Source organism: Paracandidimonas soli, from assembly GCF_004342005.1.
Lineage (GTDB): Bacteria > Pseudomonadota > Gammaproteobacteria > Burkholderiales > Burkholderiaceae_B > Paracandidimonas > Paracandidimonas soli.
Map to the genome: position 1 here is coordinate 227,228 of NZ_SMBX01000003.1, position 113,783 is coordinate 341,010.

Here is a 113,783-nt window from a genome sequence, read left to right on the forward strand (position 1 = left end):
TCCTGGACGAGCAGATGCTGGATCTCAATGGCGCCATCGAAACGCTGGAGGACGCCATCCGCAAAATCGACCGCGAGACGCGCGAACGCCTGCAGGAGACCTTCGATACCGTCAACAATGAATTCGGCATCCTGTTCCCGCAGCTGTTTGGCGGCGGCGAGGCCAAGCTGACCATGACGGGCGACGAAATCCTGGATGCGGGCGTGCAGGTCATGGCTCAGCCGCCGGGCAAGCGCAACAGCACCATCCACCTGTTGTCCGGTGGAGAAAAGGCGTTGACGGCCACGGCGCTGGTGTTCGCGCTGTTCAAGCTGAATCCGGCGCCTTTCTGCCTGCTGGACGAGGTCGATGCGCCGCTGGACGATGCCAATACCGAACGATATGCGAACCTGGTGCGCAGCATGAGCGAGCAGACGCAGTTTCTTTTCATTTCCCACAACAAGATCGCCATGCAGATGGCGAAGCAGCTGATCGGCGTGACCATGCAGGAACAGGGCGTTTCGCGTATCGTGGCGGTGGATATCGAGTCCGCGCTGCAGATGGCGGAAGCCTAGGACCTGGCGCAAACCATAATGAACAAGGCGTGATGCGACGGAACGTGATATGAGCGACTTACAGATCGGACTGATTGCACTGGGAGTCCTGTTGATCCTGGTGGTGGTGGTTTTCAACTGGTGGCAGGATCGCAGGATCCGGGCCAGGATGCGCGAGCATTTCCCGGAAGACGAGAACGATGCGCTGCTGGGTGCGGCCAAGACGTCATCGTCGATGCCGGGAGAGCGCCGCGAACCCGGCTTTGCCAGCATGGCGCAGGGCGAACTGCTGCCTGACGACGAGGAAGAGGTCGATCATCCGCTGGAAGCCGTGCTGGATATCAGTTTCGCGCATCCCGTGCCTGCCGATGCGCTGCAGAAGGCGGTGCACGGCCTGAGTGACGTGGGCGGCAAGCCGGTGCGCATCTTTGCCGAGCGCGATGGCGGCGGGCATCGCTCCCGCCTGCGCGCCGGAGAATCCTATGTGTCGCTGCAGCTGGCCGTGCTGCTGGCCAACCGCGGAGGTCCGCTGACGGCGATCGAGTGGTCGCAGCTGTGGACGGTGGCGCAGGAACTGATCGCAAAGTTCGAAGGCTCGGTCGAGGCGCCGGAGCAGGACGAGGTGATCCAGCGCGCAGCCAGGCTGGATGCGGCTTGCGCCGAGCTGGACGTGCAGGTGGGCCTGGCGCTGCGGCCGGAAGAGCCGCTGCCGCTGTCGCAGATCCAGCAGATCACGCGCGACGTCGGCTTCATGCCATACGGCAGGCACCTGGCATGGATGGCGGAAAGCGGCCAGCCGCGCTTCCTGTTGCTGATGGATGGCGCAGCCGTTGCGGATCTGCAGTCGGATTCGGTCTCCCGCCTGGATTTGCTGCTGGATCTGCCCAACAGCCCTGTCGATACCCAGCCATTCAGCCGTATGGCCGGCGTCGGGCGGGATCTGGCTCGCCGCCTGGGCACCGTGCTACTGGACGACCAGGGCCGCCCGGTGGTGGCGGAAGCCGATGGCAAGATCGACGAGCAATTGGCGGAGATCTACGCCCGCCTCGAATCGACGGGCTTCGTGCCGGGGCAGCCGCGCACCGCGCTGGTGTTCTCCTGACCAGGTTGAAGTGAAGCATGCAGAACAGCGAAGTGCAGCAGCGGCTGCTGGCCTTGCGCGAGGAGATCTCGCGCCATAACCATCGTTACTACACGATGGATGCGCCCATCATCTCGGACGCCCAATACGACAAGCTGATGGCCGAGCTGCTGGAACTGGAAGCGGCGCATCCCGACCTGGTGACGCCGGATTCGCCTTCCCAGCGTGTCGGCAGCACGGCCTTGACGGCCTTCCAGAGCGTGCGGCATTCCCGGCCCATGCTGTCGTTGAACAATGGTTTCGACGACGAGGACGTGACTGCATTCGATAAGCGTGTCGCCGATACGCTGCGCGAGTCCGGGCTGCTGAGCCTGGCGGCGCAAGTCGAGTATGCCGTGGAGTACAAGTTCGACGGCGTGGCCATGAGCCTGCGCTACGAGGACGGCCTGCTGGTGCAGGCCGCCACGCGCGGCGACGGGCGGGCCGGCGAGGACGTCACGGGCAATGTGCGCACCATGAATTCCGTGCCCTTGCGTTTGCTGGGGAAAGCCCCGCGCGTGCTGGAAGTGCGCGGCGAAGTGCTGATGTATCGCGGCGATTTCGAGGCCTTGAACGAGGCCCAGCGGCTGCGCGGCGAGAAGGTGTTCGTCAATCCGCGCAATGCGGCCGCGGGCAGCCTGCGGCAGCTGGATCCGCATGTCACGGCGCAGCGCCACTTGCGTTTCTTGGCCTACGGCTGGGGCGAGGTGCTGGGGGCGCAGGCAGTGTCGGCGGCGCCTCCCGTCCAGGGCAGCTTGCTGCCCGATGCCTCCGCCGGGGATGATGATGCCCTGCCTTGCGCCACGCATGCCGGAATGCTCGACTGGCTGTCGTCCCTGGGTTTCGTCGTCAGCGAGGCCAGGCGCGTGGTGGCTGGCAGCGAGGGGCTGCTGGATTTTTACCGGCGCACGGGCGAAACACGCAATACGCTGCCTTACGATATCGACGGCGTCGTCTACAAAGTGAACTCGCTGGCGGCGCAGCGCGTGCTGGGCTATGTGGCGCGCGCACCGCGCTTTGCGCTGGCGCACAAGTTCCCCGCGCAGGAAGAAACCACGGTCATCCTGGATATCGAGAACCAGGTGGGGCGCACGGGAGCGATCACGCCCGTCGCGCGCCTGAAGCCGGTATTCGTCGGCGGCGTCACCGTCACCAATGCGACGCTGCACAACGAAAACGAAATCCGGCGCAAGGATGTGCGCATCGGCGATACCGTCGTCGTGCGCAGGGCGGGCGATGTCATCCCTGAAGTGGTCAGTCCCATCCTGGAACTGAGGCCCGAAGGCGCCATGCTGTACCAGACGCCGGAGCAGTGTCCGGTCTGCGGTTCCGCGGTGGAGCGCCCGGAGGAAGAGGCGATCGCCCGCTGCACCGGCGGCCTGTTCTGCCGGGCGCAGCGCAAGCAGAGCCTGATCCACGCGGCCGGCCGCAAGGCGCTGGATATCGAGGGCCTGGGCGAGAAGCTGGTGGACCAGCTCGTGGAAAGCGACAGGGTGCGTTCGTTGGCGGATCTGTTCACGCTGCGAGTGGAGGAATTGCTGCTGCTGGATCGCATGGGGCGCAAGTCGGCCGAGAACCTGGTGGCGGCTATCGACAAGGCGCGCATGCCGCCGCTTTCGCGCCTGCTGTTCGCGCTGGGCATACGCCATGTCGGAGAAACCACGGCCCGCGATCTGGCGCGTCATTTCGGTTCGATGGAGGCCATTATCCAGGCGGATGAAGAGGCGCTGCTGATGGTCAACGATGTCGGGCCGGTGGTGGCGCATTCGCTCCAGCGTTTCTTTTCCGAGGCCCACAATCGAGAGATCATCGATCTGCTGATGGAGCGCGGCGTGCATCCGGTGGCGGAAGCGGCGGTATCCGCGTCCCAGGCCATGCGCGGCAAGACCTTCGTGCTGACCGGAACGCTGCCGAACTGGACGCGTGACGAGGCCGCCCAGCGCATCCTGGCGGCGGGTGGAAAGGTCAGCGGCTCGGTATCGCGCAAGACCAGCTATGTGGTGGCCGGAGAGGAAGCCGGCAGCAAGCTGGAAAAGGCCAGGGAGCTGGGCGTGGAAATCCTGGACGAGGCCGGACTGCGGCAGTTGCTGGCGCTGGATTGATCCCGCCTCAGGCTTCGGTCCGGGCGGCTTCCTCGTACCTGACCATGATCTGCCAATCGGCGTGCACAGAGGGCCGCGGCGCGCCCTCGGCTTCGATCGCGACGTTCCAGGAGCAGCGGGCCTCGCCTGGCCTGGTCTCCAGTACCTGCGCCAGCGAGAATCTGGCCGATACGCGCGAACCGGACAGGACGGGCGCGGTGAAGCGGACCTTGTCGAAACCGTAGTTCAGCACCAGGGTTGCGCGGGGGAAGGCGATGCAGTTGGCCTGCCAATAGCTCAGCAAAGACAGCACGAGAAAGCCATGCGCGATGGTGCGCCGGTACGGAGACTCCGCCAGCGCACGCTCCTGGTCCACATGAATCCACTGGCTGTCGCGCGTGACCTGCGCAAACCGGTCTATCATTTCCTGGTCTATCATGAGAGGCTTGGAAACGATCGCCGGTTGTCCCACGAAACTGCCGAGAGACTGGACGGAGTCGAACCGCCGGATCGCCGATGAGGGATGAGGGTTGCCTGTCGTCATAGGAAGCGGGGCGTGTGATTCAGATTCGTTCGAAGATGGCGGCGATGCCCTGTCCGCCTCCAATGCACATCGTGACCAGCGCGTACCGGCCGCCAATGCGCCTGAGTTCGTGCAATGCCTTGACGGTGATGATGGCGCCCGTCGCGCCCACCGGATGTCCCAGGGCGATGCCGGATCCGTTCGGATTGACTTTGGCCGGATCCAGCCCGAGTTCGCGGCTCACCGCGCAGGCCTGCGCCGCAAAGGCCTCGTTGGATTCGATGACGTCGATATCGTCGACGGAAAGGCCAGCCTTCTCCAGGGCGGCGCGCGCGGCGGGAACCGGACCGATGCCCATGTAGCGCGGATCCACCCCCGCATGGGCATAGGCGGCCAGCCTGGCCATTGGGCGGGCGCCGCATACCTGGGCGCTGGAGAGCTCCATCAGTACAAGGGCCGCCGCGCCGTCGTTGATTCCGGACGCGTTGCCCGCCGTGACGGTGCCGCCATCGGGTGCGAACACGGGCTTGAGGCCGGCAAGGTCGGACAGGCCGATGCCGGTGCGGATGTGCTCGTCCCTGTCGAAGGCGATTTCGCCCTTGCGGCCTGGCGCCATCACAGGGACGATCTGCGAATCGAAGCGGCCCTCGGCGGCTGCCAATGCGGCGCGGCGATGGCTTTCGACGGCAAGCGCATCCTGTTCTTTGCGCGTGATGCCGTATTGCCGTGCGACGTTTTCCGCAGTCAGGCCCATGTGGATCCGATGGAATGGATCGTGCAGGGCGCCGAGCAATGTGTCCACCATGGCTGTGTCTCCCATGCGGGCGCCGAAACGCAGGGCCGGGCTGAGGTAGGGCGCGCGCGACATGCTTTCGGCTCCCCCGGCGACCGCGGTCGTGCAGTCTCCCAGCAGGATAGACTGCGCCGCGGAAACGACCGCCTGCAAGCCCGATCCGCACAATCGGTTCACGTTGAAGGCCGGCGTGTTTTCGCCGCAGCCTGCTTCGATGGCGGCGACGCGCGACAGATACAGGTCGCGCGGCTCGGTATTGATGACCTGGCCGAAGCAGACGTGCTCGACGTGGCCGGGATCGATATTCGCGCTCGCCACGGCGGCGCGCAGCACATGGGTGGCGAGCGCGGTCGGCGGCATGTCTTTCAGGCCGCCGCCGAAGCTGCCGATGGGCGTACGAACGCCGGACAGAACCACGACCTCCCTGGCGTTCATGCCGCGCACCTGACGGATTGGGCCTTGTCGATTTCGTGGCGCAATTGATCAAAGCCGGTGGCGGGGACGGTTTCCCCTTTGCGGTCGGCAATTTCGTCCAGACGGTCGATCAGCACGTTTGCCGACAGCTCGGCCTCACTCAGGCATATGCCGCGGGTCATGGTGATGTGCGCCTGCTCGAAGCTTCCCGCGCCGGCCATCAGGATGGTCCGGTTCGGGGCGTTTTCCGCAACCAGGGCGATCAGGGCGGGGCTGACAGATGCCGGAGCAAGCATGTCCAGCGCCTGCGGTTCGAGCAGGCCTTCGGTCATGGCCGTGGCGGCTGTGGGGGCCAGGCAGTTTACGCGCACGCCATGTCGTTCGCCCTCAAGGGCCAGGGTCTGCATCAGGCCCACCAGCGCCATCTTCGCCGCGGCGTAGTTTGACTGTCCGAAGTTGCCGTACAGGCCCGAGGACGAGGTGGTCATCACGATGCGTCCGTAGTTCTGGGCGCGCATGGCGTTCCACACCGCGTGGGTGCAGTGCACCGAGCCCATCAGGTGGACCTCCATCACAAGCCGGAAGTCCTCCAGGCTCATCTTGGCGAAGCTCTTGTCGCGCAGGATGCCCGCGTTGTTCACCAGTATATCGACGCGGCCCCATCTTGCGACGGCCGATTGCACCATGTCCTGGACCTGCTGAGGATCGGTCACATCGGCGCCGTGCGCGCAGGCGTCTCCTCCAGTCGCGCGAATGGCGTCCACAACGGCCTGCGCTTCGGCGTCCGGCCGGTCCGCTCCCTGGTCGTTGACCAGGACCCTGGCGCCGTGGCGGGCAAGTTCGAGCGCATGGGCGCGGCCCAGGCCGCGGCCGGCTCCCGTCACGATGGCGATTCGGCCTTGCAGAAGTTGTGTCATGGGTTCTCCGGGTTGTGTTGCTATTGTCAGGATGCCAGGGAGGCGGCCGCCTCGGTTTGCGTCCGGATGACTCCGGCACGTTCGAGCGCGGCGATGGTCTCTTCGTCCAGTCCCGCCTTGGCCAGCACGGCACGGGTGTCCTGGCCCAGCGAAGGCGCGCCGGACTGGGTGGGCCCGCCGTCCTGGTCGAAATCGAAGCCGATTCCTCTCGTGCGCAGCTCGCGCCCGCCTTGGCTGAATCGGTAGTCCGGCAGACTCACGCAACCGGTGGCGTCGACTTCATGAAGGAATTCTTCGAGCTTCCTTACCCTGGCCGCGGGCACGCCGGCCAGGCTCAGAATATCCTCGAGCTGCACCGCGCTGCGGCTTGCGAATGCCTGGCGCAGACGTTCCACGACGTATCTTCGGTCGTTCGGCACCACGAATCCGTTGGGCTGATTGAATGCGGCCAGATCCAGCGCCCGGGCGTCGTCGCACAGTTCCTCGATCCCCAGGGCGGCTGCAAGCTTGCGGAACTGGGCCGGCGTGTTGGCCGCAACCGCCAGCCATCCGTCCGCGCACCGGTATGTGTCGGCCGCGGGGCTGCCCGTGTATCCTCGATTGCCGACGCGGCGTGTCGGTGTCCCGTCAGTGAGGCTGGCGCAGGTGTTGGGATACATCAGCATCAGGGAAGCCTGGACCATGGATGCATCGATGTACTGGCCGGCGCCGTCGCGGGAGCGACGGTGCAGCGACGAGACGATAGACAAGGCGGCAAGCATGCCGACCGCCACGTCGATCACGGGAAAGCCGACCTTGAGCGGAGGGGCGTCGTCCCCTTCGCCGGACATCATCATCATTCCGGTCAGGGCCTGGACGACATGGTCGTAGGCGCCGCGCAGGGCCCAGCCTCCTTGCTGGCCGAAGCCCGAGATGGAGCAATAGACGATGTCCGGCCTGACGGCCTTGATGGATGCATAGTCGAGCCCGTACCGAGCCACCACGCCGGGCCGAAAATTCTCTATGAAGACATCGGCGGAGGTGGCAAGGCTTCGGAGCAGCCCGGCGCCTTCCTGTGTCCTGATGTCCAGCGCCAGCGACTGCTTGCCGGCATTGATTGCCGCAAACCCGGTGGGAGTGTCCGTGTCCGCCCCGTCTTTCATCGAGCGCAGGACTTCTCCCGCCAGGGGCGGCTCCACTTTGATGACTTCGGCGCCCAGTTGCGCCAGATAGAACGAGGCGAGGGGGCCGGCGATCACGTGAGACAGGTCAAGCACGCGCACGCCTTCAAGCGGTTTCGACATGCGGACTCCCCGGTCAGCCGGCACTGATGCCGGTGAGCTTGATGATTTCGGCCCATTTGCGGTATTCGCCGCGTACGAACGCCGCATCGGCCTGCGGGCTGTCGCTCTGGATCACGCGGTTTCCAGTCGCCTCGAACATGCTCTTGACGGCAGGCTCCCTGAGCGCCGCCGTCGTTGCGCTGTAGAGTTTGTCGACGGCGTCGGCGGGGGAGTTCCTGGGCAGCCAGAGGCCAAACCAGAATTCCTGGATCGCCAGGTCGCTACGCAGGATGTCATGCAGCGTGGGAACGCCGGGGAGTTCGGCCACCGGGTCGCGGCTGGTCACGGCCAGGGCGCGCAACCTGCCGTCCTTGACTTGAGGGATGGCGGTGCCCGCAATGGCGAAGGCGAAGTCTGTGTCGCCGCGCTGGAGCGAGGTCGGAATTTCCACCGAACCCTTGAACGGGACATGGACAGCGTCGGCCTTCAGCAGCGATATGAAGGTTGCGCCGCCCAGGTGCGCCCCCGACCCGACGCCGCCGGAAGCGAAATTCAGTTTCCCGGGATGAGCGCGCAGTGCGGCAATGAGATCCTGCGCCGTATGGTAGGGAGAACCGGCGGATACGACCAGCACGGTAGGAGAGGAGGCGATGAGGGTGACCGGCGCGAAATCATCGATCGGATCGAAGGCCAGATCCGGTTGCAATGCCTTCTGGATCAAGTGCGAGTTCGAGCCCAGCAATACGGTGTAGCCGTCGGCGGGCGCCTGGGCGGCGTACTGGGCGGCCAGGACGCCGCCCGCGCCGACCTTGTTTTCGACCACGATGGGCTGCCCCAGTGCCCTGCTCAGCACAGGGCCGAACTGCCGCACCATGATGTCGGGTCCTCCGCCGGCGGCGTAGGGGACGACGATGCGTACCGCCCGCGATGGGTAGGTCCCCGTCGCAGCCCGCGCTGCCGGGTGGAGCATGAGGCTGGCGCCCAGGGCGCCCAGACAGAATTGGCGGCGTTCCATGTGTTGTCTCCTTGTTGTAATGCATGAAGGATAGCGAATCGCAGTGAGTAGAAAAAGTGATATATTTTGATATAGCGATAGCTTTATGTTTTATGCCGGCGGATGAACGAATTGATTGAACCCGACCATCTGGTAGCCAAGCTGCGCTTTCGCCACCTGCGCCTGCTGAGGACAGTGCAGACGACGGGCAGCCTGCGGGCGGCCAGCCAGGCGCTCAATCTGACCCAGCCGGCCCTGAGCAAGGCGCTGACGGAAATCGAAAGTGCATTTGGCTTTGCGCTGTTCTCTCGCACCGCGCGCGGCTTGACGCCGACCGCTCAGGGGGAAGTGGTGCTGCGCGGCGCGGCGATGCTGCTGGAAGAACTGGCCCATCTTCGCTCCGAGGCCGCCGCCGCGGATCGCTTCACGGCCAAGATCCGGATCGGCGCGCCTCCGTTCGTGGCGCAAACCTACTTGCCCGGGGTGATTGCAAGGCTGGTGCAAAGCGAAGCGCCCGTACGGGTGCAATTGCTGGAGGAACGGGTTCCCGCGCTGATACGCGCGCTTCATCAGGGCGAGCTCGACGCTCTGGTCACCACTTTCCCTTTGCAAATGCTGGAGTCCGATGCCGGCGCGTTTCGGTACGTCAAGCTGTTCGAAGTACAGTTCGCCGTGGTCGCATGCGCGGAGCATCCGCTGGTCCGTTCGCGGCGCGTGGACTGGGTCCGTTTGTCACGGGAACGGTGGGTGATGCCGGCCGAAGGGTCGATGGGGCGCAAGCTCATCGACGACTGCTTCACGCATGCCGGAGTGCCCGCTCCCCTGCCCGTGATCGAATCGACGAGCCCTACGACGAGTCTGCAATTCGTCGCCGCGGGTCTGGGTGTCGGCATTGTTCCGGACGTGGCTCTTCTTCATCAGGGCGCATTGCAAGCGGATCCGGTCAGGCAGATACGCGTGGTGCCCGAGCCGCCTTCCAGCGTGGTAGCCCTGGTTTTTCGGGAGGGGCCGGCCAATCCCCGGGTCGCCTTGTTGAAGGAAGCGCTGGCCTGCAGGCTCGATAATGCGTTCTGAGACGCTGCTTTATGCGTGCCGGAGGTATCGCTGCCTGGATGAAAAAAGGCTGCTCGACGATCGCCGGCAGCCTTTCTTGATGGTACCCGGTTGCCAGGGCCCGAACGGCGGCGCCGTGCGGGCCCGCAAGCTTGTTACTTGATGTTGGCGGACTTCATCAGCTCTTCCTGGAACTGGCCCAGGTTCTGCTGGCGCAGCATCTCGGTCAGTTGGGGCTTGACTTGTTCGAGAGCGGGGAATTCCAGCGGGCGCGTGTCTTCGACGCGGATGATGTGCCAGCCGAACTGGGTCTGCACGGGCTTGGCCGAGGTTTCGCCCTTCTTCAGGCTTTCCACGGCGGTGGCGAATTCAGGCACGTAGTTGCTGGCGGGGCCCCAGCCGAGGTCGCCGCCGTTCTTGCCGCTGCCCGGGTCGATGGAGTCTTTCTTGGCGGCCGCTTCGAAGCTGACCTTCTTGCCGTTGATGTCCTTGGCCAGAGCCTCGGCCTTCGCCTGGTCGGCGACCAGGATGTGGCGCAGCTTGTATTCGACGCGGCCGGCCTGGGACTGCTTGATCTTGTCGTATTCCGCCTGGATCTGGGCGTCGGTGACGGGGTTCTTCTTCAGGTGGTCTTCGAGCAGGGCGCGGACCAGGATGCCCTGGCGGGCCAGTTCGATTTCCTGCTTGACGGCGTCCTGCTTGTCCAGGCCGGCCTTTTCGGCGGCTTGCACGGCGACCTGGCGGTGGATCATTTCCTGCTTGACCTGCTCGCGCAGTTCAGGCGTGTCTTTCTCGCCCTGGCTGACCAGCAGGGAGACGAACTGGTCCAGGTTGGCCTTGGTGATGTTCTTGCCATTGACTGTGGCAATGGTCTGGGCGTAGGCCGGTGCAGCAATGACCAGCGCAGCAGCGAATGCAGCAAGTGTCTTCATGTATCAATTACCTTTGTTTGGGGTTGGGCTGGCGACGATGGCCAGTGCGTGGATGGGAAAGGGAATGAGATCCTGCAGCCGATCATACACGAGCCGATGGCGGGCGACAGGCGACAGGCCCTGGAATTGCGGTGACGAAATGAAAACGCGCAGATGACAGGCGCCGCCTTCGGCGCCGGCGTGTCCGATGTGATGGTGGGATTCGTCCACGACTTCGATGTGAGTGGGCTCCAGCCCGGCAAGGCGTTCGTGCACGAGGGCGATGCGTTCGGCGTTCATTTGTCGGACTCCTGGTCTGCGGCTCCCGGCAGGGCTTCCGGCGCGGGCTCCTGGATATGCCGGCCCAGCCAGATGGACTGGGCGATGACGAACAGGATGAGCAGCGCCATCAGGCCGAATACCTTGAAGTTGACCCACTGCGATTCCGTGAACTGGCCGGAGAAGGCCACGTACAGGTTCAGGGCGCCCGATGCCAGGAAGAAGCCGGCCCATGCCAGGTTCAGCTTCGACCAGACCGGAGCGGGCAACTGCACCTGGCCGCCCATGAGCTTTTGCATGAGATTGCGGCCCAGGACCAGGTGGCTGAACAGCAGGATGGAAGCGAACAGCCAGTACAGCACGGTGGGCTTCCACTTGATGAAGGCGTCGTTGTGGAACAGCAGCGTGGCGCCGCCGAATACGACGATGACCGACAGGTTGATCCAGTGCGTGGCTTCGATGGCCTTGCCGGTGACTTTCAGCCAGATGAACTGGGCGATGCCGGCTGCGATGGCGACTGCCGTGGCGACATAGATGTCGGCGTAGCGGAATGCCAGGAAGAACAGGATCAGCGGGAACAGGTCGAACAGAAGTTTTTTCATGCGGGTGCGTGGCGGGCCTGCGTCATTGTCGTCGTGGCGGCGCGTTCAGGAAGATGGTTTGCGCCGAGGCAAGGCCATATGTTACATCGACTTGGGACTTTGTTTTCGGGGAAAGGTTCCCGGGTTCCTGCGCAGGAACAGCCTTCCGCGCAACTCAGGCGACGGTCTTGTCCCGGTACTCGCACAGGTCGGCAATGCCGCACTGAGGACATTTGGGCTTGCGGGCCAGGCAGATGTAGCGGCCGTGCAGGATGAGCCAGTGGTGGGCATCCAGGCGATAGGGAGCCGGCGTCAGCCGGGTGAGACGCTTCTCCACTTCCTCCACGGTCTTGCCGGGCGCCAGTCCCGTGCGGTTGGCGACGCGGAAGATATGGGTGTCCACGGCGATGACAGGGTGGCCGAAGGCTGTGTTCAGCACGACGTTGGCCGTCTTGCGGCCGACGCCGGGCAGGGCTTCCAGGGCTGCGCGGTCCGCCGGGACCTGGCCGTTATGCTTTTCCACCAGGATGGCGCAGGTGCGTATGACGTTGGCGGCCTTGGTCTTGTACAGGCCGATAGTGCGGATGTGTTCCGTCAGCGCTTCCAGGCCCATATCCAGGATGCTTTGCGGCGTCTCATGGGTGGGGAAGAAGCGGGCGGTCGCCAAGTTGACGGATTTGTCGGTCGCCTGGGCGGACAGGATGACGGCGATCAGCAACTGGAAGGTATTGCGGTATTCCAGTTCCGTCGTCGGTTTCGGGTTGGCTGCCTGCAGGCGGCGGAAGATTTCCGCGCGTTTCTGTGCGTTCATGAATGCATGCCTGATGAGGCGTTGCGGCGCGCGCGTGCGCGAGCCAGGACATCGGCGATCTTCCGCTGGCGCTGGTCGGGATCGCTTGCAGCGGCGATGGCCACGGGCGCCTTGTTGGCCAGGTTGCGGGCGGCCAGCGGGGATGCCTCGGGGTGCAGGGCGTCGAGCCGGCGCTGGCGCTTGCCGTGGCGATCCCTGGCCCGGGCCGCCAGCGCCGGCGTCCAGTCGAAGCCCGCCGGGCGCATGTCGATGCAATCCACGGGACAGGGAGGGACGCATAGATCGCAGCCCGTGCAGAGGTCGGGAATGACGGTATGCATCCGCTTGTTGGCGCCGACGATGGCATCCACCGGACAGGCCTGGATGCAAAGCGTGCAGCCGATGCAGTGCGCTTCGTCGATGACGGCGAGACGCAGGGGCTGATGCTCGCCGCAGGATTCGTCCAACGGGATTTCCGGACGTTCCAGCAGCTCTGCCAGCTTGCGGATGCCGGACTGGCCGCCCGGCGGACAGCGATTGATGGCAACTTCCCCGGCGGCGATGGCGTCAGCGTAGGGACGGCAGCCGTCGTAGCCGCATTTGGTGCATTGCGTCTGCGGTAGGATGGCGTCGATGGCGTCGGTAAGGCTGGAGGCCGTCATGGCTGCTTGTGGTCCGGTCTGAACTGGGTGCCATCCAAAAGGCGCAGGGAACTTCTCCGCTTGAGGCGGGAAGTTCCCTGTGGCGATTCGGAAGCGTATCGGTATCCGGAGGCGTAGATCCGATCCGGCATTGCTGCCGGATGCCGCTTATGCGTGCTCGCGGATGAATTCCGCTATTTTAGGACAAATCGTTTCGCGCCACCGCCTGCCGGAGAAAATGCCGTAATGCCCGCACTTGGGCGCGGTGTAGTGCTGTTTGAGCGACTTGTCGATGGACTTGCACATCGTGTGCGCCGCGCGCGTCTGGCCCTGGCCAGAGATGTCGTCCAGTTCGCCTTCGATGGTGAACAGGGCGACGGAGCGGATGGCGGCCGGATTCACAAGCTGGCCGTCGATCTCCCATGTGCCCTTGGGCAGGCGATGTTCCTGGAAGACGATCCGGATAGTGTCCAGGTAGAACTCGGCCGTCATGTCCAGCACGGCGTTGTATTCGTCGTAGAAGCGGCGATGCGCTTCGGCGTCTTCGTCGTCGCCGCGCACCAGGTCACAGTAGAAATCGTAGTGCGACTTCAGGTGGCGGTCGGGATTCATGGCGATGAAGCTGGCGTATTGCAGGAAGCCGGGATAGACCTTGCGGCCGGAGCCCGGGTAGCGCGCGGGTACGCGGTGGATCAGGTTGTTCTCGAACCAGGAGAACGGCTTGGTCGTGGCCAGGCGATTGACGTCGGTGGGCGACTGGCGCGTATCGATCGGCCCGCCCATCAGGATCATGCTGCGAGGCAGGCAGGGATCGCCGTTGCTTGCCATGAGGGAGATGGCGGCCATGACCGGCACGGTCGGCTGGCAGACGGACATGACGTGCACATCCGGCCCGAGATGGCGAATGAAGTCCTGCACATAGCGCACATAATCGTTCAGGCCGAACTGGCCTTCGGACTGCGGCACCATGCGGGCGTCGATCCAGTCGGTGACATATACCTCGTGGTTGGGCAGCAGGGCGCGCACGGTGTCGCGCAGCAGCGTGGCATGGTGGCCCGACATGGGGGCGACCAGCAGCACGGTGGGATCCTTGGTCGCGCTGGCAGGCAGGCTGCGTTCGAAGTGCACCAGGTTGCAAAAGGGCTTGGCCATCACGGTGCGCTCGGTCACGACTGCGTCGCAGTCGCCGGCGTGCGTGTAATGGAGCCCCCACCGGGGTTTTTCGTATTCTTTTCCGAGACGGTGCAGCAGTTCGCAGGAAGCGGCTATTTGACGCGACAGCGGCGTGTAGGCCAGGGGGCTGTAGGGACTGGAGAATAGCTGGGCGCTGGTATCAGTAAAAGCGGTGAACGGCGTCAGGAAGGTACGCTGGAGTTCTCGAATGTCGTACAGCATGAGGTTTTGCACCTGTCAGAATGGACAAACACAACATAATCCCGAAAACAAGACAATGGCTATCGCGGATATCCCTGTATTGCATAAGGCGATTGTCATTTATCGTCAAGTTTATGCATAAAAATGCATAAACTATTGGTTTTTGCAGAAAATTTCATGTTTATGGCCCGAAAATAGGCCGTATATCGGGGAAATACGGCCTGTATCGATCGACGTGCCTGGATCAGCGTTCGAGATATTGCAGCTTGTCAGCAACACCGTTCCAGTCGTCGGCGCCTTCCAGCGGGGTCTTGGAGCGGTTGATGGGGCCGAATTCCGGGCTCAGTTCGGCATTGAGCTCGATGAAGTGCAACTGGTCCTGCGGGACGTCTTCTTCGGCAAAGATGGCGTTCGCGGGACATTCGGGAATACAGACGGCGCAGTCGATGCATTCGTCGGGATCGATGACGAGGAAGTTGGGGCCTTCACGGAAGCAGTCTACGGGACAGACATCGACGCAGTCGGTGAATTTGCATTTGATACAGTTTTCGGTGACTACATGAGTCATGGTAAAAAAGCTCCAGCGGCAGCAAGACTAAGGACTTGATTTTACCCAATAATCGTCAGGGGTCGATTAAACACCCTAAAGCCAATGCAAGTTTTTGATCCAGATTAAAAAAATAAAAATGACAGGCCTTTTGCGTATCGCTGTGCTATGGTTGCCGCAATCGTTTCTACAAATTCTTACGCCATGCGAACGCCTGGCGGGCGTCTTTCCGGTTTTCCGATGGTTATTACCTCTTTGCTCGATACCGACCTGTACAAATTCAGCATGATGCAGGTAGTGCTGCACCAGTTTCCCGCGGCGCAGGTCGAGTACCGCTACAAGTGCCGCACGCCTGGCGTCAATCTCAGGCCGTACCTGGACGAGATCCGCGAGGAAATCCGCCATCTCTGCACGCTGCGCTTTACGGAGGCCGAGCTGGACTACCTGGGCGGCCTGCGCTTCATCAAGAGCGATTTCGTGGATTTCCTGCGCCTGTTCCATTTGCAGGAGCGCAGCATCAGCGTGACCGAAGGCGCGGAGCCGGGAGAGATCGCCATTTCCGTGAAAGGGTCGTGGCTGCACACGATCCTGTTCGAGATCCCGGTTCTGGCCATCGTCAACGAGGTGTATTTCCGCAATGTATGCCCGGAACCGGCCTGGGAGGAAGGGCGCAAGCGCCTGCAGTCCAAGATGCAGCTGGTGCTGGATGATCCCGCGCTGGCGGATTTCCGCGTGGCCGACTACGGCACGCGCCGGCGTTTCTCCAAGAAATGGCATGAGGAAGTGGTCATCACGATGAAGTCCCAGATGGGCATGCATTTCGCGGGCACCAGCAATGTCTGGCTGGCGATGAAGCATGGCGTCACGCCGCTGGGCACGATGGCGCATGAATACCTTCAGGCCTGCCAGGCGCTGGGGCCGCGCCTGCGCGATTCGCAGGTGTTCGCGCTGGAGGTCTGGGCGAAGGAGTATCGCGGCGACCTGGGCATTGCCTTGTCGGACGTCTACGGCATGGATGCTTTCCTGCGCGATTTCGATATGTATTTTTGCAAGCTGTTCGATGGAGCCCGGCATGATTCGGGCGATCCCTTTGTGTGGGGCGAGCGTTTGCTGGCGCATTATGAGAAGCACAGGGCGGATCCCCGCACCAAGACGCTGGTGTTTTCCGACGGGCTGACGATTCCCAAGGCCATTGAGCTGGCCAAGCGCTTTGCGGGGCGCTGCAAGGTGTCGTTCGGTATAGGGACCAATCTTACGAATGATCTGGGGCACGAGCCTTTGCAGATCGTGATGAAGATGGTCCGCTGCAATGGGCAGCCGGTGGCCAAGGTGTCGGACGCGCCGGAAAAGACGATGTGCGACGATCCGGCCTATCTGGCCTATCTGCGGCAGGTGTTCGAGCTGCCGCCAGCATGAAGGGCGGCGGCACCCGCCCTTTTGTGGTGCGCGCGAGTGTTGCGAAGCGGCCCGGCATGGTTAAATGGCGCAGTATTTCAACCCCTTGAGTGGAGAAGCAGCAATGAGCGAGCTCAAACGCATCAATGTCGGCAAGCGTCTGTCGGACGTGGTGGTGCACAATGGCGTGGCCTATTTCGCAGGCCAGGTTCCGAACGATACGACGCTGGATGTCGAAGGGCAGACCAAGGATGTGCTGAACACCATCGATGAGCTGCTGGCTGAGCTGGGCAGCGACAAGACGCGTATTCTGTCGGTGCAGATTTTCATGCCCAATATTGCGGAGTTCGCGGGCATGAATCGCGCGTGGGATGCGTGGGTGCCGGAGGGCAGGACGCCTGCGCGCGCGACGATCGAAGCGCGTCTGGCCAATCCGGACTACAAGGTTGAAATCATGCTGACGGCCGCCGTCGACTGATCGGACTGCATGTGTGATGAGGGGCTCCGCGGCTTTGCGCCGGGAGCCTCTTTCTTTTTGTTGGGGAGGCAGTTGTTTTGCTAACCCGCCCGTTGTCGTATGGTGCCCATCCGGGCCTGGTCGCTCGGCTCGGGCGCGCCAGTAGGCGCCCTCGGCCCCTTCGGGGCTGCCCTCGCTCCAACAGGCCCGGATGGGCACCATACGACAACGGGCTGGACGTCAGGGTATGCCGGGGGGAGACATCGCTAAGCGATCAGCGCCGCCAGCGTGGCGCCCATCGTGCGGCAGGCGTCCAGGTCGGTTTCCTGGACGCGTTTGGGGGCGAGGATGGCCTCTGGCGTCTGGGCGCCGCTGCGTATCAGCAGGGGCTCGGCGACTTCCCTCAGGCGCCAGCCGGTGCAGATTCTCTGCATCTGGCGCACGGCGCCGGCGCCGTCGGTGCCCGCGCTGACCATGAGGGCGTAAGGAAGGCCGGCGATGCGGTCGAGGACGGGGTAGTAGCAGGTATCGAAGAATTCTTTCATCGCGCCGCTCATGCTTGCCAGGTTTTCGGGGCAGCAGAACAGGTAGGCGCTGGCCTGCAGCATCTGGTCCGGCGTGGTTTCGGCGGCTTGGGAGAGAATGCAGCGTGTTTGGGGGCCGACTTCCAGCTCTTCGAAGATGTCCATGGCGCCTTGGCGGGCCGCTTCGGCCATCTGCCTGGCGGCGCCGGTGCGGGAGTGCCAGACGATCAGGAGCGTTGCGCCGCGCTGGTTGTCCGTTGCGGTGTCGGTGGAGTCTTCGGGGAATGTGCTAATCACCATGATTTGTTCGCAAAGCGCTTGCCGGACAGGGTAGTATAGAGGCGCGTCGCGTCTGCTTTGAGGACGGGATCGATGCGCACAGTATTTTATTTTTTGCCGCCGGGCCGCCCCAAGGCAAAAAGCTCCCCCTTGGGGATGAGTCTGGACACAGGACAGTCCACTGCGGACTGTCCTGTGCCTGGCGAATCCAAGCGGCCTGCGGGCCGCGCGGTGGAGCGCAAGCCGAAAGGCGCAGCGTGGGGGCTTTTTTTCGTATTGCCATGATTGATTTTGCCGTTTCGAATGCATCTTCCTCGCCGTTTCATCAGGAATGGCTGGCGGCTGCCAGCGAGGGGCTCGACGCCGAGGGGCGCGAGCTGTTGCTCAAAGCGGTGGATTGGGTGCGAGAGCCGCTCAGTGGCAAGCTGGCCAGCACCGGAGAGCCTATGGATGCGCATGGTGCTGGGGCCGCGCGTATTCTGGCCGATATGGAGCTGGATGCGGCCGTGCGCGCCAGCGCGCTGCTGACGGTCATGCCGGTCGATCTGCTGTCGGGTTCGGGCAATGCGGTGGACGAGCCCATGCACAAGGCGTTCGGCCCCGAGGTCGCCACGCTGGTGCAGGGGACCCGGGCGTTGCTGCGCTTGAGCGGCCTGGCTCGGCAGTCCAGCGATACCGCCGCCTCGGCCGGCGACCAGAAGGAAATGCAGCGCAAGATGCTGCTCGCCATGGCGGCGGACTTGCGCATTGTGCTGATGCGCCTGGCTTCGCGCCTGCAGTCGCTGCGTTGGTATGCGGCTTCGCGCACGCCGTGTCCCGTGGGGTTCGCCCGCGAGACGCTCGAACTGTATACGCCGCTGGCGAATCGCCTGGGCATCTGGCAGCTGAAGTGGGAGATGGAGGATCTGGCCTTCCGTTTCCTGGAGCCGCAGACCTACAAGGAAATCGCGGGCAAGCTGGAGGACAAGCGGGTCGAGCGCGAGGCGCTGATCCGCCAGGCGGTGCAGACACTGAAAACCGCGCTGGCCGAGGCCGGCATCCAGGGCGAAGTTACTGGGCGGCCCAAGCATATCTACAGCATCTGGAACAAGATGCGCAACAAAGACCTGGACTTCACCCAGCTGTTCGACCTGCGCGCCATGCGGGTCATTGTCGAGGACGAGCGGGCCTGCTATGCCGTGCTCGCGCTGGCGCATTCGCTCTGGGTCCCGGTGCCGGAAGAGTTCGACGATTACATATCGCGGCCCAAGCCCAATGGCTACCGCTCGCTGCATACGGTAGTGGCCGATGCGCAGGGCCGTACATTCGAGATCCAGATCCGCACGCAGGAAATGCACCATTTCGCCGAGTACGGGATGGCGGCGCACTGGCGCTACAAGGAGGCCGGCCCCAAGGGCGGCACGGTCGCCGCGGCGGGCGGATTCGATCAGAAGGTGTCCTGGATGCGCCAGTTGCTGGCCTGGGAGAGGGATGGCGACAGCCCGGCGGCGGAGCCTGTGCGGCCATCGTCCGGATCGGGCGCGCGTGCGCGCAAGGCGCAAGCGGCGCCGCAGGCCGGCGATGAGCGCATTTATGTGCTGACACCGCAGGCGCGCGTGGTCGAGCTGCCGGCGGGGGCGACGCCTGTGGATTTCGCCTACCATCTGCATACCGATCTCGGGCACCGCTGCCGGGGCGCCAGGGTCGACGGGCAACTGGTGCCCTTGCTGACCCGCCTGAAAACAGGGCAGACCGTTGAAATCGTCGCGGCCAAGTCCGGCGGGCCTTCGCGCGACTGGCTCAATCCACAGCTGGGCTTTCTGGCCAGCCAGCGTTCTCGCGCCAAGGTGCGCGCCTGGTTCAATGCGGTGGAATTGCAGCAGCGCATCGCGCAAGGCCAGGCGCTGGTGGAGAAGGAACTGCAGCGGCTGGGCAAGACTTCGATCAATCTGGAACAGTTGGCGCAGCAGCTGGATTTCGCCCGCGCGGATGATCTGTATGTCGCGGTCGCCAAGGATGAGTTCAGCCTGCGGCAGATCGATCATGTGCTGCGCAGCCCGGACACAGCGGCGCCGGCGGAGCCGCTGGATCCCAAGCAACTGGCGGCCCGTGCTCCATCCACGGCGCAGGGCGCGGGCAAGAGCGGCGTGCTGGTGGTTGGGGTGGACTCTCTGATGACGCAGCTGGCGCGTTGCTGCCGCCCGGCGCCGCCGGACCTGATCCGGGGATTCGTGACGCGCGGCAGGGGAGTTTCCATCCATCGCCAGGATTGCCATTCGTTTGCAGCGCTGGCCGAGCGCCAGCCCGAGCGGGTCATCGATGTCGACTGGGGGGATACGTCGGGCGGCAGCTATCCTGTCGACATCAGCATTCACGCCCAGGACAGCGTGGACCTGCTGCACGATCTGTCCGAAGTCTTCGCCAAGCTGCGCATTCGCGTCACCAGCGTCAATACGCAGAGCAGGCGTTCATTGACGCATATGGTGTTCACCATCGAGGTGCAGGATGGACAGCAGATCCAGAAAGCGCTGGCGGCGCTGAACGATGTGCCGGGAGTCGAGGCCAGCCGCCGTTGACCACGCGCCAAAGCGCAAGCCTCGGCCTTCAGGCCGAGGTCGAGCGAGGCGGTACCCATGCGGCGCCGAAGGCGCTCCCATATTGTGGCGGAGAAGCTCCGGCCCTTGGGCCGGAGTTCTTCATCTATGCCTCGGAAAGCCAGTCGCGCAGGCGTGGCGCGGACGAGACCGGGGCCAGCGCCTCGCCGCGCTGCAGCAAGCCCTGCAGATGCTGGATGTGCGGTTGCAGGATGCCGAAAAACAGAGTCTTGTCCGCATTCTGCAGCAGCAGCGTGGGGAAATTCTCGATGTCCTCGTCGCCCAGGAGCTCGGGCCGTTCTTCGATGTCGATCCAGACGAAGGCGTGGTCGGGCCAGTCTTGCGACAGCCGTTCGAAATCCTTGCGGTATCCGGCGCAGGTATTGCACCAGGCGGCGCAGTAGCAGGCGACAATAGGGGAGCCGGGATGTTGCGTCAGGTGCAGGGAGAGACGATCGGTGCGTTCTGTTGCGTCGAAGAAGGGCATGGCGGCGTGGAAAACGGACAAACTTTGGCTATCATACCCCCTGTTGCATCCGGGAGAGCTTCGTCAACTACCCCGCCCTGAAGGACGGGGCTTGTGAAAGCAAACCAGGTTGACCAGGGAAAGCCGTAATCAACCGGCTCCGTTTGCACCAGGTCGTTAAGCCCCACCACCGAATGCTTCCTCAGTTCGGTGCTCTGGAAGGTCAGGATCATGCTGGCGAAAGGTAAAGCGCCGAAGGTTCTGATCGCCGCGTAACGCGGGAGCCGGGTGCAGACATTCCCGAGGGGAGACAGGGCGCAAGCCCTGCGTCACCAGGCCCGTAAGGGCAGATAATTAAGGAGGATCGCATGGCGGTCTACGTGCTGGACAAACAAGGCAGGGCGCTGATGCCGTGCAGCGAGAAACGAGCCAGGCTACTGCTGGCTCGTGGTCGTGCGCGAGTGCATCGCCTGACTCCGTTTGTCATCCGGCTGGTGGATCGTTTGCGAATTGACAGCGACGTGCAGCCGTTGACCCTCAAGCTCGATCCGGGTAGCCGCTTTACCGGCATGGCCCTGGTGCGGCAGCAGGCGCAGCGGCTCAGCGTGTTGTCGCTGTTCGAGCTGCTTCACCGGGGCGCAGCGATCAGCAAGGCGCTGGGCCAGCGGGCTGGCTTTCGGCGTCGCCGCCGCAGCGCCAACCTGCGTCATCGTGCGCCCCGTTTCGACAACAGAACCAAACCGAGTGGCTGGCTACCGCCGTCCTTGCGTCACCGGCTGGATACCACGCTGGGCTGGGTTACTCGCCTGCGCCGCTGGGCGCCAATCACCGATCTGGCCGTCGAGCGGGTCAAGTTCGATATGCAGGTGATGCAAAATCCCGAAATCAGTGGCGTCGAATACCAGCAAGGTGAGCTGGCAGGCTACGAAGTCCGCGAATATCTATTGGAAAAATGGGGCCGTTGCTGCGCCTACTGCGGGACGGAAAACACCCCACTGGAAATCGAGCACATCATTGCCAGGGGCAATGGCGGGAGCAACCGCGTCTCGAACCTGACCCTGGCCTGCCGCTCTTGCAACCAACGCAAGGGCAGTCAGCCGGTCGAGCGGTTCCTGAAGAACAAACCGCAGGTGCTGGCCCGGATCAAGGTCAGGGCCAAAGCCCCTCTGCGTGATGCTGCCGCCGTCAACGCAACGCGCAACGCTTTACTCGGCGCCCTGCTGCACACCGGCCTGGCGCTGGCTACCGGCACCGGGGCACAGACCAAGTACAACCGCCGCCGTCTCGGCATCCCGAAAGCTCATACGCTCGATGCCGTCTGCGTTGGTGATGTGCAAGCCGTAAAGGGCTGGCAGCGGCCCACGCTCACCATCAAAGCCACTGGGCGCGGCGACTACCAACGCACTCGGCTGACGGCGAGCGGCTTCCCGCGCGGCTATCTGACCCGGCAGAAACAGCATTTCGGTTTCCAGACTGGCGACCAGGTACTGGCCAACGTGCCCGCGGGCAAAAAAGCGGGGATGCATCGCGGGCGTGTAGCCGTGCGTAAAACCGGCAGTTTCAACATTCGGACGCCAGACGGCGTGATTCAGGGCATCAGCCATCGGCATTGCCGAATTATTCAGCGAGCGGATGGCTACGCCTATACCCAATCTCGATTCGATAGCGCCCAACTTGAGCAGGAGGCAGCGAGAACAGGGGCGCATTGAACGCGCCGCGCTAGCCCTCCCCGGCCTGAACGCCGAGGTTTCTCGCGCAAAACTGATGAACGATTACCCAGTTGCCGTTCCCGCCTCGGCCCCGTCCGGGATTTCCGCAGTTGCTACGGCGTTCCGGCGCGCGCTGGCCTCGCAATTGCAGCCCAGAATGCTGCTGGCCATGTTTCTGCCGTTCCTGATCGCGTTCGTCGGCGCCATCGTCCTGATATGGATGTTCTGGACGCCGCTGACCGACTGGCTGGAAACCCAGGCGCTGGACTTCGGCCTGATCAATACCATGGAGCAATGGATGGTGGCGGTCGGCCTGTTTTCGCTCAAGCTGTATCTGGCGCCGCTGCTGGCGGCGTTCATCCTGCTGCCTTTGTCCGGCATCCTGGGCCTGATCGTGGCGGCGGTATTCGTCATGCCCATCGTCCTGAATCATGTCGGACGCAGGGACTATGCCGATGTCGAGCGCCAGGGCAAGTTCCTGAGCGCCGTCGGCGTGTGGAACGCCATCTGGGTGGGCACTGTGTTCTGCATCGGCTGGGTCCTGACCCTGCCGCTCTGGCTGATTCCTCCGCTGCCTATCGTGCTTTCGGTGTGGTGGTGGACTTACGCCTTCACGCGCATCATGCGTTTCGATGCCGTGGTGGAACATGCCAGCGCGCACGAGCGCAGAATATTGTGGAAGCGCCACAACCGGCAGCTGTGGCTGATCGGCCTGTGCCTGGCGCTGATGAACCTGTTTCCCCCGGCATGGCTGGTGCTGCCGGTTTATTCTGCCCTGGTGTTCGTGCACTTCAGCCTGGAGGCGCTGCGGCAGTTGCGGCGCCATGCGGCGGCAGGCGTGGATACCCTCATTTTGGAACACAAGACATGACGCAACAGCTTCACGCCCCGACAAAGGTTCGCCTGATCGCCATCGGCGACGAGATCCTTTCCGGGCGGCGGCAGGACAAGCATTTTTCCAAGCTGATCGAGCTGCTGGGCCAGCGGGGCATGCAGTTGTCCGGGGCCGAATTCGTGTCTGACGCGCGCGAAGACATCGTTGCCGTCCTGCGGCGCAGTTTTGCCACGGACGATGCCGTTTTCTGTTGCGGAGGCATTGGCGCCACGCCCGACGACCAGACGCGGCAGGCGGCGGCCGAGGCGTTGGGCGTCGAGCTGGAGCTGCACCCGGAAGCTGCCAGGTTGATTGCCGAGCGCTGCGCCGACAATGCCCGCAAGGGGCAGGGCAGTGCCGACATGTCCCTACCGGAAAACAAGCAGCGCTTGCAGATGGGGGTCTTCCCCAAAGGGGCGGAGATCGTGCCCAACCCTTACAACAAGATTCCGGGCTTCTTTATCCGCAATCACACGTTCATGCCGGGATTCCCGGTGATGGCATGGCCCATGATGGAGTGGACGCTGGATGCGCGTTATCGCCATCTGCATCACGAGGTGGTGCGGGTCGAGCATTCCTTCCTGGTGTTCAATATGCCTGAGTCGCGCATTACACCCGCACTGGAGTCGCTCGAGCAGCGCTGGCCGGGGGTGAAGGCCTTCAGTCTGCCCAGCATGGGGGACGGCGGCGTTCCGCATATCGACCTGGGCGTCAAGGGCGAGCCGGATGCCGCCATGCAGGCATTGACCTATCTGCGCGAGGAGGTCGTGCGCCTGGGCGGACAACTGACGCCGCCGGCGCAGTAAACGGGACGGACGGAAGCGCCGGGGCATCCGGCGGCATGCGGTGCGCGTATACAAACCATGCGGGCGATACTTGTCAGTCCGCATGTTTTTTCATATCATGGAATTGACGCAACGCACAATAATAATGCCATGAACAATACAGCAGGTATGCCGCGTTCCGGCGATACGCAGAAAAGCATGTCGCCGCCCATCACGATCCAGGTCCTGGAGCGGGCCATGCTGTTGCTGGATATCCTGGCCAAGCACTCCGAGCCCGTCGCACTCAAGGATCTGGCGGCCGCCACCGGGCTGCATGCCTCCACCACTCACCGCATCCTGAACGATCTCGTGGTCGGGCGTTATGTCGAACGCGTCGACAGCGGCATGTACCAGCTCGGCATGCGGCTGCTGGAGCTTGGTTCGCTGGTCAAGGGCAGGCTGAACGTGCGGGACGTGGCGCTCGATTTCATACGCGAGCTGCACAGGAAAACGGGGCAGACCGTCAATCTGGCCATCCAGCAGGGCGACGAGATCGTCTATATCGAGCGCGCCTGGAATGAGCGCTCGGGCATGCAGGTGGTGCGTGCGGTGGGCGGCCGGGCGCCTCTGCATCTGACCTCGTCGGGCAAGCTTTTCCTGTCGGTTTCCGATCCCAGGCAGGTGCGGGCCTATGCCGTGCGCACCGGCCTGCCTGGCACCACGCGCAACAGCATTACCCAGGTCGATCAGCTGGAGCGCGACCTGGCCCAGGTCAGGCGCCTGGGCTATTCGCGCGACAACGAAGAGCTGGAACTGGGTGTGCGCTGCATTGCCGCCGGGCTGTTCGACGATACCGGCAAGCTGCAGGCGGGGCTGTCCATTTCCGCGCCGGCGGAACGCATGCGCGACGAATGGATCCCTTTGCTGATATCCACGGCGCACGAGATTTCCGCTGCGCTTGGCCATGAGTCCGGCGTGACGGCCTAGAGCTCCGTATCGAGCCTGGATTTTCCCGCGCCAGCCGTCTCTCCCGGCTTGCTGGAATCATATCGCCCATCTTCTTCATTGAATTCGCCCCCTGCGATCCGGATGCTGTTCCGGATTTCAGGGGGCGGTACGTGCGGCAGCGAAAGGCTGCCTTGCATGAAGGGAAGGACGTCAGGCGTATCGCATGGCGCCTTGTGCCGGGCTTATTGCGGTTCCACGCCTGCCTTGCGGAAGACTTCCTTCCACAGCGGCAATTGCTGGTCAACATGTTTTGCCAGCGCTTCCGGGTTGGCCTGGTCGTTCAGTACGTTGGCTCCCAGGCCCGCCATGCGCTCCTTGAATGCTTCATTGGCCATGCCGTCCTGCAGCGCCTTCACGAGCTTGTCGGTGACGGGCTTGGGCGTGCCGGCGGGAGCCCAGAGGCCGTGCCAGATGCCGACCTGGAAGTCCTTGAAGCCGGACTCCTGCAACGTGGGCAGGTCAGGCAGGGTCGGGACGCGCTCGTTGCTGGTGACAGCATAGGCCTTCACAGTGCCGGCCTTGATGTGCTGGGTGGTGTTGGTCGTCTGGTCGCACATGAAATCGACTTGCTTGCCGAGCAGGTCGTTCATGGCGGGACCGGTGCCCTTGTAGGGGATGGTCAGCAGATCGACGCCGAGCGCCTGCATGAACATGGTGCCGCACAGGTGGCTGGCGGCGCCAATGCCGGCGTTGGCCAGGGACACCTTGTCGGCGTTGGCCTTGACGTACTCGACCAGTTCCTGGATGTTGTTGGCCGGGAAGTCGCTGCGGGCGATGATGGTCATGGGAACATCGACCACCAGGCCCAGAGGCTGGAAGCTCTTCTGAGGATCAAAGCCGGGAGACTTGTACAGCGACGGCGATGTCGTGAAGCCAATGTGCATCAACAGGACGTTGTAGCCGTCCGGCTTGGCGCGCGCCACTTGGCTGATACCGATGGTACCGCCGGCTCCGCCCTTGTTCTCGACGACGACGGTTTCCCCGAGTGACTGGCGCATGGCTTCGGCCAGCGAACGGGCCACGTTGTCGGTAGGACCGCCCGCGGAAAACGGAACCACCATATTGATGGGGTGGTCGGGGTATTTGTCGTCTGCATGCGCAGGCGCGGCGAGCAGAGTGCCTGCGGCAATCAGAGGGGCAAAGGATTTGAGGTAGCGTTTCATTGGGTCTCCGAGAAATCGAGTTCTTTGTAAGAGCTTTATTGTTGGCGGGGCGCATTGGAACCGCAGCGCCGCCGGACTGCATCGGCCGTATGGGCCGATCTGGTGCTATCGATCATCTGGCGGTGCAACAGGGTATTGATGTCCCGCCATATGAAAAGTCTACGGGAAAAGCGCGGCATATGCCTTTCAGGTTTACCCGGATTCGGCCCTGTGGCAAATATGGTTTTTGATGTATATCAAGCCTTTGGTTTCCAGCATTCCGCCAATTTTGTTGCATTGCAGCAAAATTGCTTGACATACGCTTTGTCGGCGGTTAAATTTGTTTTTGTGCAATGCAGCAAAACGAAGGCTGTGCCGTTGCATGGCAGTTGTACCAGGCAGTCTTGCCGGCGCGTCGATAAGCGCCGCAAGGCGGATGATTCACCAGGCCTTCGCCCATTCCACCTCTCTGTTCAATCAAGCGCCGGTCTGTGTCCGGCCTGTAAAAAAGGAATCATCATGAGCGCAATTCCCCAAATCCTGGCCAGCCAGAAAGCTTCGCTGGACCAATTCCTGGCAGTGCAAACCTCGTTCTTCAACGGCTTCGAAAAGCTGGTCGACCTGAACCTGAAGGTCGTCCGCGCTTCGCTGGAAGAAATGTCCCAGAAGTCCCTGGAAGCCTCCGAGCTGAAGGATGCCCAGGAAACCCTGGCATTCACGTCCGGCCTGGTGCAGCCCGGCACGGAAAAGGCCCTGGCCTACGGCAAGCATGTCTACGACATCCTGTCGGGTCTGCAGGCCGATCTTTCCAAGCTCAACGAAACCCAGGCTGCGCAAGTGCAGAAGCAGCTGTCCGACGCCATCGAGCAGTTCGCCCGCACGGCTCCTGCCGGCTCCGAAGGCGCGGTTTCCCTGCTGAAGTCGTCGCTGGCAACCGCTACCAACGCCTACGAGTCCGTCTCCAAGGCCGCCAAGCAGGCAACGGATGCCGCCGAGTCGAACCTGACCGCCGCCGCCAACGCCACGATCAAGGCTGCGACCGACGCCGCCGAAGCCGTGGCCGTCAAGCCCACGACGCGTACCCGCCGCGGCAGCGCCGCCTGATATCCGTCCGGCGCGGCGCCAGCCGCCGCATCTGCCCGACGGCAGGCGAAGGATCCCGCGACAGCGGGCTCCGAATCCGCAAAACCCCGTGCTCACCACAAGAGTCCGGGGTTTTTCTCTTTTACCGCTGGGCCGCCCCTAGGTATAAAGGCGCCCCCTTGGGGATGAGCCCGGACCCAGGACAGTCCACTGCGGACTGTCCTGTGCCTGGCGAATCCAAGCGGCTTGCAAGCCGCGCGGTGGGGCGCAAGCCGGAGGCGCAGCGTGGGGGTTGTCTCTTTTATCTAGGGGCGGCATACAATGTCGTAGTCATGCACCGAACCGGTCCTATCCATGCAACCTCTTGTCCCCGTCCATACGATTCTTTCCCGGCTGCGGCTGCGTCAGCTGATGCTGCTGATCGCGCTGGAAGAGCACAGCACGCTGAATCGAGCGGCCGACCATTTGGGCATCAGCCAGCCGGGAGCCACGAAGGCGCTGAACGAACTGGAGGCCCTGTTCGGCACCAAGCTGTTCGAGCGCACGGCACAGGGACTGACGCCCAATGAGTTCGGCCGCTGCGTCACGCGCTATGCGCGCCTGATCCACAGCGACCTCTACCATATGCGCGAAGAGTTCGCGAGCATCCGCCAGGGAACGGGAGGCCGCCTGGCCGTGGGAGCGATCAGCGGCGCCATTCCCTACGTGTCTTCGCTGCTGTCCAGGCTCAGCGTGGCGCATCCCGAAGTGGATGTGTCCATCATCGAAGGCACCAGCGATCAACTGCTGGGCCATCTGGACGAAGGACGGCTGGAGCTGGTGTTCTGCCGCACCGCGGTCAGCCAGCACGAACAGAAGTATCAGAGCCTGGAGGAGTTCGGCGAGCAGATGGCGCTGATCGTCAATCCGCGCCATGCGCTATGCAGCCAGCCGTCGGTCGCGCTGCGGGACCTGGCGGGCCTGCGCTGGGTGGTCTATCCGGCGGGCATGCCCATGCGTATCGAGCTGGAGCGTGCATTCGCGCAGGCCGGGCTGGATTTTCCGTCCAGCCTGATCGAGACATCGTCCGCCCTGTCGCGGCTGTACCTGGTGCATGAAAACACTGCGCTGGTGGCCCAGACGCCTTACCGGATCGCCAAGTTCGGCATGAAGCTGGGCATGGCCGTGCGCCTGCCGCTGGAAATCGAATCCCGCAGGCTGTCCTATGCGCTGGTCAAGCGCAAGTCCGCCGTGCTTTCGGCCGCGGCCCAGCTGTTCCTGGGCATATTGCGCGACGCGCAGGCAGAGGCCCAGCCGCAGAGCCAGCCCGCGCCGGCGGGCATGGCGCCGGAAGCTTCGGGCCATGCGGCTGCTCCGGCGGATTGCCAGGCCTCCGGCGAAGCTGGCCCGCACGCGGGGCGCGAGATGGACAAGCTCCGGCCGTAGAGGAAATCAGCACTTATTTGTCTTGTTGTTTGTACAGGATTTTGTACAATGAATGAATTGAACTTGGAAGAGCTGTAGGCTCTTTAGATCGTGAAACCGTAAGGTGGGGATGTATCCATGAACGTTTTGACATTCAGCGAGGCGCGTGCCGGCCTCAAGCAGGTGATGGACGACGTTTGCGCAGATCATGAGCCTGCGGTGATCACGAGGTTGCGTGGTGATCATGTTGTCATACTGTCGCTTGCGGACTACAACAGCATGTCGGAAACTCTGCACTTGTTGAGTAGTCAGAAAAACGCGCGGCGCTTGCAGGAAAGCATCCAGCAACTGAACGCGGGGCGCATAGCGAGCAGGAACCTTGTCACCGATGCAGCAGAAACAAAAGAACAAATCGGCAGCGAAGCAAGGGCTGATATGCTGGACTGAGCATGCCTGGGATGAGTACCGATACTGGCTGAAAACCGACCGGGAGAAAGTCGGGCGGATCAATGCGCTTATAGAGGACTGCCAAAGACACCCCTTCTTGGGCATGGGCAAGCCGGAGCCGTTGAAGGGGACATTGTCCGGGTACTGGTCAAGACGCATCGACAGAGAGCACCGCCTGGTCTATCTGGCGGAAGACGGCAATCTTTACATCATCCAGTGCCTATATCATTACTGAGGCGTGCTAATCCTGCATATGGCTCCGCGCAGCTTCTTACACCAGGAACAGCGTGGCCAGTCCCAGAAAAATGAAGAAGCCCAGCGAATCCGTGGCAAAGGTCAGCAGGACCGAGGAGCCGACGGCGGGGTCGTTGCCGAAGCGGTCGCGCAGGATGGGGATCATTACGCCCAGCGCGGCGCCGATGAGCATATTGCCGATCATGGCCGCCATCATGACAAGCGCGATGGCGAGTGAACCGGAGATGATCCAGGCAAAGAGTCCGGCCACCAGGCTGCCGCACATGCCCACCATGAAGGTGACCAGCAGTTCGCGCTTGACCAGTTGCCAGACATTGCGGCCCGTGACGCGTCCGACAGCCAGGGCGCGGATGATCATGGTCATGGTCTGGTTGCCCGAGTTGCCGCCGATGCCGGCGACGATGGACATGAGAAACGCCAGGATGACGATGTGGCTGACCGTATCCTCGAAGCGGGAGGCGACCAGCGACGCCACGGCGGCCGTGCAAAGGTTGATCAGCAGCCAGGGTGCGCGGTTGCGCAGGGCGCTGACGACGGGTGCGAAGATATCCTCTTCCTGAAGGCCGGCGCGCGACAGTTCCTGTTCCTGGGAGTCTTCCTGGATGACGTCCACGACCTCGTCGATGGTGACGCGGCCGATCAGCCGGCCCAGGTCGTCCGTCACGGGGGCGGACACTAGGTCATATCGCTCGAACGCGCCGGCGGCTTCCGCGTCGGAATCCAGTGGAGACAGCGCCAGGTAGTCGGTCGACATGACGTCGGACACCAGGCTCTCGGGGTCGCTGACCAGCAGCCGCGTCAGCGACAGCGTGCCGCGCAGCTTGTCCTCCCGGTCCACCACGAATACCTGGTCGGTGTGGTCGGGCAGTTCGTGGAGCCGGCGCAGATAGCGCAGCACGACTTCCAGGGTCACGTCCTCGCGCACGCGCACCATGTCGAAGTCCATGATGGCGCCCACGGTGTCTTCCGGGTAGCCCATGGCCGCGATCAGTTGCGCGCGCTCCGCGTCGGTCAGCCCTTTCTGTACTTCGGCGATGACGTCCGGGGGCAGATCGGGCACCAGGTCGGCGATTTCGTCCGCATCCATGGCGCCGGTCGCCGCGACCAGGTCCTCGTGATCCATGGATTCGATCAGCGATTCGCGGACCCAGTCCTCGACCTCCAGCAGCACATCGGCATCGTGCTCGGGATCCACCAGTTGCCAGACGACCTTGCGTTCGGCGACAGGCAGGGACTCCAGGATGAAGGCGATGTCGGACGGATGCAGGCCGTTGACGATGGCCTTGATCTCGTTTTCGTGCTGCCGATGCAACAGCCCTTCCAGCAGGTTGGAGCGCTCCTGGTCTTCGTATTGCCTGTGGGCGAGCTCCTCTATCACCTCATGGCGCTTCAGGATGGTCTGGAGCTTTTGCAGCGCCAGCTGCGCGTCCTCGGCGTCGAGACGGCGAGGGATCGTGATGGCGACGTTTTCGGGCTTGACGGAGGAGGGTTGATTCATAGGCGATCAGGGCTGTGGCAGTTGGCGCGGTGTGTGCTGCGCATCGGTGGCGACGCGGGACTGTGTGGTTCAGGCCGGGTCGGCAGCCAGGCGGCGGCGCGCCAGCTCGACCCAGTAGCTGGCGCCCAGCGGAATCAATGCGTCATTGAAATCGTAGCTGCCATTGTGCAGTGTGCACGGGCCTGGGCCGTAGCCTTCCTCCCGGTGGTCTCCCGTGCCGTTGCCGACCCAGATGTAGCACCCCGGGATCTCGCGCAGCATGAAGGAGAAATCCTCGGCGCCCATGGACGGCTGTATGGCCTGGTCCACATTGCGTTCGCCGGCAAGCTCCAGCAGCAGCTGCGCGCAGAACCGGGTTTCGGCGTCGTCGTTGAGGGTGGGCGGGTATTCGCGGTCGAATGTGATTTCCGCCGTACAGCCCAGCGCTTCGCAGGTCAGGCGGGCGATGTCGCGCAGCCGGGACTCGATCATGTCCAGGGTGGCGTCGCTGAATGTGCGCACGGTGCCGCGCAGGCTGGCTTCGGTAGGGATGACGTTGTCGGCCGAGCCGCCATGGATCTGGGTCACGCTGAGAACGGCCGGTTCCAGCGGATCGAGGTTGCGGCTGACGACGCTTTGCAGTGCCTGCGCCACCTGGACCGCCGCCATGACGGGATCCAGGCCCAGATTGGGCATGGCGGCATGGGCGCCGCGCCCTTGCACATGAATGTGGAAACGGTTGCTGGACGCCATGATGGGGCCGGCCTTGATACCGAACTTGCCGGCGGGCATGCCGGGCCAGTTGTGCATGCCAAAGACCGCCTGCATGGGGAAGCGCTGGAAAAGGCCGTCCTGGATCATGCTGCGGGCGCCGCCCAGCCCTTCTTCAGCGGGCTGGAATATGACGTAGACCGTGCCTTCGAAGTCGCGTTCCTGCGCCAGGAACCGGGCGGCGGTCAGCAGCATGGTGGTGTGGCCGTCGTGGCCGCAGGCGTGCATTTTCCCGGGTGTCCTGCTGGCATGGCCGAAGGTGTTCATCTCCTGCATGGGCAGGGCGTCCATGTCGGCGCGCAGGCCAATGGCGCGGCCATTGTCGGAACGGCCGCTGATGACGCCGACCACGCCTGTCTTGCCGATGCCGGTATGCGTTTCAATGCCCCAGCCTTGCAGCTTTTCCGCTACCAGCCGGGATGTGCGCTCTTCCTCGAAGGCGAGCTCCGGGTGCATGTGGAGGTCGCGGCGAAACGCCGTCATTTCCGAGGACCAGGCCAGAATGGGTTCGATCAGTTTCATAGGGGAACTCTCGTCAGCCAGGGCCTGTCAACAGGCTCTGGACACAGGATGTACGCCTCGCTCGGGCCAGGACGCAAGCGTAGCATCAAACAGCGCCGAACGCCCGCGCGGGGGTTCCCCGGCGGAGCGGCTTCAGGCGCCCGCAGTCTTCAGGTGGGGGCGGACCATATCGCCGAGCGCCGCGGCGATACCGGCGTTTCCCGCGCGGATATTGCCTTTGGCGGGCCAGCCCGCCTGCTCGCGCAGGTCTTCGGCAATGCCCTTGGCCTCACGCACCAGAACAGTGCCCGCCGCCACGTCCCATGGCGCCAGGCCCATTTCCCAGTATCCGTCGAAGCGGCCGCAGGCCACCCATGCCAGATCCAGCGCGGCCGAGCCCATGCGGCGTACGCCGCGCGACTGGCGGATGGCGGCGTCCAGGGTGGGCATGTATTCCGGCGCGAAGGAAAAATCGCGGAACGGCAGGCCGGTGGCCAGCAGGGCTTCACCGAGGTCTTCGGTGGCGCTGCACTGGATGCGATGGCCGTTCAGCCATGAACCGACGCCGTGCATGCCGGTAAACAGTTCTTCGCGGCAGGGGTCGTAGACGACGCCGATGACGGGCGTGTCCTCGGCCAGCACGGTATCGCCGCTGGCGATGCTGCCCGCATGGGCGATCAGCCCGATGGAAACCGCATAGTGGGGGATGCCGTGCAGGAAGTTCGTGGTGCCGTCCAGCGGGTCGATGTACCAGGTTGCCAGCCCCGCATGGCCGCCGCCCGACTCTTCCGCGACGATGCCGAGCTCGGGAGTGTGTTCCCGCAGGTGCTGCACAATGGCGCTTTCGGCCTCATGGTCAGCCTGGGACACCAGGTCGTTCAGGGATTTCTTGTCGACGATGAGTTCATTGCGCCGGTGGCTGGCGTACGACTGTAGAATGGCGGCTCCGGCGTGCGCTGCCTGGATGGCGGCTTCCAGGTACTGACTGAGGGCAAGACGGGAAGATGACATATTTCACTACCAGAAGAAATGGAATCGGCGGCCGCGGCCAGCATGGTTCTGTATTTATTGTATGTTAGCCGTATGGCGTCAATGTTACCCTTCCTGTTTGTCCATCTTCCCGCCGTGGATACTGCGTCATGAGCGCGCGGTACCAGCCGCTGGTTCCCGCCGGACTGGCTTTTGACGAAGGCGTTCCCGTCAATCTGCAGTATGGCGACGTCTATCATTCCCGCTCGGGCGCGCTGGCGCAGGCCAGGCATGTGTTCCTTTCGGGCAACGGTCTGCCGGAGCGCTGGCGCGCGCGCGACGCCTTCACCATCTGCGAGACGGGTTTCGGCACGGGCAACAACTTCCTGGCGGCATGGGAGGCCTGGCGCTCCGATCCGCAGCGTTGCCGCAGGCTGCATTTCGTTTCGTTCGAGGGGCATCCGTTTCGCGCATCCGACATGGCGGCGCTGGCGCATCGCGTGGAGGAGCCTTCCGTGCGTGCGCTGGCCGCGCAATTGGCCCAGGCGTGGCCTTTGCCCGTACCCGGCACCCATCGGCTCGATTTTGAAGAGGGGGCTGTCAGCCTGACGCTGGCATTCGGGCCGGTGCAGCGCATGGCGGCGCAGGTCCAGGCCTGCGCCGATGCCTTTTTCCTGGACGGCTTTGCGCCCGGCCGGAACCCGGACATGTGGTCCAGGGAGCTGTTCGGCCAATTGGTGCGCATGTCCGCCGCCGGAGCCACGGCCGCCACCTGGTGCAGCGCCGTGGCGGTGCGCAAGGCCTTGTCCGATGCGGGTTTCCTGGTCGGCAAGGTCCAGGGATTCGGGCGCAAGCGTGAAATGACGGTAGCATCGCTGCGGCCGAATCTGGGGCGTCCCGCTCCGTGCCGGATCGATTCCGACGCACGCGTGGCCGTTGTGGGCGCGGGGTTCGCGGGCGCGGCCGCCGTCCATGCGCTGGCGCTGCGCGGGATTCGGACCGTCGTGCTGGATCCGGTATTGCGCAACGGCGCGCATGCGGGGCATTGCGGCCACCTGGCCGCCGCCATGTCGCCGGTATTGTCGTCCGACGACGATACGCGTTCCCGGCTCAGCCGCGCTGGCGTCCTGCTGGCCGGGAGACGCTGGCGGGATTTGCCGGACGAGGCGCGTCCGCTGACTTGCGGCACGCTGGAAATCGCGCTCGATGCAGGAGATGCCCTGCGCAAGGAAGACGCCTTGCGGCAATTGCAGCTGCCGCATGAATGGGCGCAATGGCTGGACGAGGCGCAGGCGGCGGACAAGGCCGGGTTGTCGGGCGGGCATGGGGGGATTTTTTTTCCGCAAGGCAGGTTCGTACGACCGGGGCCGTTGGTGCATGCCTTGCTGTCGCCGGCGGAATGCCGCCCCGTCGCGGCGGCATCCATGCGGCACATGCCCGATGGGGCCTGGCAATTGTTGGGCGATGACGGAAAGGAAATCGTGACGGCCAGCCACGTCATCCTGGCCAATGCGGCGCAAGCCCCGGCGCTTCTGGAAGCCTCCGGAGGCAGGGCCTTGCCCAGGCTGTCGGCGATCCAGCGGCTGGCGGGACAGATCAGCCTGCTGCGCGCGGGGCCGGACGAGCCGTCGCCCAACGTGATTCTCGCCGGCAACGGCTATTGGCTGCCCGCCGACGGCGGAACCTGCGTGGCCGGCAGCACGTATGCGGAGCCGGGCGAAGCCCCCGGCGTCAGCGTGCGGGGGCATCGGGAAATCCTGGAAAAACTGTCGGTGCTCAGTGGCCTGACCGCCGGAGCCCTGGCCGGCCGCCTGATGCCCGAAAAGGGCTGGGCGGGCTGGCGCGCGGCGCTGGCGGATCATCTGCCTGCCGTCGGGCGCATGCCGGGCATGGACGGCGTATGGCTGAGTTGCGGATTCGGATCGCGCGGCCTGTCGTGGGCCCCGCTTGCTGCGGAAATCATTGCCGCCGATATCGCGGCGGAGCCGATGCCGCTGGAACGCGAGCTGCTGCGTAGGATCGCGCCGCGCTGACTGCAAGCTGGAGAACGCATCCCCGCGCTCCCGACGGGAGCCTCCCGCCATTGCCGACGTGGCGAATGCCAAGGCAGCGGCGGGGAGGCTTTCCTGGTCAGTCCACGCTGGCGCCGGAGCTCTTCACGACTTCGCCCCAGAGCGCGTATTCCTCTTCCTGGAGTTTCGCAAGCTCCGCGGAGTCGACCTTCATCAGGCGCATGCCCTGCTGCGCGAACCGTTCTTCCGTCTCCGGATTGTCCAGCGCCTTGCGCACGGTGCCGGACAACTGCTCGACAATGTCCTTGGGCGTGCCGGCCGGGGCGTACATCGCCACCCACATTTCCGCCTTGAAGCCCGGAACCTCCTCGGCGATGGCAGGCACGTCCGGCAACAGGTCGAGGCGCTGTTCGCTGGTGACGCCTAGGGCGCGGAGCTTGCCCGCCCTGATGTTTTCCAGGACGGAGGACAGGCTGCCGAACAGCACGGGAACCTGTCCTCCCAGCACGTCCGCCATGGCCGGTGCGACGCCGCGATAGGGCACGTGCTCCATTTTCGAGCCGACTTCGTGGGCGAGCATTTCCGGGATCAGGTGATTGAGCGTACCGACGCCGGCCGACGCGTAGTAGAGTTCGCCGGGCCGCTCCTTCAGCAGCTTCAGGAATTCCTGCAGGTTCTTCGCCTCGAACGAGGGATGTACCGCGAGCACATAGGGCACGACGCCCAGCCCCGCAATCGGCTCAAAGTCCTTGATCGGATCGAAGCCGGCGTTCTTCACGATCCAGGGCACGATCAACTGGTTGCTGTTGGCGGTGACGAACAGGGAATGGCCGTCGTTCTTTTCGCGACGCATGAATTGATTGCCGATGGCGCCGCCCGCTCCCGGCTTGTTGTCGACCACGACAGGCTGTCCGAGCAGGGGCGCGATCCTGTCGGCAACCAGGCGCGCCACGATGTCGGTGCCGCCCCCCGCCGCCGTGGGCGTCACGACGGTGACCGGCCCCTTGGGATAGGATGCTGCGGCAGCTTGCGCTCCCAGGACGCCGGCGGCTAGGCAGATCGCCGCAGTGCGGCGCATGAAGGTGGATGCCAGCTTTTTCATTGTGTATGTCTCCTTGGTAGTCAGGGTTGGGTTTGGGCAAGCAGCGCTTCCAGCTGTTTGCCCAGTGAGATCAGGGAAAAATCCTCATTCCACGGGCCGATCAGTTGCACACCCGTGGGCAGGCCGCCGGCGCCGGTTCGCACCGGAATGTGCAGGCACGGCCAGCCCAGGACCGTCCAGCATTTGTTGAAGGCCGGCGCGCCGGTGAAGGCATGGCCTGTGGGAGCCGGCCCCGCCGCCGGCGGCGTAAGGATATAGTCCGCGCCGCCGCTCAGGGCTTTCCAGTGCGTGCGCATTTCATGCTGCAGGGCGCACATCTCGCGATAGAGGGGGGACGGGACGTTCCAGCCTTCCTCCACGTTTTGCAGCAGGGAGGGCGTCAGACCGTCTGGACGGGTGCGCGCCACGGGAGCGAGGTTGCGGGCGAATTCGTATTTCATGATGGCGGCATGCGCGCGTGCCAGCATTTCCAGTTCACGCGATGCGTCGTGCGCGACACAGTCCGCGCCGGCGCGGCGCAGCGCGTCGACGGCCTGGTCCATCGCCATGCGGCCTTCTGGTTCGAGCACGGCCTCCGGGGACATGTCGATGATGGCGATGCGGCATTGCTCGAGCGGCCGCGCCGGCGCGGCCGGCGCCGCGGGCAGCAGGATGTCGGCGCAGCGTTCCACCCAGTCCATGTCGGCGGCATGCCATCCCAGCGTATCCAGCGATTCGCTGGTGAGCTGCATGCCTTCGCGGCTCAGCGCGCCATACGAGGGCTTGAATCCCGGTACGCCGCAGTAGGCGGCGGGCCGGATGATGGAGCCGCCCGTCTGCGTGCTCAATGCAAACGGCACCATGCCCGCGGCGACGGCTGCGGCGGAGCCGCTCGACGAGCCTCCCGGCGTATGCGCCGGATTCCACGGGTTGCGCGTAGGCCCCGGGTGTCGGAAGGCATATTCGGCGGTGACGGTCTTGCCCAGCGGAATGGCTCCCGCATTCACCAGCATGTCCACCGATGCGGCATGGAACAGGGCGGGCCTGTCATCGCTCGCGGTCGATCCGCAGCGGGTCGGCAGGCCGGCGACGTCGATGACGTCCTTGACGCCGAAGGGGATCCCCGCCAAGGGCCCGCTTCGCTCCTCGGGCGCGGGCAGTGTGCCGGGGTCGGCCAGCAGGGCCCAGGCCTGCACGGCGGTTTCTTTCCGGCGGATCAGCGCCAATGCGTGCTCCAGCGCATGAGAGGGAGCCAGGTTCCACGGACTGCGGTCGCTCGGAAAAGGAGGGACGCCCGGCGTGCCGGGCTCCAGAAGTTGCATCGTCATCGTATTCAGCCTTGCCTGCGCATCTTGCGCGTTGTTCTTGCCTGCAGGTATGTTATGGTTGGTATTGATATCAGTCCAATGCAAAATGCGGCTTTGATTATGTCAATATCAGAAATAATAAAAATGGATGGCGCCATGCTGGCTGCGTTCTGCGCCGTTGCCGAGGAGCTGAATTTCGCGCGCGCCGCCGAACGTCTCTGCATGAGCCAGCCTCCGCTGAGCCGGCGCATCCGGCAACTGGAGGATCTGGTGGGGACGGCGCTGTTCGTCCGTACGACGCGTTCGGTGCGCCTGACTCCGGCGGGCGCTTTGATGTACGAGCATGCGCGCAGGCTCACCGGCGATCTTGGCTATATGCTGGACAGTGTGCGCGAGCTGGCGCGCGGCGAGGGCGGCGCGCTGTCGATCGGAATCACGCCAAGCGCCGCGTGTTCATCGCTGGTGGAAGTGCTGCATGCGTTCCGTCACGCCCATCCCAATATCGCGCTGGATCTGCGCGAGATGGACTCCGTGCTGCTGTCGGAGGAATTGCGCTATGGCCGCGTGGATATCGCGCTGATGCGGCCGGTGGCCGCGCACGAGTCGGTCGAAATGACGGTCGTGCACAATGAGCCCCTGGTATTCATCACACGGCGCGAGAATGCGTATGCAGGCAGCCGCGTCACGCTTGGCCAGGTGCTGCGCCATCCCCTGGTCGGCTACGACAAAACATATTCGCCTTATCTGCACGGCCTGCTGGAGCAGCTTCTGGCAGGAGCCGCATCCGGGGCGCGCATCGTGCAGACCAGCCGCCTGCCTTCCATCCTCACCCTGGTGGAAGCGGGGGTCGGAGCGGCGATCGTGCCGCAGTCCATGATGCATGTCCGATCCGATACATTGCATTTCCATGCCATCGAGCCTGCGACCGGCCCGATGGCGCAGATCGTCGTGGCGCGGCCGGCGCGCGGGCGGCATCCGGCCGCGTTGGCGTTGATGGGCGCACTGCTTGCCCGGCGACAGGAGGCGGATCGCGATGGACAGCCCATGGCGTAGAGCGCCAGCGGGCATGCGCTGGAGCCCGAAATGGCGGGAAAACGGAGCGCTGGAAACAGGATGTGCGGGCGAAATATCGCGGTCCGGGGAGGGCTCCGGGAGGGAACGATTTTATTTTATGGCTCAGATACGTCAAAATAACGCTTTTTGAATGATTGGGCATACGCCCGAGGATTGCGCCGTGACGCCAAAGCTTGAACTTGATGCCCTGACGCAACTGTCCGACCCGGAATTTGCGGATGCCAGATCCTCCCGCGCCGACTTTGCGTTCGAAGCGCAGGGGCTGAGGATGTGGGTCGAGGCGCATGCGCCGGGCGTGTTTCGCATCCGATGTGGCAGCTCTGACGCGCTGAGCCCGGAAAAACCGTCGGCCCGCGCGAAAGCCCATGCCGAATGGCTGCTGGCGCGCGAAGAGGCCGTGGGAGAACTGTCCGTCAGCTCAGCGGTCAGCGAGGACGATTGCGGCTGGCTGCTGGCGCAGGGCGATGCGGTCCTGAAGGTCCTGTGCAATCCTTTCCGCCTGGAGCTCTGGCTGTCCGGCGAACTGGTCTGGCAGTCGTGGTCCCTCGCGCAAGGCGAAGGCCCCGAGGGCCGGGCGTGGCAGCTCGGCATCGATCTGGATCCCGATGAGGCCGTCTACGGGCTCGGCGCGACGCCGGGCGAGCTGGACCGCCGCGGTCAGCGGCTGGTATCCGACCTGCGCGACTCGCGCGCGCTGCCTCTGGCCTGGAGTCCGCGCGGATGGGGGCTGTACTTCAATACGCTGGGCCGACTGGTGCACGATGTCGCCTGCGATGACGAGCAGGTCTATCGGGTGCAGTTCCACGGCAATGTGCTCGATGTCTTCCTGTTTGCCGGCGAGCCGTCGGAAATCATCAACCAGTATTCCGCCCTGACCGGTCGCGCCGGCCAGCCGGGCCTGTGGCCGATGGGCGTATGGCTGGAACAGACGCCGGGCCAGACGCTGGACGATGTGCTGCGCATCGCTGCCGGCCTGCGCGAGGAGCGTTATCCGTTTGACGCGCTGCAACTGGCCGCGCCGGCCGTCTATGGCTTCCAGCAGGACAAGCCCGGCTTCGAGTGGAATGCCGCGCGCATTCCCGATGTCAGGGCCGCGCAGCAGAAGCTGCAGGCCTTGTCGCTGCAGATGGCGGCGCCTACGTTCCCCGGAGTGCTGCAGGGCACGGAGCTGTTCGACGAGTGGGAGGATCGCGGCTGGCTGCTGATCGACGACGAATCGGGTGAGGCGCATGTGTTCGCCGGCAATGACGTGACCGGCGGCAAGCCGTTCGGCCTGCTGGACCTGACGCACAAGGATGCCTACAGACTCTGGTCCGAGCGGCAGCGCCAGGCCGTGGACGAAGGCCTGGGAGCTCCCGTCTGCTTGGCCCAGTTGGACATCCCGGACGGCATCACGGCGCGTGGAGGCGAAACGGGTTCCGTCCTCAGGACGATCTATCCGATGCTGGCGCGCAAAGCCCTGTTCGATGCCGTGGCCGGCCATCGCACGCCGCAGGAAGGCGTCATTCTCAGTACCGACCTGTTCCCCGCGGTGCAGCGCTTCGCCTGGCAACAAGGGCCCGACGTCACCAACGACTGGGCGGGAGCAGAGCACAGCCTGCGCACTGCGCTGGCATTGGGCAACAGTGGCGTTCCCGCGCAGATGCACCGGCTGGGCTCGGCCGGCGCACCGCTCGACGGCATGACGCCGGAACTCTATGTCCGCTGGCTCGCCATGAGCGTGTTTTCCGCCAACTTCAGCCTGCAGGCGACCGAGGCGCTGCTGCCGGGCTCTTTCGACGAGGCCACGCGCGAGCTGGCGAGGCATTGGCTGCAATGGCGCTATCGCCTGACGCCGTATGTGCTGGGCATCATCGAGGACGCCGTGCGCACCGGCCTGCCGGTGCAGCGCTCCATGGCGCAGGCGTTCCCGGCGGATCCGCAGGCGCATGTCTGGGACACGCAGTATCTGCTGGGGCCGGCGCTGCTGGTGGCGCCGGTGCTGCAGCCCGGGGAGCAGACGCGCGTGTATCTGCCCGCGGGCGAAGCCTGGTGGGACCTGAACACCGGCTGGCGCTACGAGGGCGGCACGGCGCTCAACGTCACTGCGGGCCTGGATACGCTGCCGATCTTCGGCCGGGAAGGGCACATGCTGTGCCTGGGACCGGTGGCGCAGCATACCGGCGAGTTCAATTCCGCGCGCCTGCTCGACGAGGTCTGGATGTTCGGCATGCCGGAGCACAGCCCCGTGGTCATGCGCAACAAGATCCGCGTCATGCAGATGCAGGGCTCCAGCTACATCAAGGGCCTGGAAGGATTGCGCATCCTGCCGTCCGAAGGGCTGGAGGTCAAGCGGCGCGGCGCCGAAGTCCGCATCTCGCGCGCACGCTGATCTCGTTCTACAATCGGAGTATCGCAACCGGGCACATCCGCCTCAGGCGGGTGTGCCGTGTTTCTTTTCATTTCGGAATTCAAGGTCATGGCACAGTCATCCGCTTCGCAAATCAAGGTAGGCATCGTTGGGGGCACGGGCTACACTGGCGTGGAACTGCTGCGCCTGCTGTCGCAGCATCCCAATGCAAAGCTGCAGGCCATTACCTCGCGCTCGGAAGACGGCATGCCGGTCGCACAGATGTTTCCCAACCTGCGCGGCAAGGTCGACCTGAAATTCCAGACGCCGGAGCAGGCCGGCCTGGAGTCCTGCGACGTGGTGTTCTTTGCGACGCCGCATGGCGTCGCCATGAAACAGGCGCAGTCCTTGCTGGATCACAATGTGCGCATCATCGACCTGGCGGCCGACTTCCGCCTGCAGGATACGGCAGCGTTCGAGAAGTGGTACAAGATGCCGCACAGCTGTCCCGACATCCTCGCGGAGTCCGTCTACGGTCTGGTGGAACTGAACCGCGGCCGCATCGCGGACGCCCGCGTCATCGGCAACCCCGGATGCTATCCCACCACCGTCCTGCTCGGCTTGGCGCCGCTGCTCGAAGGCGGGAAGCCGCTGGTCGACGAAAGCCGCATCATCGCCGACAGCAAGTCGGGCGTCTCCGGGGCGGGCCGCAAGGCCGAAGTCAGCACCCTGTTCTCCGAGGCGGGCGACAACTTCAAGGCATACGGCGTGGCTGGGCATCGCCACCATGTGGAGATCAGCGAGCAGCTCCAGAAGCTGGCTTCCGGCCGTCAGGTCGGGCTGACCTTCATACCGCACCTGGTTCCCATGATCCGCGGCATGTTCTCCACCATCTATGCCAGCATCCTGCCGGAGGCGCTGGATACCGACTTCCAGGCGCTGTTCGAGAAGCGCTACGCCAACGAGACGTTCGTCGACGTCCTGCCTGCCGGAAGCCAGCCCGAAACGCGCTCCGTGCGCGGCTCCAATGCGCTGCGCATCGCAGTCCATCGCTCGGGCAACGGCGACCAGCTCGTCATCCTCGTGGTGCAGGACAACCTGGTCAAGGGCGCAGCGGGCCAGGCGGTGCAGAACATGAACCTGATGTTCGGCCTGCCGGAGTCCGCGGGGCTGGAGCACGTCGCGCTGCTGCCCTGATTCCTGCAGGGTGTTGCCTGCGCCTTACACAGCTGCTGCCCTTGCGGGGCGGCAGGTGCTATAGTTGATGCATGATTGTGCCGTTTCGACGGCAATGGAGTTTCTATGAGTACGGTAATGGAAATCGTCGATCTCGATGCGCCTCCCGCACCGCTGATCTTTACTGACGCCGCCGCCGCAAAAGTGAAAGAGCTGCTTGACGAAGAAAACAACCCTGACCTGCGCCTGCGCGTGTTCGTCCAGGGCGGAGGATGCTCCGGCTTCCAGTACGGCTTCACATTCGATGAAACCGTCAACGATGACGACACCACCATCGAGAAGAATGGCGTGCAATTGCTGGTCGATCCCATGAGCTTCCAGTATCTGGTCGGCGCTGAAATCGACTACAAGGATGACCTGGAAGGCTCCCAGTTCGTCATCCGCAACCCCAACGCAAGCACGACTTGTGGTTGCGGGTCTTCGTTCACGCCCTGATTTGACCACGCGCCCAAGCGCAAGCCTCGTCGTTCACGACGAGGTCAAGCGAGGCAGTGTTCATACGGCGCCGCAGGCGCCCCCGTATTGTGACGAGGAAGCTCCCGACTTCAGGCGGGAGTGACTCACTTAGGGTTTCGGAGCCTTTGTCCCGCCGGCTCAGGCGGGGTAAAGGCATCCGAGAATGCGCTCGCCGCGGGCGCCGGTCACCGCAGCGAGGTTGCCTGGAGCATGCAGGACATGCGCCCGGGCAAGCCAGGCAAAAGCTACCGCCTCCATCTGTTGCACCCCCACGCCATGATCGTTGCTGAGGCTGACAGGGCAGGGCAGGAGGCTTTCCAGTTCGCCGACCAGGCCGCCGTTGAGGGCGCCTCCGCCGCACAGCACGACTTCTTCGATCTTGTCGCCCCAGTCGCGGATGGCCTGGGCGATCGTGTGCGCCGTCAGGCTTTGCAGCGTGGCCTGTACGTCCTGCGCGGCCAATGCGCCGAAGGATGACAGGCGCTGTTCCAGCCATGCCATATTGAACAGATCGCGCCCGGTGGACTTGGGCGGCGCCTGGCGCAGCCAGGGCTCGCTCTCCATCAGGTGCCGCAGCAGTCCCGGGTGGCTGATGCCGCCGGCGGCCCAGGCGCCGTCCTGGTCGAAAGACTGGCCAGTATGGCGCTGGGTCCAGGAGTCGAGCAGCATGTTGGCGGGCCCGGTATCGAAGCCGGTGGTCGGCTGCCCGGGATGCAGCAGGGAAACATTGGCGATGCCGCCCAGATTGACGACGGCCAGGCTACGGGACGTGCCAAAGAGCCACGCATGGAAGGCGGGGACCAGCGGAGCGCCCTGGCCGCCGGCAGCGATATCGCGCGAGCGGAAATCCGATACGACGGCAATGCCCGTCTGTTCGGCCAGGCGGGCCGGGGCGTTGATCTGGATGGTATAGCCTTGCGCGGGGTTGTGCCTGACGGTTTGTCCGTGGGCGCCGATGGCGCGGATATCGGAGGGTGTCGCGCCTGAATCTTCCAGCAACTGGCGCACGGCCTGGGCGTAAAGATCGGCCAGCGCATTGGCGGCCAGGCTGCCACGGGCGAGTTCGTTGTCGCCGGGCTGGTTCAGGGCAAGAAGCTCGGCGCGCAGCGCCGGCGGCATGTCGAGGGAGACGCTGGCCAGGCAGCCAGGCCTGCCGGCGGTATCGAGATCGACCAGCACCCCGTCCACGCCGTCGGTGCTGGTGCCGGACATCAGGCCGATGAACAGACCGTCGCCCCGGGGTGCCATGGCGAGGCGGGCGTCAGCGGCTGGCGACCTGGGCGGTTTCGCCCGGAATGGCGCGAGCCGATGCCAGCAACTGGAAGTGGCCCTGGTACTGGTTGCTGACCTTGTTGAATGCCAAGCGGTCGCCGCCTTCCAGCGTGCTGGCGATGGGCAGATCCACCGATTGCGGATTTAGCTGCTTGCCGTCGACGCGGATCTCGTAGTGCAGGTGGGGTCCCGTGGCCCATCCGGTTGCACCGACGTAGCCGATCAACTGGCCCTGCTCGACGCTGTCGCCTTTTTTCAGGCTCTTGGCGAAACGGCTTTGATGGGCGTAGACGGTGGAGTACTTGCCGTGGTGCTTGATGATGACTACGTTGCCGTAGCCGCGCTGCCAGCCGATGAACTCGACGGTGCCGTCCGATGTGCTGTGGATGGGTGTGCCCGAGGGCGCAGCGTAGTCGATGCCCTTGTGCTGGGCGGTATAGCCGTGCACGGGATGCTTGCGTGTGCCGAAGGTGGAGCTGACGCGGGTGAACTTGAGCGGCGCGCGCAGGAATGCGGCGCGCAGCGAATTGCCCTTGAAGTCGTAATAGCCGCCGCTACCGTTTTCGGGCTTGAACCAGATGGCTTCATGGGTGCGCGAGCCGTTGGTGAATTCGATGCCCAGGATACGGCCGGAGCCGACGGATTGTCCCTGATGGGAATAGGTTTCGTAGACGATGCGGAACGTGTCGCCCTGGCGGATGTCGCGCAGGAAGTCGACCTTGCTGCCCAGGATGTCTGTCATCTGCATCGTGATGCTGTCGGGGATGCCCGCGGCATCGGTGGCGCCGAATAGCGAATTGACGATGGTGCCCTCGGAAACCCGGATCTCGGTATCGGCAGCGGCGAATTCTTCGCTGGCCGAGAAGCCGCCTTTGCCGTCGGGCTTGATCTCGAGCCATTTGCTGACGGTCTGGCCGTCTTCGATGGCGCTGGGAGTATGGTTGTAGCGCAGCCAGGCCAGGGAGCCTTCGCTGTCGAGGCCGGCGTGGAAGCTGCGGCCGGGATACAGCTTGTAGACGGAACGCGCGCTCTTGTCGTGCGTCAGGAAGGGCAGCAGGCCGCTTTCGCTGACGTTGAGGCGTTGCAGGACGTCGGCCAGCGTGTCTCCGCGGCGGATTTGCGTGGTCTGGATGAAGGGGGAGGATTCAGCGGAGGGTTCGGCGGCGAGGCTGGCGTGGAAGCTTTCCGGCAGGGGCAGGATCTGCCGCGCCTGCTGGATGATCGGCAGATTGCCGTCGGCGGGCTGGACCACGGCCAGCGCGCCAGCGGCGCCGAACATGCCGAGCGCCATGGTAATCAGCGTTTTACGAATAATGGAAGAGGCACGGTGTCCCGCTTGGGCTAAGCCTGCGGCGGAGGGATGGCTGGGTGTCCCTTTCTTTTGCATAAGATCGAACCTGGGTAAAACGCTGGAATTTGACGGAACAGAGCCGCTGCGGGTGTTGTGTGCAACGGATCGGTAATCGGGTGTGGTGTTTGCGATACGCTCTGATATGATGGAGCACATCGCAAAAAGTTCAGATTTGCAAACACAGCTTGCGCTGCGCATCGCGCTATGCTAACGCATATAAAAGAATTTTTCGAGTGCTTTTCCCAATTTTGGTCAATTCAAGCGTCCCCTTTTACATTTATGTCGTCCGTTGAAACAAAAGACAGTGCCCGTCTGGAATCAGAAATGCGTCAGATCCGGCGCGGCTGCGATGAGCTCCTGGTGGAATCCGAATTCTCCAGAAAGCTGGCGCGCAGCCACGAAAGCGGCAAGCCGCTGCGCATCAAGCTGGGCCTGGATCCCACCGCGCCCGATATTCACCTGGGGCATACCGTCGTCCTGAACAAGATGCGGCAACTGCAGGATCTCGGCCACCAGGTCATTTTCCTGATCGGCGACTTTACCTCCATGATCGGCGATCCCAGCGGTCGCAACTCGACGCGCCCGCCCCTGACGCCGGAGCAAGTCCAGGAAAACGCCAAGACCTACTACGCGCAGGCCAGCCTGGTGCTGGATCCCGAACGCACCGAAATCCGCTACAACTCCGAGTGGTGCGATCCCTTGGGCGCCCGCGGCATGATCCAGCTGGCGTCGCGCTATACGGTGGCGCGCATGATGGAGCGCGACGATTTCACCAAGCGCTTCAAGGGCGGCATTCCCATTTCCGTCCATGAGTTCCTGTATCCCCTGCTGCAGGGCTACGACTCGGTGGCGCTGAAATCCGATCTCGAACTGGGCGGCACCGACCAGAAGTTCAATCTGCTGGTCGGCCGCGAACTGCAGAAGGAATACGGCCAGGAGCCCCAGTGCGTCCTGACCATGCCGCTGCTGGAAGGCACCGATGGCGTCGAGAAAATGTCCAAGTCCAAGGGCAACTACATCGGCATCAGCGAAACGCCGGACTCCATGTTCGGCAAGCTGATGTCGATTTCCGATACCCTGATGTGGCGTTACTTCGAGCTGCTGTCGTTCCGCACTCTGGACGATATCGCCGCATTGCGCCGGCAGATCGAGCAGGGCATGAACCCGCGCGACGCCAAGGTGGCGCTGGCCCAGGAAATCGTGTCGCGCTTCCACAGCCGGAAAGCGGCGGAAGATGCGCTGGCGAGCTTCGAGGCGCGTTTCCGCCATGGCGAGCTGCCGGAGGACATCCCCGAAGTCTCCCTGGGCGCGGGCCCCATGGGCATTCTCAAAGTACTGCGCGAGTCGGGTCTCGTGTCTTCCGGCGCGGAAGGGCAGCGCAATGTGGAGCAGGGCGGCGTGCGCATCGATGGCGAGCGCATCGAGGACAAGGCGCTGCAACTCGGAGCCGGTCAATATGTCATACAGGTGGGCAAGCGCAAGTTTGCCAAGGTTCTGCTTAGCTAGGCCCTAGGGAAGCGCCGGCGGCTGCCGGGGCCATTCCTTTCAACAGGAGTCAATCATGAAACTGATCAGCCAGTCATTTGCCGACCAGGAGTTCATTCCGGAGAAAAACGCCTATGGGAAGCCGGACGGGCATGGAGGCGTGGCGCTGGCAGGCAACGCCAACCCGCATCTGGCCTGGACGGATGCGCCCGCGGGCACGCAGTCCTTCGTGATCGTGGTGCATGATCCCGATGTCCCCAGCAAGCCCGACGACGTCAATCAGCCTGGCCGCGAAGTGCCGGAAAGCCTGCCGCGCATCGATTTCTTCCACTGGCTGCTGGTCGACATCCCCAAGAACCTGACGCAGATCATCGAGGGTGCATTTTCCAGCGGCGTGACGCCGCGCGGCAAGGCGGGCCCGCTGACGCTGGACGGCATGCGCCAGGGCCTGAACGACTTCACCAAATGGTTCGCCGGCGACCACGACCTGAATGGCGACTACTTCGGCTATGACGGCCCGTGCCCGCCATGGAACGACTCCCTGGTGCACAGGTATGTGTTCACCCTCTACGCGCTGGATATTCCCGAACTGCCTCTGGAGGGCAAGTTCACCGGCCCCGATGTGCTGGCGGCCATCGGCGGGCACGTGCTCGGGCAGGCCAGCATCACGGGGCTGTATACGCTGAACCAGCGGCTGCGCTGATCCGCGCCGGCGGCAATTGAAGGCGATTGGCTCATGTTCAGCATGAGCAGATTGCATCCTGCCGCTGGTATGGCTGGCAGCCGATTCGCGCTAAAATGCCTCGTTTGCGGCCTTGCCGGGCGCACCGCTTTCTTCATTCTCCAGGAATATTGTCTATGTTTGACCGTTCACGCACGCTCGACCAGGTGGATCCCGATGTCTGGGCAGCCGTCCAGAAGGAAAACACCCGCCAGGAACAGCACATCGAGCTGATCGCCTCGGAAAACTACGCCAGCCCCGCCGTCATGCAGGCGCAGGGCACGCAACTGACCAACAAATATGCGGAAGGCTATCCCGGCAAGCGCTACTACGGCGGCTGCGAATACGTCGACATCGTCGAACAACTGGCCATTGATCGCCTGAAGGAAATCTTCGGCGCCGAAGCGGCCAACGTGCAGCCCAACTCGGGCTCGCAGGCCAACCAGGGCGTCTACATGGCCGTCCTGAAGCCGGGCGATACCGTCCTGGGCATGAGCCTCGCCGAAGGCGGCCACCTGACGCACGGCGCCTCGGTCAACGCCTCGGGCAAGCTGTACAACTTCGTTTCGTACGGCCTGGATGCCAACGAAGTGCTCGACTACGACCAGCTCGAACAACTGGCCAAAGAACACAAGCCCAAGCTGATCGTGGGCGGCGCTTCCGCCTACGCGCTGCACATCGACTTCGAGCGCATGGCCCGCATCGCGCGCGACAACGGCGCGCTGTTCATGGTCGATATCGCCCACTATGCAGGCCTGGTGGCCGGCGGCGCGTATCCCAATCCCGTGCCGCACGCCGACTTCGTCACTTCCACCACGCACAAGTCGCTGCGCGGTCCGCGCGGCGGCGTCATCATGATGAAGGCCGAGCACGAGAAGATCATCAACTCCGCCATTTTCCCGGGCATCCAGGGCGGCCCGCTGATGCACGTTATCGCCGCCAAGGCCGTCGCCTTCAAGGAAGCGCTGTCGCCGGAATTCAAACAGTACGCGCAGCAGGTCGTCAAGAATGCCGACGCGCTTGCGCGCACGCTGGTCGAGCGCGGCCTGCGCATTGTTTCCGGCCGCACCGAAAGCCACGTCATGCTGGTCGACCTGCGTTCCAAGGGCATCACCGGCAAGGAAGCCGAAGCCGTCCTGGGCCAGGCCCACATCACGGTCAACAAGAACGCCATCCCCAACGATCCGGAAAAGCCGTTCGTCACCAGCGGCATCCGTCTGGGTACGCCGGCCATGACCACGCGCGGTTTCACCGAAGCCGAGGCGCAGCTCACCGGCCACCTCATTGCCGACGTTCTCGACAATCCGCGCGACGAAGCTGTCATCGCCGATGTCCGCGGCCGCGTCAATGAGCTGACCGCGCGCCTTCCCGTTTATCGCTAAGAGGACGTAACGGGCTTCGCCGCAGGGTGAAGCCCGCATATTATGAAATGCCCCTTTTGTGGACACGCCGACACCCAGGTAATCGACTCTCGGGCTTCTGACGAGGGCGATCGCATTCGCCGGCGCAGGAAGTGCGTCAGTTGCGACCGGCGCTTCACGACCTACGAACGCGTCGAGCTGGTCATGCCGGCCATCGTCAAGCGCAACGGCACGCGAGTCGAATACAGTCCGGAAAAACTCAGGGGCAGCCTGTCGCTGGCGCTGCGCAAGCGGCCGGTCAGCACGGAGGCGGTCGACGCCGCAGCCATGCGCATCGAAGAACACCTGCTGTCCAGCGGGCTGCGCGAGGTCACGTCCGCCTACATCGGCGACCTGGTCATGAACGAACTCAAGCAGCTGGATCACGTGGCCTTCGTACGGTTCGCCTCGGTCTATAAAAGCTTCGAGCGCATCGAAGAATTCGTCAAGGCGATCGACGAAATCCAGGTCCCCAAGCCCTGACCGCGCGTCATGGATCAAAACCTTCAGGATCAGGCATGGATGCGGCAGGCCATCGAGCTCAGCCGCAGCGTTTTGTACGTAACGTCTCCCAATCCACGGGTGGGCTGCGTGATCGTGCGCGACGGCCATGTGCTGGCCAGCGGCGCCACGCAGCGCGCAGGCGGCCCGCATGCCGAAGTGGTGGCATTGCGTCAGGCGGCGCAGGCGGGAATCGATGTTTCAGGCGCCACGTTGTATGTCACGCTGGAGCCGTGCAGCCATCATGGCCGCACACCACCGTGCGCCGATGCCATTATCGAGGCGGGCATCGGCAGGGTCGTGGTCGCGTTGAAAGACCCCAATCCCCTGGTGGGGGGGCAAGGCATGGCCCGCCTGCGGCAGGCAGGCATCGAAACAGAGTCGGGTGTCTGCGCTGAAGAGGCGCTGGACATCAATCCCGGCTTCATGTCGCGCATGACATCAGGCATGCCGTGGGTGTGGCTGAAAACGGCCATCTCGTTGGACGGCCGAGTGGCGCTGCCGAACGGGCAGTCACAATGGATCACCAGCCAGCTGGCGCGCGACGACAGCCATCACTGGCGCGCGCGCAGCTGCATGGTGCTGACCGGCATCGGCACGCTGCTGGGCGATGACCCCAGCCTGACCGCGCGCGCCGTGCCGACTGAGCGCCAGCCTGTCCGCGCCGTGGTCGACACCCGTTTCCGCATTCCCGAGACGGCGCGTCTCCTGGACGGAGGGCCTGTCATCGTATTTACCGCGTCGGACGATCCCGCCAAGGCGGAGAGGCTGGCGCGGCGCAATGTCCGTGTAATCCGCATATCCGAGCTCAACGGCAGGGTGGATCTCGCCGAGATGATGCGCTGGATCGGACAGAATGCATTCAACGAGGTGCATGTCGAATCCGGCGGAAGGCTGGCGGGCGCTTTGCAGCAGGCTGGCCTGCTCGACGAGCTTCTGGTCTATGTGGCGCCCATACTGCTCGGCAGCGGCCTGCCGCTGGCGGCGCTGCCCCAGCTGGAAGCCCTGTCGCAGGCGTGCCGCTATGAATTCATCGAGCACGCCCAGGTGGGAACGGACATGCGGCTCAGGTTGCGCAGCGCGGAGCGCTGGCAGGTCCTGCGCCAGGCCGTGCTGGCAAGCTGATCCGCGAAACTGCCCAGGCCGGGCGCCGCGGATCATCACGATCAATCCATTTGTTTCAGGCAGGAACCACAGGACATGTTTACAGGCATTGTTTCATCGATCGGGGTCATTACGCATGTCGAGCCGCAGTCCCAGGGGGGAGAGCAGTCGGGCGTGCGCGTGCGCATACAGACGCGTGATTTTCCCTTGCAGAATGCGAAGCTGGGCGACTCGATCGCCGTGCAGGGCGCCTGCATGACCGCCGTCGAGCTTGGTCCGGACTATTTCGTCATCGACGTCTCGCGCGAAAGCCTGAACCGCACGGTCGGCCTGGATGCACCGGGAGAAGTCAATCTGGAGCACTCCCTGCGCTTGGGCGATTCACTGGACGGCCACCTGGTTTCCGGCCATGTCGATGGCGTGGGACAGGTCGTACATTTCGCGCCGGCAGGAGAGTCGTGGGACCTGCGCATCGATGCCCCCCTGGCCCTGGCGCCGTATCTTGCCTACAAGGGATCCGTCGCGGTCAATGGGGTCAGCCTGACCGTGAACCGGGTGGAAGACCATGCGCAGGGCTGCGTCTTTCGCATCAACCTGATCCCGCATACGGTGCAGGTGACGACGCTGAAACACCTGAAGGAAGGCGGCCGGGTCAACCTGGAGATCGACATGATCGCGCGCTACGTGGACCGCATGGCCAAGTTCCGTCGCCAGAGTGCCGGAGAAGGCGGCATTTGGTGATTCAGGACAAATCCATTCGGAATGCAGGGGTATACAATCAGGAATAGAGAGGTTTCCTCATTTTTCCTGGTGAATCGGTATGTTTCTTCACAATACGACGCTGTTGGTGATTTTTGTGGCAGGCATCATCCTGCTGTTGATCGGGTTCGGTTTTCGCGACCGAAATCCCGGGCTGATTCTGCTGGGAACCGGTTTTTTGGCGACCCTGTTCGTATTGATCAAGAAGGCCATCGATCTGTTCAGCTGATTTTTGCGTGTATGCGGCGCATGCATCCAGACAAAGCGTAAAGTTCTGCTATAATTATTGGCTTCGCTTGTGATGATATCTTAGGCAGCTAAGTTTTCATGAAAGGCAAGCGAGTCCCTATCAGGACAGGTGGCCGAGTGGTTGAAGGCGCACGCCTGGAAAGCGTGTATACGTGAATAGCGTATCGGGGGTTCGAATCCCCCTCTGTCCGCCAAAAATTCTAATAAAATCAATAGATTAAAAAGAAAGTATATCGCAAATTTAGCGCCCTGTTAGGCATGATTTCGAACAGAGAAAGCCGGCTGATTCAGCCGGCTTTTTGCTGTGCCCGGATTTTTTGCAGATATTGTGCTGCATTTCCCGCGCTGGCGCCGCCGCAGGGCGGCTTGCCACGCATTGGCCGATGAAGACTGTCGTATTGGCGCTGGAAAGGAATGCAGTAAGATTGACCGTGAAAGGAGGATCTGACCGATGGGGAATGAAAACAAGCGAGGACTTCTGGATAAGTTCTTCTTTCCCGTGGGGATCCAGCCCGTGTGCCCAAAATGCGGCCATCAGGGATTTATCGTGCTGCGCGACGACGCGGTGGTCAATGCGGACAAAGCGATTGCCATCGTGGCTTGCGCATCCAAAAGCTGCCATGCCGCAATCGGTATTCTTCCGGCTAGCGCAGTATGGGACGAATGACGCCATCGTCGCAGCGGAGCCCGACGTAATCGCGTATATTTCCGGTCCGCTCAGTTAATCAAGTTCAATCAGTACCTTATAGCGACCGGTCAGCCACCAGGGTCTCTCGCTGCCGGGATGAGCGCGTTCCCAGGATCCTTCCTCGCCTCCCGTATAGGTAAAGCCAAGGGTGGGATGAGGCGCAAGCACCAAGAGCGTAACGTGGTCTCCTTCGGGCCTCACGATGTCGATCATCAAGCCAAGAGTCACGATCACTACCAGAAAGCCGGCTAGGAATAGGTTTCTAAGACGCATGGTTGCTCTCGGAAGGGGGGAGAAGCAAGCATACACAAAGTAGTACTTGCGGGGAGGGGCAGCCAAAAGAAAAGCCGTCCCGGTGGACGATCAGGCGAATATCAGCGTGACTCTGGAACGGAGATGCCTTCCAGGTCCGGATATAGCTGCTGCATGTCCGGCAGAATCCGGCTGTCGCTCAAAGGGACGACATACCACTTTCCTTTGTCCATGAGCGCAAGCGCCGGGTACGTCAATTCCAGCCTGCGGCCGTCCTGTTCGAATGTCCGCGCATAGGGTAGAAAGGCATACTTTCTTCCTTCTCTTGTCACTCCAAACCGCACTTGATCGATGTCGTACTCGCCGGCAATGACCCGGATGCCGTTCTTCGCATCCTGATCCCGGCCAATCTGAGCCAGATCCGCTTTCGCCTCATCGAGAGGTTTTCCCATCTCCCTGGCGACTGCCTGCATCTTGCGCGGAGGCGTGAAAGCCATGATGCCCTCGATGTCCCGCGCGATCGTGGCCGTGAGCAGAGTCTGCATGGCTTTCTCAAGCCCCTCTCGCTCGCTCGGGGTCTGGGCGGATGACGTGCCAATGTTCAATGCCAATGCCATGATCAAACTGGTTATAAGGTGGCGCGTCATCAAATCTTCGATCCTGTTGCAGCTGATTGAGGAACGCATTGTAGGCTTTGGCGGAACGCTTGCGCCGGCGGCTGTTGTACTTGCTCAAGTGCTGCATCAGCAAACCGGCCGGCCAGCGCTTTCTCCACCATGATAATCCCGCGACGTACAATGCCTTCTCGATTGCAAATGGAGTGGTGATCATGCGCAAAACCGGAATAACAGTTGCAGCCATGCTGGTGGCGGGGTGCACCGCTGCGGACCAAAACTCCACGGCCGTCGGCATGCCTAATCCAGCATCCGCCTACTGCGTTGAAATTGGCGGGACTCTTGCGCTGGAAAACCGGGAGGGAGGGCAGGTCGGAATCTGCACGTTTCCCGACGGCGAAAGAGTCGAGGAGTGGGAGCTGTTCAGGCGCGATCATCCCACAGACAGCGCGTGATGGATTTCACCTGCAGCGTCCGCCGGACGATATCCGTGACAAAATATTGAGCAAGTTCGGTCAAGTCCGGCGCCGGGCACTCTTGGTATGCGTCTCTTCGAAAGCCTGGCTGTGTCCGGACGGCGTTTGTTCTTGAGAAAACGTATCCGGATTTGATCGCTGTTTTCCTCGGGATCCTGCCATTTGTATGCATGTTATCCTGCTTTCATGAGTTGTGACGGAGAGGCTCTGGCCTTTGGGCCAGGGCTCTTCACTAAGCGAAGGAGGCACGATGGCAGAAAATGATCTGGAAGATTTAGTGCGGAAAATCGTCGGCGAATGGGGCGACAGGCAATCCGCCGAGTCGGTATTGACGCTGGATGGAGAGGCTGACCGGCTCGCCCTGTCAGGCCGGCTTGAGTCCAGGCTCCGGGAGTGCTTTCCAGACTCCATAGTGACGGCTGCGCCGTACTCGACTCACGAAATCAAGATTGCCAAGAGAAGCAAATGCCCTGAATAATTGCCTGGCCCAATTTCGCGTTGCGCTACGATGCGGCGGCCTTGCCGGAAGGGTTTCCTGTTTCCACCGGCATTTCTGCATGCGCGCACCATTCGCTCCATGACCCAGGGTACAGTACGGCATCTGGCAATCCCGCCAATTTCATGGACAGCAGGTTGTGGCATGCAGTAATGCCCGACCCGCATTGACTGATAACGGGACGCTTTCCGTCGATGATTGATAGAAACTCAGCGGCCAGCAGCGTCGGCGCTTTGAAGTTTCCATCCTCGTCCAGATTATCCATGAAAAACCGATTCATGGCGCCGGGGATGTGACCCGCAACCGGATCCATGTTTTCGTTCTCGCCGCGAAAACGGTCGGGGCTTCGGGCATCGAGAATAATTGCGCTACCTGCGCGGCAGTGTTGCAAGACTCCTTCTCTCGTGATGGTGTGCATTCTTGGCGCGCGTTGCGAAAAGCTGCCTGGCAAGGGGTGATCGGGAGCGGTATGGCTGACAGGCAGGTCGTGCGCCAGCCATGCCGAGAAGCCTCCATCCAGAACCGCCGAGGCGCGGTGGCCGAGCCAATGCAATAGCCACCACGCCCTTGCGGCGAACATGCCGCCAGAACGATCATAGATAACGATTTGCGTATCGTTATCCGCCCCCAGACTGGCTAGATGCGTGGTCAATGTACCAGCGTCTGGCAAAGGGTGGCGACCACGGCCTTCCCCAGGTTCGGAGCTCAGTATCTGCTCGGCGTGGATATAGTAGGCTCCGGGTATGTGTGCCTGTTCATAAGCAAGTTGGCCGGCTGCCGGATCGGATAGCTCGAAACTGCTGTCCAGGATCAATACACGTCGAGTACCGTCATTGAGTAAATGATAAAGCGCTTGCGCCGATATGATAGTGTCCCAATAGCCGGGCGTCGACAAATCCGGGGGAGTGTTCTGCGTCTGCATGATAGGCTTTGTCTTTCAGGTTAAGGCGGTTAGTTGATGGGGCCGATTCCTGCTTCCGCCCCTGCTTTTTTCCATTTGGCAAGTTCGGAAGCAACGAATTTGGAAAACTCGTTGGGCGAACTGTGTACCGGAGTGGCTCCCGAGCTTTCGATGGAGTCAATAACTTCTGGATCATGAAGCGCTGCTCCAACGGCGCTGTTGAGCTTCTCGATAATCGTGCGGGGGGTGCCTGCCGGAGCGAACAAGCCCGTCCAACTGGTGAATACCACACTGGGGTAGCCCGCTTCCGCGGTGGTTGGAACATCTGGAAGCAGAGCGGCGCGCTGCGGAGAGGTGACCGCCAGCGCGCGGATCTGACCTGATTTGATCAGGGCTGGAATGCTGGGTACGGATGGAGAGGCTAGTGTCGCCTCGTTTGATGCGACCGCCACTACCGCTTCCATGGGACTGCGGTATGGAACATGCAGCATGTCGATCTTTCCGGCCAAGCGTAGAAGTTCGATTGTGAAGCGCGAGCCGCTGCCATTGCCTGCCGATGCATAAGATAATTTGCCAGGCTCGGCCTTTGCCTTATCCACCAGGTCTTGCACGGTGTTGATACCGGAAGCGGAATTGACGACCAGGGCCAGCGGCGAGTCATTGATCTGGGAGATCGGCTCAAAGCCTTTGACGGGATCGTAAGATAAGTTCTTTTCCGTCACGGAGAGCAGTCCGTGGGTGCTTACGGAGCCGATCAGCAGGGTGTATCCATCCGGATTGGCTGTCGCTACCGCCTGCGCACCAATGATGCCGCTGGCGCCAGGACGGTTTATGACGACTACGCTCTGCTCCAATTGCTTGCTCAAGGATTTGCTAAGCACCCGAGCCATGATGTCAGCGACTGACCCTGGCGATTGCGGCACGATAATTTGAACAGCATGTTTTGGATAAGCCGGGTCGGCGTATGCCCAACCGCTCAAAATGCCGCTGCAGATGAAGCCGATCGCGATGCGCTTGAATGTTCGTGTGTAGTGGTTCATTAGTGTCTCCTCCGGCCTGCCTGTTTATGGCCCGCCTGTTTATTCACTGACAGCAATTTTTTTTTGAGTATGGATTTACCTTTCGATGCTAGGCCTGTGCGTTTATCTCGGCGTCGACCCAATTCCGAGGCCATTCCCGTTTTGCGATCTGATCCGCCCAGACCATTTCAAGACGATGCTGTGCTTCTGCCTTCTCGATGACCATGGCTGCATCTTCCCGCGGCAAAATGATGACTCCGTCTTCGTCCCCAACGACCAAATCGCCCGGAGTGACCGAGACTCCTCCGGCAACGATGGGATGGCCGATTTCGCCGGGACCGCTTTTCCATGGGCCGTTTGGTGTTACTCCACGGGCATAGACAGGTATAGGCAGGGAAGCCAAGCCCTTACGGTCACGAATTGCCCCGTTGATGATGATGGCGGCTATGCCTCTGCTGGCACCGTAACGACCCATCATTTCTCCCAGGATCGCAGTTTCATCCGCGCCACCCGCGTCGCAAATGACGACATCGCCAGGAAGGGCGATGTCGAGCGCCTTATGCAAAAACAGGTTGTCTCCCGGCCTGACTTTGACTGTCAGCGCGGGGCCGGCAAAACCGAGCGCTGTTTTGGAGTAGTTGTCGAAGCCTGCGGAAAAACAAAATAGACGATTGCTGACGTCTCCGATGACGGCGACGGGGATTGCTGCCGCCTTGCTGACGACATCAGCAGAAATGCGCTGGAACTCTGTATTAATACGCCATCCTGGGGTTGCATTCTTGTTGCTTTCGATAGTGTGGGCTGCTTGTTGCTTGGTCATGCTGTCCTCCTGAGTGTCAATACTCGAGGATTCTACGTAAGCCAAACAATTTAAAAAAGCGAATTAAATAGATAGTAAAATATCTAATAAACGAATTAATTGGATTCATGACACTATGACCCTGAAGCAGTTGGAAGCCTTTTATTGGGCAGCGACATGCGATAGTTTTTCCATTGCCGCCTCGCGTTTGCATTTATCCCAGTCCTCGCTGTCGAAGCGTATCGTCGAACTTGAGGAAAGCTTGGGAAAGCCTCTGTTCGACCGTACTCTCAGGCGTTCGCAACTGACAGTCGAAGGGCGAGCGCTATTGCCTCATGCTCGCCAATTGCTTGCCCACGCCGAGCAAGTTGCGTCAATGATCAAGGCTGAAGAGAACTTGCGCGGTGTGTGCAGGTTTGGCGTTGGAGAGATAGCCGCTTCGTCTTGGCTGCCCAGATTCGTCTCGCACGTAAAACAGCAGTTCCCAGCGCTATCGCTGGAACCTTATGTAGAGCTAGGGCAAAACCTGGAAGCCAAATTGATTGCCGGCGAAGTAGATTTCGCAATGATTGCCATGCAATCTGTCCATTCGCAATTGAGTTCGCAGCGTCTGGTGCAGGTGGAGTTCGTCTGGGCTGCCGCATCTGCCATCACCTCCGATGGCGACTATGCGGAGGATCTTCTGAAGGATTTTCCGATTATCAGCCTGGATAAGAGCGCAGGAACCAGGCGTATTCTGGATTGCTGGCTTAAGGACCAGCAGCGTAAACATCTGCCCATCATTACAAGCAATAACCTCTCTACCATGGCTGGTCTTGCCGCTGCTGGACTGGGTATCAGCTACTTTCCGAAAGGTTGGCTTCAGCCTTTGATAAAAAAGGGCATCCTACGTGTTTTGCCTAGCAGGACACCTTTGCAGGGATTGGACTACTACTTTCACTGGCGTACTGACGACATACGCCCATATATCAGCAAGCTGCGGGATCTAATGGCTAGCGATGCGGACTACACAACATCGCTATTGCAACTGTAAGAGGACGATGCATCTAGTGCCGCGCACTAGATGCATCGAGCCGCTTAGCCGATGGTCATCAGGCTCGCATTGCCCCCTGCGGCGGCGGTATTCACGCTAAGGGCGCGTTCGATCAGCAACCTGTCCAGCGGTACGTCGCGCTCGCCGCGGCTCAGGCCGTGCACGCTGACGATGGCGCCCGGGCGCTGGGCGACCTGCTTGCAGACATCGCGCAACTGGTCGGAGTCGCCATGGTGCAGTACAGCTTCGATATCGATATCGGCCGCTTGCCAGTCAGGCACCACACGCATGCGCGCCTGAGTCTTGGCAGGCAGTGATGCGTAGACTTCGCGGCTGCCTTCGGGGAGCAGGGCTTCGGCGCCGACGGCCAGGCAGGCGGCGATCTGGGTCAGAAGGTCGGCCCGGCCTTCCGCGAGACACAGCACGCTTGTACGCGGCAGCAGCGAATACGTGTTGCGCTCGCCCGTGGGGCCGGCAAGTTCGAGTATCAGGCCGCTGAGCGCCTGGCGTGCGAATCGCTCGCAGCTCTGCGTCAGATCCGCGTCGTGCGCTTGCGCCCACTCGCGCAAGGCGGTGAAGGCCGCCGACTGCACTTCGGGCAGGGCAGGAGTCCGCACGGCTTCGGGCTCGGCTTGCAGGTGCGACACAACCGCATCGGCAGGCCTGGCCGACAGCAGACGGTACATATAGAGCGGTCCGCCGGCCTTGGGGCCAGTGCCGGACAGGCCTTCGCCGCCGAAAGGCTGCACGCCCACCACGGCGCCGACGATATTGCGGTTGACGTACAGATTGCCCACATGAGCGGCGTCGACGACCTGTGCGATGGTTTCGTCGATGCGCGTGTGCACGCCCAGCGTCAGCCCGTAGCCGCTGGCGTTGATCTGCTCCAGCAACTGGGGCAGGTCTTCACGGCGGTAGCGCACGACGTGCAGTACCGGACCGAAGACTTCGCGCTCGAGTTCGGCGATTTCGTTCAGCTCGATGAGCGTTGGCGTCACGAACGTGCCTGCCTTGGCAGCGGCGCCATCAGTGCGGGCCAGGCGGTGCACTTTGTGGCCGCTCTCGCGCATCTTCTGGATGTGCTTCTCGATGTTGGCGCGGGCCTCTTCATCGATGACGGGGCCGATATCGGTCGTCAGCCTGTCGGTGTTGCCCAGCACATACTCTTTCATCGCACCCTTGAGCATGGCCAGGGTGCGGTCGGCGACGTCCTCCTGCACGCAAAGCAGGCGCAAGGCCGAACAGCGCTGGCCGGCGCTGTCGAAGGCGGAGGCGATGACATCGACCACCACCTGTTCGGCCAGGGCGGACGAATCGACGATCATCGCATTCATGCCGCCTGTTTCGGCGATCAGGGGGATTGCCCGGCCCTGGGCGTCCAGGCGGCCGGCGATGCTGCGCTGGAGAATGCGCGCGACTTCCGTGGAGCCGGTGAACATGACGCCGCGCACGCGCTCGTCGGCGACCAGGCGCGCGCCTACGGTTTCTCCCCGGCCGGGCAGCAGTTGCACCGCGCCGGCAGGCACACCTGCTTCCAGCAGGATGCGGATCCCCTGGACGGCGATCAGCGGGGTCTGCTCGGCGGGCTTGGCCAGCACGGTATTGCCTGCCGCCAGCGCGGCCGAGATCTGGCCGGTGAAAATCGCCAGCGGGAAGTTCCAGGGGCTGATGCACACAACGGGCCCCAGGGGACGGTGGGTATCGTTGGAGAAGTGCTTGCGCGCCTGCATGGCGTAATAGCGCAGGAAGTCCACAGCCTCGCGGACTTCCGCGATGGCGTTGGCAAAGGTCTTGCCGGCTTCGCGCACCAGTATGCCCATCAGCGGCTGCATCTCGCTTTCCATCAGGTTGGCGGCGCGCTCGAGGATGGCAGCGCGTTCGTCGGGCCTGGTCGATTGCCAGATGGGAGCGGCCGCCATGGCGCAATCGAGCGCGTTGTCGACGTCCTGGAGTGTCGCTTCGACCACAGTGCCGACCTGGTCGCTGTGATCGGCCGGATTCAGCACGGGTTGCGCGGCGGCGCTTTCATCGCGCGCGCAGCCCAGCATCGGCGCGGCCTCGAGATTTGCCTGGGCGCTGGTCAGCAGGGCGGAGGACAGCGATGCCAGCCTGTGCTCGTTGGAGAGGTCGAGTCCCTGGGAGTTGACGCGTGCGTCGCCGTACAGGCGGGACGGCAGCGGAATGCGCGGATGCGGCAGGCCCAGCCGGCCTTCCTGGCGGGCCATTTCCTCGATCTGGTCGACGGGGTCGCGCACCAGGTCTTGCAGCGAGATGCTCTTGTCTGCGATGCGATTGACGAACGAGGTATTGGCGCCGTTTTCCAGCAGCCTGCGCACCAGGTAGGCCAGCAGCGTTTCGTGACTGCCGACGGGCGCGTAAACGCGGCAGGGGCGGCCATATTTGCCTTTGCCGATTTCGCCCACGATCTGTTCGTACAGCGGTTCTCCCATGCCGTGCAGGCACTGGAACTCATACTGCCCGGGATAGTAGTTGCGGCCCGCCATGTGATAGATGGCGGCCAGGCTGTAGGCGTTGTGCGTGGCGAACTGGGGGTAGATGGCCTCGGGCGCGGCGAGCAGCTTGCGGGCGCAGGCGAGGTAGGACACATCGGTATAGGGCTTGCGCGTATAGACGGGGTAGCCTTCCAGGCCGTTGACCTGCGCCATCTTGATTTCGCTGTCCCAGTATGCGCCCTTGACCAGGCGGATCATCAGGCGGTGGCGGCTGCGCCGTGCCAGGTCGATGACATAGTCGATGACGTAGGGACAGCGCTTCTGGTAGGCCTGGATGACGAAGCCGATGCCGTTCCAGCCCGCGAGCTCGGGCTCGAAGCACAGGCGTTCGAGCAGGTCGAGGGAGATTTCCAGGCGGTCGGCTTCTTCGGCGTCGATGTTCAGGCCGATATCGTAGGACTTGGCCAGCAGCGTAAGCGAGAGCACCACGGGGTAGAGTTCGTCCATGACGCGATCGTGCTGCGCGCGGCTGTAGCGCGGATGCAGCGCGGACAGCTTGATGGACAGGCCAGGCCCTTGATAGATGCCGCGGCCGGCCGATGCGCGGCCGATGGCGTGAATGGCCTGCTCATAGGAAGCCAGGTAGCGCTTGGCGTCCTCTTCCGTGAGCGCCGCTTCGCCCAGCATGTCGTAGGAATAGCTGAAGCCGCGCGCTTCCATCTTGGAGGCGTTGGCCAGCGCTTCGGCGATGGTTTCTCCAGTGACGAACTGCTCGCCCATGAGGCGCATCGCCATGTCCACGCCTTTGCGGATGACAGGCTCGCCGCTTTTGGCGATGAGGCGGTTCAGGGCGCTCGACAGGCCTTTTTCGGTGTGCGTCGATACCAGGCGGCCGGTGATCAGCAGTCCCCAGGATGCGGCGTTGACGAACATGGACGGGCTTTGGCCGAGGTGTTGGTCCCACTTTCCGTTGCTGATTTTGTCGCGGATGAGTGCATCGCGAGTGCCTTTGTCCGGGATGCGAAGCAAGGCTTCGGCCATGCACATGAGGGCGACGCCCTCCTGGGACGATAGAGAGAACTCCTGCAGCAAGCCTTGCACCAGGCCCTGCCGCCCGCCGGTGTTTTTCTGCTTGCGCAGCGTTTCGGTAAGCGATATGGCCATCTTGTGCGCAGCATCGGCGACGTCCGGCGCCAGCCGGGCCTGTTCAGCCAGCATGGGCAGCAGCTCGGGCTCGGGGCGGCGGTAAGCCGCGGTGATGGCGGCGCGCAGCACCGACTGCGGCTGGGTGCTTTCGGCGAAATCGATGAAGGGCTGGTAGGGCTCGTTCGCGCCGGCTCCGGCCGGTGCGCCGTCGTCTTCGATGCCGGCAGCCGCGCTTGCCGCCGCGATTTCGGGCGGCGTCAGGCCGCGCTCGATCTGATCCAGGTAATTGAATATTGCCTGTTTGATGAGCCAGTGCGGAGTGCGTTCGATTTTCTGGGCGGCGGCCTTCAGGCGTTCGCGGGAGGCGTCGTCCAGTTTGACTCCAAGAGTAGTGCTGGCCATGGAGTATCTCCTAATGCAGGATCGTTAGTGTCGATAATGGCCCGCGTTGCGGGCCGTGTGGGATGTATCGTTGATTCAGTGCGCAGCCCCTCGCGAGGCCTGCGTTTACGCCCGGGCGTCCTGGTACTCCTGTTCGGATTTCTCGAAGCGCTGGACGATGCTGGCGCTGGGAGCGGCTCCCATCAGGCTGACCCCCACGATGCTCAGGGCGGCGAACAGGAAGCCGGGGATGATCTCGTACAGGCCCAGGCCGATGAATTCCTTCCATACGACCACGGTGACGGCTCCCACGATCATGCCGACCAGCGCGCCGTTGCGGGTCATGCGCTTCCAGATCACGGAAAGCAGGATGACGGGGCCGAACGAGGCGCCGAATCCGGCCCAGGCATAGGACACCAGGCCCAGCACTTTGCTGTCCGGGTTATAGGCGATGCCGATGGCAACCAGGGCCACGACGAGCACCATGATTCGGCCGACCCATACCAGTTCGCGCTGAGATGCGTGTTTGCGCAGGAAGGCTTTGTAGATGTCTTCAGTCAGTGCGCTGGAGCACACCAGGAGCTGGCAGCTCAGCGTACTCATGACTGCTGCCAGGATGGCGGACAGCACAATACCAGCAATCCACGGATTGAAGAGAATCTTGGTCAGCTCGATGAAGACGCGCTCGTTGTTTTCGGTGACCGGACCGGCCAGTCCGGGATTCTGGGCGAAATAGGCGATGCCGAAGAAGCCGACGCACACCGATCCAGCCAGGCACAGGAACATCCATGTCATGCCGATGCGGCGCGCCGCGGGGATGGTCTTGACCGAGTCAGCCGCCATGAAGCGCACCAGGATGTGGGGCTGGCCGAAATAGCCAAGCCCCCATCCCAGCAGCGAGATAATGGCCACGAATGACAGGCCGCGCGTCATGTCGAAGTTGGCGGGATTGACTTGCTCGATGGCCTGCATGGCGACGTCCCAGTTGCCGATGGACAGCACCACGAAGAGCGGTGTGAGCAGCAGGGCGAACAGCATCATGGCCGCCTGTACGGTATCGGTCCAGCTGATGGCCAGGAAGCCGCCGATAAGCACGTAGGAAACCGTCGCGGCCGCGCTGACCCAGATCGCGGTCTCGTATCCCAGGCCGAAGGTGCTTTCGAACAACCGCGCTCCGGCAACGATGCCCGAGGCGCAGTAAATGGTGAAAAAGAGCAGAATCACCAGGGACGAGAAAATGCGCAGCAGGCGGCTCTCATCCTCGAAACGGCCGGTGAAATAATCCGGCAGCGTCAGCGCGTTGTTGGTGTGTTCGGTATGCACGCGCAGCCGGCCGGCGACGAACAGCCAGTTCAGATAGGCTCCGATGAGCAGCCCGATGGCGATCCAGCTTTCGGAAATGCCCGCGAAATAAATGGCGCCGGGCAGGCCCATGAGCAGCCAGCCGCTCATGTCGGAGGCTCCGGCCGACAGCGCGGTGACCACGCTGCCCAGCCGCCGGCCGCCAAGAATATAGTCGGAGAAATTTTTGGTCGCAAAATAAGCGATCAGGCCGATCGCTACCATTGCAACGATATAGATCACGAATGTGACCATGGTTTCGTAGCTGGCGCCCATGGTATTGGTCCCTTGTGGAGGTCATTGTGGAAAGCCGTCTGGGTTGAGACGGCAGCGGGGTGTTTTTAACCGTTGCGATGACCTGGGTGCAACCGTAGTTACCCTAGGATTCAAAGAAAAGTTGCACCTTTTTTTGTAAAAGTTGTGCTTTGGTGCAACCCTTGCTGCGGAAATTGCCGGACTGATTGGATGGGGTCTGGGAACACCTCTTGCGTCATCCGATTTAAACTAGAGGGAAATCGACTCTCAATTTCATGGCGATCGTTCCTCGATTTGCCGTGGGATCCCGTTATATCTTCATAAGCATCCCTGAACACGAAAGGAGTTCCATTCCTCATGAATGCAGCCGACCCAAGCCCGACCCTGGAATCCAATGCCCCATCCTGGGTGCGCCATGCCCGCCTGAAGGAGTGGGTCAAGGAAATCGCCGCGCTGACCCAGCCCGAGCGTATCGAGTGGTGCGACGGCTCCCAGGAGGAATACGACAGGCTGTGCGATGCCATGGTGCAGGCGGGTACGCTGCGCAAGCTGAATCCGGCCAAGCGGCCCAATTCGTACCTGGCATGGTCGGATCCGGGCGACGTGGCGCGGGTCGAGGATCGCACCTTCATCTGCTGCGAGAAAGAAGAGGATGCGGGTCCCACGAACAACTGGGCGGCTCCCGAAGAAATGCGCGCAACCCTGAACGGCCTGTTCAAGGGCTGCATGCGCGGGCGCACGCTGTATGTCATTCCGTTTTCGATGGGCCCGCTGGGCTCGCCCATTGCGCACATCGGCGTGGAGCTCAGCGATTCGCCTTATGTGGTCGCCAACATGCGTCTCATGACGCGCATGGGCCGCAAGGTGTATGACGTGCTGGGCGAGAATGGCGATTTCGTGCCTTGCGTGCATTCGGTGGGCAAGCCGTTGCAAGAGGGCGAGGCCGATGTGTCCTGGCCCTGCAACGAAACCAAGTACATCGTGCATTACCCCGAAACCCGGGAAATCTGGTCCTTCGGCTCGGGCTACGGCGGCAATGCGCTGCTGGGCAAGAAATGCTTTGCGCTGCGCATCGCTTCCAGCATGGGCCGCAACGAAGGCTGGCTGGCCGAGCACATGCTCATTCTGGGAGTGACCACGCCGCAGGGAAAAAAGATGCACGTCGCGGCGGCATTCCCTTCGGCCTGCGGGAAAACCAATTTCGCCATGATGATTCCCCCCGCGACGCTGCCGGGCTGGAAGGTCACGACCATCGGCGACGACATCGCCTGGATCAAGCCCGGCGCCGACGGCAGGCTGCGCGCCATCAATCCCGAGGCCGGCTACTTCGGCGTCGCGCCCGGTACCAGCGAGAAAACCAATTTCAACTGCATGGCGTCACTGCGCGAGAACGTGCTGTTCACCAACGTGGCGCTGACGGATGACGGCGACGTGTGGTGGGAGGGCATGGGTCCGGCGCCCGAGCACTGCCTGGACTGGCAGGGCAAGGACTGGACGCCGGACTGCGGCCGCAAGGCGGCGCATCCCAATGCGCGCTTTACGGTGGCGGCCGAGCAGAACCCGGCCATCGATCCGGACTGGGACAACCCCGAAGGCGTGACGATCGATGCCTTCATTGTCGGCGGCCGACGCGCCGATACCGTGCCGCTGGTGACCGAGGCGCGCGATTGGGTCGAGGGCGTCTACATGGCGGCCACGCTTGGCTCGCAGACCACGGCGGCCGCTGCCGGCGCACAGGGCGTCGTGCGCCGCGATCCGTTCGCCATGCTGCCGTTCTGCGGCTACAACATGAGCGATTACTTCGCTCACTGGCTGGAGCTTGGCGAGCGCCTGCAGGCATCGGGCGCGACGCTGCCGCGCTTCTTCGCCGTCAACTGGTTCCAGACCGACGATGACGGTCGCTTCATCTGGCCGGGCTTTGGGGAAAACATGCGCGTGCTGAAGTGGATGCTGGAGCGCATCGAAGGCGTGGCCCAGGGCCAGGATACGCTGTTCGGCACGACGCCGCGCTACGAAGACATCACATGGACGGGCCTGGACCTGGACAAGGCGGCCTTCGAACGCGTGACGGCCGTTAATGCGCAGGCCTGGGAGAAGGAACTGGCGTCCCATGCGGAGCTGTTCGAAAAGCTGCAGCAAGGCCTGCCGGCGCAACTGCGCGATCACTGCCAGCGCCTGATGTCGCGCCTGGGCTGATCGTCCGGAGCAAGACTCCGCCTCGGCCGCAGACATTGGCATAAGAGGCGGATGGGAAGAATGAGGGGGATTCAGCGTCGGGCTGAATCCCCCTCATTCATTGGGCCGCAGTGCATGCTGACAGAGTTCGGAATGGCGGGCGGTATCGGCCTGATATGTGGATGGTATCGACACGTTCCTGAAACATGTCGACGAATTGGCTTTTTATCGACATATCCGCCTACTTCCCGGCAAGCAGGCCGTCGCTGATCTTTTCGGCGATCATGATCGTGGGGATGTTTGTGTTGGCGGAGGGGAGTCGGGGCATGACGGAAGCATCCGCGACCCACAGGTTCTCCATCCCGTATACCTTGCCGTCATTGTCCACGACCGCCAGGGGATCCGTCTTCCGGCCGATGCGGCAAGTGCCGCTCGGGTGCCAGACGCCGAAGACGTTCTTCTGGACGAACTCTTCCAGCCTGGCTTCGTCTCGCAACAGATCGGGGAAGGACACGCCGTTGAGCAAAAAGGTGCGCAGCAGCCAGAACCGCAAGGGCTGGGGAGTGTCCAGCCCACGGCCGATGATGGAGGTCAGCCAGCGATTCAGCCTGGAAACACGGCTTAGCGCTTTGATGCGCGGCGAAAATGAGGCGGGAAACAGATCCCGTCGGTCCGGATTGAGAAACGGACAGACAAGGGTATCCGCAAGCCAGCGCATGCCGTCCACCATGCGGCTGAGATCCCTCGGATCCGAGAGCAGGTTGAAGTCGATGTCAGGGAAGACGTCCGGCGATGCCGACCGCAGTTTCAGCGATCCTGCGGAGTGCGGGCGATTGCACCAAAGAAAATACAGCGCGAGTCTCGCGCCTAGGGCGTGCCATCCGGCCCTGGCCGATGTACCTATGTACATGTCCGATGTTTCCTCGCGCTCCGCGCCGGAGGAGTAGCGTATGCATGCCAGGCTGGCGCGCCGATAGTCTGCCGGCAGACGCAGTTCGCGCGGCAGGTACTGGCAAAGGGTCAGTGTGGGATGATCGCGAAGATTCCTGCCGACGCCTGGCAGGTCCACGACGACAGGGATGCCAAGCCTCTCGAGATCGTTCCCCGGACCTATGCCTGCGCGCATGAGGATGGCGGGGGATTGCAGCGCACCCGCGCTGAGCACGACGCGTTGCGTCTTGGCCGTGACGAGGCTTCCCCGTGCATCGATGAACTCGACTCCAGTCACCTTGCGTCCTTCGCTGATCAGGCGGGTGACCCTGCTTTGCGCTGCTATCGTCAGGTTGGCGCGGCCGCGTGTTTGCGCGTCGAGGTAGCCGGCGGCCGTGGAGACCCGCTGGTCGTTCTGGTTCGAGAAGGCCGCCGGATATACGCCGTCCTCCAGTTCTGCGTTCTGGTCATGGCGCAAGGGAAGGCCGCGCGCGTTGAATGCTTGCGCCATGCGCCGGGGAAAAAGCGGCCAGGCGTCCGGTAGAACACGGCGTATCGGTATGGGGCCGTCCTTGCCATGTACCGCGCCGCCGTAGTCGATATCGTGCTCCAGCTTGCGGAAGTAGGGAAGGACATCGTCCCAGCTCCATTTCGTCGCTCCCATTTCCGCCCATTCCTGGTAGTCGCGGGGCAGGCCTCGGTTGGCGGACTGGACATTGATGGAGGAGCCGCCGCCCATCACCCTTGCCTGCTCATAGGCTCGGGGAGCCTCCGCTTTGCCGGAAGTGCGCGCCGTCAGTCCGGGCCAGATGTATTTGTCTCCATGGAAAAGCGGCATCGGGTAGCTGTCCAGGATCTCGTCCGGTACTTGGCCCGGAGGAGTATCGATGCCGGCCTCCAGCAGCAGGACTTTATTGGCCGGATCGGCGGATAGTCTGCTGGCAAGCACGCATCCGGCGGAACCGCCTCCGATGATGATGTAGTCGTAGACCTCTTGGAGAAGAATCGGCATATTGATCGCGGGTTTCAGTCTTTGTGGATCAGCTGATCAAGGCGGTGACCAGGAATGGCTGCCACGACAGCAGTATCATCAGAAGAATGGTGATGCCGAGGAAGGGCAGCAGGGGCCGGATGATTTCCGCGGGCCTGGCGCCTGTGACCCGGGCCGCGACATACAGCGCCGCCCCGACCGGAGGCGTCAACAGGCCCACAGTCAGATTGATGCACATGACGACGCCGAAATGGTAGGGACTGATGTCATAGACCTCGATCGCGACGGGGAGCAGGATCGGCGCAAGCAGGATCAATGCCGCAATCCCGTCCAGGACGGTGCCGACCACCAGCAGCAGCACGGTGACAAGCAGCATGAAGACAAAAGGATCCGCCGTGATGCCCTGCAGCACCGATGCAAGTTGCTGGGGCACTTTCTCGAAGACGATGACCCAGCCGAAAACGCCTGCGGCCGCCACCAGCGACAGCACGACGCCGGTATTGATACCGACGCGCATCAGCATGCCGCCGAGGCGGTCGAAATGCATTTCCTTGTGCGCGAATTTCCCGACCAGGGTGGCTGCCAGGGCGCCCAGGGCGGCGGCTTCCGTGGGAGTGGTGAGCCCGCCCAGTATGCCCACGATCATGACGGCGGGCACCAGCAGGGATGGAATGGCGGCCAGGATATTCCGAAGCTTCTGCTGCCTGCTCAACCGGATGCCGGGCGGGTAGTGGTAGCGCCAGCCGAGCAGGGCGATGACAAGGATGAAGCCTGCGGCCATCAGCACGCCGGGGATGATGCCTGCAATGAACATGTCGCCGATCGATATCTGGGCCAGTACCCCGAAAATGACGAACAGCATGGAGGGAGGGATGATGGGCGCGAGCAGCGCTCCGGCGCAAGTGGTGGCGGTTGCGAAGCCCCGCTGGTAGCCCTGGCGTTCCATTTCAGGAACCATCACCTGCGACATCACCGCAACCTGGGCGTTGGCCGATCCGACGATGGATGCCAGGAACATGTTCGCCAGGATGTTGATATAGGCGAGACCGCCCCGGATGTGGCCTATGAATACGGATGCCAGCGCAACCAGGCGTCGCGTGATGCCGCCCTCATTCATCAATTCGCCGACCAGCATGAACAAAGGAATGGCAAGCAGGCCGTAGTTCTCGATGGCCGCGAAGAACTGTTGCGGAAAGGAAAGGTATAGAACGGTATTGCCGCTGATGTAGATATAGAGCAGGGCGGTCATCGCCAGTACGAGCGCGATCGGCAGCCCGAGCATCAACAGCAGGCCGAAACTGAATGGAATCATTTATGCCTCCGTGCCAGCGGCGGCGGGCGCCGTCGCATCGGCTATCGACGATGCCGGCGTGCCCAGGGTATGAATGAGATTCGACATGCCGTGCACGCTCGTCGTGAGCGCCGTCAGGGGAATCACCAGCCAGAACCAGAATTTCCTGATGCCGAGCGTATTCGTGGTGTCTTCATAGATGAAATTGAAAGTGTCGCCCGAGAACGCATGCAGGTCGAAACCGGCCCGGATGAGCGCCAGCGGGTCGAACCAACGGTAGCTCAGCACGAGAACGATGATGCCGAACGCCAGCACAAGGATATCCGTGAGGATCTTCATGGCCTTCATCGCGCGGGGCGGCATCATGTCGACGAGCATGGTGACCGAGACCGCATCCCGGGTCTTCAGGGTCAGCGACATGCCGATCATCGCCATCCATACCATCAGCAGGATGGCCAGTTCGTCCATCCAGTAGATGGGGGTGCGGGCGGCCCTGCCCGTGGCATTGACGAGAATCATCAATGGCAGCGCGATGGCAATGCCGCGGATCAGCATGCGCTCCATGCGTGCGATGCAGTTGCTCAATCTATGAATAGTCTTCAGCATGATGGTAGTCAGAAGGTCCGGCGGTGGCGCGTGATCGTTTCAAGGCTTCCCGCTGCTTTATTTCCGGAGGGCTGCGGCTTCCTTGCGCAGCTCGGCCAGTACTGGAGTACGCTCAAGCCATATTTTTTCCCACTCGTCGAGAACGTCGCCAAAAAACTCGGGTCCGACGATTTTCACGTCGACTTTTGTGCCTTGGATGTTCTGTGCCATTTCCTTCTCGACCTTCATGTAGCTGTCGAATAATCCGTTCAAATGGTGCTTGGCGGTTTCGGCGAGAAGCTCTCGATCGGCCGGAGGAAGTTGCTGCCAGACGCGGGCGGATACCAGGCCGATGACGGGGAACATGACATGGCTGGAGTACAGCAGGGTCTGGCCTCGTTCATAGAACTTCATGCGCCATACCAGCTCCATGTCGGCATCGATACCGTCGACCTGGCCGTTCGCGAGCGAATCATAGACATCGGTTACCGGCATGGGCGTGGAGGCGGCGCCCAGCAAACGGTAGAAATCGCGCAGCGGCGGGAACGGAGTGATGCGCATCTTTCGGCCTTTGATGTCGCTCACGTCATTCGTTGGAAAGGCGTTGAGCATCAGGCGCATGGATGCCGCGCCGTAGCCGACGCCGACAGCGCCGATTTCCCGCGGCAGCCGTTCCAGCATTTTCTGCGCGGTCGGGCCATTGAGCAGCAGACCCGACTCGTGGACATCCCGTACCAGGTAGGGAGCGAAGATGGCTCCGAAGTCCGGCACGCGATTGGTGATTTCAGCGACTGTCATGAACGCCATGTCGAGCGCGCCAGTCTGTAATTGCTGCAGCATCTGCGCTTCATTGCCCAACTGACCCGCCGGGAATACCGTGACCGTATACTTGCCCTGGGATTTTTCCTTCAGGTCTTCGCCCATGGCGACGGCGGCCTTGGACCACTCGTGCGCACCGGGCACGATCAGGCCCAGGCGAAGCTCCTTGGCGGCGGATGTTGCGCTGGCCGCGATGCCAGCGGTGACGGCAAGCGTCATCAGCAATTTCTTGAGTGGCATGTCTATCTCCTCGTTGGATGGGATTCCGCGGCAGTTGCCTGCCGGTTCTTATCCCGTCATGTTAGGAGGGACTCGCGTCAAGAGCATTGGCTATGGTTCCGCATTTTTGCCATAGAGTCTTGATTTGCACGGAAATCGGGCGAATTTGCGCTGCGCCTGGTTCGGCTTCGGGGCGCTCGCACAAAAAAAGGAGGAAAAATGCGGCTAGACGGCGTCGTAGACTTGCACGACCCGGCTGTATTCACTGGGTGTCACGCCGGTATGCCCGCGGATGAAGCGGGTGAAGTGGCCCTGGTCCGAGAATCCGAGTGCCTGGGCAAGCCGGCCCACGCTTCCGTAGCCATCGGCCTGCGCCAGTTGCTTGCAGGCGATTTCAGCCCTGAGCATATTGATGAATACATTCGGCGTCATTCCTGTACAGCGCCTGAAACGCAGGAAGAATTGCGCCCGGGAGAGATGCGCCGAAGCGGCGGCTTGGGCGATGTCCAGCGGCTTGCCGATGTTCTGGTGGATATAGGCGATGGCTTTATGGATGCGCGCATCCTGCAAGTGCCGTCCATCTGGAAGTATCAACTGGCTGTGATGGCGCCATGCAGAAAAATCCTCGCAGACGGCCACCATGAGATCGAACAGGTCTGATTCCAGGCGTTCCTGGGGCATAGGGATCAGTGATAATAGCCCCCCCGTCAGATTATCGACCATGCTGCGGATACGCGACGAAATCTCCACGCAGGGATGCGGAAAGAATCGGGGATGGGATGCCACATGCAAGGGGCTGTGCAGCGAAGACATCCAGCCGGGCTCTATGTACAGCACCAGGTAGACCGTGCGCGGGAAATCGGGCTCGCTGAAGAAATAGTGCGGCTCCCAGGCGTTGACCAGAATGGCGGTGCGATCCGTGACGGGCAGCCTTTCTTCACTGACATAGAAGGCCGAGTCTGCGCCGCTGACCTTGAAGATGACATGGCATTGGGAGTGAGCATGCGGCGCCAGGGGAGTGTCCATGTCGAGCAGGGCCAATCGGCCGAACCTGCCTTGCGCAATCCTCAGGGCGGTTGTCATCTCATCTTCTTTGCCTGAATGTGAAAGAAACTACAGGAGATGGACGAAGTCCATGATCTTTGCAGTATAGAGCAGAGAGGAAATCACATGAAATCATATATATCTATCTTATATATCATTAAGGCTGATGGATATCCGGGGTAGGGCGCATCATCTGCTGATCCATGGGCTATCTCCAGGGCTATTATCACGAAAATCTCCTCCCAAGCGTCTTTCCGCCATCAACGGGAGGAGCGGAGTATCATCCCACCTTTCCATTTTTCCCGCGCTGCCCTGGCGGCCGGCGCCTTCCGTATGCCGACGAAGCTGCGACACTGGATTCAGCCTTTCCTTCCCCAGAACTTGAACATCGACGCCCGGGAAATGTGGCGCGCCCTGCTGGGCGCTGTGCTGGCGATAGGCATCACCTCATCGCTCAGCTATCTGATCAATGGATATGTCGTCAAGCACCACTGGCTGGTGTCGTCCCTGGGGGCCAGCGCGCTGCTCGTGTTCCTTCTGCCGACCAGTCCGCTGGCGCAACCCTGGCCCGTCGCCGTGGGCAATATGGTGGGGGCTTTCATCGGTGTGTCTTGCGCTGTGCTGGTGCCGCAGCCCGTCGTGGCGGTAACGATCGCCGCCGCCCTGGTGATTCCGATTACCTATTGGCTGCGCTGCGTGCATCCGCCCAGCGTCGCGCTGGCTCTGTTCGCCGCGCTGCAGGGTATCGACGAGTTTCGCTTCGTGCTGTTTCCGGTACTGTTCGATTCCTGCATTCTTGTGCTGGTGGGCATGGTCTACAACACGCTGACGGGAAAGCGCTATCCCTTGCGCCGATCGGCGGCGAAAAGCGCAGGCCCGTCGGCGCCGGCGCGCTTCGCCAGCGAAGACCTGGACGCCGCGCTGACGCGCTACAACCAGGCGCTGAACGTCAGCAGGGAAGACCTGGAAACCCTGCTTACCTATGTGGAGACGGCGGCGTTCCAGCGAATGCTGGGTGCGCGCAAAAGCGCCAGCATCATGTCTCCGGCGGTGTTCAGCATAGCTCCGGAGGCGCCGTTGCAAGATGCATGGGCGCTGATGCGGGCCAACAATATCAAGGCCTTGCCAGTGACGGACACGGACAAGCGGGTGGTCGGGATCGTGACCACGGCGGACTTCATGCGTCACGCCAAGATGGATGCGCCCGGGCAGTGGCGATCCGGCCTGATGGAGTTCATCAAAAGGCCCCGGTTCTGGAAAAAGGCGGAACCCGCGGCAGCCGTGCGCGACATCATGACGACGCCGGCGGTGACCGCGCGCGAGGATCAGTCGGTGGCGGCGCTGATTCCCCTGTTCAGCCAGGGCAGGCATCGCCACATGCCGATCGTGGATCAGGAGGACCGGCTGGCTGGCATGGTGACGCAATCGGACCTGCTGGTGGATCTGTACAGCGTCCTGGCGACCGGCCAGCCCGCGGGCAAGTAAAGCGCCGATCGATCCCGCAGCCGATGGCGCAAGCCTATCCGCTGCGGTCAGGGACGACATCCGGACCAGCAGGCCTGTCCGCCGCATGGCGCGGCCGGCAGGGCAGGCACGCTGTTCATGCGTCCCGCATCACGCGCTGCGCGCTTCCGGGAACGTCCCTACGACACCTTCGTCCTCGCGCCATATGACGACGGTGGCCGGGCGGGGGCGAGTGGCGGCAGGGCCGTCGGGCCAGGTGGAGATCGCCACTGGGCTTTCCTGTGAATCCCTGACGGAAGCGCCTTCTCCCGGATGCTGGATGTTGATGAACAGGTACCTCATATCCGGCGTCCAGGTAATGCCCGTGACTTCGCAGCCTTTGGGGCCGACCATGAAGCGGCGAATTTCCTTCGAAACCGGATCCGCCACCAGCATCTGGTTGTTGCCCTGGCCTTCGTACTCGCCCTTGTTGGAGTAGTTGCCGTCGGTCTGGATCCAGATGAGTCCGCGGGGATCGATGGCAAGGCCGTCCGGGCTGTTGAAGGTATTGTCCGGCGTGATGTTGGACGAGCCGGCGCGCAGGTCGCTGTGCTTGTTGGGGTTGCCCGCCAGCACGAAGATGTCCCATTCGAATTCCATGGCGGACGGATTGCCGCCGGCTTCGCGCCAGCGCACGATTTGCCCGTACAGGTTGCTCTCGCGCGGGTTCGCGCCGTCCGTGCCGGGATGCGCAGGGCCGCCGGGGAAGCGCGCCTTGTCGCTACCGCGGGACTTGTTGTTGGTCAGGGTGACATAGGCCTCGCGCGTGGCCGGGTGGACGGCGACCCATTCCGGGCGGTCCATGGGAGTGGCGCCGACGGCGTCCGCGGCCTGGCGGGTCTTGATCAGCAGTTCGCCCAGGTCGTTGTTGAAGTGATCTCCCAGGCGGCGGCCGTCCAGGGCGATGGTGTCCAGCGTCAGCGGGACCCAGCGGCCCGTGCCTGCGAAATCGTCGCTGCCCTGGGCGTCGCTGAAGATGGCGACGTGGAGCGTTCCTGTTTCCAGCAGCTTGCGGTTCTGTTCGGGGCGGGCGGGATCATACTTGCCGTCGGAAACGAACTTGTAGAGGTACTCGCTGACCTGATCGTCACCCATGTAGACGACGATACGCTTGTCGTCCGCCAGCGTAATGGCGGCATTTTCGTGCTTGAAGCGTCCGAGCGCCGTCAGCTTGCGGGGAGTGGATTGCGGATCGAATGGATCGATCTCCACGATCCAGCCGAAGCGGTTGGATTCGTTGGGTTCCTGCGTCCAGTCGAAGCGTGTGTCGTGCGTATCCCAGCGGTAATCGTCGCTGGCCGTCTTTTCGCTGCCCTTGTAGCGCTGCAGATGGGCTTTCTGCTCGGCATCGGCATAATCGGCGTCGGCTTCGTTCTTCTCGCCGATCCCGAAATAGTCGGTGAAGTTTTCTTCACAGGTCAGGTAGGTGTTCCAGTAAGTGAAGCCGTTGCCGCAGTTGCCATAGGTGCCGTAGACATGACGGCCTTCCGGATCGGCCTTGGTGCGCGCCAGACGGTTGCCGGCGGCGGGGCCGACCAGCTCCATGCGCGTGGTGGCATTGATGCTGCGGTTGTAGCGCGAGTCCAGCACGCGCTCCCACCTGCCGTCGGCATTCAGGCGCATGTGCTGCACGGATGCGCCCTGGGCATGCTGCGATTTGCGTACCCAGTCCAGGCTCCATCCTTGCTTGCCGGGCTCCACGCCCTTGGGAAAGAAGAAGTGCGGCGTAATGTATTCGTGATTCGTCGCCAGCAGGCCTTCGCGGCTGCTGCCGTTCTGGCTGTCCGTGGCGTCGATGGGGAAGAAGTGCATGCCGTCGTGGTTGTAGCCGATCTGCTGGGCCTGGGCATCGCCGCCATCGCTGGCATCGCCTTTGAATGCGGGAGAGTGCGTATGCAGTTTGTCGCCCCAGCGGTTGATGACGGCGTGTGCATATCCTGGGGGCAGCGTGATCGTGTCTTGCGTACTGCTGGCGATGCCCGTGAATGCCTTGAGTTCTTCCGGATCGAAGACAGGCAGGCCAGATTGCGCGTAGCCGATGCGGGACGCGCTGGCACAGGCGGAAAGCCCCAGCCCGAAGAAGCCGATGGCGCCCAGGCCCAGGCCGGTCTTCAGGAAACCGCGCCGCGATGCCACGTTCTGCACGATGTCGCTGAAGGGCTGGGCCTGCGAGCGGTTGGCCGGGATGTCGTCGAGGTCGAAATTGTCCATTCTCTGGTGTTCCTGCATTGTTGAAGGAGTCCATGGGGTGTCCATGTGCAGGAACGTATTGTTGCGGCGCTGGATGACAGCATTGTGAAGGTCATTGAGAAAAAAGGTGGTGCGAGGTACGGGAATATGACGCATGGGGCGGCTGGCCAGGCTCCCGGGCGCGAGGCGGCTTCATGTTTATCAAGAATTGTTCAGTCGAGACATTCGCAGGGCGGATCGGGGTATGCTGTCAGGCGTATGGACTGGCCGTGCGTTCCTGCCTGATGCAAAGCGTTTTCCGGCGTCGGACATGATTCGGCCGCAATCGTGCCTTGCGCGATGTTTTCAAGGAGCTACCGATGAAGCGTTTACTTGCCGTTCTGCCTGTCGTGCTGCTGGCTGCCTGCCAGTCTCCCTCTGGTTCGCAAGATCCGGAAAAGCAGGCCGACACCTGCGGCTATTCGACCCGCCAGACCCTGGTGGGTCTGCCTGCGGCGGAGATCAATGAGTCCTCCCTGCCTCCCGGCACGCGGATCCTGCATCCGAATACCGCGGCAACCATGGACTATCGCCTCGAGCGCCTGAATATCCGCGTGAATGCCGATGGCATCGTGGAAAGCGTGTCCTGCGGCTGATCGCAAAGGTCAAGCGTGCAAGACAGAGGGGCGCTCGAATGCATCGAGCGCCCCTCGTCTCTCCAGGCGTGTTTTTCAGTCCAACTGGATGCCCAGATTGCGGATGATGCCGCCAAGCCGCTCGGCTTCCGAGAGTACCAGGGCATCGAACTCTTCAGGCGTGCCGCCGACGACATCGCTGCCGATTTCTTCCCAGCGCTTGGCAAACAAAGAGGGAGGCGAGACCCGCTGGGCTGGACGGGCGTTCACTGGAGAGACCGTGAATCGGGCGTTATTTCACCTGCTGCTTGTTCAGCTTGCGCGCCAGCGTACGGCGATGCATGCCCAGGCGGCGTGCCGTCTCCGAGATGTTGAACCCTGTCTGGGCCAGGGTTTCGTGGATGCGCTCCCATTCCAGCGTCTTGATGGAGGATTGCCGCATGGTGACCTCCATGTCGGTGACCCCTTCGGAGCGATGGAAGGCCGCTTCTATGTCGTCCGTGTTGGACGGCTTGGCCAGGTAGTGGCAGGCGCCCAGCTTGATGGCTTCCACCGCCGTCGCGATGCTGGCGAATCCAGTCAGCACCACGATCAGCATATCGGCGCTGTGTCTGTGCAGGGCCTGCACGCAAGACAGGCCGGAAGCTTCGCCCTTGAGTTTCAGGTCGACCACGGCGTAGCGCGGCGTTTCTTCCAGCAGCAGCCGTTCGGTGGCCTCGAGGCTGTTGGCGGACATGACGCGATAGCCCCGGCGCTCGAAGGAGCGGCCCAGCGTGCGCGCAAAAGCAGCGTCGTCCTCGACGATGAGCAGGCCGAGTTTCCGGCCGCTTGCCAGCCCTTCGGTCGAGCTGCGCTCTTCGGCAGGGCGGGATGCTTGCGCAGCGGGAGAGTCGCCTGCGTTGTCTTCAGCCGTCTGCGGCGTCATAGGTATCCTCGTCTAGCGTGATGGCGGAAAGCGGCAGCGTCAGGGTGACGGAAGCGCCGCCGTATATCAGGTTCTGCGCGGTGATGCTGCCGCCCAGCGTGCGCGCTACGTTCATCGACAGAAACAGGCCGAGTCCGCCGCCCGGCTTGCCTTTGCTGGAGTGGTACGGCTTGCCCAGGTTGGCGAGAATATCGGCGTCGAAGCCCTGGCCGCCGTCCAGCACGGTAAGGATCAGCTGCTCGTCCTGCCGACTGACGATGACGCGCAGCCAGTCTGGCGAGGCTTCCAGCGCATTGTCCAGCACATTGCAGATCATCTGCTTGAGCGCGGTATCGGACATGATGGGCAGGTCCTCGCCGAACCGGTTCTCAAAGACCAGGCGCCTGGGCTGGCGCAATGTGCGCCATTCTTCGATCAGTTCTTCCAGGAAGGTGTGGACCGTGCTTTCCGTAAGCACATCGCCGCGGGCTTCTCCGGCCGACAGCAGTATGCCGTTGACGATGGACTTGCAGCGCAGCACCTGGGCCTGCATTTCGCCGATCTCCTGTTTCATCTCCGCGTCGCCGGAGAAGGCGGGGCTGTGCTGCCAGTCCCCCAGGATGACAGCCATTGTCGACAGAGGGGTGCCCAGCTCATGGGCCGCGCCCGAGGCCAGCAGGCCCATCCGCACGATGTGCTCTTCTTCGGCCGCCTGCTGGCGCATGGCGGCCAGGTGGATGTCGCGGGCGCGCAGGTTGCGGCTGATGCGGGTGATGAATACGACGATCAGCGCAGCGTTCAGCAGGAAGCTGATGACGAGGCCCTGAACGTACAGGCTGCCGATGCCTTGTTCGTGGTCGAAGGCCAGCGCAAGCGGCTGGCTGGAAAGCGCAAGGAACAGAATGCAGGAGACGGCGGACGCGACCAGGATCCAGGTGGACCAGGGCCGCAGGAGCATGGCCGCCAGCGTCAGCTGCAGCAGATACAGGAAGACGAAGGGATTGGAGATGCCTCCGCTGAAATACAGCTGAGCGGTCAGGACCAGGACATCGAGCAGCAGCGCAGCAAACAACTCCCGGTTATGGACGGGCTGCCGCAGGCGGAGCCGCAATATGCTTACCGCGTTGAAGACCGCGAGCAGCAGGACCAGCGACAGCATCCAGCCCAGCGGCAGGGCGATGCCGAGCAGGTAGCGGACGGAGAGGATGGTGACGACCTGGCCCAGCACGGCGATCCAGCGCAGCTGGATCAATTGCTGCATGTTCTTGCGGCCCGCGCCGCCGCCGTCGTCGAGCGGCGAGTGTCCGGGATAGGGGCGGACGGGCGCGCCGGCGGCAAAAACGTTCGGGGAATCGTGCTCTATCGCATGGTTCATAATGAAGAAGTGTAGGCTTTTTTGCCGTGCGCGGCGCGGCCAGCCGAGCGCGCGGCGGGGGGGCTTCTATTTCCGACGGCGCAAACGGTACTCTTCGCGCCATACGTATGCGCTTGCCAGCGCAACCATCAGCGCCAGGCCGTACCAGGTCAGGATGTAGGTCAGGTGGTTGTTGCTGAAGGTGACGACGGTCAGGCCGGAGACGGGGAGATCGCTGTCGGGGATGCGTGCCCGTCCGGACGCCATCGCCTCCATCAGGTGCGGATCGACGGCGCGGGAAACAGGCGGCTGGTCCTGGGACAGGAAGGGGGCGGGATCCAGATCCACGAAATAGGGGGCGACATCCCGAAGCCCCCGGCTGGCGGCGATCTGTATCACGTCGCGTGAATGCCAGCGGTCGGCGCCGGGATCATTGTTGCGCAGGAAGCCGCCGCCAGGTTCGGTCAGGCGCAGCAGCCCCGTGATGGTGACCGAACCCGAAGGTTCGCCGCTGCGCCGCCAGGCGCCGTCCTGCTGTCCTTGCGGCACGAAGCCCCGGTTGACCAGCACGATACCGCCATCCGCGAGCTGCAGCGGCGTGATGGCCCAGAAGCCCGCGCCCAGCGCCGTGGTGGCTTGGACGAAGGCAAGGTCGTCGTGCCGGTATACGCCTGTCAGCCGGATGCGGCGGTACTCGTCGCGGCTGACGGAAATGCCGTCCCAGTCCCGGCGCGCGGGGGCTTCGACAGCGGGCGCGTGTATGCGCTCATCCACGCGCTCAAGCAGGTCCAGCTTCCAGGCGCGGCGTTCGACCTGCCAGTTGCCCAGCGAGATGAAGCCGATGAAAGAGGCGAGCGCGATCAGGCTCCAGAGGCACAGCGCCCAGGTACGCATGGGCTTGCGCGTCGGTGTGGCGTTTCGGGGGGAAGGGGAATGCTTGTCGTTCACGGCAGCCTTCTGGAAGGGGGATCAGCCGGAAGCCGGTCTGCGGAATGAGACTGTACTGCGAAAGAGGCGCCGCCTGCCACGGCAAGGCGGCGAAGCGGGGATCGCCGCGGGAAGCGAGCGATCCCCGGATCCGTATCAGAGCATGTTCTTCATGTCGTGGATCATGTCGGGCATCATGTTCGTGTTCAGGTGGTACATCACCCAGAGCGAGCCTACCAGCGCGATGAGCACCACGATGATCGTGAAGATCAATGCCAGCATGTTCCAGCCGCCTTCCGCGCGCGGATTCATGTGCAGGAAGTAGACGATGTGCACGATCATCTGGACGGCGCCCAGCCCCAGGATGATCAGCGCCGTCTGTCCCGAGCTTTCCAGCACGTTGCCCATGACCAGCCAGAACGGAATGACGGTCAGGATGACGGCCAGGATGAAGCCGGTCATGTAGCCGCGGAAAGTGATCTCTCCGTGGCCGTCGTCGTGGTGGTCGTGGTGATCGTCGTGTGCGTGGTTCTGATTGGCGTGGGCGCTCATGGCAGGACTCCCATCAGGTAGACAAAGGAGAAGACGGCGATCCAGATCAGGTCGAGGAAGTGCCAGAACATGGAGAGGCACATCAGGCGGCGGCGGTTCGCCGGGATCAGGCCGTGCTTGTTGAGCTGGAACAGCAGGGTGACCAGCCAGATCACGCCGAAGGCGACGTGCAGGCCGTGCGTGCCGACCAGGGCGAAGAATGCCGACAGGAAGGCGCTGCGCTGGGGTACTGCGCCGACGTTGATCAGGTGATGGAACTCATACAGCTCCAGGCCCAGGAAGGCCAGGCCGAACAGGCCGGTGACGGCCAGCCAGCCCATGGCCGCCTTCAGGCGGTTGCGCTGGGCTTCCAGCATGCAGAAGCCGTAGGTGATGGACGACAGCAGCAGCATGGCCGTGTTCAGCGCGACCAGTTGCAGGTCGAACAGGTCGGCGCCCGACGGGCCAGCCGCGTAGTTGCGGCCGACGACGGCGTAGACTGCGAACAGGCAGGCGAAGATCAGGCAGTCGCTCATCAGGTAGATCCAGAAACCGAGCGAGGTGCCGTTCTGGGGGTGATGTTCCTTCTTCAGGAAGAAGGCCAGCTTGCCGGGGGCGTCCGCTGCGCCCGGATGTTGGATGACAGTGGAATCAGACATGGTTCGTTGCAAGTTGACGTGTACGTTCGGCTTCGACTTCGGCGATTTCTTCCGCAGGGATGTGGTAATCGCGGTCGTAGTTGAAGGTATGGTAGATGGCGCCGGCGACGATGGCCGCGAAGGCGATGCCGGCGACCAGCCACATATGCCAGATCAGCGCGAAGCCGCACAGCAGGCTCAGACCAGCAAGGATAATGCCTGCTCCGGTATTGCGCGGCATGTGCACGGGCAGGAAACCGTCCAGGGGGCGTTCCGCCTTGTTCTGCTTCATGTGCCACCATGTGTCGCTTTCATGCACCAGCGGCGTGAAGGCGAAGTTGTAGTTGGGAGGGGGGGAAGACGTGGCCCACTCCAGCGTGCGTCCGTCCCAGGGGTCGCCGCTGGTGTCGCGCAGCTGGTCGCGGCGCAGGTAGCTGACCACGAGCTGGATCAGGAAGCAAGCGATGCCCAACGCGATCAGGAACGCGCCGAAGGCTGCGATCTGGAACCAGATCTGCAGGGAGGGATCCTCGAAATGGCTGAGGCGGCGCGTCACTCCCATGAAACCCAGGACATACAGGGGCGTAAAGGCGAACCAGAAGCCGATGACCCAGAACCAGAACGAGCACTTGCCCCAGAATGGATCGAGCTTGTAGCCGAAGGCCTTGGGGAACCAGTAGACGATGGCGGCAAAGATGCCGAACACCACGCCGCCGATGATGACGTTGTGGAAGTGGGCGATCAGGAACAGGCTGTTGTGCAGCACGAAATCGGCTGGCGGAATGGCCAGCATCACGCCTGTCATGCCGCCGATGACGAAGGTCAGCATGAAGGCCACGGTCCACATCATGGGCAATTCGAAGTGGATGCGTCCGCGGTACATGGTGAACAGCCAGTTGAACACCTTCGCTCCGGTCGGAATCGAGATGATCATGGTGGCGATGCCGAAGAACGAGTTCACGCTGGCGCCGGCGCCCATGGTGAAGAAGTGGTGCAGCCAGACCAGATAGGAAAGCACGGTGATGACGACTGTTGCATACACCATTGAGGTATAGCCGAACAGCCGCTTGCGGGAGTAGGTGGCCACGACTTCCGAGAACACGCCGAACAGCGGCAGGATCAGGATGTAGACTTCCGGGTGGCCCCAGATCCAGATCAGGTTGATGTACATCATCGGGTTGCCGCCCAGATCATTCGTGAAGAAATTCATGTCCAGGTAGCGGTCGAGCGTCAGCAGGCCGAGCACCGCCGTCAGCACCGGGAAGGTGGCGACGATCAGCACGTTGGCGCACAGCGACGTCCATGTGAACACCGGCATCTTCATCATGCTCATGCCGGGGGCGCGCATCTTGATGATGGTGACAATCAGGTTGATGCCCGACAGCGTCGTTCCTATCCCCGCTATCTGCAGGGACCAGATGTAGTAATCCATCCCCACGCTCGGGCTGTGCTCGATACCCGACAGAGGCGGATAGGCCAGCCATCCTGTAGTGGAGAACTCACCGATGAACAGGGAGATCATCACTAATACTGCGCCGGCGGTCGTCATCCAGAAACTGAAGTTGTTCAGGAACGGAAACGACACGTCGCGGGCGCCGATCTGCAGGGGAACGACATAGTTCATCAGGCCCGTGATCAGCGGCATCGCCACAAAGAAGATCATGATCACGCCGTGCGCCGTGAAGATCTGGTCGTAGTGGTGCGGCGGCAGGTAGCCGGTCGAGTCGCCGAAGGCGATGGCCTGCTGGATGCGCATCATGATGGCGTCGGCGAAGCCGCGCAGCAGCATGACCAGGCCGAGGATCATGTACATGATCCCGATCTTCTTGTGGTCGATGCTGGTGAACCATTCACGCCACAGGTAGCTCCAGGCCTTGTAGTAGGTCAGGGCGCCGACCAGAACGAGGCCGCCGAGCACGACGGCCGCGAAAGTGGCGATGAGGATGGGTTCATGGAAGGGAATGGCATCCCATCCCAGTTTCCCTAGCAGTAGCGTTTTAAAGTCCATGAGTCAGACGTCAGCAGAGATGGAAAAAGGCTTGCGCCGCGTTCCCGCATCGCCTGGAACAGGACCGATGCGCGGAGCGGCGGCACGGAAACAAACGGTCTTACAGCGATGCGTTCATCGTATCCAGCGACGTGAAGGCGGGATCGTTGACGGTGCAGATGGCGCTGACGTAGATACGTTCGCGCACGCTTTCCAGGCCGAGGCGGGCGCGGGTGGCGGCGTCCAGCTTGGCAAGATTGATGGTGCCGGGCAGGCCGAGGCCGCCCTGCTTGTCGATAGTCATGATGTCGCGCATGCACATGCGGTTGGGCTCCACGCAACGGTTCAGGATGGCGTCGTACAGGCCGTTGGCCACGCTGCCGTAGTAGCGTACCGGCTCGCGCTCGCTGGGGGCTTCCAGCTGCAGGTATGTTGTGCGGCTGAGCTCGTCGCTGCTTTGCCTGACGCGCTCGACCCACTGGCCGAATCCGGCGTCGTCCATACCGTGGAACTGGAAATGCATGCCGGAGAAACCCGCGCCGCTGTAGTTGGCGGAAAAGCCCTTGTAGGTTCCGGGTTCGTTGATGACCGCGTGCAGCTTGGTCTGCATGCCGGCCATGGTGTAGACCTGGCCCGCCAGCGCGGGGATATAGAAGGAATTCATCACGCTCGACGAGGTCATGTGGAACGTGATGGGGCGGTCGACCGGGGCGGCCAGCTCATTGACGGTGGCGATGCCGTATTCCGGATACAGGAACAGCCATTTCCAGTCCAGAGCCACGACTTCCACGACCAGGGGCTGGGCGTCGGCGGGCACGGGCCTGTCGGCGGCGATGCGGTCCAGCGGACGATAGGGATCGAGCTTGTGCGTGCTGACCCAGGTAATGGCGCCCAGGGCGATGATGATCAGCAGGGGGATGGACCAGACGACCAGCTCGATCTTGGTCGAGTGGTCCCACTCGGGGGAGTAGGTTGCGTCCTTGTTCGATGCCCGGTAGCGCCAGGCGAAGACGACGGTGAGGATCATGACCGGGATGATGACGATCAGCATCAGGGCAACGGAAATGTAGATCAGATCGCGTTGCTGGATGGCAATGTCGCCGGAGGGGGACAGCACGACTGCCTTGCAGCCGGACAAAAGAGCGGCAAAAACCAGGAGTGGGAGGGTTCGTAGCATCTTGAAGTTACTTGCGACGTAAGGTTACCAAGCTTGAGTTTGGTGCCATGAAGAAAAATGCAGAATATACTTGAACCACGAATGCAGGAAATTGGACATTTTGTCCTATGGTGCATTAGCGGCAAAAAAAGAAGCCGTCGCGCCGATTTTGTCTTTGATCCGGGTCAAGGGGAACTCGATATGATAACAGCTTCAGCTCAGGCCGCAGTCATGCCGGCACCGCAACCGGCCTCAGGCCATTCCGATGTCGCACCCAGCGATATCGCCGTCGGCGTCATCATTGGGCGAGCGTCCGAGTACTTCGATTTCTTCGTCTACGGCCTGGCTTCGGTGCTGGTATTTCCGTCGCTGTTCTTCCCGTTTGCGGATCCTTTGACGGGCATTTTGTACTCGTTCGCCATCTTTGCGCTGGCTTTCATTGCGCGCCCGTTCGGCACGGCGCTGTTCATGAACATCCAGCGGCGCTGGGGGCGCAGCGCCAAGCTGACCATTGCGTTGTTCCTGCTGGGCACGGCCACTGCGGGCATCGCCTTCCTGCCGACCCATGCGTCGATCGGTTCCGTGGCCATCCTGCTGCTGGCGCTGTTCCGCATCCTGCAGGGGGTGGCATTCGGGGGATCCTGGGACGGGCTGCCGTCGCTGCTGGCGCTGAATGCGCCCAAACAGCGGCGCGGCTGGTACGCCATGATGGGACAGTTGGGCGCGCCGATCGGCTTCCTGGTCGCCAGCGCCCTGTTCCTGTACCTGCATTCCACGCTGACCAGGGAGGAATTCCTGGGCTGGGGCTGGCGCTATCCGTTCTTCGTGGCCATGGCCATCAACGTGGTGGCCTTGTTCGCGCGCCTGCGCCTGGTCATGACGGAGGAATACACGCAGTTGCTGGAAGAGCGCGAGCTCGAACCTATCGCCACTTCCGAGATGCTGCGCGGGCAGGGATACAACCTGTTCATCGGCGCGTTTGCCGCGCTGGCCAGCTATGCCCTGTTCCACCTGGTGACCATCTTCCCTCTGTCATGGATCGCCCTGCAGGAAACGCAAGCCATCAATGATGTGCTGTTCATCCAGATCCTGGGCGCGGGTGTCGGCATCGTGGCGACCGTGGCGTCGGGCGTGTTGGCGGACCGCATCGGCCGCCGGACCACGCTGGCGCTGCTTGCGCTGCTGATCGGCGTGTTCAGCCTGTTTGCTCCCGCATTGCTCAACGGCGGGGCGGTGGGACAGGATGCCTTCATCCTGATCGGCTTTGCGCTGCTGGGGCTGTCCTATGGCCAGTCCTCAGGTACGGTGACGGCCAACTTCTCGCCCCGTTTCCGTTATACGGGAGCGGCATTGACCTCGGACCTGGCCTGGCTGCTGGGCGCCGCATTCGCGCCGCTGGTGGCGCTGGGGCTGTCGGCGCATTTCGGGCTGGTCTACCTGAGCGTCTATCTGATGTCAGGAGCCGCTTGTACCTTGCTGGCATTGTGGATCAACCGCAAGATCAAGCCGCTGACCCTGCGCAAGCGTCCGGCGTGAGATCGTCCCGGCCGGTCGGCATGTGTTGACGACGGCGGAAACGACAGACCGCCCCCGGGCGCCGGACTTGTTAATCCGGCGCCCGGGGGCGGTTTCATATCGCATGTGGAGAAGCACTTCGGCAGGGCTTTCGGGCGGACCTTGCACCGGAAATCCCCTGCGCGGCGCTGGAGGACGCCAGGCTTTGCTTTCAGTTGCCGGCCGTAGCCTGGGAAGCCTCTACGACCTGCCTCCATTTCACGATTTCGGCGTCGATGAAATCGGAGAATTCCTTGGGGCCTTTGTATATGGGCTCGGCGCCAAGCTCGACGATGCGCTTCTGCAGGGCAGGAGCGCCCATCGCTTTCTGTACGGCGGCATTGATGCGGTTCACGATGCTTTCAGGCGTTCCGGCAGGCGCCAGCAGGCCGAACCAGGAGCCGACGTCGAAGTTCTCGACACCGGCTTCTTCCATGGTGGGCAGTTCCGGCAGACTGGGACTGCGCTTGGCGCTGGTCACGGCAAGTGCCTTGAGGGAGCCATTCTTGATGAAGGGCAGGGAAACCGGCAGGTTGTCGAACATGAGATCCACCTGGCCGCCGATGATGTCGGTCACTGCCGGTGCGCTGCCCTTGTAGGGGACGTGCACCATGTCGACGCCTGTGCGGACCTTGAACATTTCGCCGGACAGGTGAATGGATGAGCCCGCGCCCGAAGACGCGAAGCTGAGCTTGCCTGGATTGGTCTTGCCGTACTCGATCAGTTCCTGGACGGAGTCGACCTTCAGGTTCGGGGAAATGATGAGTACATTGGGTACCGAGCCGATCATCGAGATGGGGGCGAACGATTCCGGCTGGAAGCGTATGTCCTTGTAAATGCTGTAGTTGATGGCCTGGGTGCCGATGGTGCCCATCAGCAGCGTGTAGCCGTCCGGCTGGGCGCGCGCGACGTTCTCTGCGCCGATATTGCCGGAGGCGCCGCCACGGTTCTCGATGACGATGGTCGTGCCCAGGTCGTTCTCAATCTGCGATGCAATCAGGCGCGCGAAAATATCCGTGTTGCCGCCCGCCGCGAACGGAACGACCAGTCGTATCGGCTTGTCGGGCCAGGGTTCGGCTGCCGAGGCTGCCGCCGGCAGCAGTGCGGTTGCCGTAGCGGCCAGGCCTAGTGTCAAAGCGCGCAAGCTGGAGCGTTTGTGTGGCGAGTGTGTCTGCATGTCGATGTCTCCTGTATGGATATGGTCGTGGAAAGAAATTCAGACCTTGTGGGTCGTTCTTGTCATTGTTGCTGCCGCCATGATATTAGCGTTCATGTTTCAGGGCTTGACAGAACCTAGGGAAATCCCCCTGTCCGCACGAGCCGTTGCAGTAAACTGCACGCAGTCTGCATGTCTTGCGCCAGGACGGGCTCTTCCCGCCTCGCATGCCTGCATCACCCGTTCCGGAGAAGTTGTTTGTTCCAGTGGTTTGAAAAACGCCTGCCGCCATTCGAGAGCGAGCGATACGAGGCCGAAGGCCGGCCCATGCCGGCAAAGCTGGTGCCTTTCATATGGGCCAGCACGAAGGGCGCGCGCCCCTGGCTTGCGTTCCTGATCCTGTTCACCGGCCTCGTGGGGGCGTTCGAAGCTTGGCTTTACGCCACGCTGGGGCAACTGGTGGATCTGCTGGGCGAGGCGCCGGCGGGCGAGATACTGCGGACGCATCAGGGCACGCTGTTGATGATCGCAGGCGTATTGCTGGCCAGTATCTTGCTGATCGCCATGCAGACGACGGTCAAGCACCAGGCGCTGGCGGGCAATTTTCCCATGATGCTGCGCTGGCGCTTCCACCGCTGGCTGCTGAACCAGAGCATGGGGTTCTTCCAGGACGAGTTCGCCGGCAGGATTTCCGCCAAGGTCATGCAGACGGCGCTGGCCGTGCGCGATGTGTGCATCATCGTGGGAGACGTGCTGGTCTTCATGATCATCACCTTCACGTCGATGGCGGTCGTGGTCGGAACGTTCGACACGCTCCTGCTGCTGCCGTTCATCGGCTGGCTGGTGCTGTATGTCCTGATGGTCATCTGGTTCGTGCCCCGGCTGGGAGCGACGTCCAAGGCGCAGGCCAGCGCACGCTCCCTCATGACGGGGCGCATCACGGACGCCTATACCAATATCGCCACCGTCAAGCTGTTTTCCCATGCCGGGCGCGAGGCGGAATACGCGCGCAGCGCCATGAGCGAGTTCCTGGTGACGGTCTATCGCCAGATGCGGCTGGTCAGCGCATTCGAGATCGTGAATCACGCGCTGATGGTGCTGCTCATCCTGTCCACATCGGGCGTGGCCGTCTATCTATGGATGCAGGGCATGGTGGGTCTGGGCGGCGTGGCGGCGGTGACGGCCATGGCCTTGCGCCTGATCGGCCTGTCTCACTGGATCCTGTGGGAGGCGGCAGCGCTGTTCGAGCACCTGGGAACCGTGCAGGACGGCCTGAACTCCATCGCCAAGGGCCATGCCATCCAGGATGCAGACGATGCCTCCCGGCTGGAGGTGGGCGCCGGCGAGGTGCGGCTCGAGAACGTCAGGTTCGGGTACGGCTCGGAAAAAATGGTGTTCGACGATTTCTCGCTGCGCATCGCGCCGGGGGAAAAGATCGGCCTGGTAGGGCGTTCGGGAGCGGGCAAGTCCACGATCGTGAATCTGCTGCTGAGATTCTATGATCTGGACAGCGGGAGCATCCTGATCGACGGTCAGGATATCTCCGGGGTGACGCAGGAAAGCCTGCGCTCGCAGATCGGCATGGTGACGCAGGACACGGCGCTGCTGCATCGTTCCGTGCGCGAGAACATCCTGTACGGCAGGCCCGACGCGACTGACGCGGAAATGATCGAGGCGGCGAAGCAGGCGCATGCGCATGAGTTCATCATGGGCCTGCGCGACGCCCATGGGCGTACCGGTTATGACGTGCACGTGGGCGAGCGTGGCGTCAAGCTGTCGGGCGGACAGCGCCAGCGCATCGCCATCGCGCGGGTCATGCTGAAGAATGCGCCCATCCTGCTGCTGGACGAAGCGACGAGCGCGCTCGACTCCGAGGTCGAGGCGGCCATCCAGGAAAGCCTGTACGACTTGATGAAGGGCAAGACGGTGATCGCCATTGCGCACCGCCTATCGACGATTGCGGCCATGGATCGGCTGGTGGTCGTGGACGAGGGGCGCATCGTCGAGCAGGGCACTCATCTGGAGCTGCTGGCGTATGGCGGCGTCTACGCCAAGCTTTGGTCCCATCAGAGCGGCGGGTTCCTGGCGCAGGACGAGCCGTCATCCGCCTGAACGGGGCATGGCCGGCTGGCTACAGGACGAAATCGATATAGCGGACAAGGAACTCGCGGGCTGTTCGCATATTCGACCGCTTCAACGCTTCTGCGCGAAGCGCGTCGCCCGCCTGCATGGCGGCGATGATCTCACGATGTTCCTTGAAGCTTTGGGCGGCGCGGCCGGGCAGGACCAGGGTGCGGCGGATGATGACTTGCGTCTTGTCGTAGATGCTGTCCAGGAACGCGGAAAGCGTGGGGTTGTCAGCCGCGGCCACCGTACGTCGGCGATAGGTCATGATGGCGTCGAACAGGCGATCGCAATCTCCGTCCGCGATGGATTTTTCCAGATCGGCACCGAACAGGTCGACCAGGTCCCGCCAGGATCCAGGTTCGGAGTTCTGCACGGCAAGCCTGGCGCAAAGCCCTTCCAGTAGTTCGAAAACATCGTAAATGGTGAAGAGCTCAGCCGCCGTAAGCGCCATGACGGTGACGCCCTGGTTGGGGACGCGCTTCACAAGTCCGCGTTGTTCCAGCGCGGCAAAGGCTTGCCGGATGCTGGCCCGGCTGACGCCGAACTCTTGCGTGAGTGGCAATTCCCTGAGCTTGGCTCCGGGAGGGATTTCTCGGCGGCTGATTCGGTCGCGTAGGATCGCCTCCACGTCGACAGCGGCAGGTTTGGTCATGGATGTGTGGTTGTTAGTGTGCAAAGCCATAAACAAACGGGATAGCTTATGCCAAAGTGTACCGTACGGAATCTGTCTTGTGATTGTCCCGGACGATGCGTGGTTGAAATGAATTTCTGCTTCGGCTTCCCTCGGTTCCTATCGGAGGGGGAACATATCGTTGCGGCTGCATGGCGAAGGAAGGCGAATGATCGCGGCACATGTGGACTGGCTGCCGCGATCCCTGGCGGTACAAATGATGAATATAGGCTAGAACATATTGTATTTTCTGGCGCGCTCGGCAAAGCCGCTATAGTCCATGAACGTTTCGAATTCAGAGGCATCGTCCAATAAGGATAGATTTCCGCGGCTTTCCGGATCGGATGCCAGTTGCTTTAAAGAAGCATTGACTGCCTGGTATGCAGCATATAGGCTGAATCCATAATACAAAATGACATTGGCGCCTGAGTCTTTTTCCTCTGCAAGTGTCGTTGGTCCAAGGTTCACGGTCATGAGCTTTGCATGGATTTGTGAACGTACCGATTTGATGTCGAATGTACTGCCAACGACAAAAACCATATCCGCACCGGCTTCTGCGTATGCATTTGCGCGCTTAATGGCTTCGCCCTCATCTTTGTCATCCCACAAGACGTCGGTGCGAGCAATGATCTGGAAGTTTTCGTCTTGACGGGCATCCAGTGCTGCTTTGATTTTCTCGATCATTTCCGGCAAGGGGGTGTACTTGTGCGGCGTATTCAGATGCTTGCCAAATGCGTGATCCTCAATGTGAATGGCGGACACACCCGCTTGCTCGAAAGCGCGCACGGTTCTCCAGATATTGGCGGGGTTTCCGAAGCCGTCTTCGGCGTCGGCAATAATTGGAATGCTGACCGCATCAGCAATACGTGCGCTGTATTCCGCCATTTCCGTCAATGACAGTGCGCCGACGTCCGGAATTCCGTAGCCTGATGCTGCAGTGGCATAGCTGCCTACGTAGATGGCCGGAAAGCCATGGGCTTCGGCCAGTCTTGCGGATAAGCCATCATGGATGCCGGGTACCACCAAAAAATCACGCTCTTGAATAAGATTTTTCAAAGCCAGATTCTTTTTATTGATCGATTGAGTCATGCAGTATCTCTCCGATAGAATTTTGTTTTCGAATGTTTCAGTGAATAGGTTGTTTATGTTGATCTATCCACTCCATAATCAGGTTCAAGAGCAAAGTGCGGTTGGAATCCATCATTAGCATATGGCTGTTGCCTGAAATGCCTATATCCGGCAAATCGATCCAACATACTTCAACGCCGAGTAATGTCAGTTTCTGTGCATAGTTCCAGGCCCGCTCGCGTCTGCGAGCCCATGGACCATCACGTCCGGCAATGTAGTCGCCCCAGATGAACAAATGTGACGCAATATCGCGTCCCGTCGAAGGCGGCTCGTCGGGGACACCCGAAGGCTCTAGCGCGATGACGGCATTGATCCCCCGTGATTGCAAGGCTGCCTTGAGTGCGAAATAACCGCCTTGACTGTGTGCCAGGATCATGCACGGACCGGTTTTTTCAATCAGGCATTGGTAGGCCTTGAAGGTTTGTTCATCTGTCGTCGACCATCTTGCAACCATTTGCTTGCCGAACTCTGCGAGATGCTCAATGGGAAACTGAAGGCCGCTATGGGATTTTCGACGCAGCAATGCTGCATCATGAGCACCTGGATAATCGTGAGCATTGCCGAAACGAAAGCTGTGCCACACGTCGTCCAGAGGGCGGAAAAGCGGAGGGTCAGCCAGCACCTGCGGATAGGGTGGCTGGCCTGAACGACCACGTTCGTAGGCATCCGAGACGATCACTTCGACATTTCTGCAAAGTAAATCAGATAGCCACCCCTGGCCGCCTCCCGGAGGGTTTTCCCAGCATGCTCCGGTCAGCCCCCCTCCATGCCAGAGTAAAAGAGGACTCTCATAACGTGGCGCGCATGGCTGGTAATGCTGCACATAGATCTGTCCTAGAACGTAATCGCCATTCGCCGAGCTCAGAGCCGGAGCCTCATTTGTGGCCAGGCTTATAAGCCGGTCCGGGAATGTCTCCAGGCGACGTAATTCGCCCCCAATAAAGTAGCCGTGTATGGCTTTAAGGTGCATTAATACCGTCCGTTGGCAAGTCGCGATTCACCTTTCCTGTGATGCTGAAGCCTCCATCGACTGGAAGAACGATTCCGGTAATAAATCGGGCTTCATCCGAACTTAAAAAGAGAGCCGCATGGGCTATTTCTTCCGGCATTCCGAATCGTTTCAACGGTACGTCACGAGGATATTCTTTGACGTCTTCCCAAAGATTCTTTATCAATGGCGTCAATATCGGCCCTGGCGCAATGCTGTTCACAGTAATCCGATGCTGCGCCAATTCGACGGCCATGACGCGCGTGAGTGTGATGATTCCGCCTTTGGCCGCCCCGTATGCTGCACGGCCGTCAGAGCCTACAATGCCGCTGACTGAAGACATGTTGATGATGGCTCCGGGCGTCTGGGTGTCGATCATCAACCGGCTTGCAGCGCGTGCGCAGTAAAAACTGCCATTGAGGTGAATGGCGAGCATTTGAGCCCACTGTTCGTCCGTAATATCTATCATCGGAATCGACCAACTGATACCAGCGTTGTTGATCAGTACATCCACTTTGTCATATTCAGCAGCAATCTGTGCAAAGCTGCGATTCACATTTTCTGAGGACGATACATCCGTTTTTATGAAATGAATGTGAGGCTTGTCGGCAGCTTCGTTGAGATCCAGGCTGATGATGCGTGCGCCTTCGCTGGAAAATCGTTCGGCGATCGCAAGACCGATTCCTGACGATCCTCCTGTAACGACGGCTATTTTGTTTTTCAATCGTTGCATCCTGCTTAATCTCCTCGAGAGTTGGCCGGTAGCCATAGGCTTATTTCAGGAAACGCGATGAGCAGCGCCAATACTAAAAGCAGCATCAAAATAAAGGGAATGACACTCCAATAAACATCGGGCAAACTCAATTCCGGAGGAGCCGTGCCTTTCACCACAAAGACGTTCATGCCGACCGGGGGTGTTAAAAGACCAATTTCGATCATCAGGCAGACAAGAACGCCAAACCAGACTGGATCCATCTCCAGGGCCTTGATCACGGGTAGGACGATAGGGATGGTTACGATCAGGCTGGATATGGAGTCCAGGAACATACCGATCGGCAGATACAACGCCAGCACAATTAAAAGAACCGTAAGCGGTGAAACATCCAGACCATTGACCAGTCCGATCAGAGCTTGAGGGAGGCCGGCAAGGCTCAAGAAGATTGAAAAGATGCTGGCGCCGATCAGCAATGCAAAAATCATTGCCGTGGATACCGACATTGAAATCAAGGATTCGATGATGTCGCTTAATAGTGTTTTCCATCCTGCTCTTCGGGTACACACCATAATGATCAATGCGACAAAAGCGCCGACGCCTGCGGATTCTGTGGGTGTGAAAATGCCGCTATAAATTCCTCCGATCACGACGACCATGAGTACAAATGCACCCCAGAACTGTTTCAAGGCTGCCAGTGCCTGCCTGAGAGGTATGGCGGGTGCGGGCGGTCCGGCATCTTTATCGATATGGCAGATCAGACTGATCCCCAGCATAAATACGAGGATCGTCAACAAGCCTGGAAACAGGCCTGCGAGCAATTGCTCGCTGACAGATACTTCCGCCATTGATGCATAAATGATGAAAATGATACTGGGTGGAATCATTATTCCCAGCAAGCCCCCGGCAGCAATCGCGCCAGCCCCCAGCTTCAGGCTGTAGTTATAGCGTTTCATTTCCGGAAAAGCGACCCGACCCATTGTGGCAGCGCTTGCGACGCTGGAGCCCGTAGTAGCCGCAAATACGCCCGAGGCTGCGATTACGGTCATGGCCAATCCACCGCGTAAACGGCCAAGCCATTGGTAAGCGGCATGGAAGGCGCCTTGGGTGACTCCGCTGTAGTAGGCGAGCGATCCCATCAGAATGAACAAAGGGACCGCACTGAGCACATAGCTGGATACGGTGGACCATGGTCCATTGGAGAGGGCGTTGACTGTTGATCCCCATCCACGAATATATGTCAGCCCCGCGGCGCCAGAACATGCAAGAGCTGCCCAGACTGGAAAGCGCAAAACAAGCAGCACCAGCAGCAGGCCTATGCCTAAAAATCCAATAGTGACATCACTCATGATGATTCCTTGAAATGATGCACGATGATTGTGAGCAGCAATGCAGCCAGGCCAATCGGAAGAATGAAACGGAATGGCCATTGCAATATGACAGATACACCTGCCCACATGGTTTCGTCTCGCTCAAAGGAGCGAATGGCTCGCAGCAAGGTGTAATAGCCGAGAAGCGTCGCAAACGCAGCATAAAGCAATCGTTCAAAAAACCTTACTACGGCACGCGTGCGTGTGCCCAGCATGTTGGTGAACAAGCTCACATCGACGTGCTCTTTGCGCGCTTCAGCTTCAGCCAGCGCAAAAAAAATGATGATCACCATTGCAAGCTCAACAATCTGGACGGATGCACCCCAGCCCTGTCCGGATAAGGCCCTCACGGCAATGTTCAGCGGGATAAGAACCACCAGGAAGGCGGTGGTCAACATGCTGATCGCCAGCAATATGCGGCGCAGCCATCGCTCAATATGTTGGATTAGTTTCATTGATGCTCCTGATTTGTCCGGTTTTTTTCAGAACAAGCCAGACATGGCTACCTGTCCGGGTAGCCATGTCTGGAATGGCAGAGGCATTCAGGCTGCATCAGGATACATTTCGCGATATACGGCAAATGCGCTTTTGTAGGTATCACCCGGCGCATGTTTTTTTACCGCTTCCATATATTGATTCAGAATCCGCTCACCGGGAAAACCGGCTTTGTTCATCTCTGCGACCCAGTTTTCCCAAATTTTTGGGGTGACGATCTTCAGGACTTCCGCGCGTTGTTCCTCGCTAAATTCATAGAAGGTTGACTTGTGCTTGTCAACCATGCCTGGAATTATGGTCTTGTACAGATCTATGAAACCGGTCTTCATCTTTTCAAGAACTTCAGCGCCCAGTTCTTTGATCATCGCCTGGTCTTCTTGCGGCAATGAGTCAAATGTAGGCTTGCTCATCGCAAAGTAGGTGAATGAATACACGCCAAGACCGATATCGACAAAGTGAGGCGACATTTCGTGCAGACGTTCGCCGTAAGCAACGTCGACTGCGATTCCAGACATGCCATCCACAACACCCTTGGCCAAGGCGTCATAACGCTCCGGGGCGGCAATGGTCAGGATTTCAGAACCCAGCATGGACAGCGCTTGTCCCGACTGGGCGTATCCTCTGAGTTTCAGGCCCCGAAGATCTTCAATTTTACGAATCGGCTTTTTGGAGGTGATGGCCATTTCGGTCTGCAGCACGGGAGCGATCAGAACGATGTCCTGTTTATCCCATTCTTGGCGAATCAAGGGCTCACTGTTGTACAAGTCCATGATCGCCTTGCCCTGAACATAGAAACTGTTCGTCAGGCCGACATGTTCAAAGACCCGGTTAAGCTTGAATTCGGTGGGGTTGTAGCCGAGGCTGTTGAAGAATGAATCGATTGTGCCGGATGCCGCGGCGGAGCCTTGGTCAGCCGCTTTTGTCAATGCTTCGTTGTAATAGAACTTGGCGGTATAACGCCCATTGGAGCGCTTTTCCAGTTCTTCGTAGAACCAGCGGATAATGACAAGGTCATATAGCACATCATTCGAATAAGTATGGTTTACAAATACATGTTTTTTTCCTTGCGCGTGTGCCGTATTTAACATCGGCAACGTACCACTGAGTGATGCAAGCGTCATAAACTGCAATACTTTACGGCGATTCATGATGTCTCCTTTATATAAAAATTCTTTGAGTCATGCTGAAAAAGTGCAGCAGGTCACTTAAAGCATTAAAGTGCAGAATATCCAGAATAAAGCGAGTGGCCGCCTCCATCGATGTTTGCGATCAGGCCATTGATGTAGGAGGCCTCGTCCGACGCAAAAAATAAAATAGCCGCTGCTTGCTCTTCAGGCTCACTCATACGTTTGTTCACGATATTGCGGCGCCGGGCATCAAATATTTCGGGAGATTCCCTGGTCAATGAAGCTACCAGATTTGTATTTGTCAGCCCCGGGCAGATGCAGTTCGTGCGTATGCCATGGCGCATCCATTCAATCGCCAAGGATTTTGTAAGGCCCACGACGGCATGTTTGGATGCGACATAGGCTGCATTGTGGGGAATGCCATTTAGTCCCGCCATCGATGCTACGTTGACAATCACACCGCTTTGAGCGGCAATCATGATTGGTCCGAGTCGGTGTGTGAGATAGAAAGTACCGTACAAATTGACCTTGATGATGTGATCCCACTCATCCACGGTTAGCTGCTCGATTGGCTTTGCGTGCCCTACGCCCGCGCAGTTGACCAGAACATTTAATCCGTAGCCGTGTTCGTGCAAATGCGATTCAATGCGCTCGGAAGTGGTTGGGTCTGTGATATCGCCAGCTACCCATGTTATTCCGGGAAATTCGTCCGCCAAATTGCCTAAAGCATCAGTGCTCAAGTCTGTTGCAACTATTCGCGCGCCCTCCCTGTGAAACGCGGCCAATGTGGCTTTTCCTATGCCTGATGTGGCGCCGGTTACAACAACTACTTTCTGATCAAACCGTTTGTTTGCATTCATATTGTCTCTCTCGCTCATCATCCTTGATTTAATAACCCGCCCCGGATGTTTTTATTGTCAGATGGCGCGCATATGCTGGGTCGATACCCCCGACTCGGAAAAACAGTCTCTATTCGATTGCAAGATGGAGTTCCGGTTATCGGAAATAATCTTGAAAGCCTGTGCCCATATGGATGGGGGCAGGGGTGATTTTTTACGACCTTACGGTTTGAACAGATGCGACAACGGCGAGCACGGACTGAGTGGAGAGGGCCAAGACTGGCCCCTCGGGTTTCTGAACATGGTTGTCTCCTGATTATTGATTTGTGGATGACTCCAATGCTAACTTTATAATCGACTATTTTGTCAACAAAATAGTAACTATATATTTCTTAAAAATGGCTTATCCGCATGCGGATGTCTGGGGCTTCGCGCATCCGCGGCTTCGGCATTTGTCAAAAAAGGCGCGCTCACTCTTTCCGGCCTGACTTGTGGGCGTGACTGCCGAAGAGCAGGTACATGCTTCGCCGCATTTCCCGACTCGTGGGTCGAGACGCTGGCGCATGGCGTCTACGCCAAGCTGTGGTCCCACCAGAGCGGCGGGTTCCTGGCGCAGGACAGCTGATGCAAAAAGAGCATGAGCCTTGCGGCCCATGCTCTTTTCTTGTTAGCGGCTTCCCCGCCTCATCAGCAATGTACGGGGAATGTATGCTTCGAGGTCAAACTGATGACGCGATCCAAAGGGCTCCCATCATCACGACGCCCGATCCGATCAGCGTCACGGTGGTATAGCCCAGGATGTCGCGCATCTTCAGTCCGGCGATCGCCAGGATGGGAAGCGCCCAGAACGGCTGCAGCATGTTGGTCCACTGATCTCCGTAAGCCACCGCCATGATCGCTATGGAGGGATCCACGTTGAGCTGCTGGGCGGCATTGAGCATGATGGGGCCTTGAACTGCGAACTGGCCGCCGCCCGACGGCACGAAGAAGTTGACGATGCCTGCCGAAAGGAATGCCAGGACACCGAACGTCTGTTGCGTCGAAATGGAGACGAATGCGTCCGAGAACAGGGCGATCAGCCCGGTATGCTGCATGATGCCCAGGATACCGGCGTACAGCGGGAACTGCAGGAGGATTTCCCCGACGCTCGATGCGGCGTTCTTGGTGAGGTGGATGAGTTCGAACACATTCTTCGTGAACAGCAGCACCAGTGTAAGCAGGGACCAGTTGACGATGTCCAGGGTGATGCTGCCGCCTCTCGAAAAATGAATGATCAGGTAGGCGAGCAGCGCCAGGCCGAAAATAAACACGAGGATCCTGGATGCATCCATCCTGTCGCCAGGCGTGACGACTTCATATTTCGCTTCATCGTGCTCTTCGGAGCCGACATTGGCGGGCAGTTCGTAGACGCGCGATTCGTCCTTGGGGGATACCAGCCAGAAAAGCGCGGCGCATACGATGATGACCAGGATCACGGCGGCGGTATTCCACCAGGTGAATATCGTTTCCGATACCGGGATCGTGCCTCCGCCCAGGGCGGCGGACAGGAAGGAGCCTTCCGTGGCGGCCGTCAGCGGGCCGGAGCCTGAATATCCCATGTGCCAGACGATGAAGCCCGAATAGCCCGCGGCAACGAGCAGCGGGAAGTGCAGCTTGATCCCTCTTGCACGGCCCTGGACGGCGACTTCTCGCGCCAGCACCGCTCCGGCAATCAGCCCCAGGCCCCAGACGAAATAGCAAAGCACGGCGCTGATGACGAAAACGAACATGTAGGCTACCGCCGGGCGGGACGGGACGCGCGCCAGGGCGATCAGGACCTTCCGGATAGGACCGGTATTCGCCAGGATGTGGCCAAGCAGGAGAATCAGGCACATCTGGGTCATGAAGGCGAGGATGCCGGAAAGGCCGTTGCCCCAGTACCTGACGATATCCGTGGGCGCCGTGTCGGTCATGAGCAGGGCCATCAGGGCCACGATGATGGTCAGGGCCATGGCAAAAGTCATGGCTGACGGAATCCACCGTTCAAGGAAGTTGTTGATCGGTCCCATTAGGCCGGACGAGCCGGCATGATTGCGTTGTTGTGACATTTGCGTGCCTTTATGATTATGTGTAGAGGTTGACATCTCGCTCACGAAACCGGAGATTTACTGCTTTCCGATCCCGCTCCCATGCTCGTAGACCAGTGTCGCCGCGGCCAAGTCCTCCAATGCCGTTCCCACGGATTTGAAAACCGTGCGTTCTTGCGGTGATCTACGTCCCGCTGCGCTTCCATTGCATAAGCTTTCCAACGTTCCGGCAATGTCGTTTGCCTCGAAAATGCCGCGAGACATTGGTCCAAGCATCTCACCGGACTTGACCAAGGCTTCCGGAGTGTCGATATAGATACGCGCACCCTTGAATGCCTGGTCATCGGCTTCCCGTAATTCTGGCGTGAAGCTTCCAATCAAGTCAAGATGAGACCCCGGCTGCAGCCATGCTCCCTGGATGAGCGGCTGCGTGGCCAGAGTCGCGCAGGTAATGATGTCGGCGGCGCTTGCCGCTTCGGACAGATCTTTGGCGACCGAGGCTTCGAAGCCGCGTGACTTCAGGTCTTCGGCCAGGGTGGCAGCCGACTCCTCGCGCCGGTTCCAGATCAGGACTTCGGCAATCGGGCGAATGGCGGCATAGGCGTCGGCCAGCAGGCTTGCGACTCGTCCCGACCCTACGATGAGCAGGCGGGATGCATCCTCGCGTGCAAGAAAGGATGCCGCCAGCGCCGATGCGGCCGCCGTGCGCCTGGAGGTGATTTCGTTGCCGTCGATCAGCGCCAGCGGTTCGCCGGTGGAGGCGTCGTACAGCAGATAGGTGGAATGCAATCCCGGCTTGCCGAGCGCGCTGTTGCCGGGGGCGATATTGACGATTTTGACGCCCAGCAGTCCGTCGGGCGCCCATGCAGGCATGATGAGCGTTGTCATGGCGTCCGGCCCTTCGCCGATGCGATGCACATGACGCGGCGGCACATGGCATTGCGTTACGAAAGCTTCGCGCAGCGCGGGTATGAAGCGCTCGAAAGACAACACTGATTGCGTGGTTTCCTGATCAAATACCTTCATTCAACTTAATCCAGATAGAAAAGCTTCGAGTTTCAAGCGTCCAGCACGAGGTCTTCCGTGGGTATGGCCTGACAGGTGAGACACACCGATGGATCGTCCGGCTCTGCGCCATGCAAATGATGCACTTGTCCGGACACGATCCGGACCGCGCAGCTTTCGCATTGCCCGACGCGGCAGCCGCTGGGCATGGACAGCCCAAGGTCCTCCGCGAACTTGAGCAGAGTGCCGCGTTCCGCGGTCCATTGCGCCTTGGTGTTATCCGACTTGGTGAAACATACTTCAAAGCGCGCTGAGCTGTTGAGATCCACGGACGGGGGCGAACGGAACACCTCGCTGAAGATATCGAACGCCGGCACGCCCCGCGCGCATAGTCCTTCGCGGATGCTGTCCATCATCGCGGGAGGGCCGCACATATAGAAGCGCACCCGGGCTTCGATCAAGTCGTCCGATACTGCATGGGCTCCCAGCAGCTCAGGAGGGTCCGCGTCGCCCGCCAGTGGATGGCTGTAATAATTCCGGAGAATGAGGCGGGGCAATTGCTCGCAGATCTGTTGCAAACGGTCGCCGTATGCTGTCGACAGCCTGTTCCTGTTTGCGTAGTGCAGCCAGACTTCCGGCATGTCAGGCGCATCCAGTAATGATTCGAGATAGGATAGGAACGGTGTAATGCCGATCCCGCCGGCGAACAGGACGATAGGCTGTTCGGAATGCTCGGGGATGATGAACGATCCGCTCGGCGCTCCCACTTTGATGATCGATCCCACGCGGGTGTTCGCATGCAGGTGGCCGGACATCGCTCCTTCCCAGGCTTCGCCGGATTCGTCCAGTCCGCGCTGGTGGCGTACCGCTATCCGGTAGTTTTGTCGCGAGGGGTCGCGTGCGGCGCCGATCAAGGAGTAGTTGCGCATGATTGCGGCGTCGTCGCCCAGCGGGACTTCGATGCCGATGTGCTGGCCCGGCCGATAGTCGGGCAGCGCGCCGCAGTCTTTGGGCGACAGAGTCAGTTCCAGTACGCCGTCGGCAACGCGGTTCATGGCGGAGACGAAGAAGTCGCGCCGTCCGGTCCACAGGCGTTGTCTCAGGTCGAATGCGGGATCCCGTTCGATGGCGCAGGGAAACTGGCGCATTGGCACCGAGCCGCTGATCGGATCCACCTTTTCCGCGGAAATCAGACCGTTGTAGTTGCTGTTGTCCGCTCCCCGAACGGGGTAGCCGGGCTCGCCGAGTTCCGGACATGCCTGCCACCAGCCGACATCCGCATAGATGACGTCTTTCCTGAGGTGAGTATCGAGCGTCGCAATGAATCGCGCCGAGCCTGCAGGCGTCGTGATGCGGACCCAATCGCCCGGCTCGATGTTTTTCTCCGCCGCCAGGAGGGGATTGATGATGGCCTCGGGCATTCTGGACCGTTTGCGCAGGGACGCAAGGGAACGGTGCTGGCTGTGGCAGTAGTATCCGTTTTTCCGCGATGTAACCGTGAACGGATAAGTTTCCTGGCCGTCTTGCCGCATCCCGGACAGCAGATCGTCATGGCCGGGCAGGGGATCATAGCCGTGGCGGAACAGCAGTTCGGAATAAAGCTCTGCCCGCCTGGTCTGTGTATCGAAGCCGGAGACGCTATCGTTTTTTCCGTTGCCCTGGACGCCCGGTGCCGGAGGCAGGCTGTACTTCCTGTCGTGGTGAGCCAGCGGAAGGCGCATGCTGCCGCCTTCGCGGCGCAGGTCGGAGACTGTCACGCCCAGCGGCGACAATTGATAATCCCAGCCCTTTTCCACTCGTCCGTCGAAGAACACGTCCTTCATGCCCAGCCGGCACGCCAGGTCGAACACGATCTCGTTGTCGGACCGGGATTCGCCGCGGGGCGTGACCATCCGTGGGCGCAGTTGCACCAGATCTTGCGCGGACTGGCTGATCTCGAAGCCGATGCGCAACCCTTCGCGCTCCCAGGGCGTGTTGACGGGCAGGAAGATATCGGCGTACCTGGAGGAAGGTGTTTCGAACAGATCGCAATGTACGTGGAACTCCAGTTGCCGGAATGCCGCCTGCGCCATGTCGACGTCGGCCTGGGATGACAGCTGGTTGGTGCCGAAGCCCATGAATGCCCGTACGCGGTAGGGCTCCGCTGTCAGTATCGCCCGGTAGAGATCGCGGGCAATCACCCAGCCCATCGCCGCCGGGCCGAGTGGGCGTTCTTTCAGGCCCAGCGCCTTCGCCCGCTGGGCTTCGGGGATCAGGTCCAGCCCGTTGACCGGCTTGACTGGCTGTCTGGCATACAGGCGATTCCCGCCCGGTGTATCGAAGCTGCCCGTCAATGCGTACAAGACGGCGATCGCCCTGTCCGTCTGGGTGGCGTTGGTGCTTTGCGCGACGCCCGACCATGAGTGATAGGCGATGGACGAGCTCTGCGCAATCAGGTTGGCTGCGGCCCGCAGGCTTGACTCCGCCACTCCCGTTATCGCTTCGACATGGGCGGGAGAATATATGCTGCAGCGTTGTGCCAGCTTTTCCAGCACGGTATGGCAGACGGTCGGCCGGCCGTCGATCTCTACCACATATTCTCCTTGCGATGCGAACGATGCCGCGCCTTGCGCACAGCCATGACGACGAGTGTCGTAGGGCACGGGCTGCATGGATTCCAGATCCCAGGCGACCCAGGCGTCGGGTTTTTCCGCGTCCGCCCATATGTCGCCCGCGCGCAGGAAGCGGCCGGTGTCGGCTCGCACCAGGAGCGGGGCATTGGTCCAGTCGCGAACGAACGCATGGTCATAGCGCCCGGTGGACAGGAGCAGGTTGGCCAGGCCCAGCGCCAGTGCAGCGTCCGTTCCCGGCTTGACCTGCAGCCATGCGTCGGCTTCCGCCGCCAGCGCCGTGCGGCGCGGATCGACCACCACCAGGCGAGCGCCGGCGCGCCTGCCCTCGCCGATGGCATTGGCCTGGGCAAGCCATGTATTGGTGGGGTTGTGGCCCCATAGCAGTATGAGATCGGCGTTCGGGTAGTCGGCGACAGGGATGCCGCAACCGAACGTGAACATATGGGCGTAGTCCTTGTGCCAATTACAGACTTCCGTCCCGTATGCGATATTCGGGCTGCCGAAAGCGCGCACGAACCGCTCGATCCAGTCGATGCTGTCGGACAATGGCGTGCCGCTGGGCGTGGTCACGCCGAACGCAACCGCCTCGGCGCCGCTTTCTTCGCGTATCTTGCCGAACCTGTCTGCGATTTCGTCGAGCGCCTGGTCCCAGGTGATCGGTTCCCAGCCTGGATCCGGAGAGCCTTTGGGAGTGGTCCGCCGCATGGGATGCAGGATGCGATGAGGGCTGTGCACGAGTTCGGGCGCGGCACGGCCTTTCGTGCACATGGCGCTGCCGGTCGGGTGGCTGGTGTCGGGATCGACACGGACCAAAGTATCGTTGTGAACGGTGTTGATGGTTCCGCAACGCGAACGGCATAAGGTGCAATAGCCATGTTTCTGCGTTGACATGGTGACGAGTCTCCTTCGGAGCATCCAATAGTTCGAGTTTCCAGCATCCTAAAAGATTTTCCATGATATTGCTAATATATATTCCGTAAATTGCAATATGGATATTATGCATATCACTATCTGGAAGAGGCCATGCAATGCAATTGACTCTGCGGCAGTTCGAATACTTTCTTGCGCTTGCCGAAACAGGACAGGTGTCGAAAGCCGCCTTGCGGTGCAACGTGTCCCAGTCTTCCGTGACGGTGGCGCTGCGCAGCATGGAGCAGGCGCTGGGCGTCTCCCTGTTCATCCGGCATTCCAAGGGGTTGCGGCTGACCGAGGCGGGAGAGCGTTTCGTCAGCCATGCCCGTAACGTCACCAATGCCGCCGCGCGGGCCATAGAGGATGTACGGGCCGCTCCCAGCGATATGCACGGCCGGTTGCGTGTGGGCGTGACGGAAACGATCTCCGCTTACCTGATCCCCAGCGTACTTTCCATGGCGGAACAGCGCTTTCCGAACCTCCGGATCCAGGTGGTGGAAAGCGATCGGCCAAGCATCGAGCAAGCCCTCATGGATGGAAGCATCGACTTTGCCTTGCTGATCGTCTCCAATCTGGCGCGAGTCGATGCGCTGGAGTACCGCATCATGCTGCAGTCGCCGCGCCGGCTCTGGACTCCCCCCGATCATCCGCTCCAGCAGAAGTCCAAGGTCAGCTTGCGGGACATTGCACAATTCGACTACGTATTGCTGGACATGGACGAGCACGTCCACACGATGGAAAAGTACTGGCGCGATTACCGGCTCTGGCCGAACATCAGCTTCCAGAGCAAGTCGCTGGAAGCCGTCCGCAGCCTTGTTGCTTTCCAGAAGGGCGTCACCATTCTTTCAGACCTGGTCTACCGGCCATGGTCGCTGGAGGGCAGGCGTATTCTGCGCAGTGACGTCAGCGAGATCGTCCCCACGATGGATATCGGAGGGGTATGGCGGAAAAACGACCGCCGGACCAAGAGCAGGGAGGCCTTGCTTGATTTCCTGCATGCGTCGATCAAGGCCCTGGCGCACGAGTGAAGGCGTTTGCCGCTTCCCCTGCGGGACCCAGGGGGCGGCGGCCGCATCAGGCTTCGGTCCGCTTCAGGAATTGCGCAAAGGCCGCCAGGGTTTCCTTGCTGACGTGGTGCTCAATGCCCTCGGCGTCGCGCCGCGCGACGTCCTCGGGTATGCCCAGCGCGCGCAGGAAGTCCTCGACGATGCGGTGGCGGTCCCGGCTGGCATTGGCCAGCGCATTGCCCGCCTCGGTCAGCGTGATGCTGCCGTAGGGGCGTGCCTCGACCAGCCCGACGGAGATCAGGCGCTTGATCATTTTTGCGACGGTGGGCTGGGCGACGCCCAGTCTCTGGGCGATATCCATCTGCCTGGCCTTGCCTGTGTCTGCGATCAGGTCGGAGATGAGTTCGGTGTAGTCTTCCAGCAGTTCCTGCTTGCGGGCTTCCCGCACCTGGCGAAAGCTTTCCACCTGAACCCTGGCGTCCAGCAGTTCCTGACCATGGTCATGGCCTGTGGCGCTGGCGGAGGGTTGCTTGTCGTCTGTCATGGATGGCATACGGAGAGGATGGAAGTCCCGGACATTCTAGCCAATTTGGTCCGGCATCCATTTGATCTCCCTTAACGTATGGGGATTATCCCTAGAGCCTGTTAACAGGCCTTAGTCCAGGAAATACGGAAGGGAGGATGCCAGCAGGGCGAGGCCGGACAGGGTCAGCAGCGCCAGTGCGATCCTGCGGAACGCGAGGGGGGGGCTGATACGCTGCGTCCCGGTCATGCAATCATTGCCGAAATCCCGGCGGGACGCCGGTCCAGCCTGGCGTGCCAGATGTGGGCGAACGACAGCAGCGCATCATCCTGGTTCGGCTTGCCGACGAGCTGCACGCCCAGCGGCAGGCCCGTGGCGGACATGGCGATCGGCAGATGCAGGCACGGCCAGCCCAGCAGGGACCACACCCGATTGAAGACGGACGATCCGGTCGAGCCCAGGCCTTCCGGCGCCTCGCCTGGTGCACTGGGCGTGAGTATCGCATCGTAGTCGGCAAAGCGCTCCTGCCAGCGAGCTTGCAGCGATGCGCGCTCCCGCATGCAGTCCAGATAGTGCCTGGCCGGAATGGCCAGGCCCCGCTCGATCGTTGCGCGCATTCCCTGGCTGAGCCGCTTCTCCCCCCGCTGGATGAAGGGCAGCATGCCGCGCGCCAGCTCATAGGCCATGATGTCTGCATGCAGCCCGGTCAGACGGGTCAGCCCTGCATCGGGCTCGTGCATTTCGACGGAGCCGCCCAGTCGTCGTATCTGGTCGGCGGCCTGCATCAGCGTTGCCTCTGCTCCGGCGGAAAGCGTGCCGAGACTGCGGCTGGGCAGCAGAGCGATGCGCGGAAGCCTGTCCGCCGGCCACTGTGATGCTTCGTGGCCCGGCAGCAGCACACCCAGGATCCTGCGGGCCAGCGCGACATCGCGCGTGAACCAGCCGATGGTGTCGAGCGTTTCGCACAGCACCGTCATGCCGCCCCGATGGATGCTGCCGAAGCTGGGCTTGAACCCCACGATGCCGTTGAATGCCGCAGGCCGGATCATGGAGCCGCCGGTCTGCGTGCCCAGCGCCATGGGCACCATGCCGGCCGCGACGGCTGCGGCGGAGCCGCTGGACGAGCCGCCCGGCGTATGGGCTGTGTTCCATGGGTTGCGGGTCGGACCGGGTCCGACATAGGCGTATTCGGCCGTGACGGTCTTGCCGACGGGAATGGCGCCGGCCCGTCGGAGCTGGGCGACGGCCACGGCGTCGAAGGGACGCGGCTGCTCGTTTTCCGGCAGGGAAGCTCCGCAGCGCGTCGGCATGTTCCGGACGTCGATCACATCCTTGACGCCGAATGGCATGCCCGACAATGCGCCGCCGACCGTCTCGGAGGACTCCACGGAGTCCGGCAGCCAGGCCCAGGCCCGCAGGTTCCGGTCGCGTTTGCGGAGCTCATCCGGCAAGGATGCGATGTCCAGGGGCATGGCATCCGCCGGCGTGCTTGAAGTGGGCTTGTCGGAAAATCCTGTCTTGACCATATGCTGCATCGTATCCGTGGTAGTCAGTCAATTGACGCTGATGTTCTTTTCCTTTATCAGGCGGGCCCAGCGATCCGATTCCGATGCGATGAAGGCGCGGAAATCCTCGGGCGAGCCTCCAGCAACCTCTGCGCCCTGGGATTCGACTATTGCCTTGTATTCGGGATCCTGCAGCGCCTTGTTGATGGCGGTATTGAGCTGCCCGATGATTTCCGCGGGCGTGCCTGCGGGTGCAATAACGCCGAACCAGTTGGGTGCGACCATGCCGTCGATACCGAGTTCCTTGAAAGTCGGAGTATCCGGCAGAGCCTTCAGGCGCGATTCGGAAGCGACGGCCAGGGCGCGGATGCGCGGTTGGTCCCCGGCCATCTGTGGAATGAACAGGCTGGCCAGTTCGAGATAGAAGTCTACATTGCCCGCCATCAGGTCATTGACCGCCGGCGCGCCGCCCTTGTAGGGAACGTGGGTGGCGTTGAAGGACTGGGTGTCCTTGAACAGCTCGCTGACCAGGTGCGATGCGCCGCCCGCGCCGGTGGAGGCATAGTTCAGTTTGTCGGGATGCTGTTTCGCATCGTCGATCAGCGCTTGCGCCGAAGCGTAGGGCGAGTTGCTGTTGACCCCCAGCACCATGGCGCCACGCTCGATCAGGGCGATGGGCTGCAGGTCGGTGTCAGGATTGAAAGGCAGGTTGTCGCCGTATAGGGAACGGTTGACCGACAGGGGCGCGAAGTTGCCCAGGCCGATGGTGTAGCCGTCCGGCTTGGCTCGCGTGATCAGGCTGGTGCCGATATTGCCGCTGGCGCCGGGCTTGTTCTCGACGACGACGGTCGTCTTCAGGTATTCGCCGATTTTCTGGGCCAGTTGGCGGGATCGCGTGTCGGAACTGCCGCCGGCGGCGTAAGGCACGATGAAAGTAATGGGCTGGGAAGGGTAGGAAGCGGTCTGGGCGTGGCTGCCCGTGGCGAAAGCCAGGGCCGAGCCGGCGAACAGCGCGACCTGCGCCAGTTTTTTCAAGGGGAAAAGAGACATGATCTGCATCCTCCGATGGGCATGGCCGCCGCACGTCCGCACCGGCCATGTCTTGTTTCTGTTAATGGTGGGTCAGCGTCAAATGGTACGAATGGCTTACTATGTTGTCTAATATTGTTTTCCTTGGTTATTAATTCATTTTTCGACTTAATCAGGCAATGATAGACAGCCGTTTGCTCGATATGTTTTCCGTCGTTGCCGAAGAGCTTCATTTCGGACGCGCTGCCAGGCGATTGTTCATGACGCAGCCGCCGCTCAGCCAGAGCATTCGGCGGCTGGAGGAACAGCTGGATGTACTTCTGCTGGAACGCTCAACGCGCAGCGTGAGCTTGACGCCCGCGGGGCGGGAGCTGCACCGGCGCGTGCAGCAATTGCAGTCGGAAGCTCGCGCCATGGTGCATGCCGTGCAGGCTGTGCATCGCGGCCTGACGGGAAGGCTGATCATCGGCTTGACTCCCAGTGCGGCGTATTCCGACCTGTCGGCATTGCTGCATGCGTTCCGGCAGCGGTATCCAGGAGTGATGCTGGACCTGCGCGAAATGAATTCGAGCGAGATGCCGACGGCCCTGCACAGGCAGCGGCTGGACGTCGCGTTCCTGAGGCCGCCGTTCGCCGATCCCGACCTGTCGCCCGTGACGGCCTACGAGGAGCCATTGGTCCTGGCGATACGGCAGGACCATCCCCTGGCGCAGCGAGAGTCCCTGTCGCTGCCGCAGGTCATGCAACTGGACCTGATCGGCTACGACCGGCAGCACTCGCGCTATTTCAGCCAGATCATGCAATTGGTGTCCGCCCGCGCGGGACGTCCCGCGCGTATCGTGCAGGAGAGCATGATCCCCAGCATCATGACACTGGTGGAGGCAGGCATCGGCGCGGCCCTGGTGCCCGCATCGCTTGGGCGCATGCGCAGGGATACGCTGGCTTATCTGCCTGTAAGCGGGTTGGGGGATCTGAAGGCCGAACTGTTGCTGGCGAGGCTGCCCGACAATGAAAACCCGGCCATCGCGAACCTGCTGCAGCTGATGCGGGAGACCTGATGGGGTGGTCGGCCCGCGCAAATTTTTTGCTGGAATGTTGCATAACCAAAAAACGTAGGATATAATTTCTTTCTTTGCTGGTCCCCGATAGCTCAGTCGGTAGAGCGACGGACTGTTAATCCGCAGGTCACTGGTTCGAACCCAGTTCGGGGAGCCAAAAATTCCGAAAGAAATCAAGCCCTTGGTGAGTCATCGTCAAGGGCTTTTTCTTATCGTGCGGCTCGTCGGCGGCCTCATCAAGCCAAGGTGGGCGCGGCCTTGGCCCAAGACTTCCGACTCCCAAAAGACCGCACCAGCCAGCGTGAGCAATACGCTGCGATTGATCTGCTCGAGTAGCGGCGCGCCGATCCTATGGCCTTCCCAGTCCTTCCAACGTACAGCAATCATTGCTTTGCCCTCTATCGCTACAAACTATAATGATCGCTCGACTGAGTGACAACTAGGGTTCCGGGTGGCCAGTTCTTCGGCCGCCGTCCGGACCGAGCGTTGTAGAGACTGTGGCGGGGCCGCAGCTGCACCCGAGGGAGAAAAGCCCAGAGGCGGAGACGTCGAGTCTTCCCTATGGCTTTCACCTTGGAGTGCTCATGTCATTATTCGCCTTCGCGCTGGTCATCTTGGCCGCGTTCATTCATGCCGCCTGGAACCTGCTCGCCAAACGAGCGGCTCACGCTGGTCCCGCTTTCGTCTTTGCCTACACAGCGGTCGCTTGCGTCGTCTACTTGCCTTGGGTGATCTGGCTGATCGGCTCGGGTTCCGTCTCCTGGAGCGGCGCCGGTATCGCCTGTGTCGCGGTCAGCGGCGCGCTGCACTTGGCTTACAGCCTGTTCCTTCAGCGCGGCTATCAAGCGGCCGACCTGTCGGTGGTTTATCCGGTGGCACGCGGCAGTGCGCCTCTTCTGTCTACGGTGGGGCCATCGTGTTGCTGGGAGAACGGCCTGGGGCTGCGAGCATCGCCGGCCTGCTGGCCATAGTCGCCGGGATCGTGCTGATCTCCACCAAAGGGCGACTGTCAAGATTCGCCGATGCCGACGGTCGTAAGGGCGTTCACTGGGGAACGACTACGGGGGCGGCGATTGCCGGCTACACCGTGGTCGATGCATATGGGGTCAAGATGCTGGGTATCCAGCCGGTGGTGCTGGACTGGTGTGCCAATGCCGTGCGTCTGGCCATGCTGCTGCCATGGTTCCTGGCGAACCGGCGTGATGCCATGACGTGCATGCAAGGCCATTGGGGGCTGGCCATCGCCGTGGGCATGCTTTCACCGCTGTCATACATCCTGGTGCTGTTGGCCCTACGGCTGGGCGCTCCGCTAAGCGTCACGGCACCGGCGCGAGAAATGTCGATGATGGTGGGCGCCTTGCTTGGCGCGTGGATTTTGAAAGAGTCCGTCGGACGCTGGCGGCTATTGGGATGTCTTGTGACGATCATTGGCGTGGCGATGCTTGCCAGATCATGAACCAAGCGTCCCGTCCATTGCGGCGGGGATAGCTGGCAAGGCTTTTCCCTGGAGGCAAGCGAAGCGCGCAGCACCGCAGGCGTGAGCAACCGTCTTGCAAGTCAAGCTTTGATCTAACAAAGATCAGCTTGCTATTAATTCAATAATTGTTGTATTATGGAATAATGAATGAAGCCCAAGCTATTTGCGCACTCAGTGCGCTGGCCCATACTCAGCGGCTGCGCGTGTTCCGCGCGCTGGTCGTCGCCGGCCCGGAAGGGCTCACTCCCAGTGTCCTGGCCGACCAACTCGACGTGGCCCGCAATACCCTGTCCTTTCACCTGAAGGAGCTGTCCCATGCCGGCCTGGTCTCGATCGAGCAGCAGGGGCGCAACCTGATCTACCGCGCCGAATTCGCCCATATGAACGGGCTGCTCGGCTACCTGACCGAGCACTGCTGCCAAGGCGGTGTGTGCGAGGCCAACGCTACTTCCCGCACCTATACCTCCTGCTGAAAGGACCTCTCCATGAAGCGCTTCCACGTCCACCTGCACGTCGATGACCTGAACCGCAGCATCGGCTTCTATTCCCAACTGTTCGCCGCGCAGCCTGCGCGCATCGAGAGCGACTATGCCAAGTGGATGCTCGAAGACCCGCCGGTGAACTTCGCCATTTCCACGCGCGGCGGCAAGCCGGGCATTGACCATCTGGGCATCCAGACCGACGACGCCGAGGAACTTGCCGCGCTGAAGGGGCGCGCGCAGGCAGCGGACATGGTACTGCTCGATGAAGGCGCCACGACCTGCTGCTACGCCCGCAGCGAGAAGCACTGGATCACCGACCCGCAGGGCGTGGCTTGGGAGCACTTTCACACGCTTGGCAACATCCCTGTGTTCAACGAAGCACAGCCGTCCGCGACTGGAGAGGCCGCGGCGTGCTGTACGCCCAGCGGTCGTCCCGCCACGCTCAAACGCACCATTTCTTGCTGCTGACTCGAGGCGCACATGACGACAGAGACTACCTACAACGCGCTGTTCATCTGCACGGGCAATTCGGCCCGGTCGATCCTTGCGGAAGGCATCCTGAACGAACTGGGCGCAGGCCTCTTCCGTGCCTACTCGGCGGGCAGCCATCCCAAGAGTGGAGTGCATCCGCAGGCCCTTGCCACGCTGGAGCGGCTGCACATCCCGGCGACGGGCTACCGCAGCAAGAGTTGGGACGAGTTCGTGGCCCCCGGTGCGCCGGTGTTCGACTTCATCTTCACTGTCTGCGACAACGCAGCCGGCGAGGTCTGCCCGGTGTGGCCGGGGCGCCCGATATCGGCACACTGGGGCGTACCCGACCCGGTCGCCGTCAAAGGCGCCGAGGACCAGCAGCGCAAGGCGTTCATGGAGACCGCGCTGACGCTCAAGCGCCGCATCGAGCTGTTCCTGTCCCTGCCATTGCAACGTCTCGATGCCCTGTCGCTGCAGCATGAACTGCGCAGCATCGGCACGAAGTGAGGCAGACACGATGAGCGCGACCAGCCAAGCCCTGCGATCGGAGCAGGCGCTCGAGTCAATGAGTGTCTTCGAGCGCTATCTGACAGTATGGGTGCTGCTGTGCATCGTCGCCGGCATCGTCCTGGGCCAGTTCGCGCCCGGCGTGTTCCAGGCCATCGGCCGCATGGAGGTGGCCCAGGTTAACCTGCCGGTGGGCTTGTTGATTTGGATCATGGTGATTCCGATGCTGCTCAAGGTGGACTTCGGCGCGCTCGGCCAGGTGCGCCAGCACTGGCGCGGCATTGGCGTGACATTGTTCATCAACTGGGCGGTCAAGCCGTTCTCGATGGCGCTGCTGGCCTGGCTATTCATCCGCCAGGTCTTCGCCGACTGGCTGCCGGCCGACCAACTCGACAGCTACGTGGCTGGCCTGATCCTGCTGGCGGCAGCGCCCTGTACGGCAATGGTGTTCGTTTGGAGTCGGCTGACCGGCGGCGATCCGGTGTTCACATTGTCGCAGGTGGCGCTGAACGACACCATCATGGTGTTCGCTTTCGCGCCCATCGTCGGGCTGCTGCTGGGTCTGTCGGCCATCACTGTGCCATGGGACACACTGCTGACCTCGGTCGTGCTCTACATCGTCATCCCGGTCGTCCTCGCGCAGGTGTGGCGCCGTGCCTTGCTGCGGCGTGGCCAGGCCGCGTTCGACGCCGCGCTGGAGCGCATCGGCCCGCTATCCATCGCGGCGCTGCTGCTGACGCTGGTGCTGCTGTTCGCCTTCCAGGGCCAGGCCATCCTGCAGCAGCCGCTAGTGATCGCTATGCTGGCAGTGCCGATCCTGATTCAGGTGTTCTTCAACTCCGGCCTGGCCTACTGGCTCAACCGCAAGGTCGGGGAGAAACACAGCATCGCCTGCCCCTCGGCGCTGATCGGCGCGAGCAATTTCTTCGAGCTGGCCGTGGCCGCCGCCATCAGCCTGTTCGGCTTTCAGTCCGGCGCTGCGCTGGCCACCGTGGTGGGCGTGCTGATCGAGGTGCCGGTGATGCTGCTGGTCGTGCGCCTGGTCAACCGCTCGCACAGCTGGTACGAGCGCGGCGCGAACCCCGCTCACAGATAGCCCAGGCATCCCGCCATGAGCACCATCGCCATTTACCACAACCCGGCCGCGGCACCTCGCGCAACGTGCTGGGCCTGATCCGCAACAGGGGCGAGGAACCGACCCTCATTGAGTACCTGAAAACGCCGCCCAACCGCGCGACGCTGAAGGCGTTGATTGCCGCGATGGGCGTGCCGGTGTGCGAGGTGCTGCGTATCAAAGGCACGCTCTATGAGGAACTCGACCAGGGGAACTCGAAGTGGAGCGATGGCGAACTGATCGGTTTCATGCTCCGGTATCCGATTCTCATCAACCGGCCCATCGTGGCCACGCCGCTGGGTACGCGCCTGTGCCGGCCTTCGGAGGCCGTTCTGGACATCCTGCCGCAGCCACAACGCGGTGCTTTCACCAAGGAGGACGGCGAGGCGATCGTGGATGCTAAGGGCCGCAAGGCCTGATGCCTTCAATGCAAACCGTTCCTTGAGATGACCAAGCTCCGGCAACTCAGAAATCAGCGTCGCAGCCGTCGTCGAACTAATTCCCTTGACTCTCTTGAGCAATGCGGCCAGATCGGATTTCTGGGGGCGTCCGCCCTGGTCCTGGAATGCCATAGGCCCGAGGAAAAAACGCGCGTGCAGTCGTTCAACGATTTCATCGTTTTCGGATTGATGGCGATAGGGTCGTTTGCATCGGGCGGCCTGCTGTCTGCTTATGGATGGAATACGGTGCTCTGGGTATCTTTTGCTCCGCTCTTGCTGGCGGTTGCGGCCCTTGCGGTGGCCATGCGCAGGACGGCAGCGGCCAGTATGTCGCAAGAGGATGCCGCATGACCGCATGCCGGGGTACTATTCCCCGTTGGAGCCTCTGGTCTGTGAATCACCGATCGGTGTTGATGCAAAGGAGTCAGGCTTGAAATGAAACATTACGACTACATCGTCATTGGCGGCGGCAGCGGCGGCATCGCTTCGGCGAACCGTGCTGCGATGCATGGGAAAAAATGCGCCCTGATCGAAGCCCGCGAAATCGGCGGCACCTGCGTCAACGTGGGGTGCGTTCCCAAGAAAGTCATGTGGCATGCCGCACAGATCGCGGAATCCATCCATCGCTATGGCCCGGACTATGGGTTCGATGCCACGGTGAACCGCTTTGACTGGGATACCCTGGTGAAGAACCGCAGCGCCTATATCCAGCGCATCCATGCCTCGTATGAAACGGGGCTGGCGAAAAACAAGGTGGATGTGATTTCAGGCTTTGCGAAGTTCGTCGATGCGCGCACCGTCGAGGTCGGCGGCGAACGCATGACGGCCGATCATATTCTCATCGCGACTGGCTGCCGGCCGTCGCGCCCCGATATTCCCGGCGCGGAATACGGCATCGATTCGGACGGCTTCTTCGCCTTGCCTGGTTTGCCCCGGCGCACGGCCGTCGTGGGAGCGGGCTATATCGCCGTTGAACTGGCGGGCGTGCTCCATGCGCTGGGTTCCGACACGCATCTGTTCGTCCGCAAGAACGCGCCGCTGCGCCATTTCGATCCGATTCTGAGCGAGACTCTGGTGGAGGTGATGAAGGCCGAAGGCCTGGCGCTGCATACTGGTGCGACGCCGGAAGCGGTACTGAAGAACCCAGACGGCAGCCTGACGCTCCAGCTTGAAAACGGAGAGAGCCACACGGTGGATTGCGTTGTCTGGGCGATCGGTCGGGAGCCTGCTGCAGAGGGTCTGCATCTGCAGGCGGCGGGAGTCGCGGTGGGCGAGGGCGGATACATCACCGTGGACAAATATCAGAACACCAATGTGCCCGGCATCTACGCCGTGGGCGACATTACCGGGCGTGTCGAGCTGACGCCGGTGGCCGTGGCCGCGGGCCGCCGCCTGTCGGAGCGGCTGTTCAATGGCAAGCCCGAGGAGCATCTCGATTACGAGAATATCCCCACCGTGGTGTTCAGTCATCCTCCCATCGGCACCGTGGGGCTGACCGAGCCCGAGGCCAGGGAGAAGTTCGGCGACGCCGCCGTCAAGGTGTACCAGTCGGCTTTCACGGCGATGTACACGGCGGTGACACGGCATCGCCAGCCTGCGCGCATGAAACTGGTGTGTGCCGGGCCGGAAGAAAAAATTGTCGGCATCCACGGCATCGGCTACGGCATGGACGAGATGCTGCAAGGGTTTGCCGTGGCGCTGAAGATGGGCGCGACCAAGCGGGACTTCGACAATACGGTGGCGATTCATCCGACGGCTGCCGAGGAATTCGTGACCATGCGCTAGACGCCTTGGCGTCCAGTCCGCGCCATGTCGCAATCGCGGGGATGACCGTCGGGCTCAGGCGGGCGCCTTGATCACCCAGGCCCTATCGCGAAGCAGCACGCGCTCCGCGCCGCTGTCCTTGACGACTTCCGTGACGATGCGGGCGAAGGCTTGTGCCAGTTCCGAAGGAGCGTAATGGCTGGGAAGCAGGAAGCCATAGTCCATGTGCAGGGCGGGCTCGAGATCTCGCAGTTCAATGCCGTTGACGTTGGATGCCAATACCGGATCGGACAAGGCGATTCCCATGCCCAGCGCGGCCAGTTGGCAAGCCGATTGACCCGATGAGGTTTCGGCGACGATGCGCAAGGACAAGCGTTTCTTTTCGATCAGCTCGTCCATGTGCTGGCGCAAAAATGTGGACGGACGCAGTGCGATGAACGGCTGGCCCGAGATATCGGCGGGAGTCAGTACTTTCTTCTCCGCCAGGGGATGGCGGGCGGGCATCACGATGACCAGCCGCACCTTGGCGAAGGATTGCGCGCGTATGCCTGGAAACTCTAGCGGCAGGGCGGCCAGTCCGAGATCGAATTTTCTGCCCGACATCCATAGCCCCACGTCGACGCGGGAGCGCACTTCCAGCGATACCCTGGCATTGGGGAACTCCTGCGCGAAGCGGGCGATCGCC

The 113,783-nt window shown here is 61.8% G+C and carries 102 protein-coding genes, 2 tRNA genes and 3 pseudogenes (2 of these 107 running past the window's edge); 47 read left to right on the plus strand and 60 right to left on the minus strand.

Features of this window, described 5'->3' with window-relative positions; translation table 11 throughout:
- The 3 genes in view from smc to ligA are tightly spaced (at most 49 nt apart) and all read left to right on the plus strand, a layout consistent with a single transcriptional unit that may run on beyond the window.
- Positions 1-554, plus strand: partial view of a chromosome segregation protein SMC gene (gene smc / locus EV686_RS08080; RefSeq protein ID WP_132475381.1) — the 3' end only. Its footprint begins 2,971 nt before the window's first position; the window shows 554 of its 3,525 coding nt (coding positions 2,972-3,525); the start codon falls outside the window, past its left edge; its stop codon occupies positions 552-554.
- Positions 555-603: 49 nt separating this feature from the next.
- Positions 604-1,635, plus strand: coding sequence for a cell division protein ZipA C-terminal FtsZ-binding domain-containing protein (locus EV686_RS08085; RefSeq protein WP_132475384.1), 1,032 nt, complete (start codon positions 604-606; stop codon positions 1,633-1,635).
- A 17-nt stretch (positions 1,636-1,652) separates the two neighbouring features.
- Complete coding sequence (gene ligA / locus EV686_RS08090; RefSeq protein ID WP_132475387.1) at positions 1,653-3,755, plus strand: NAD-dependent DNA ligase LigA; 2,103 nt, start codon at positions 1,653-1,655, stop codon at positions 3,753-3,755.
- A 7-nt stretch (positions 3,756-3,762) separates the two neighbouring features.
- Here the strand turns inward: ligA and EV686_RS08095 are convergent, their stop codons facing one another.
- Genes EV686_RS08095 through EV686_RS08115 form a run of 5 tightly spaced genes read right to left on the minus strand, consistent with a single transcriptional unit; the run spans position 3,763 to position 8,658 of the window.
- Positions 3,763-4,278 (minus strand): MaoC family dehydratase, encoded by a 516-nt coding sequence (locus EV686_RS08095; protein ID WP_132475390.1) that lies wholly within the window; start codon positions 4,276-4,278, stop codon positions 3,763-3,765.
- A gap of 19 nt (positions 4,279-4,297) precedes the next feature.
- The gene (locus tag EV686_RS08100) at positions 4,298-5,485 is read right to left on the minus strand and encodes an acetyl-CoA C-acyltransferase family protein (protein ID WP_132475393.1); all 1,188 of its coding nucleotides are present in this window, start codon (positions 5,483-5,485) and stop codon (positions 4,298-4,300) included.
- The gene (locus tag EV686_RS08105; protein WP_132475396.1) at positions 5,482-6,381 is read right to left on the minus strand and encodes an SDR family NAD(P)-dependent oxidoreductase; all 900 of its coding nucleotides are present in this window, start codon (positions 6,379-6,381) and stop codon (positions 5,482-5,484) included. Before EV686_RS08105 ends, EV686_RS08100 begins: the two co-directional genes overlap by 4 nt.
- 26 nt (positions 6,382-6,407) lie before the next feature.
- Positions 6,408-7,664, minus strand: a complete 1,257-nt coding sequence (locus tag EV686_RS08110) for a CaiB/BaiF CoA transferase family protein (RefSeq protein ID WP_132475399.1) — start codon at positions 7,662-7,664, stop codon at positions 6,408-6,410.
- A gap of 13 nt (positions 7,665-7,677) precedes the next feature.
- Complete coding sequence (locus EV686_RS08115; protein ID WP_132475402.1) at positions 7,678-8,658, minus strand: Bug family tripartite tricarboxylate transporter substrate binding protein; 981 nt, start codon at positions 8,656-8,658, stop codon at positions 7,678-7,680.
- Between the two features lie 102 nt (positions 8,659-8,760).
- Here EV686_RS08115 and EV686_RS08120 point away from each other — a divergent pair, with 102 nt between their 5' ends.
- Positions 8,761-9,711, plus strand: coding sequence for a LysR family transcriptional regulator (locus EV686_RS08120; RefSeq protein WP_132475405.1), 951 nt, complete (start codon positions 8,761-8,763; stop codon positions 9,709-9,711).
- Positions 9,712-9,845: 134 nt separating this feature from the next.
- Here EV686_RS08120 and EV686_RS08125 read toward each other — a convergent pair whose 3' ends face one another.
- The 7 genes from EV686_RS08125 to fdxA all read right to left on the minus strand — a co-directional run bounded on the left by EV686_RS08125 (position 9,846) and on the right by fdxA (position 14,834).
- Positions 9,846-10,622, minus strand: a complete 777-nt coding sequence (locus tag EV686_RS08125; RefSeq protein WP_132475408.1) for a peptidylprolyl isomerase — start codon at positions 10,620-10,622, stop codon at positions 9,846-9,848.
- Between the two features lie 3 nt (positions 10,623-10,625).
- On the minus strand, positions 10,626-10,901 hold the full coding sequence (locus EV686_RS08130; protein WP_132475411.1) for a BolA family protein: 276 nt from the start codon (positions 10,899-10,901) through the stop codon (positions 10,626-10,628).
- Positions 10,898-11,482 (minus strand): septation protein A, encoded by a 585-nt coding sequence (locus tag EV686_RS08135; protein WP_132475414.1) that lies wholly within the window; start codon positions 11,480-11,482, stop codon positions 10,898-10,900. Before EV686_RS08135 ends, EV686_RS08130 begins: the two co-directional genes overlap by 4 nt.
- Before the next feature lie 154 nt (positions 11,483-11,636).
- Entirely contained in the window at positions 11,637-12,272 is a 636-nt protein-coding gene (gene nth, locus EV686_RS08140) for an endonuclease III (protein ID WP_132475417.1), read from the minus strand.
- Positions 12,269-12,913 carry an electron transport complex subunit RsxB gene (gene rsxB, locus EV686_RS08145; protein WP_132475420.1) on the minus strand — a complete coding sequence of 215 codons (645 nt, stop codon included), beginning with the start codon at positions 12,911-12,913 and terminating at the stop codon, positions 12,269-12,271. The genes nth and rsxB overlap by 4 nt, the downstream gene beginning before the upstream one ends.
- Positions 12,914-13,060: 147 nt before the next feature.
- Positions 13,061-14,287, minus strand: a complete 1,227-nt coding sequence (locus tag EV686_RS08150) for a polyhydroxyalkanoate depolymerase (protein ID WP_132475424.1) — start codon at positions 14,285-14,287, stop codon at positions 13,061-13,063.
- 223 nt (positions 14,288-14,510) lie between these two features.
- A complete protein-coding gene (gene fdxA, locus EV686_RS08155; RefSeq protein WP_132475427.1) occupies positions 14,511-14,834 on the minus strand; it encodes a ferredoxin FdxA in 324 nt (107 codons plus the stop codon).
- A gap of 219 nt (positions 14,835-15,053) precedes the next feature.
- Here fdxA and pncB point away from each other — a divergent pair, with 219 nt between their 5' ends.
- Both pncB and EV686_RS08165 read left to right on the plus strand, forming a co-directional pair.
- Complete coding sequence (gene pncB / locus EV686_RS08160) at positions 15,054-16,229, plus strand: nicotinate phosphoribosyltransferase (protein WP_132475430.1); 1,176 nt, start codon at positions 15,054-15,056, stop codon at positions 16,227-16,229.
- A 103-nt stretch (positions 16,230-16,332) separates the two neighbouring features.
- On the plus strand, positions 16,333-16,686 hold the full coding sequence (locus EV686_RS08165) for a RidA family protein (protein ID WP_132475433.1): 354 nt from the start codon (positions 16,333-16,335) through the stop codon (positions 16,684-16,686).
- A 245-nt stretch (positions 16,687-16,931) separates the two neighbouring features.
- Here EV686_RS08165 and EV686_RS08170 read toward each other — a convergent pair whose 3' ends face one another.
- The gene (locus EV686_RS08170; RefSeq protein ID WP_243650821.1) at positions 16,932-17,381 is read right to left on the minus strand and encodes a flavodoxin family protein; all 450 of its coding nucleotides are present in this window, start codon (positions 17,379-17,381) and stop codon (positions 16,932-16,934) included.
- Between the two features lie 368 nt (positions 17,382-17,749).
- Between EV686_RS08170 and EV686_RS08175 the strand changes: the two genes are divergently transcribed.
- Entirely contained in the window at positions 17,750-20,023 is a 2,274-nt protein-coding gene (locus EV686_RS08175; protein WP_132475439.1) for a RelA/SpoT family protein, read from the plus strand.
- Between the two features lie 124 nt (positions 20,024-20,147).
- Here the strand turns inward: EV686_RS08175 and EV686_RS08180 are convergent, their stop codons facing one another.
- Positions 20,148-20,549 (minus strand): thioredoxin family protein, encoded by a 402-nt coding sequence (locus EV686_RS08180; RefSeq protein WP_243650797.1) that lies wholly within the window; start codon positions 20,547-20,549, stop codon positions 20,148-20,150.
- Positions 20,550-20,875: 326 nt separating this feature from the next.
- On the opposite strand from EV686_RS08180, the gene iscB reads away from it, so the two are divergent.
- The 4 genes from iscB (at position 20,876) to EV686_RS08200 (ending at position 24,841) form a co-directional block, all read left to right on the plus strand.
- A complete protein-coding gene (gene iscB, locus EV686_RS08185) occupies positions 20,876-22,216 on the plus strand; it encodes an RNA-guided endonuclease IscB (protein WP_132475442.1) in 1,341 nt (446 codons plus the stop codon).
- A 55-nt stretch (positions 22,217-22,271) separates the two neighbouring features.
- On the plus strand, positions 22,272-23,087 hold the full coding sequence (locus tag EV686_RS08190) for an EI24 domain-containing protein (RefSeq protein WP_132475445.1): 816 nt from the start codon (positions 22,272-22,274) through the stop codon (positions 23,085-23,087).
- Complete coding sequence (locus EV686_RS08195; protein WP_132475448.1) at positions 23,084-23,896, plus strand: competence/damage-inducible protein A; 813 nt, start codon at positions 23,084-23,086, stop codon at positions 23,894-23,896. Before EV686_RS08190 ends, EV686_RS08195 begins: the two co-directional genes overlap by 4 nt.
- Before the next feature lie 129 nt (positions 23,897-24,025).
- Positions 24,026-24,841 carry an IclR family transcriptional regulator gene (locus EV686_RS08200; protein ID WP_132475451.1) on the plus strand — a complete coding sequence of 272 codons (816 nt, stop codon included), beginning with the start codon at positions 24,026-24,028 and terminating at the stop codon, positions 24,839-24,841.
- Positions 24,842-25,044: 203 nt separating this feature from the next.
- Here the strand turns inward: EV686_RS08200 and EV686_RS08205 are convergent, their stop codons facing one another.
- Positions 25,045-26,025: a tripartite tricarboxylate transporter substrate binding protein BugD gene (locus EV686_RS08205; protein WP_132475454.1), complete on the minus strand. Its 981-nt coding sequence runs from the start codon at positions 26,023-26,025 to the stop codon at positions 25,045-25,047.
- 498 nt (positions 26,026-26,523) lie between these two features.
- Here EV686_RS08205 and phaP point away from each other — a divergent pair, with 498 nt between their 5' ends.
- The 4 genes from phaP (at position 26,524) to EV686_RS08225 (ending at position 29,173) form a co-directional block, all read left to right on the plus strand.
- Positions 26,524-27,108 carry a TIGR01841 family phasin gene (gene phaP / locus EV686_RS08210; RefSeq protein ID WP_132475457.1) on the plus strand — a complete coding sequence of 195 codons (585 nt, stop codon included), beginning with the start codon at positions 26,524-26,526 and terminating at the stop codon, positions 27,106-27,108.
- A gap of 333 nt (positions 27,109-27,441) precedes the next feature.
- Positions 27,442-28,512, plus strand: coding sequence for a LysR family transcriptional regulator (locus tag EV686_RS08215; protein ID WP_132475460.1), 1,071 nt, complete (start codon positions 27,442-27,444; stop codon positions 28,510-28,512).
- A 117-nt stretch (positions 28,513-28,629) separates the two neighbouring features.
- Positions 28,630-28,938 (plus strand): type II toxin-antitoxin system Phd/YefM family antitoxin, encoded by a 309-nt coding sequence (locus EV686_RS08220; protein ID WP_132475463.1) that lies wholly within the window; start codon positions 28,630-28,632, stop codon positions 28,936-28,938.
- The gene (locus EV686_RS08225; RefSeq protein ID WP_132475466.1) at positions 28,880-29,173 is read left to right on the plus strand and encodes a Txe/YoeB family addiction module toxin; all 294 of its coding nucleotides are present in this window, start codon (positions 28,880-28,882) and stop codon (positions 29,171-29,173) included. The genes EV686_RS08220 and EV686_RS08225 overlap by 59 nt, the downstream gene beginning before the upstream one ends.
- Positions 29,174-29,209: 36 nt before the next feature.
- On the opposite strand, the gene mgtE is transcribed toward EV686_RS08225, so the two are convergent.
- From mgtE to EV686_RS08240, 3 genes are all read right to left on the minus strand, one after another.
- Positions 29,210-30,691 carry a magnesium transporter gene (mgtE, locus tag EV686_RS08230; protein WP_132475469.1) on the minus strand — a complete coding sequence of 494 codons (1,482 nt, stop codon included), beginning with the start codon at positions 30,689-30,691 and terminating at the stop codon, positions 29,210-29,212.
- A 69-nt stretch (positions 30,692-30,760) separates the two neighbouring features.
- Positions 30,761-31,963 (minus strand): M20 aminoacylase family protein, encoded by a 1,203-nt coding sequence (locus tag EV686_RS08235; protein ID WP_132475472.1) that lies wholly within the window; start codon positions 31,961-31,963, stop codon positions 30,761-30,763.
- Positions 31,964-32,095: 132 nt separating this feature from the next.
- Positions 32,096-32,953 (minus strand): inositol monophosphatase family protein, encoded by an 858-nt coding sequence (locus tag EV686_RS08240; RefSeq protein ID WP_132475475.1) that lies wholly within the window; start codon positions 32,951-32,953, stop codon positions 32,096-32,098.
- Between the two features lie 128 nt (positions 32,954-33,081).
- Here EV686_RS08240 and mnmC point away from each other — a divergent pair, with 128 nt between their 5' ends.
- Positions 33,082-34,944, plus strand: coding sequence for a bifunctional tRNA (5-methylaminomethyl-2-thiouridine)(34)-methyltransferase MnmC2/FAD-dependent 5-carboxymethylaminomethyl-2-thiouridine(34) oxidoreductase MnmC1 (mnmC, locus tag EV686_RS08245; RefSeq protein ID WP_132475478.1), 1,863 nt, complete (start codon positions 33,082-33,084; stop codon positions 34,942-34,944).
- A 97-nt stretch (positions 34,945-35,041) separates the two neighbouring features.
- On the opposite strand, the gene EV686_RS08250 is transcribed toward mnmC, so the two are convergent.
- A complete protein-coding gene (locus tag EV686_RS08250; protein ID WP_243650798.1) occupies positions 35,042-36,025 on the minus strand; it encodes a Bug family tripartite tricarboxylate transporter substrate binding protein in 984 nt (327 codons plus the stop codon).
- A gap of 20 nt (positions 36,026-36,045) precedes the next feature.
- Positions 36,046-37,332: an amidase gene (locus EV686_RS08255; RefSeq protein ID WP_132475481.1), complete on the minus strand. Its 1,287-nt coding sequence runs from the start codon at positions 37,330-37,332 to the stop codon at positions 36,046-36,048.
- 135 nt (positions 37,333-37,467) lie between these two features.
- Here EV686_RS08255 and EV686_RS08260 point away from each other — a divergent pair, with 135 nt between their 5' ends.
- The 4 genes from EV686_RS08260 (at position 37,468) to erpA (ending at position 42,385) form a co-directional block, all read left to right on the plus strand.
- Positions 37,468-38,364, plus strand: coding sequence for a LysR family transcriptional regulator (locus tag EV686_RS08260; protein ID WP_165972546.1), 897 nt, complete (start codon positions 37,468-37,470; stop codon positions 38,362-38,364).
- Between the two features lie 181 nt (positions 38,365-38,545).
- Positions 38,546-40,756 (plus strand): glycoside hydrolase family 31 protein, encoded by a 2,211-nt coding sequence (locus EV686_RS08265; protein WP_377747962.1) that lies wholly within the window; start codon positions 38,546-38,548, stop codon positions 40,754-40,756.
- 87 nt (positions 40,757-40,843) lie between these two features.
- The gene (gene argC, locus EV686_RS08270) at positions 40,844-41,911 is read left to right on the plus strand and encodes an N-acetyl-gamma-glutamyl-phosphate reductase (RefSeq protein WP_132475490.1); all 1,068 of its coding nucleotides are present in this window, start codon (positions 40,844-40,846) and stop codon (positions 41,909-41,911) included.
- A 105-nt stretch (positions 41,912-42,016) separates the two neighbouring features.
- Complete coding sequence (gene erpA / locus EV686_RS08275) at positions 42,017-42,385, plus strand: iron-sulfur cluster insertion protein ErpA (RefSeq protein WP_132475493.1); 369 nt, start codon at positions 42,017-42,019, stop codon at positions 42,383-42,385.
- A 159-nt stretch (positions 42,386-42,544) separates the two neighbouring features.
- Here erpA and EV686_RS08280 read toward each other — a convergent pair whose 3' ends face one another.
- Both EV686_RS08280 and EV686_RS08285 read right to left on the minus strand, forming a co-directional pair.
- A complete protein-coding gene (locus EV686_RS08280; RefSeq protein WP_132475496.1) occupies positions 42,545-43,654 on the minus strand; it encodes an anhydro-N-acetylmuramic acid kinase in 1,110 nt (369 codons plus the stop codon).
- A 13-nt stretch (positions 43,655-43,667) separates the two neighbouring features.
- Positions 43,668-44,957 carry a M23 family metallopeptidase gene (locus EV686_RS08285; RefSeq protein WP_243650799.1) on the minus strand — a complete coding sequence of 430 codons (1,290 nt, stop codon included), beginning with the start codon at positions 44,955-44,957 and terminating at the stop codon, positions 43,668-43,670.
- 351 nt (positions 44,958-45,308) lie between these two features.
- On the opposite strand from EV686_RS08285, the gene tyrS reads away from it, so the two are divergent.
- From tyrS to EV686_RS08320, 8 genes are all read left to right on the plus strand, one after another.
- Positions 45,309-46,535 carry a tyrosine--tRNA ligase gene (gene tyrS, locus EV686_RS08290; protein ID WP_132475502.1) on the plus strand — a complete coding sequence of 409 codons (1,227 nt, stop codon included), beginning with the start codon at positions 45,309-45,311 and terminating at the stop codon, positions 46,533-46,535.
- A 55-nt stretch (positions 46,536-46,590) separates the two neighbouring features.
- Entirely contained in the window at positions 46,591-47,217 is a 627-nt protein-coding gene (locus tag EV686_RS08295) for a YbhB/YbcL family Raf kinase inhibitor-like protein (protein WP_132475505.1), read from the plus strand.
- A gap of 155 nt (positions 47,218-47,372) precedes the next feature.
- Positions 47,373-48,617, plus strand: coding sequence for a serine hydroxymethyltransferase (gene glyA / locus EV686_RS08300; RefSeq protein ID WP_132475508.1), 1,245 nt, complete (start codon positions 47,373-47,375; stop codon positions 48,615-48,617).
- A gap of 42 nt (positions 48,618-48,659) precedes the next feature.
- On the plus strand, positions 48,660-49,118 hold the full coding sequence (nrdR, locus tag EV686_RS08305) for a transcriptional regulator NrdR (RefSeq protein ID WP_132475511.1): 459 nt from the start codon (positions 48,660-48,662) through the stop codon (positions 49,116-49,118).
- 9 nt (positions 49,119-49,127) lie between these two features.
- Positions 49,128-50,261, plus strand: coding sequence for a bifunctional diaminohydroxyphosphoribosylaminopyrimidine deaminase/5-amino-6-(5-phosphoribosylamino)uracil reductase RibD (gene ribD, locus EV686_RS08310; RefSeq protein ID WP_243650800.1), 1,134 nt, complete (start codon positions 49,128-49,130; stop codon positions 50,259-50,261).
- Between the two features lie 75 nt (positions 50,262-50,336).
- Entirely contained in the window at positions 50,337-50,981 is a 645-nt protein-coding gene (locus tag EV686_RS08315; protein ID WP_132475514.1) for a riboflavin synthase, read from the plus strand.
- A gap of 79 nt (positions 50,982-51,060) precedes the next feature.
- Complete coding sequence (locus EV686_RS18560) at positions 51,061-51,228, plus strand: hypothetical protein (RefSeq protein WP_165972547.1); 168 nt, start codon at positions 51,061-51,063, stop codon at positions 51,226-51,228.
- A gap of 123 nt (positions 51,229-51,351) precedes the next feature.
- Positions 51,352-51,442 (plus strand) — tRNA-Ser (locus tag EV686_RS08320).
- A gap of 47 nt (positions 51,443-51,489) precedes the next feature.
- Here EV686_RS08320 and EV686_RS18565 read toward each other — a convergent pair.
- The 3 genes from EV686_RS18565 to EV686_RS18570 form a co-directional block, all read right to left on the minus strand.
- Positions 51,490-51,870: a hypothetical protein gene (locus tag EV686_RS18565; protein ID WP_165972548.1), complete on the minus strand. Its 381-nt coding sequence runs from the start codon at positions 51,868-51,870 to the stop codon at positions 51,490-51,492.
- Between the two features lie 440 nt (positions 51,871-52,310).
- On the minus strand, positions 52,311-52,838 hold the full coding sequence (locus EV686_RS08330; RefSeq protein WP_132475520.1) for a hypothetical protein: 528 nt from the start codon (positions 52,836-52,838) through the stop codon (positions 52,311-52,313).
- A complete protein-coding gene (locus EV686_RS18570; RefSeq protein WP_165972533.1) occupies positions 52,741-53,100 on the minus strand; it encodes a hypothetical protein in 360 nt (119 codons plus the stop codon). The genes EV686_RS08330 and EV686_RS18570 overlap by 98 nt, the downstream gene beginning before the upstream one ends.
- Between EV686_RS18570 and EV686_RS08335 the strand changes: the two genes are divergently transcribed.
- Complete coding sequence (locus tag EV686_RS08335) at positions 53,099-53,257, plus strand: putative hemolysin (protein ID WP_243650823.1); 159 nt, start codon at positions 53,099-53,101, stop codon at positions 53,255-53,257. The two genes, EV686_RS18570 and EV686_RS08335, sit on opposite strands and share 2 nt — an antisense overlap.
- Positions 53,258-53,528: 271 nt before the next feature.
- A complete protein-coding gene (locus EV686_RS08340; protein ID WP_132475523.1) occupies positions 53,529-53,756 on the plus strand; it encodes a hypothetical protein in 228 nt (75 codons plus the stop codon).
- Positions 53,757-53,781: 25 nt separating this feature from the next.
- On the opposite strand, the gene EV686_RS08345 is transcribed toward EV686_RS08340, so the two are convergent.
- The 3 genes from EV686_RS08345 to EV686_RS08355 form a co-directional block, all read right to left on the minus strand.
- Entirely contained in the window at positions 53,782-54,696 is a 915-nt protein-coding gene (locus tag EV686_RS08345; RefSeq protein WP_132475526.1) for a sulfurtransferase, read from the minus strand.
- A gap of 29 nt (positions 54,697-54,725) precedes the next feature.
- A complete protein-coding gene (locus EV686_RS08350; protein ID WP_132475529.1) occupies positions 54,726-55,715 on the minus strand; it encodes a Bug family tripartite tricarboxylate transporter substrate binding protein in 990 nt (329 codons plus the stop codon).
- An 88-nt stretch (positions 55,716-55,803) separates the two neighbouring features.
- Positions 55,804-56,514, minus strand: coding sequence for an RraA family protein (locus EV686_RS08355; RefSeq protein WP_132475531.1), 711 nt, complete (start codon positions 56,512-56,514; stop codon positions 55,804-55,806).
- A 115-nt stretch (positions 56,515-56,629) separates the two neighbouring features.
- Here EV686_RS08355 and EV686_RS08360 point away from each other — a divergent pair, with 115 nt between their 5' ends.
- Positions 56,630-57,526, plus strand: coding sequence for a LysR family transcriptional regulator (locus tag EV686_RS08360; RefSeq protein ID WP_132475534.1), 897 nt, complete (start codon positions 56,630-56,632; stop codon positions 57,524-57,526).
- 44 nt (positions 57,527-57,570) lie between these two features.
- On the opposite strand, the gene putA is transcribed toward EV686_RS08360, so the two are convergent.
- Both putA and putP read right to left on the minus strand, forming a co-directional pair.
- A complete protein-coding gene (gene putA / locus EV686_RS08365; RefSeq protein ID WP_132475537.1) occupies positions 57,571-61,527 on the minus strand; it encodes a trifunctional transcriptional regulator/proline dehydrogenase/L-glutamate gamma-semialdehyde dehydrogenase in 3,957 nt (1,318 codons plus the stop codon).
- 105 nt (positions 61,528-61,632) lie between these two features.
- Positions 61,633-63,123 (minus strand): sodium/proline symporter PutP, encoded by a 1,491-nt coding sequence (putP, locus tag EV686_RS08370; protein WP_132475540.1) that lies wholly within the window; start codon positions 63,121-63,123, stop codon positions 61,633-61,635.
- Positions 63,124-63,459: 336 nt separating this feature from the next.
- Here putP and EV686_RS08375 point away from each other — a divergent pair, with 336 nt between their 5' ends.
- Positions 63,460-65,298 carry a phosphoenolpyruvate carboxykinase (GTP) gene (locus EV686_RS08375; protein ID WP_132475543.1) on the plus strand — a complete coding sequence of 613 codons (1,839 nt, stop codon included), beginning with the start codon at positions 63,460-63,462 and terminating at the stop codon, positions 65,296-65,298.
- A gap of 220 nt (positions 65,299-65,518) precedes the next feature.
- On the opposite strand, the gene EV686_RS08380 is transcribed toward EV686_RS08375, so the two are convergent.
- From EV686_RS08380 to EV686_RS08400, 5 genes are all read right to left on the minus strand, one after another.
- Positions 65,519-67,219: a GMC family oxidoreductase gene (locus tag EV686_RS08380; protein ID WP_132475546.1), complete on the minus strand. Its 1,701-nt coding sequence runs from the start codon at positions 67,217-67,219 to the stop codon at positions 65,519-65,521.
- A 28-nt stretch (positions 67,220-67,247) separates the two neighbouring features.
- A complete protein-coding gene (locus tag EV686_RS08385) occupies positions 67,248-68,510 on the minus strand; it encodes a TRAP transporter large permease (RefSeq protein ID WP_132475549.1) in 1,263 nt (420 codons plus the stop codon).
- Positions 68,511-69,095, minus strand: coding sequence for a TRAP transporter small permease (locus EV686_RS08390; protein ID WP_132475552.1), 585 nt, complete (start codon positions 69,093-69,095; stop codon positions 68,511-68,513). It abuts the gene before it with no gap.
- 57 nt (positions 69,096-69,152) lie between these two features.
- Complete coding sequence (locus tag EV686_RS08395) at positions 69,153-70,133, minus strand: TRAP transporter substrate-binding protein (protein WP_132475555.1); 981 nt, start codon at positions 70,131-70,133, stop codon at positions 69,153-69,155.
- Positions 70,134-70,337: 204 nt separating this feature from the next.
- On the minus strand, positions 70,338-71,195 hold the full coding sequence (locus EV686_RS08400) for a helix-turn-helix domain-containing protein (protein WP_132475558.1): 858 nt from the start codon (positions 71,193-71,195) through the stop codon (positions 70,338-70,340).
- Between the two features lie 294 nt (positions 71,196-71,489).
- Here EV686_RS08400 and EV686_RS08405 point away from each other — a divergent pair, with 294 nt between their 5' ends.
- Positions 71,490-72,641: an HPP family protein gene (locus tag EV686_RS08405; protein WP_132475561.1), complete on the plus strand. Its 1,152-nt coding sequence runs from the start codon at positions 71,490-71,492 to the stop codon at positions 72,639-72,641.
- Between the two features lie 129 nt (positions 72,642-72,770).
- Here EV686_RS08405 and EV686_RS08410 read toward each other — a convergent pair whose 3' ends face one another.
- Positions 72,771-74,870 (minus strand): PhoX family protein, encoded by a 2,100-nt coding sequence (locus tag EV686_RS08410; RefSeq protein WP_132475564.1) that lies wholly within the window; start codon positions 74,868-74,870, stop codon positions 72,771-72,773.
- Between the two features lie 338 nt (positions 74,871-75,208).
- Between EV686_RS08410 and EV686_RS08415 the strand changes: the two genes are divergently transcribed.
- The gene (locus EV686_RS08415) at positions 75,209-75,484 is read left to right on the plus strand and encodes an I78 family peptidase inhibitor (RefSeq protein ID WP_132475567.1); all 276 of its coding nucleotides are present in this window, start codon (positions 75,209-75,211) and stop codon (positions 75,482-75,484) included.
- A 75-nt stretch (positions 75,485-75,559) separates the two neighbouring features.
- Here the strand turns inward: EV686_RS08415 and EV686_RS08420 are convergent, their stop codons facing one another.
- From EV686_RS08420 to cyoA, 8 genes are all read right to left on the minus strand, one after another.
- On the minus strand, positions 75,560-75,733 hold the full coding sequence (locus tag EV686_RS08420) for a hypothetical protein (RefSeq protein ID WP_243650801.1): 174 nt from the start codon (positions 75,731-75,733) through the stop codon (positions 75,560-75,562).
- A 22-nt stretch (positions 75,734-75,755) separates the two neighbouring features.
- Positions 75,756-76,388 carry a response regulator transcription factor gene (locus tag EV686_RS08425; RefSeq protein ID WP_132475570.1) on the minus strand — a complete coding sequence of 211 codons (633 nt, stop codon included), beginning with the start codon at positions 76,386-76,388 and terminating at the stop codon, positions 75,756-75,758.
- The gene (locus EV686_RS08430; RefSeq protein WP_132475573.1) at positions 76,369-77,742 is read right to left on the minus strand and encodes an ATP-binding protein; all 1,374 of its coding nucleotides are present in this window, start codon (positions 77,740-77,742) and stop codon (positions 76,369-76,371) included. Before EV686_RS08430 ends, EV686_RS08425 begins: the two co-directional genes overlap by 20 nt.
- Positions 77,743-77,808: 66 nt before the next feature.
- Complete coding sequence (locus tag EV686_RS08435) at positions 77,809-78,669, minus strand: SURF1 family protein (protein WP_243650802.1); 861 nt, start codon at positions 78,667-78,669, stop codon at positions 77,809-77,811.
- Between the two features lie 135 nt (positions 78,670-78,804).
- Positions 78,805-79,200 carry a cytochrome o ubiquinol oxidase subunit IV gene (gene cyoD / locus EV686_RS08440; RefSeq protein WP_132475576.1) on the minus strand — a complete coding sequence of 132 codons (396 nt, stop codon included), beginning with the start codon at positions 79,198-79,200 and terminating at the stop codon, positions 78,805-78,807.
- Positions 79,197-79,838, minus strand: a complete 642-nt coding sequence (cyoC, locus tag EV686_RS08445) for a cytochrome o ubiquinol oxidase subunit III (protein WP_132475579.1) — start codon at positions 79,836-79,838, stop codon at positions 79,197-79,199. Before cyoC ends, cyoD begins: the two co-directional genes overlap by 4 nt.
- Positions 79,831-81,825, minus strand: a complete 1,995-nt coding sequence (cyoB, locus tag EV686_RS08450; protein WP_132475582.1) for a cytochrome o ubiquinol oxidase subunit I — start codon at positions 81,823-81,825, stop codon at positions 79,831-79,833. The genes cyoC and cyoB overlap by 8 nt, the downstream gene beginning before the upstream one ends.
- Before the next feature lie 100 nt (positions 81,826-81,925).
- Positions 81,926-82,981 (minus strand): ubiquinol oxidase subunit II, encoded by a 1,056-nt coding sequence (gene cyoA / locus EV686_RS08455; RefSeq protein WP_132475585.1) that lies wholly within the window; start codon positions 82,979-82,981, stop codon positions 81,926-81,928.
- 210 nt (positions 82,982-83,191) lie between these two features.
- Between cyoA and EV686_RS08460 the strand changes: the two genes are divergently transcribed.
- A complete protein-coding gene (locus EV686_RS08460; RefSeq protein WP_243650803.1) occupies positions 83,192-84,496 on the plus strand; it encodes an MFS transporter in 1,305 nt (434 codons plus the stop codon).
- A 190-nt stretch (positions 84,497-84,686) separates the two neighbouring features.
- On the opposite strand, the gene EV686_RS08465 is transcribed toward EV686_RS08460, so the two are convergent.
- Complete coding sequence (locus tag EV686_RS08465) at positions 84,687-85,691, minus strand: Bug family tripartite tricarboxylate transporter substrate binding protein (RefSeq protein WP_132475591.1); 1,005 nt, start codon at positions 85,689-85,691, stop codon at positions 84,687-84,689.
- A 237-nt stretch (positions 85,692-85,928) separates the two neighbouring features.
- On the opposite strand from EV686_RS08465, the gene EV686_RS08470 reads away from it, so the two are divergent.
- Positions 85,929-87,782, plus strand: coding sequence for an ABC transporter ATP-binding protein (locus tag EV686_RS08470; RefSeq protein ID WP_377747971.1), 1,854 nt, complete (start codon positions 85,929-85,931; stop codon positions 87,780-87,782).
- A 19-nt stretch (positions 87,783-87,801) separates the two neighbouring features.
- Here the strand turns inward: EV686_RS08470 and EV686_RS08475 are convergent, their stop codons facing one another.
- The 11 genes from EV686_RS08475 to EV686_RS08525 all read right to left on the minus strand — a co-directional run bounded on the left by EV686_RS08475 (position 87,802) and on the right by EV686_RS08525 (position 101,700).
- The gene (locus EV686_RS08475; RefSeq protein WP_165972550.1) at positions 87,802-88,449 is read right to left on the minus strand and encodes a GntR family transcriptional regulator; all 648 of its coding nucleotides are present in this window, start codon (positions 88,447-88,449) and stop codon (positions 87,802-87,804) included.
- A 249-nt stretch (positions 88,450-88,698) separates the two neighbouring features.
- Positions 88,699-89,556 (minus strand): isocitrate lyase/PEP mutase family protein, encoded by an 858-nt coding sequence (locus EV686_RS08480; RefSeq protein WP_132475601.1) that lies wholly within the window; start codon positions 89,554-89,556, stop codon positions 88,699-88,701.
- A gap of 37 nt (positions 89,557-89,593) precedes the next feature.
- On the minus strand, positions 89,594-90,565 hold the full coding sequence (locus EV686_RS08485; protein ID WP_132475603.1) for an alpha/beta hydrolase family protein: 972 nt from the start codon (positions 90,563-90,565) through the stop codon (positions 89,594-89,596).
- Positions 90,555-91,316 carry an SDR family NAD(P)-dependent oxidoreductase gene (locus EV686_RS08490; RefSeq protein WP_165972551.1) on the minus strand — a complete coding sequence of 254 codons (762 nt, stop codon included), beginning with the start codon at positions 91,314-91,316 and terminating at the stop codon, positions 90,555-90,557. Before EV686_RS08490 ends, EV686_RS08485 begins: the two co-directional genes overlap by 11 nt.
- 5 nt (positions 91,317-91,321) lie before the next feature.
- Positions 91,322-92,644 carry a TRAP transporter large permease gene (locus EV686_RS08495; protein WP_165972552.1) on the minus strand — a complete coding sequence of 441 codons (1,323 nt, stop codon included), beginning with the start codon at positions 92,642-92,644 and terminating at the stop codon, positions 91,322-91,324.
- Positions 92,641-93,120 carry a TRAP transporter small permease gene (locus EV686_RS08500; RefSeq protein ID WP_132475611.1) on the minus strand — a complete coding sequence of 160 codons (480 nt, stop codon included), beginning with the start codon at positions 93,118-93,120 and terminating at the stop codon, positions 92,641-92,643. Before EV686_RS08500 ends, EV686_RS08495 begins: the two co-directional genes overlap by 4 nt.
- An 87-nt stretch (positions 93,121-93,207) precedes the next feature.
- The gene (gene dctP, locus EV686_RS08505) at positions 93,208-94,308 is read right to left on the minus strand and encodes a TRAP transporter substrate-binding protein DctP (RefSeq protein ID WP_132475614.1); all 1,101 of its coding nucleotides are present in this window, start codon (positions 94,306-94,308) and stop codon (positions 93,208-93,210) included.
- A gap of 65 nt (positions 94,309-94,373) precedes the next feature.
- Positions 94,374-95,147, minus strand: coding sequence for an SDR family NAD(P)-dependent oxidoreductase (locus tag EV686_RS08510; protein ID WP_165972553.1), 774 nt, complete (start codon positions 95,145-95,147; stop codon positions 94,374-94,376).
- A 698-nt stretch (positions 95,148-95,845) separates the two neighbouring features.
- The gene (locus tag EV686_RS08515; RefSeq protein WP_207901718.1) at positions 95,846-97,213 is read right to left on the minus strand and encodes a short-chain fatty acid transporter; all 1,368 of its coding nucleotides are present in this window, start codon (positions 97,211-97,213) and stop codon (positions 95,846-95,848) included.
- A gap of 57 nt (positions 97,214-97,270) precedes the next feature.
- A complete protein-coding gene (lhpI, locus tag EV686_RS08520; RefSeq protein ID WP_132475622.1) occupies positions 97,271-98,218 on the minus strand; it encodes a bifunctional Delta(1)-pyrroline-2-carboxylate/Delta(1)-piperideine-2-carboxylate reductase in 948 nt (315 codons plus the stop codon).
- Between the two features lie 32 nt (positions 98,219-98,250).
- Entirely contained in the window at positions 98,251-101,700 is a 3,450-nt protein-coding gene (locus EV686_RS08525) for a molybdopterin-dependent oxidoreductase (RefSeq protein WP_132475625.1), read from the minus strand.
- 137 nt (positions 101,701-101,837) lie between these two features.
- Between EV686_RS08525 and EV686_RS08530 the strand changes: the two genes are divergently transcribed.
- Positions 101,838-102,749 (plus strand): LysR family transcriptional regulator, encoded by a 912-nt coding sequence (locus EV686_RS08530; RefSeq protein ID WP_132475628.1) that lies wholly within the window; start codon positions 101,838-101,840, stop codon positions 102,747-102,749.
- 46 nt (positions 102,750-102,795) lie between these two features.
- On the opposite strand, the gene mntR is transcribed toward EV686_RS08530, so the two are convergent.
- The 3 genes from mntR to EV686_RS08550 all read right to left on the minus strand — a co-directional run bounded on the left by mntR (position 102,796) and on the right by EV686_RS08550 (position 105,806).
- Complete coding sequence (gene mntR / locus EV686_RS08535) at positions 102,796-103,272, minus strand: manganese-binding transcriptional regulator MntR (RefSeq protein ID WP_132475631.1); 477 nt, start codon at positions 103,270-103,272, stop codon at positions 102,796-102,798.
- A gap of 224 nt (positions 103,273-103,496) precedes the next feature.
- Positions 103,497-104,786, minus strand: a complete 1,290-nt coding sequence (locus EV686_RS08545; protein ID WP_243650804.1) for an amidase — start codon at positions 104,784-104,786, stop codon at positions 103,497-103,499.
- 18 nt (positions 104,787-104,804) lie between these two features.
- Positions 104,805-105,806: a Bug family tripartite tricarboxylate transporter substrate binding protein gene (locus EV686_RS08550; protein ID WP_132475635.1), complete on the minus strand. Its 1,002-nt coding sequence runs from the start codon at positions 105,804-105,806 to the stop codon at positions 104,805-104,807.
- Between the two features lie 182 nt (positions 105,807-105,988).
- Between EV686_RS08550 and EV686_RS08555 the strand changes: the two genes are divergently transcribed.
- From EV686_RS08555 to gorA, 10 genes and pseudogenes are all read left to right on the plus strand, one after another.
- Positions 105,989-106,843, plus strand: coding sequence for a LysR family transcriptional regulator (locus EV686_RS08555; protein ID WP_243650824.1), 855 nt, complete (start codon positions 105,989-105,991; stop codon positions 106,841-106,843).
- Between the two features lie 81 nt (positions 106,844-106,924).
- Positions 106,925-107,000, plus strand: a tRNA-Asn gene (locus EV686_RS08560).
- A gap of 427 nt (positions 107,001-107,427) precedes the next feature.
- A pseudogene (locus tag EV686_RS19070) lies at positions 107,428-108,299 on the plus strand (EamA family transporter).
- A gap of 164 nt (positions 108,300-108,463) precedes the next feature.
- A complete protein-coding gene (locus EV686_RS08570; protein ID WP_132475641.1) occupies positions 108,464-108,793 on the plus strand; it encodes an ArsR/SmtB family transcription factor in 330 nt (109 codons plus the stop codon).
- 12 nt (positions 108,794-108,805) lie between these two features.
- Positions 108,806-109,270, plus strand: coding sequence for an ArsI/CadI family heavy metal resistance metalloenzyme (locus tag EV686_RS08575; protein WP_132475644.1), 465 nt, complete (start codon positions 108,806-108,808; stop codon positions 109,268-109,270).
- A gap of 12 nt (positions 109,271-109,282) precedes the next feature.
- A complete protein-coding gene (locus EV686_RS08580; protein ID WP_132475647.1) occupies positions 109,283-109,780 on the plus strand; it encodes an arsenate reductase ArsC in 498 nt (165 codons plus the stop codon).
- A gap of 10 nt (positions 109,781-109,790) precedes the next feature.
- Positions 109,791-110,876, plus strand: a complete 1,086-nt coding sequence (arsB, locus tag EV686_RS08585) for an ACR3 family arsenite efflux transporter (RefSeq protein ID WP_132475650.1) — start codon at positions 109,791-109,793, stop codon at positions 110,874-110,876.
- 15 nt (positions 110,877-110,891) lie between these two features.
- A pseudogene (gene arsC / locus EV686_RS08590) lies at positions 110,892-111,313 on the plus strand (arsenate reductase (glutaredoxin)).
- Positions 111,314-111,427: 114 nt separating this feature from the next.
- Positions 111,428-111,685: pseudogene (locus tag EV686_RS08600) on the plus strand (MFS transporter); the annotation flags it as partial.
- An 84-nt stretch (positions 111,686-111,769) separates the two neighbouring features.
- On the plus strand, positions 111,770-113,119 hold the full coding sequence (gene gorA / locus EV686_RS08605) for a glutathione-disulfide reductase (RefSeq protein WP_132475653.1): 1,350 nt from the start codon (positions 111,770-111,772) through the stop codon (positions 113,117-113,119).
- A 54-nt stretch (positions 113,120-113,173) separates the two neighbouring features.
- On the opposite strand, the gene EV686_RS08610 is transcribed toward gorA, so the two are convergent.
- A protein-coding gene (locus tag EV686_RS08610; protein WP_132475656.1) for a LysR family transcriptional regulator crosses the window boundary here: on the minus strand, positions 113,174-113,783 show its 3' portion. Its footprint extends 323 nt past the window's final position; only the last 610 of its 933 coding nucleotides appear in the window; the start codon falls outside the window, past its right edge; it ends in the stop codon at positions 113,174-113,176.

Coding starts and splice junctions, on each gene's coding strand:
- EV686_RS08085 (WP_132475384.1), top strand. CDS start 604: ATGAGCGACTTACAGATCGGACTGATTGCACTGGGAGTCCTGTTGATC.
- ligA (WP_132475387.1), top strand. CDS start 1,653: ATGCAGAACAGCGAAGTGCAGCAGCGGCTGCTGGCCTTGCGCGAGGAG.
- EV686_RS08095 (WP_132475390.1), bottom strand. CDS start 4,278: ATGACGACAGGCAACCCTCATCCCTCATCGGCGATCCGGCGGTTCGAC.
- EV686_RS08100 (WP_132475393.1), bottom strand. CDS start 5,485: ATGAACGCCAGGGAGGTCGTGGTTCTGTCCGGCGTTCGTACGCCCATC.
- EV686_RS08105 (WP_132475396.1), bottom strand. CDS start 6,381: ATGACACAACTTCTGCAAGGCCGAATCGCCATCGTGACGGGAGCCGGC.
- EV686_RS08110 (WP_132475399.1), bottom strand. CDS start 7,664: ATGTCGAAACCGCTTGAAGGCGTGCGCGTGCTTGACCTGTCTCACGTG.
- EV686_RS08115 (WP_132475402.1), bottom strand. CDS start 8,658: ATGGAACGCCGCCAATTCTGTCTGGGCGCCCTGGGCGCCAGCCTCATG.
- EV686_RS08120 (WP_132475405.1), top strand. CDS start 8,761: ATGAACGAATTGATTGAACCCGACCATCTGGTAGCCAAGCTGCGCTTT.
- EV686_RS08125 (WP_132475408.1), bottom strand. CDS start 10,622: ATGAAGACACTTGCTGCATTCGCTGCTGCGCTGGTCATTGCTGCACCG.
- EV686_RS08130 (WP_132475411.1), bottom strand. CDS start 10,901: ATGAACGCCGAACGCATCGCCCTCGTGCACGAACGCCTTGCCGGGCTG.
- EV686_RS08135 (WP_132475414.1), bottom strand. CDS start 11,482: ATGAAAAAACTTCTGTTCGACCTGTTCCCGCTGATCCTGTTCTTCCTG.
- nth (WP_132475417.1), bottom strand. CDS start 12,272: ATGAACGCACAGAAACGCGCGGAAATCTTCCGCCGCCTGCAGGCAGCC.
- rsxB (WP_132475420.1), bottom strand. CDS start 12,913: ATGACGGCCTCCAGCCTTACCGACGCCATCGACGCCATCCTACCGCAG.
- EV686_RS08150 (WP_132475424.1), bottom strand. CDS start 14,287: ATGCTGTACGACATTCGAGAACTCCAGCGTACCTTCCTGACGCCGTTC.
- fdxA (WP_132475427.1), bottom strand. CDS start 14,834: ATGACTCATGTAGTCACCGAAAACTGTATCAAATGCAAATTCACCGAC.
- pncB (WP_132475430.1), top strand. CDS start 15,054: ATGGTTATTACCTCTTTGCTCGATACCGACCTGTACAAATTCAGCATG.
- EV686_RS08165 (WP_132475433.1), top strand. CDS start 16,333: ATGAGCGAGCTCAAACGCATCAATGTCGGCAAGCGTCTGTCGGACGTG.
- EV686_RS08170 (WP_243650821.1), bottom strand. CDS start 17,381: ATGGCCGAAGCGGCCCGCCAAGGCGCCATGGACATCTTCGAAGAGCTG.
- EV686_RS08175 (WP_132475439.1), top strand. CDS start 17,750: ATGATTGATTTTGCCGTTTCGAATGCATCTTCCTCGCCGTTTCATCAG.
- iscB (WP_132475442.1), top strand. CDS start 20,876: ATGGCGGTCTACGTGCTGGACAAACAAGGCAGGGCGCTGATGCCGTGC.
- EV686_RS08190 (WP_132475445.1), top strand. CDS start 22,272: ATGAACGATTACCCAGTTGCCGTTCCCGCCTCGGCCCCGTCCGGGATT.
- EV686_RS08195 (WP_132475448.1), top strand. CDS start 23,084: ATGACGCAACAGCTTCACGCCCCGACAAAGGTTCGCCTGATCGCCATC.
- EV686_RS08200 (WP_132475451.1), top strand. CDS start 24,026: ATGAACAATACAGCAGGTATGCCGCGTTCCGGCGATACGCAGAAAAGC.
- EV686_RS08205 (WP_132475454.1), bottom strand. CDS start 26,025: ATGAAACGCTACCTCAAATCCTTTGCCCCTCTGATTGCCGCAGGCACT.
- phaP (WP_132475457.1), top strand. CDS start 26,524: ATGAGCGCAATTCCCCAAATCCTGGCCAGCCAGAAAGCTTCGCTGGAC.
- EV686_RS08215 (WP_132475460.1), top strand. CDS start 27,442: ATGCAACCTCTTGTCCCCGTCCATACGATTCTTTCCCGGCTGCGGCTG.
- EV686_RS08220 (WP_132475463.1), top strand. CDS start 28,630: ATGAACGTTTTGACATTCAGCGAGGCGCGTGCCGGCCTCAAGCAGGTG.
- EV686_RS08225 (WP_132475466.1), top strand. CDS start 28,880: ATGCAGCAGAAACAAAAGAACAAATCGGCAGCGAAGCAAGGGCTGATA.
- mgtE (WP_132475469.1), bottom strand. CDS start 30,691: ATGAATCAACCCTCCTCCGTCAAGCCCGAAAACGTCGCCATCACGATC.
- EV686_RS08235 (WP_132475472.1), bottom strand. CDS start 31,963: ATGAAACTGATCGAACCCATTCTGGCCTGGTCCTCGGAAATGACGGCG.
- EV686_RS08240 (WP_132475475.1), bottom strand. CDS start 32,953: ATGTCATCTTCCCGTCTTGCCCTCAGTCAGTACCTGGAAGCCGCCATC.
- mnmC (WP_132475478.1), top strand. CDS start 33,082: ATGAGCGCGCGGTACCAGCCGCTGGTTCCCGCCGGACTGGCTTTTGAC.
- EV686_RS08250 (WP_243650798.1), bottom strand. CDS start 36,025: ATGAAAAAGCTGGCATCCACCTTCATGCGCCGCACTGCGGCGATCTGC.
- EV686_RS08255 (WP_132475481.1), bottom strand. CDS start 37,332: ATGACGATGCAACTTCTGGAGCCCGGCACGCCGGGCGTCCCTCCTTTT.
- EV686_RS08260 (WP_165972546.1), top strand. CDS start 37,468: ATGCTGGCTGCGTTCTGCGCCGTTGCCGAGGAGCTGAATTTCGCGCGC.
- argC (WP_132475490.1), top strand. CDS start 40,844: ATGGCACAGTCATCCGCTTCGCAAATCAAGGTAGGCATCGTTGGGGGC.
- erpA (WP_132475493.1), top strand. CDS start 42,017: ATGAGTACGGTAATGGAAATCGTCGATCTCGATGCGCCTCCCGCACCG.
- EV686_RS08280 (WP_132475496.1), bottom strand. CDS start 43,654: ATGGCACCCCGGGGCGACGGTCTGTTCATCGGCCTGATGTCCGGCACC.
- EV686_RS08285 (WP_243650799.1), bottom strand. CDS start 44,957: ATGTTCGGCGCCGCTGGCGCGCTGGCCGTGGTCCAGCCCGCCGACGGC.
- tyrS (WP_132475502.1), top strand. CDS start 45,309: ATGTCGTCCGTTGAAACAAAAGACAGTGCCCGTCTGGAATCAGAAATG.
- EV686_RS08295 (WP_132475505.1), top strand. CDS start 46,591: ATGAAACTGATCAGCCAGTCATTTGCCGACCAGGAGTTCATTCCGGAG.
- glyA (WP_132475508.1), top strand. CDS start 47,373: ATGTTTGACCGTTCACGCACGCTCGACCAGGTGGATCCCGATGTCTGG.
- nrdR (WP_132475511.1), top strand. CDS start 48,660: ATGAAATGCCCCTTTTGTGGACACGCCGACACCCAGGTAATCGACTCT.
- ribD (WP_243650800.1), top strand. CDS start 49,128: ATGGATCAAAACCTTCAGGATCAGGCATGGATGCGGCAGGCCATCGAG.
- EV686_RS08315 (WP_132475514.1), top strand. CDS start 50,337: ATGTTTACAGGCATTGTTTCATCGATCGGGGTCATTACGCATGTCGAG.
- EV686_RS18560 (WP_165972547.1), top strand. CDS start 51,061: ATGTTTCTTCACAATACGACGCTGTTGGTGATTTTTGTGGCAGGCATC.
- EV686_RS18565 (WP_165972548.1), bottom strand. CDS start 51,870: ATGGCAGCTTTTGGATGCGCAAGCCACGATGGCAATCGCTTTGTCCGC.
- EV686_RS08335 (WP_243650823.1), top strand. CDS start 53,099: ATGCCTAATCCAGCATCCGCCTACTGCGTTGAAATTGGCGGGACTCTT.
- EV686_RS18570 (WP_165972533.1), bottom strand. CDS start 53,100: ATGCCGACGGCCGTGGAGTTTTGGTCCGCAGCGGTGCACCCCGCCACC.
- EV686_RS08340 (WP_132475523.1), top strand. CDS start 53,529: ATGGCAGAAAATGATCTGGAAGATTTAGTGCGGAAAATCGTCGGCGAA.
- EV686_RS08345 (WP_132475526.1), bottom strand. CDS start 54,696: ATGCAGACGCAGAACACTCCCCCGGATTTGTCGACGCCCGGCTATTGG.
- EV686_RS08350 (WP_132475529.1), bottom strand. CDS start 55,715: ATGAACCACTACACACGAACATTCAAGCGCATCGCGATCGGCTTCATC.
- EV686_RS08355 (WP_132475531.1), bottom strand. CDS start 56,514: ATGACCAAGCAACAAGCAGCCCACACTATCGAAAGCAACAAGAATGCA.
- EV686_RS08360 (WP_132475534.1), top strand. CDS start 56,630: ATGACCCTGAAGCAGTTGGAAGCCTTTTATTGGGCAGCGACATGCGAT.
- putA (WP_132475537.1), bottom strand. CDS start 61,527: ATGGCCAGCACTACTCTTGGAGTCAAACTGGACGACGCCTCCCGCGAA.
- putP (WP_132475540.1), bottom strand. CDS start 63,123: ATGGGCGCCAGCTACGAAACCATGGTCACATTCGTGATCTATATCGTT.
- EV686_RS08375 (WP_132475543.1), top strand. CDS start 63,460: ATGAATGCAGCCGACCCAAGCCCGACCCTGGAATCCAATGCCCCATCC.
- EV686_RS08380 (WP_132475546.1), bottom strand. CDS start 67,219: ATGCCGATTCTTCTCCAAGAGGTCTACGACTACATCATCATCGGAGGC.
- EV686_RS08385 (WP_132475549.1), bottom strand. CDS start 68,510: ATGATTCCATTCAGTTTCGGCCTGCTGTTGATGCTCGGGCTGCCGATC.
- EV686_RS08390 (WP_132475552.1), bottom strand. CDS start 69,095: ATGCTGAAGACTATTCATAGATTGAGCAACTGCATCGCACGCATGGAG.
- EV686_RS08395 (WP_132475555.1), bottom strand. CDS start 70,133: ATGCCACTCAAGAAATTGCTGATGACGCTTGCCGTCACCGCTGGCATC.
- EV686_RS08400 (WP_132475558.1), bottom strand. CDS start 71,195: ATGACAACCGCCCTGAGGATTGCGCAAGGCAGGTTCGGCCGATTGGCC.
- EV686_RS08405 (WP_132475561.1), top strand. CDS start 71,490: ATGCCGACGAAGCTGCGACACTGGATTCAGCCTTTCCTTCCCCAGAAC.
- EV686_RS08410 (WP_132475564.1), bottom strand. CDS start 74,870: ATGGACAATTTCGACCTCGACGACATCCCGGCCAACCGCTCGCAGGCC.
- EV686_RS08415 (WP_132475567.1), top strand. CDS start 75,209: ATGAAGCGTTTACTTGCCGTTCTGCCTGTCGTGCTGCTGGCTGCCTGC.
- EV686_RS08425 (WP_132475570.1), bottom strand. CDS start 76,388: ATGACGCCGCAGACGGCTGAAGACAACGCAGGCGACTCTCCCGCTGCG.
- EV686_RS08430 (WP_132475573.1), bottom strand. CDS start 77,742: ATGAACCATGCGATAGAGCACGATTCCCCGAACGTTTTTGCCGCCGGC.
- cyoD (WP_132475576.1), bottom strand. CDS start 79,200: ATGAGCGCCCACGCCAATCAGAACCACGCACACGACGATCACCACGAC.
- cyoC (WP_132475579.1), bottom strand. CDS start 79,838: ATGTCTGATTCCACTGTCATCCAACATCCGGGCGCAGCGGACGCCCCC.
- cyoB (WP_132475582.1), bottom strand. CDS start 81,825: ATGGACTTTAAAACGCTACTGCTAGGGAAACTGGGATGGGATGCCATT.
- cyoA (WP_132475585.1), bottom strand. CDS start 82,981: ATGCTACGAACCCTCCCACTCCTGGTTTTTGCCGCTCTTTTGTCCGGC.
- EV686_RS08460 (WP_243650803.1), top strand. CDS start 83,192: ATGCCGGCACCGCAACCGGCCTCAGGCCATTCCGATGTCGCACCCAGC.
- EV686_RS08465 (WP_132475591.1), bottom strand. CDS start 85,691: ATGCAGACACACTCGCCACACAAACGCTCCAGCTTGCGCGCTTTGACA.
- EV686_RS08475 (WP_165972550.1), bottom strand. CDS start 88,449: ATGACCAAACCTGCCGCTGTCGACGTGGAGGCGATCCTACGCGACCGA.
- EV686_RS08480 (WP_132475601.1), bottom strand. CDS start 89,556: ATGACTCAATCGATCAATAAAAAGAATCTGGCTTTGAAAAATCTTATT.
- EV686_RS08485 (WP_132475603.1), bottom strand. CDS start 90,565: ATGCACCTTAAAGCCATACACGGCTACTTTATTGGGGGCGAATTACGT.
- EV686_RS08490 (WP_165972551.1), bottom strand. CDS start 91,316: ATGCAACGATTGAAAAACAAAATAGCCGTCGTTACAGGAGGATCGTCA.
- EV686_RS08495 (WP_165972552.1), bottom strand. CDS start 92,644: ATGAGTGATGTCACTATTGGATTTTTAGGCATAGGCCTGCTGCTGGTG.
- EV686_RS08500 (WP_132475611.1), bottom strand. CDS start 93,120: ATGAAACTAATCCAACATATTGAGCGATGGCTGCGCCGCATATTGCTG.
- dctP (WP_132475614.1), bottom strand. CDS start 94,308: ATGAATCGCCGTAAAGTATTGCAGTTTATGACGCTTGCATCACTCAGT.
- EV686_RS08510 (WP_165972553.1), bottom strand. CDS start 95,147: ATGAATGCAAACAAACGGTTTGATCAGAAAGTAGTTGTTGTAACCGGC.
- EV686_RS08515 (WP_207901718.1), bottom strand. CDS start 97,213: ATGTCACAACAACGCAATCATGCCGGCTCGTCCGGCCTAATGGGACCG.
- lhpI (WP_132475622.1), bottom strand. CDS start 98,218: ATGAAGGTATTTGATCAGGAAACCACGCAATCAGTGTTGTCTTTCGAG.
- EV686_RS08525 (WP_132475625.1), bottom strand. CDS start 101,700: ATGTCAACGCAGAAACATGGCTATTGCACCTTATGCCGTTCGCGTTGC.
- EV686_RS08530 (WP_132475628.1), top strand. CDS start 101,838: ATGCAATTGACTCTGCGGCAGTTCGAATACTTTCTTGCGCTTGCCGAA.
- mntR (WP_132475631.1), bottom strand. CDS start 103,272: ATGACAGACGACAAGCAACCCTCCGCCAGCGCCACAGGCCATGACCAT.
- EV686_RS08545 (WP_243650804.1), bottom strand. CDS start 104,786: ATGCAGCATATGGTCAAGACAGGATTTTCCGACAAGCCCACTTCAAGC.
- EV686_RS08550 (WP_132475635.1), bottom strand. CDS start 105,806: ATGTCTCTTTTCCCCTTGAAAAAACTGGCGCAGGTCGCGCTGTTCGCC.
- EV686_RS08555 (WP_243650824.1), top strand. CDS start 105,989: ATGTTTTCCGTCGTTGCCGAAGAGCTTCATTTCGGACGCGCTGCCAGG.
- EV686_RS08570 (WP_132475641.1), top strand. CDS start 108,464: ATGAATGAAGCCCAAGCTATTTGCGCACTCAGTGCGCTGGCCCATACT.
- EV686_RS08575 (WP_132475644.1), top strand. CDS start 108,806: ATGAAGCGCTTCCACGTCCACCTGCACGTCGATGACCTGAACCGCAGC.
- EV686_RS08580 (WP_132475647.1), top strand. CDS start 109,283: ATGACGACAGAGACTACCTACAACGCGCTGTTCATCTGCACGGGCAAT.
- arsB (WP_132475650.1), top strand. CDS start 109,791: ATGAGCGCGACCAGCCAAGCCCTGCGATCGGAGCAGGCGCTCGAGTCA.
- gorA (WP_132475653.1), top strand. CDS start 111,770: ATGAAACATTACGACTACATCGTCATTGGCGGCGGCAGCGGCGGCATC.